91 protein-coding genes and 1 riboswitch (1 of these 92 running past the window's edge) are annotated in these 115,343 nt (G+C 70.1%); of the genes, 41 read left to right on the top strand and 50 right to left on the bottom strand.

What is annotated here, in order from left to right; genetic code table 11:
* A protein-coding gene (locus tag JR064_RS10130; protein ID WP_206229657.1) for an HAD-IA family hydrolase crosses the window boundary here: on the top strand, positions 1-528 show its 3' portion. Its footprint begins 87 nt before the window's first position; the window shows 528 of its 615 coding nt (coding positions 88-615); the start codon falls outside the window, past its left edge; its stop codon occupies positions 526-528.
* A gap of 458 nt (positions 529-986) precedes the next feature.
* On the opposite strand, the gene JR064_RS10125 is transcribed toward JR064_RS10130, so the two are convergent.
* The 3 genes from JR064_RS10125 to JR064_RS10115 form a co-directional block, all read right to left on the bottom strand.
* Positions 987-2,219 (bottom strand): acetylornithine transaminase, encoded by a 1,233-nt coding sequence (locus JR064_RS10125; protein WP_206229631.1) that lies wholly within the window; start codon positions 2,217-2,219, stop codon positions 987-989.
* Positions 2,220-2,314: 95 nt separating this feature from the next.
* Positions 2,315-4,066, bottom strand: coding sequence for a glycosyltransferase family 39 protein (locus tag JR064_RS10120; protein WP_206229630.1), 1,752 nt, complete (start codon positions 4,064-4,066; stop codon positions 2,315-2,317).
* A complete protein-coding gene (locus JR064_RS10115; protein WP_206229629.1) occupies positions 4,063-5,238 on the bottom strand; it encodes a glycosyltransferase in 1,176 nt (391 codons plus the stop codon). The genes JR064_RS10120 and JR064_RS10115 overlap by 4 nt, the downstream gene beginning before the upstream one ends.
* Positions 5,239-5,771: 533 nt before the next feature.
* Between JR064_RS10115 and JR064_RS10110 the strand changes: the two genes are divergently transcribed.
* A complete protein-coding gene (locus tag JR064_RS10110) occupies positions 5,772-6,644 on the top strand; it encodes an ion transporter (RefSeq protein WP_179567001.1) in 873 nt (290 codons plus the stop codon).
* A 4-nt stretch (positions 6,645-6,648) separates the two neighbouring features.
* Here the strand turns inward: JR064_RS10110 and JR064_RS10105 are convergent, their stop codons facing one another.
* From JR064_RS10105 to JR064_RS10090, 4 genes are all read right to left on the bottom strand, one after another.
* On the bottom strand, positions 6,649-7,071 hold the full coding sequence (locus tag JR064_RS10105) for a VOC family protein (protein ID WP_179567002.1): 423 nt from the start codon (positions 7,069-7,071) through the stop codon (positions 6,649-6,651).
* A 161-nt stretch (positions 7,072-7,232) separates the two neighbouring features.
* Positions 7,233-8,393, bottom strand: a complete 1,161-nt coding sequence (locus tag JR064_RS10100) for an ROK family transcriptional regulator (RefSeq protein WP_425510287.1) — start codon at positions 8,391-8,393, stop codon at positions 7,233-7,235.
* Between the two features lie 301 nt (positions 8,394-8,694).
* Positions 8,695-9,510 (bottom strand): SDR family oxidoreductase, encoded by an 816-nt coding sequence (locus JR064_RS10095; protein ID WP_206229628.1) that lies wholly within the window; start codon positions 9,508-9,510, stop codon positions 8,695-8,697.
* A 124-nt stretch (positions 9,511-9,634) separates the two neighbouring features.
* On the bottom strand, positions 9,635-10,309 hold the full coding sequence (locus JR064_RS10090) for a serine/threonine-protein kinase (RefSeq protein ID WP_206229627.1): 675 nt from the start codon (positions 10,307-10,309) through the stop codon (positions 9,635-9,637).
* Positions 10,310-10,357: 48 nt separating this feature from the next.
* Here JR064_RS10090 and JR064_RS10085 point away from each other — a divergent pair, with 48 nt between their 5' ends.
* Positions 10,358-12,373 carry a bifunctional DedA family/phosphatase PAP2 family protein gene (locus tag JR064_RS10085; protein WP_206229626.1) on the top strand — a complete coding sequence of 672 codons (2,016 nt, stop codon included), beginning with the start codon at positions 10,358-10,360 and terminating at the stop codon, positions 12,371-12,373.
* Between the two features lie 504 nt (positions 12,374-12,877).
* On the opposite strand, the gene JR064_RS10080 is transcribed toward JR064_RS10085, so the two are convergent.
* From JR064_RS10080 to JR064_RS10070, 3 genes are all read right to left on the bottom strand, one after another.
* The gene (locus JR064_RS10080; protein WP_206229625.1) at positions 12,878-13,459 is read right to left on the bottom strand and encodes an LON peptidase substrate-binding domain-containing protein; all 582 of its coding nucleotides are present in this window, start codon (positions 13,457-13,459) and stop codon (positions 12,878-12,880) included.
* Positions 13,460-13,487: 28 nt separating this feature from the next.
* A complete protein-coding gene (gene mpl, locus JR064_RS10075) occupies positions 13,488-14,975 on the bottom strand; it encodes a UDP-N-acetylmuramate:L-alanyl-gamma-D-glutamyl-meso-diaminopimelate ligase (RefSeq protein ID WP_206229624.1) in 1,488 nt (495 codons plus the stop codon).
* Positions 14,976-16,380: 1,405 nt separating this feature from the next.
* Entirely contained in the window at positions 16,381-16,944 is a 564-nt protein-coding gene (locus JR064_RS10070) for an adenylate kinase (protein ID WP_179567021.1), read from the bottom strand.
* Positions 16,945-17,089: 145 nt separating this feature from the next.
* On the opposite strand from JR064_RS10070, the gene JR064_RS10065 reads away from it, so the two are divergent.
* A complete protein-coding gene (locus tag JR064_RS10065) occupies positions 17,090-18,349 on the top strand; it encodes a 6-phosphofructokinase (RefSeq protein ID WP_206229623.1) in 1,260 nt (419 codons plus the stop codon).
* Between the two features lie 147 nt (positions 18,350-18,496).
* Here the strand turns inward: JR064_RS10065 and JR064_RS10060 are convergent, their stop codons facing one another.
* A complete protein-coding gene (locus JR064_RS10060; protein ID WP_179567025.1) occupies positions 18,497-19,072 on the bottom strand; it encodes a TetR/AcrR family transcriptional regulator in 576 nt (191 codons plus the stop codon).
* Positions 19,073-19,208: 136 nt separating this feature from the next.
* Here JR064_RS10060 and JR064_RS10055 point away from each other — a divergent pair, with 136 nt between their 5' ends.
* Both JR064_RS10055 and JR064_RS10050 read left to right on the top strand, forming a co-directional pair.
* The gene (locus JR064_RS10055; protein WP_206229622.1) at positions 19,209-19,748 is read left to right on the top strand and encodes a hypothetical protein; all 540 of its coding nucleotides are present in this window, start codon (positions 19,209-19,211) and stop codon (positions 19,746-19,748) included.
* A 141-nt stretch (positions 19,749-19,889) separates the two neighbouring features.
* Positions 19,890-20,117, top strand: coding sequence for a DUF6434 domain-containing protein (locus JR064_RS10050; protein WP_206229621.1), 228 nt, complete (start codon positions 19,890-19,892; stop codon positions 20,115-20,117).
* A gap of 195 nt (positions 20,118-20,312) precedes the next feature.
* Here the strand turns inward: JR064_RS10050 and JR064_RS10045 are convergent, their stop codons facing one another.
* A complete protein-coding gene (locus JR064_RS10045) occupies positions 20,313-21,641 on the bottom strand; it encodes a hypothetical protein (protein ID WP_206229620.1) in 1,329 nt (442 codons plus the stop codon).
* Between the two features lie 94 nt (positions 21,642-21,735).
* Between JR064_RS10045 and JR064_RS10040 the strand changes: the two genes are divergently transcribed.
* On the top strand, positions 21,736-21,963 hold the full coding sequence (locus tag JR064_RS10040) for a DUF6434 domain-containing protein (RefSeq protein WP_206229619.1): 228 nt from the start codon (positions 21,736-21,738) through the stop codon (positions 21,961-21,963).
* A 289-nt stretch (positions 21,964-22,252) separates the two neighbouring features.
* Here the strand turns inward: JR064_RS10040 and JR064_RS10035 are convergent, their stop codons facing one another.
* Entirely contained in the window at positions 22,253-22,792 is a 540-nt protein-coding gene (locus tag JR064_RS10035) for a hypothetical protein (RefSeq protein ID WP_241092979.1), read from the bottom strand.
* Positions 22,793-23,048: 256 nt separating this feature from the next.
* Between JR064_RS10035 and JR064_RS10030 the strand changes: the two genes are divergently transcribed.
* Complete coding sequence (locus JR064_RS10030; RefSeq protein WP_206229618.1) at positions 23,049-25,076, top strand: sodium-translocating pyrophosphatase; 2,028 nt, start codon at positions 23,049-23,051, stop codon at positions 25,074-25,076.
* 59 nt (positions 25,077-25,135) lie between these two features.
* On the opposite strand, the gene JR064_RS10025 is transcribed toward JR064_RS10030, so the two are convergent.
* Positions 25,136-25,621: a hypothetical protein gene (locus tag JR064_RS10025; protein WP_179567037.1), complete on the bottom strand. Its 486-nt coding sequence runs from the start codon at positions 25,619-25,621 to the stop codon at positions 25,136-25,138.
* A gap of 194 nt (positions 25,622-25,815) precedes the next feature.
* Between JR064_RS10025 and ppa the strand changes: the two genes are divergently transcribed.
* A complete protein-coding gene (gene ppa / locus JR064_RS10020; RefSeq protein WP_179567039.1) occupies positions 25,816-26,349 on the top strand; it encodes an inorganic diphosphatase in 534 nt (177 codons plus the stop codon).
* Positions 26,350-26,512: 163 nt separating this feature from the next.
* Complete coding sequence (locus JR064_RS10015) at positions 26,513-27,628, top strand: HDOD domain-containing protein (protein ID WP_179567041.1); 1,116 nt, start codon at positions 26,513-26,515, stop codon at positions 27,626-27,628.
* A 473-nt stretch (positions 27,629-28,101) separates the two neighbouring features.
* Here JR064_RS10015 and JR064_RS10010 read toward each other — a convergent pair whose 3' ends face one another.
* The 6 genes from JR064_RS10010 to JR064_RS09985 all read right to left on the bottom strand — a co-directional run bounded on the left by JR064_RS10010 (position 28,102) and on the right by JR064_RS09985 (position 39,522).
* Positions 28,102-30,978 (bottom strand): TonB-dependent receptor plug domain-containing protein, encoded by a 2,877-nt coding sequence (locus tag JR064_RS10010; protein ID WP_206229617.1) that lies wholly within the window; start codon positions 30,976-30,978, stop codon positions 28,102-28,104.
* 49 nt (positions 30,979-31,027) lie between these two features.
* Positions 31,028-31,924 carry a helix-turn-helix transcriptional regulator gene (locus JR064_RS10005; RefSeq protein WP_191824519.1) on the bottom strand — a complete coding sequence of 299 codons (897 nt, stop codon included), beginning with the start codon at positions 31,922-31,924 and terminating at the stop codon, positions 31,028-31,030.
* A 121-nt stretch (positions 31,925-32,045) separates the two neighbouring features.
* The gene (locus JR064_RS10000) at positions 32,046-34,376 is read right to left on the bottom strand and encodes a winged helix-turn-helix domain-containing protein (RefSeq protein WP_206229616.1); all 2,331 of its coding nucleotides are present in this window, start codon (positions 34,374-34,376) and stop codon (positions 32,046-32,048) included.
* A 253-nt stretch (positions 34,377-34,629) separates the two neighbouring features.
* Entirely contained in the window at positions 34,630-35,295 is a 666-nt protein-coding gene (locus tag JR064_RS09995; protein WP_191824521.1) for a two pore domain potassium channel family protein, read from the bottom strand.
* A gap of 70 nt (positions 35,296-35,365) precedes the next feature.
* Positions 35,366-37,243, bottom strand: a complete 1,878-nt coding sequence (thiC, locus tag JR064_RS09990) for a phosphomethylpyrimidine synthase ThiC (protein WP_179567051.1) — start codon at positions 37,241-37,243, stop codon at positions 35,366-35,368.
* Positions 37,244-37,353: 110 nt separating this feature from the next.
* Positions 37,354-37,454, bottom strand: a riboswitch (TPP riboswitch).
* Between the two features lie 217 nt (positions 37,455-37,671).
* Positions 37,672-39,522, bottom strand: coding sequence for a methyl-accepting chemotaxis protein (locus tag JR064_RS09985; protein ID WP_206229615.1), 1,851 nt, complete (start codon positions 39,520-39,522; stop codon positions 37,672-37,674).
* 462 nt (positions 39,523-39,984) lie between these two features.
* Between JR064_RS09985 and JR064_RS09980 the strand changes: the two genes are divergently transcribed.
* Positions 39,985-41,562 carry a BCCT family transporter gene (locus JR064_RS09980; RefSeq protein WP_191824523.1) on the top strand — a complete coding sequence of 526 codons (1,578 nt, stop codon included), beginning with the start codon at positions 39,985-39,987 and terminating at the stop codon, positions 41,560-41,562.
* 82 nt (positions 41,563-41,644) lie between these two features.
* On the opposite strand, the gene ggt is transcribed toward JR064_RS09980, so the two are convergent.
* From ggt to JR064_RS09965, 3 genes are all read right to left on the bottom strand, one after another.
* Positions 41,645-43,360 carry a gamma-glutamyltransferase gene (gene ggt, locus JR064_RS09975; protein WP_241092978.1) on the bottom strand — a complete coding sequence of 572 codons (1,716 nt, stop codon included), beginning with the start codon at positions 43,358-43,360 and terminating at the stop codon, positions 41,645-41,647.
* Between the two features lie 136 nt (positions 43,361-43,496).
* Positions 43,497-46,247 carry a serine/threonine-protein kinase gene (locus JR064_RS09970; RefSeq protein WP_206229614.1) on the bottom strand — a complete coding sequence of 917 codons (2,751 nt, stop codon included), beginning with the start codon at positions 46,245-46,247 and terminating at the stop codon, positions 43,497-43,499.
* Positions 46,244-46,879 carry an ECF-type sigma factor gene (locus JR064_RS09965; protein WP_191824525.1) on the bottom strand — a complete coding sequence of 212 codons (636 nt, stop codon included), beginning with the start codon at positions 46,877-46,879 and terminating at the stop codon, positions 46,244-46,246. Before JR064_RS09965 ends, JR064_RS09970 begins: the two co-directional genes overlap by 4 nt.
* A gap of 523 nt (positions 46,880-47,402) precedes the next feature.
* On the opposite strand from JR064_RS09965, the gene ilvC reads away from it, so the two are divergent.
* From ilvC to leuB, 9 genes are all read left to right on the top strand, one after another.
* Complete coding sequence (ilvC, locus tag JR064_RS09960) at positions 47,403-48,413, top strand: ketol-acid reductoisomerase (protein ID WP_185815328.1); 1,011 nt, start codon at positions 47,403-47,405, stop codon at positions 48,411-48,413.
* A gap of 43 nt (positions 48,414-48,456) precedes the next feature.
* Positions 48,457-50,178: an acetolactate synthase 2 catalytic subunit gene (gene ilvG, locus JR064_RS09955; RefSeq protein ID WP_206229613.1), complete on the top strand. Its 1,722-nt coding sequence runs from the start codon at positions 48,457-48,459 to the stop codon at positions 50,176-50,178.
* A complete protein-coding gene (locus JR064_RS09950) occupies positions 50,162-50,410 on the top strand; it encodes an ACT domain-containing protein (RefSeq protein ID WP_179567071.1) in 249 nt (82 codons plus the stop codon). The genes ilvG and JR064_RS09950 overlap by 17 nt, the downstream gene beginning before the upstream one ends.
* Before the next feature lie 195 nt (positions 50,411-50,605).
* Positions 50,606-51,712, top strand: a complete 1,107-nt coding sequence (locus tag JR064_RS09945) for a threonine dehydratase (protein ID WP_179568015.1) — start codon at positions 50,606-50,608, stop codon at positions 51,710-51,712.
* Entirely contained in the window at positions 51,709-53,268 is a 1,560-nt protein-coding gene (locus JR064_RS09940; protein WP_179567073.1) for a 2-isopropylmalate synthase, read from the top strand. Before JR064_RS09945 ends, JR064_RS09940 begins: the two co-directional genes overlap by 4 nt.
* 84 nt (positions 53,269-53,352) lie before the next feature.
* Positions 53,353-54,768, top strand: a complete 1,416-nt coding sequence (leuC, locus tag JR064_RS09935) for a 3-isopropylmalate dehydratase large subunit (protein WP_179567075.1) — start codon at positions 53,353-53,355, stop codon at positions 54,766-54,768.
* Positions 54,768-54,950 (top strand): hypothetical protein, encoded by a 183-nt coding sequence (locus JR064_RS09930; RefSeq protein ID WP_179567077.1) that lies wholly within the window; start codon positions 54,768-54,770, stop codon positions 54,948-54,950. Before leuC ends, JR064_RS09930 begins: the two co-directional genes overlap by 1 nt.
* A complete protein-coding gene (leuD, locus tag JR064_RS09925; protein WP_206229612.1) occupies positions 54,950-55,528 on the top strand; it encodes a 3-isopropylmalate dehydratase small subunit in 579 nt (192 codons plus the stop codon). The genes JR064_RS09930 and leuD overlap by 1 nt, the downstream gene beginning before the upstream one ends.
* Positions 55,518-56,609, top strand: coding sequence for a 3-isopropylmalate dehydrogenase (leuB, locus tag JR064_RS09920; protein WP_179567081.1), 1,092 nt, complete (start codon positions 55,518-55,520; stop codon positions 56,607-56,609). The genes leuD and leuB overlap by 11 nt, the downstream gene beginning before the upstream one ends.
* A 187-nt stretch (positions 56,610-56,796) precedes the next feature.
* Here leuB and JR064_RS09915 read toward each other — a convergent pair whose 3' ends face one another.
* From JR064_RS09915 to JR064_RS09880, 8 genes are all read right to left on the bottom strand, one after another.
* Positions 56,797-59,814, bottom strand: coding sequence for a ligand-binding sensor domain-containing diguanylate cyclase (locus JR064_RS09915; protein WP_206229611.1), 3,018 nt, complete (start codon positions 59,812-59,814; stop codon positions 56,797-56,799).
* Positions 59,815-59,946: 132 nt separating this feature from the next.
* Complete coding sequence (locus JR064_RS09910) at positions 59,947-61,320, bottom strand: ATP-binding protein (RefSeq protein WP_206229653.1); 1,374 nt, start codon at positions 61,318-61,320, stop codon at positions 59,947-59,949.
* 17 nt (positions 61,321-61,337) lie between these two features.
* Positions 61,338-62,021, bottom strand: coding sequence for a response regulator transcription factor (locus JR064_RS09905; RefSeq protein WP_206229610.1), 684 nt, complete (start codon positions 62,019-62,021; stop codon positions 61,338-61,340).
* A gap of 22 nt (positions 62,022-62,043) precedes the next feature.
* Positions 62,044-62,697, bottom strand: a complete 654-nt coding sequence (locus tag JR064_RS09900) for a tetratricopeptide repeat protein (RefSeq protein ID WP_206229609.1) — start codon at positions 62,695-62,697, stop codon at positions 62,044-62,046.
* Positions 62,694-63,512, bottom strand: coding sequence for an SDR family oxidoreductase (locus JR064_RS09895; RefSeq protein ID WP_206229608.1), 819 nt, complete (start codon positions 63,510-63,512; stop codon positions 62,694-62,696). Before JR064_RS09895 ends, JR064_RS09900 begins: the two co-directional genes overlap by 4 nt.
* Positions 63,512-64,189, bottom strand: a complete 678-nt coding sequence (locus JR064_RS09890; RefSeq protein WP_179567096.1) for an iron-containing redox enzyme family protein — start codon at positions 64,187-64,189, stop codon at positions 63,512-63,514. The genes JR064_RS09895 and JR064_RS09890 overlap by 1 nt, the downstream gene beginning before the upstream one ends.
* Complete coding sequence (locus JR064_RS09885; RefSeq protein ID WP_206229607.1) at positions 64,186-65,682, bottom strand: AMP-binding protein; 1,497 nt, start codon at positions 65,680-65,682, stop codon at positions 64,186-64,188. Before JR064_RS09885 ends, JR064_RS09890 begins: the two co-directional genes overlap by 4 nt.
* On the bottom strand, positions 65,679-66,350 hold the full coding sequence (locus JR064_RS09880; RefSeq protein WP_191824535.1) for a thermostable hemolysin: 672 nt from the start codon (positions 66,348-66,350) through the stop codon (positions 65,679-65,681). Before JR064_RS09880 ends, JR064_RS09885 begins: the two co-directional genes overlap by 4 nt.
* A gap of 220 nt (positions 66,351-66,570) precedes the next feature.
* On the opposite strand from JR064_RS09880, the gene JR064_RS09875 reads away from it, so the two are divergent.
* The 3 genes from JR064_RS09875 to JR064_RS09865 all read left to right on the top strand — a co-directional run bounded on the left by JR064_RS09875 (position 66,571) and on the right by JR064_RS09865 (position 69,402).
* Complete coding sequence (locus tag JR064_RS09875; protein WP_179567102.1) at positions 66,571-67,230, top strand: TetR/AcrR family transcriptional regulator; 660 nt, start codon at positions 66,571-66,573, stop codon at positions 67,228-67,230.
* A gap of 129 nt (positions 67,231-67,359) precedes the next feature.
* Complete coding sequence (locus JR064_RS09870; protein ID WP_179567104.1) at positions 67,360-68,019, top strand: protein-L-isoaspartate O-methyltransferase family protein; 660 nt, start codon at positions 67,360-67,362, stop codon at positions 68,017-68,019.
* A gap of 18 nt (positions 68,020-68,037) precedes the next feature.
* Positions 68,038-69,402 (top strand): TolC family outer membrane protein, encoded by a 1,365-nt coding sequence (locus JR064_RS09865; RefSeq protein WP_179567106.1) that lies wholly within the window; start codon positions 68,038-68,040, stop codon positions 69,400-69,402.
* Between the two features lie 229 nt (positions 69,403-69,631).
* On the opposite strand, the gene waaA is transcribed toward JR064_RS09865, so the two are convergent.
* A complete protein-coding gene (gene waaA, locus JR064_RS09860; protein WP_206229606.1) occupies positions 69,632-70,951 on the bottom strand; it encodes a lipid IV(A) 3-deoxy-D-manno-octulosonic acid transferase in 1,320 nt (439 codons plus the stop codon).
* Between the two features lie 120 nt (positions 70,952-71,071).
* On the opposite strand from waaA, the gene JR064_RS09855 reads away from it, so the two are divergent.
* Positions 71,072-72,016 (top strand): LpxL/LpxP family Kdo(2)-lipid IV(A) lauroyl/palmitoleoyl acyltransferase, encoded by a 945-nt coding sequence (locus JR064_RS09855; protein ID WP_206229605.1) that lies wholly within the window; start codon positions 71,072-71,074, stop codon positions 72,014-72,016.
* Between the two features lie 258 nt (positions 72,017-72,274).
* Here the strand turns inward: JR064_RS09855 and JR064_RS09850 are convergent, their stop codons facing one another.
* The 3 genes from JR064_RS09850 to JR064_RS09840 are packed head-to-tail and all read right to left on the bottom strand — an operon-like array spanning position 72,275 to position 74,923.
* Positions 72,275-73,621, bottom strand: a complete 1,347-nt coding sequence (locus JR064_RS09850; RefSeq protein WP_191824538.1) for an O-antigen ligase family protein — start codon at positions 73,619-73,621, stop codon at positions 72,275-72,277.
* Entirely contained in the window at positions 73,602-74,714 is a 1,113-nt protein-coding gene (locus JR064_RS09845; RefSeq protein WP_191824539.1) for a glycosyltransferase, read from the bottom strand. The genes JR064_RS09850 and JR064_RS09845 overlap by 20 nt, the downstream gene beginning before the upstream one ends.
* 11 nt (positions 74,715-74,725) lie before the next feature.
* Positions 74,726-74,923 (bottom strand): zinc-finger domain-containing protein, encoded by a 198-nt coding sequence (locus tag JR064_RS09840; RefSeq protein WP_179567116.1) that lies wholly within the window; start codon positions 74,921-74,923, stop codon positions 74,726-74,728.
* Between the two features lie 194 nt (positions 74,924-75,117).
* Between JR064_RS09840 and JR064_RS09835 the strand changes: the two genes are divergently transcribed.
* Positions 75,118-75,366 (top strand): helix-turn-helix domain-containing protein, encoded by a 249-nt coding sequence (locus JR064_RS09835; protein ID WP_318241173.1) that lies wholly within the window; start codon positions 75,118-75,120, stop codon positions 75,364-75,366.
* A gap of 452 nt (positions 75,367-75,818) precedes the next feature.
* On the opposite strand, the gene JR064_RS09830 is transcribed toward JR064_RS09835, so the two are convergent.
* Both JR064_RS09830 and JR064_RS09825 read right to left on the bottom strand, forming a co-directional pair.
* A complete protein-coding gene (locus JR064_RS09830) occupies positions 75,819-78,113 on the bottom strand; it encodes an NADP-dependent malic enzyme (protein ID WP_179567118.1) in 2,295 nt (764 codons plus the stop codon).
* Between the two features lie 147 nt (positions 78,114-78,260).
* On the bottom strand, positions 78,261-79,628 hold the full coding sequence (locus JR064_RS09825; protein WP_191824540.1) for a dicarboxylate/amino acid:cation symporter: 1,368 nt from the start codon (positions 79,626-79,628) through the stop codon (positions 78,261-78,263).
* Between the two features lie 476 nt (positions 79,629-80,104).
* Between JR064_RS09825 and JR064_RS09820 the strand changes: the two genes are divergently transcribed.
* Positions 80,105-81,277 carry an OprO/OprP family phosphate-selective porin gene (locus JR064_RS09820; RefSeq protein WP_179567122.1) on the top strand — a complete coding sequence of 391 codons (1,173 nt, stop codon included), beginning with the start codon at positions 80,105-80,107 and terminating at the stop codon, positions 81,275-81,277.
* 241 nt (positions 81,278-81,518) lie between these two features.
* Positions 81,519-84,167: a hybrid sensor histidine kinase/response regulator gene (locus tag JR064_RS09815; protein WP_206229604.1), complete on the top strand. Its 2,649-nt coding sequence runs from the start codon at positions 81,519-81,521 to the stop codon at positions 84,165-84,167.
* A 647-nt stretch (positions 84,168-84,814) separates the two neighbouring features.
* Here the strand turns inward: JR064_RS09815 and JR064_RS09810 are convergent.
* Positions 84,815-85,156 (bottom strand): DUF5713 family protein, encoded by a 342-nt coding sequence (locus JR064_RS09810; RefSeq protein ID WP_179567133.1) that lies wholly within the window; start codon positions 85,154-85,156, stop codon positions 84,815-84,817.
* Between the two features lie 117 nt (positions 85,157-85,273).
* Positions 85,274-85,912 carry a LuxR C-terminal-related transcriptional regulator gene (locus JR064_RS09805; protein ID WP_179567135.1) on the bottom strand — a complete coding sequence of 213 codons (639 nt, stop codon included), beginning with the start codon at positions 85,910-85,912 and terminating at the stop codon, positions 85,274-85,276.
* A 111-nt stretch (positions 85,913-86,023) separates the two neighbouring features.
* Here JR064_RS09805 and JR064_RS09800 point away from each other — a divergent pair, with 111 nt between their 5' ends.
* Positions 86,024-89,185 (top strand): diguanylate cyclase, encoded by a 3,162-nt coding sequence (locus tag JR064_RS09800; RefSeq protein ID WP_338123883.1) that lies wholly within the window; start codon positions 86,024-86,026, stop codon positions 89,183-89,185.
* A gap of 24 nt (positions 89,186-89,209) precedes the next feature.
* Here the strand turns inward: JR064_RS09800 and JR064_RS09795 are convergent, their stop codons facing one another.
* The 3 genes from JR064_RS09795 to JR064_RS09785 are packed head-to-tail and all read right to left on the bottom strand — an operon-like array spanning position 89,210 to position 92,374.
* Entirely contained in the window at positions 89,210-90,283 is a 1,074-nt protein-coding gene (locus tag JR064_RS09795) for an ABC transporter substrate-binding protein (protein WP_206229603.1), read from the bottom strand.
* Complete coding sequence (locus tag JR064_RS09790) at positions 90,280-91,668, bottom strand: sensor histidine kinase (RefSeq protein ID WP_191824544.1); 1,389 nt, start codon at positions 91,666-91,668, stop codon at positions 90,280-90,282. The genes JR064_RS09795 and JR064_RS09790 overlap by 4 nt, the downstream gene beginning before the upstream one ends.
* The gene (locus JR064_RS09785) at positions 91,661-92,374 is read right to left on the bottom strand and encodes a response regulator transcription factor (protein WP_179567141.1); all 714 of its coding nucleotides are present in this window, start codon (positions 92,372-92,374) and stop codon (positions 91,661-91,663) included. Before JR064_RS09785 ends, JR064_RS09790 begins: the two co-directional genes overlap by 8 nt.
* Positions 92,375-92,379: 5 nt before the next feature.
* Between JR064_RS09785 and JR064_RS09780 the strand changes: the two genes are divergently transcribed.
* A complete protein-coding gene (locus tag JR064_RS09780) occupies positions 92,380-92,544 on the top strand; it encodes a hypothetical protein (RefSeq protein WP_191824545.1) in 165 nt (54 codons plus the stop codon).
* Positions 92,545-92,552: 8 nt separating this feature from the next.
* Here JR064_RS09780 and JR064_RS09775 read toward each other — a convergent pair whose 3' ends face one another.
* Entirely contained in the window at positions 92,553-93,233 is a 681-nt protein-coding gene (locus JR064_RS09775; RefSeq protein ID WP_191824546.1) for a hypothetical protein, read from the bottom strand.
* Positions 93,234-93,548: 315 nt separating this feature from the next.
* Here JR064_RS09775 and JR064_RS09770 point away from each other — a divergent pair, with 315 nt between their 5' ends.
* The 4 genes from JR064_RS09770 to JR064_RS09755 all read left to right on the top strand — a co-directional run bounded on the left by JR064_RS09770 (position 93,549) and on the right by JR064_RS09755 (position 98,182).
* Positions 93,549-94,748 (top strand): OprO/OprP family phosphate-selective porin, encoded by a 1,200-nt coding sequence (locus JR064_RS09770; RefSeq protein ID WP_206229602.1) that lies wholly within the window; start codon positions 93,549-93,551, stop codon positions 94,746-94,748.
* Between the two features lie 139 nt (positions 94,749-94,887).
* On the top strand, positions 94,888-96,213 hold the full coding sequence (locus tag JR064_RS09765) for a CitMHS family transporter (RefSeq protein ID WP_206229601.1): 1,326 nt from the start codon (positions 94,888-94,890) through the stop codon (positions 96,211-96,213).
* Between the two features lie 109 nt (positions 96,214-96,322).
* On the top strand, positions 96,323-97,063 hold the full coding sequence (gene phbB, locus JR064_RS09760; protein WP_179567147.1) for an acetoacetyl-CoA reductase: 741 nt from the start codon (positions 96,323-96,325) through the stop codon (positions 97,061-97,063).
* 87 nt (positions 97,064-97,150) lie between these two features.
* Entirely contained in the window at positions 97,151-98,182 is a 1,032-nt protein-coding gene (locus tag JR064_RS09755; RefSeq protein WP_179567149.1) for a LacI family DNA-binding transcriptional regulator, read from the top strand.
* A 137-nt stretch (positions 98,183-98,319) separates the two neighbouring features.
* Here the strand turns inward: JR064_RS09755 and JR064_RS09750 are convergent, their stop codons facing one another.
* Positions 98,320-99,648: an MFS transporter gene (locus tag JR064_RS09750; RefSeq protein ID WP_179567151.1), complete on the bottom strand. Its 1,329-nt coding sequence runs from the start codon at positions 99,646-99,648 to the stop codon at positions 98,320-98,322.
* Between the two features lie 70 nt (positions 99,649-99,718).
* Positions 99,719-99,895: a hypothetical protein gene (locus JR064_RS09745; RefSeq protein WP_206229600.1), complete on the bottom strand. Its 177-nt coding sequence runs from the start codon at positions 99,893-99,895 to the stop codon at positions 99,719-99,721.
* Between the two features lie 60 nt (positions 99,896-99,955).
* On the opposite strand from JR064_RS09745, the gene JR064_RS09740 reads away from it, so the two are divergent.
* Together JR064_RS09740 and JR064_RS09735 are read left to right on the top strand one after the other, a co-directional pair.
* Positions 99,956-102,397: a TonB-dependent receptor domain-containing protein gene (locus tag JR064_RS09740; protein ID WP_241092977.1), complete on the top strand. Its 2,442-nt coding sequence runs from the start codon at positions 99,956-99,958 to the stop codon at positions 102,395-102,397.
* Positions 102,398-102,440: 43 nt separating this feature from the next.
* Entirely contained in the window at positions 102,441-104,342 is a 1,902-nt protein-coding gene (locus tag JR064_RS09735; RefSeq protein WP_241092976.1) for an alpha-amylase family glycosyl hydrolase, read from the top strand.
* A 459-nt stretch (positions 104,343-104,801) separates the two neighbouring features.
* On the opposite strand, the gene JR064_RS09730 is transcribed toward JR064_RS09735, so the two are convergent.
* From JR064_RS09730 to rsgA, 3 genes are all read right to left on the bottom strand, one after another.
* Positions 104,802-105,482, bottom strand: coding sequence for a type 1 glutamine amidotransferase domain-containing protein (locus JR064_RS09730; RefSeq protein ID WP_191824550.1), 681 nt, complete (start codon positions 105,480-105,482; stop codon positions 104,802-104,804).
* Between the two features lie 103 nt (positions 105,483-105,585).
* Entirely contained in the window at positions 105,586-106,839 is a 1,254-nt protein-coding gene (locus tag JR064_RS09725) for a flavohemoglobin expression-modulating QEGLA motif protein (protein WP_206229599.1), read from the bottom strand.
* Between the two features lie 28 nt (positions 106,840-106,867).
* The gene (gene rsgA, locus JR064_RS09720) at positions 106,868-107,983 is read right to left on the bottom strand and encodes a ribosome small subunit-dependent GTPase A (protein WP_179567166.1); all 1,116 of its coding nucleotides are present in this window, start codon (positions 107,981-107,983) and stop codon (positions 106,868-106,870) included.
* A 90-nt stretch (positions 107,984-108,073) separates the two neighbouring features.
* Here rsgA and JR064_RS09715 point away from each other — a divergent pair, with 90 nt between their 5' ends.
* The 4 genes from JR064_RS09715 to JR064_RS23070 all read left to right on the top strand — a co-directional run bounded on the left by JR064_RS09715 (position 108,074) and on the right by JR064_RS23070 (position 111,574).
* A complete protein-coding gene (locus JR064_RS09715) occupies positions 108,074-109,354 on the top strand; it encodes a pyridoxal phosphate-dependent aminotransferase (protein ID WP_206229598.1) in 1,281 nt (426 codons plus the stop codon).
* A gap of 90 nt (positions 109,355-109,444) precedes the next feature.
* Complete coding sequence (locus JR064_RS09710; RefSeq protein ID WP_206229597.1) at positions 109,445-110,086, top strand: SGNH/GDSL hydrolase family protein; 642 nt, start codon at positions 109,445-109,447, stop codon at positions 110,084-110,086.
* Positions 110,087-110,146: 60 nt separating this feature from the next.
* Positions 110,147-110,818: a methyltransferase domain-containing protein gene (locus JR064_RS09705; protein WP_206229596.1), complete on the top strand. Its 672-nt coding sequence runs from the start codon at positions 110,147-110,149 to the stop codon at positions 110,816-110,818.
* A gap of 66 nt (positions 110,819-110,884) precedes the next feature.
* On the top strand, positions 110,885-111,574 hold the full coding sequence (locus JR064_RS23070; protein WP_241092975.1) for a hypothetical protein: 690 nt from the start codon (positions 110,885-110,887) through the stop codon (positions 111,572-111,574).
* 106 nt (positions 111,575-111,680) lie between these two features.
* Here JR064_RS23070 and JR064_RS09695 read toward each other — a convergent pair whose 3' ends face one another.
* Entirely contained in the window at positions 111,681-112,472 is a 792-nt protein-coding gene (locus JR064_RS09695; protein WP_206229595.1) for a polysaccharide deacetylase family protein, read from the bottom strand.
* A 45-nt stretch (positions 112,473-112,517) separates the two neighbouring features.
* Here JR064_RS09695 and grxD point away from each other — a divergent pair, with 45 nt between their 5' ends.
* Both grxD and JR064_RS09685 read left to right on the top strand, forming a co-directional pair.
* Positions 112,518-113,444, top strand: coding sequence for a Grx4 family monothiol glutaredoxin (gene grxD / locus JR064_RS09690; RefSeq protein WP_191824557.1), 927 nt, complete (start codon positions 112,518-112,520; stop codon positions 113,442-113,444).
* Positions 113,445-113,545: 101 nt separating this feature from the next.
* A complete protein-coding gene (locus tag JR064_RS09685) occupies positions 113,546-114,436 on the top strand; it encodes a hypothetical protein (protein ID WP_206229594.1) in 891 nt (296 codons plus the stop codon).
* A gap of 126 nt (positions 114,437-114,562) precedes the next feature.
* Here the strand turns inward: JR064_RS09685 and JR064_RS09680 are convergent, their stop codons facing one another.
* The gene (locus JR064_RS09680; RefSeq protein ID WP_179567180.1) at positions 114,563-115,108 is read right to left on the bottom strand and encodes a DUF924 family protein; all 546 of its coding nucleotides are present in this window, start codon (positions 115,106-115,108) and stop codon (positions 114,563-114,565) included.
* Positions 115,109-115,343: the final 235 nt, after the last annotated feature.

Below are 115,343 nucleotides of genomic sequence, written 5' to 3'. Positions count from 1 at the left end.
ACCCATTGCGGCTGCGATCCGGCGCGGGTGCGGGAGGTCCTGTTCGCCTCCGGACTGGAAACCGCCTACGACGGCGGCGCCATCGCCACCGCCGCCTACCTGCAACGGCTAGGCGAAGGCCTTGGCACGCAGGTGGACGAGGCCGCCTGGATCGCCGCACGCGTGGCCGGCAGCCGTGGCGATCCCGGCGTGATCGAACGCGTGCTGGCGCTGGCCGGCAAGGTCGCGCTCGGCGTGCTGACCAACAACGGCCCGCTGATGGCGCAGGCGATCCCGCAGATCGTCCCGGCGCTGTTCCCCCTGCTGCAGGGACGCGTCCTGTGCAGCGGCGCACTCGGCGGACGCAAACCGCAGGCCGAGGTCTACCGGCGCGCGCTCGACCATTTCGGCATCGCCCCGCGGCACGCCCTGTTCATCGACGACCTGTTCGTCAACGTCCGCGGCGCCCGCGCGATCGGCATGCCCGCCGAAACCGCCAGCGGCGCCCGCGCCCTGCGCCGCGCCCTTGCGCGGCACGGCTTGGGCTAGACGACGCTCCTATCGCCGACAGAGCCCGCGTCCGCCGCAGCTGCCATAACGCCCGCGGCCATTCCTGCTGTAGCTGTAGCTGTAGCTGTGGCTGTGGCTGTGGCTGTAGCTGTAGCTGTGGCTGTTGATGCTGCTGTTGCTGTGGCTTTGCTTTACCGGGTTCCCTTACGTAGCGGCGAATAGGACGGGAAAAACCCCGAAGGGGCGGCGCACATGGATGTGCGCCGTTCACGGCAGGGGCAGGATGCCCCTTCCGTGAATCCCGGCCTATTCGCGGACCCGGAGCGCGCAGCGCGGAGGGCGCGAAGTCAGGGTGTGCTTTCTTTTGGTTACTTTTCTTTGCACAAGCAAAGAAAAGTGACTCGCGCAAAGCGCGAAAGCTTTGCTTGTACCGTTGCCGTTGCCGTTGCCGTTGCCGTTGAATCAAAAGCCAACAGACACTCAAACGTCAATCAGGCTCAACGCTTACCGACATAAGCCTGCAGCGCCGCCCGCAACCGCTTCAACCCCTCAGCCATTTCCTGATCGGTGATATTCAACGAAGGCACGAAGCGCAACACATCCGGCCCGGCCTGCAACGTCAACAACCCATGCGCAGCGGCATGATCGAGAATCGCCCCGGCCTGCCCCTCATGCGCCTGGTTCAGCACCGCGCCGAGCATCAAGCCACGCCCGCGCACCTGCGCAAACAGCTTGAAGTCGTCGTTGAGCGCGGCCAACCCCTGCCGCAGCGCCGCCGCCTGCCGCGACACGTTCGCCGCGATCGGCGCCGACGCCAGCTTGCGCAGCGCCACCCGCGCCACCGCCGCGGCCAGCGGATTGCCGCCGAAGGTGCTGCCGTGCGCGCCGAACTGCATCGTCTCGGCCACCTTCGGCCCGGCCAGCAGCGCGCCGATCGGGAAACCGCCGCCCAACGCCTTGGCCAGGGTCACGATGTCCGGCGTCACCTCGTCCTGCCAGTGCGCGAACAAGGTGCCGGTGCGGCCCATGCCGCACTGGATCTCGTCCAGCAGCAGCAGCGCGCCATGGTGGTCGCACAGCGCGCGCACCTGCGCCAGGAAACCCGGCGCGGCCGGCATCACCCCGCCCTCGCCCTGCACCGGCTCGATCATCACCGCGGCCACGTCGCCGGCGGCCATCGCCGTCTCCAACTGCACGATGTCGTTGAAATCTACATAGCGGAAGCCGCCGGGCAGCGGCTCGTAGCCTTCCTGGTACTTCGGCTGCGCGGTGGCGGTGACCGCGGCCAGGGTGCGGCCGTGGAAGCTGCCGCGGAAGGTGACGATGACCCGCCGGTCCGGCGCGCGGCCCTGGCTGGCAGCCCACTTGCGCACCAGCTTGATCGCCGCCTCGTTGGCCTCGCTGCCGGAGTTGCACAGGAACACCCGCTGCGCGAAACGCGACGCGGCGACCAGTTCCTCGGCCAGGCGCAGCGGCGGCTCGCTGTAGAACACGTTGCTGGTGTGCCACAGCTTGCCGGCCTGCTCGAGCAGCGCCGCCGTCAGGTCCGGATCGTTGTGGCCGAGCCCGCACACGGCGATGCCGGCGGACAGGTCGATGTAGTCGCGGCCTTCGCTGTCCCACACCTTGGCGCCCTGGCCGCGCTCCAGCACCAGCTGGCGCGGACGGTAGATCGGCAGGTAGTAGTGCTGGCCGAGGGCGATCAGATCCGCGGCGGAGGAAGCGGTCATCGAAGGGATTCCTGGGAGAAAGCGCACGAGTATAAGACCGCCGGCGCGGCGGCCGCGCGCGGCCGGGCGGGTGTGCGCGGCAGGCGCCTGTGCGGCTACGGCCTGGCACCTGTGCCGGGCGCTGCGGCGCAGTCGGGCGCACACACCGCGCCGTCTGCGCTGGACACCCACGGTGCGCCCAGCGCCGGCAGCCGCGCCACCGCCGCAGGCATGCCGGGATCGGTTGGCGCCCGTCCAGCGCGCAGCGGCGGTGCCGCCAGGAACACGAATCCGTCGGCAACCGGATGCCAGCCCAGTCCGCGCCGGCGCCAACGCAGCACCGGCTGCACCAGCACCCGGTTCGGGGCTACGCCCGGCAGCCGCGCCAGGTCCTGCGCCAGGCGCCGCGCCGCCGCCGCATTGAGGTCGTGCACGCCCCAGGCCAGCAGCGCGCAGCCGCCGCCTGCGGCCGCCTGCGCCCGTGCCGCCAACTGCGCAGCGAGCCCTTCCGCGGCAGTGCGCCCGGCAAGTTCGTCGGGCGTGTAGGCGCGCAGGCGATGGCCTTGCAGGTAGTGGCCGAAGAAGTCCTGCTCGGCCAACCTGCGGTACGGCGCGCTGGAGGGGCCGAACTTATACGGCAGCACCACCGGCAGCACGACATCGCGGCAACCGGGCAGCCGCTGCACGACCTGCGCTGACCCGCGCCAGGCCTCGTTGCGCTGCAACGGGCGGCCGCGCAGCAGCCACAGCTGCGCGCCCACCAGCACGATCAACACGGCCGCGGCGATGCGCCCGCCACGGCTGCGCGCGCTCGGCCCCGCCACGTCGTACAGGCGCGCCAGCAAGGCCCAGGCGAACGGCGCGGCGGTGAGCAGGTTGCGCGCGGAAAACGACGGCGCAATCGCGACGCTCACCACGATCCCGCTCACCACCATGCCGACCAGCACGCAGCCGCACAGCGCCGCGACCCAATCGGCCTGCCCGCAGGTCCGCGCAGGGTCGTGCGGAACCGCGCGCAAGCGCCGCCACACCCAACGGCCCAGCAGCGCGAGCACTGCCAGCATGGTGCCCCCGGACAGCAGGTCGCGGCTGGCGCTGAGCAACTGGACATAGAAGAACCGGGCATCGTTGCGGAACCACAGCTGGTGCACGTCCTGCTGGGTGCAGTGCAGCAACAACAGCACGAAGCCGACATTGAGCGCCAGGATCGCCACGCCGGATACCGCCAGCGCCACGCGCAGACGCGTGTCGCGCTGCGTCGCGATCAGGAACAGCAGCAGCATGCCGACGCACAACAGCAGATAGGCGTGGGTGAAGCTGGCGATCAGTCCCAATACGCTGAGCGCGGCCCAGTGCGCGAACGGGAAGACGTCGCTGGTCTGCGCACGTCGGCGCAACGCGACGGCGCTGCTCAGCAGGCCAGCCGACAGCAGCAGGCACAGCGCATAACTGCGCGCGTTCTGGCTCTGCTCGAACCAGAACACCGACACCGCGCCCGCCGCCAGGGCGAAGGCCAGCGCCGCCGGCGAGAACACGCGCCGCAGGCCGGATCCGAACACGCCCAGCGCCAGCACCGCGGCCACCGCGCTGGGCAGGCGCAGCGCCGCCTCGCCGTTGCCGGCCAGTTGGCTCCACGCATACAGCAGCACGTAGTACAGCGGCGGATGGGTGTCGGTGAGCGCGCGCCGCCACAGTTCGGCCAGGCCCTGGCCGTGGCCCATCACGTGCAGCGTGTACAGTTCGTCGATCCAGTAGTCGCTGGCATCCAGGCCGACGAAGGCGAACACGCAAGCGCAGGCCGCGATCGCGGCGAAGGCCAGTGCCGGCCAGCGCGGCGCCGCGCCGACGACGTTGCGCAGCTCGCTCACTCCTTCATCGCCAGCGGCGACGCTGCGACGGTGTCGCGACTCGGCGCGACGCCGGCCGCGGCATCCTCGGGCCGCCAGGCGCTGCGCTTGGCGGCGTGGTAGTTCCACCCGCCCGCGGCCAGCGCGCCGGCGGCGCCGGCCAGCCACCACGGCAACCGCAGCGCATGCAGGCCGCTGCCGATCAGCTCGCTGAGGATCGCGCCGCCGAGACAGGCCGCATAGAACATCACCATGCCGTGCAGCAGGCGCATGCCGCTCAGGCGCCGATCGCGGAAGGTCAGCAGGTTGTTGCACTGGAAATTCCAGCCCATCGCCGTACAGATCGCCAGCAACTGCGCCAGCCAGAAGGCCGTGCCCAGCATCAGCAACGTGCCCAGCAACAGCAGGTGCACGCCCATGCCGCTGAGTCCGACCGCGAAGAACAGGCTCATGCGCGCCGGCAGCCAGCCGCGCGTGCGCTTTTCCAGCAGCAGTGCGGCCAGGTCGGCGACCACCCGCGCGTCGAGCTTGGAGGCGCCGCCGCGGCGGCGGCGCAGCTGCGTCGGCACCTGCACCGTGTAGGGACGCCGCCGCGCCGAGGCCAGCACGTCGACCAGGATCTTGAAGCCGACGCCGGACAGCTGCGGCCGCACCTGCCGATACCAGGACCGGCGCATCAGGAAGCAACCGCTCATTGGATCGGCCACGCCCAGCCCAAGCAGCGCCTGGCTCAGGCGCACGCCGACGCGGCTGAGCGCATGCCGGTGGCGGCACAGGCCGGAACCGCCCGCCTCCAGATAACGGCTGGCGACCACCACCTCGGCCTCGCTGTCGCGCATGCGCCGCAGCATGCGCGCGATCAGCGCCGGATCGTGCTGGCCGTCGCCGTCCATGATCGCCAGGCAACGGCCGCGGGCGCTGTCCCATCCGGCGATCGCGGCCGAGGCCAGGCCGCGGCCGCCGCGGCGGCGCACCAGGCGCACCGCCGGATTGCCGGCCGCATACGCGGTCACCGCCTGCGCGGTGCGCTCGTCGTCGGAGTCGTCGACCACGATCGCTTCGTAGTCGATGTGCTGCAGATGCGCGGCGAGTTCGCGCAATACCGGACCGATGGCCTCGTGTTCGTTCAAGGTACAGATGACGACGGAGACCGTCGGCGCGGCCTGCAACGCGGCGGGCGAAGACGAGGGCATGGACAGATCCAGGGGCGCGGGGCGAGCGCCGAAGGGTCTGCAGCGGATGTGGCGGCGGATTGCCGTCGCATGCCGGTTTCGTGCATGCATGCGCATACGCCGCAACGCAACGTCACGCGCTGACGCAGAAAATGGCGAAGGCCTGCAAAGGCAAGGACGGCGAGGGTCGCCGCCCGGCTTGATCGGTGATGAACGGCCGGCGCGCGCGAATCGCGGCGGCGATGCCTGCGCGGCGTCTGCCGGTCGCGCAGGCGCGCCTTTGCGCAGCCGCCGCCGGCGCAAAGCCGACCACCCTGCTCTCGATGCGCCCGGCGTGCCCCGGAGCGGTGCCTGCGACAGACTGCGCCCACGGCTGCGACCGTCCGCCATCTCCGCGAGCGGCGCCGCCTGCCGCGCTGCCCTGCCGTCGCCCCCCCCCCCGGGGCCGCTTGCGTGTCCACGCCACCACCATGCCGGCGCCGCGCAAGGCTCCCGCCCGCGGCCGCGCGCAGACGGCGGGTCCGCCGACGCCGGCATCGGGTTAGCATGCGCGGATGCGACTGTTCACCGATCCCCAGCTCGCCCCCGCACGCGAGCACGGCTGGCGGCGACGCTGGTTCGACATCATCTATCGGCACGACACCCGGCCTTCGCGCAATTTCGACCTGCTGCTGGTCGCGGCGATCGTGGCCAGCGTCGCGGTGATCATGGCCGACAGCGTGCCGGCGCTGCACGCACGCTACGCCAGCTCCATGTACGTGCTGGAATGGGCCTTCACTGCGCTGTTCACCGCCGAATACGCGTTGCGACTGATGACGGTGAAGCGGCCGTTGCGCTATGCGCTGAGCTTCTGGGGCGTGATCGATCTGCTATCGACCCTGCCTACCTACATCTCGTTCCTGCTGCCCGGCGCGCAGACGCTGCTGGTGGTGCGGGTGCTGCGGGTGCTGCGGCTGTTCCGCATCCTCAAGCTGACCCGCTACGTCGAGGAGAGCAGCCTGCTGGTCGACGCGCTATGGCGCAGCCGGCGCAAGGTGTTCGTGTTCCTGTTCACCGTCATCACCCTGGTGGTGATCTTCGGTGCGCTGATGTACGTGGTGGAAGGGCCGGCCAACGGTTTCACCAGCATCCCCACCGCCATGTACTGGGCGGTGGTGACGATGGCCACGGTCGGTTTCGGCGACATCGCGCCGCTCACGCCGCTGGGCCGCGCCATCACCTCGGTGCTGATCCTGATCGGCTACAGCATCATCGCCGTGCCTACCGGCATCTACACCGCCGAACTGGCCAACAGCCTGCGCGACGCCGACCGCAGCCGCGTGCCGGATCAACGCACCTGCGCGCACTGCGGCCTGCAAGGCCACGACCGCAGCGCCGGCTACTGCCGGGGCTGCGGCCAGGCGTTGCCCGATCCCGCAGCGCCCTGAGTCCTCACCACACGCCGGTGTTGGGCATCGATGCCCACGGCTCGGCCGGGGCCAGCGCCTCGCCTTTCTGCAGCAGTTCGATCGAGATCAGGTCCGGGCTGCGCACGAAGGCCATGCGCCCGTCGCGCGGCGGGCGGTTGATGACGATGCCCTGCGCCTGCAGGTGCGCGCACAGCGCATAGATGTCGTCGACCTCGAACGCCAGGTGGCCGAAGTTGCGTGCGCTGCCGTAGTCCTCGTCCGACCCCCAGTTGTAGGTCAGCTCGACTTCGGCCTCCGGGTTCTGCGGCGCGCCGAAGTACACCAGGGTGAACTTGCCGGCTTCGTTGTCGATGCGCCGGGTTTCGCTCAGGCCCAGGCCCTCGGTGAAGAATTTGCTGGTCTTCTCCAGATCGTGGACGCGGATCATGGCGTGCAGGTATTTCATCGCGACAACTCCAGTGGATGGGGGAATGGGCAGGACCGCCGCGCCTTGCGGCGTTGCCGCCACGCGCAGCGCGACAGCGGAGTCCTTGCACAGGCGCATAGGGTAGCGCCCGCGGCGTGCAGGCGCAGGCAAGCCGCAGACGCCGCCGCTGCGCCCGCCGCTCAGCGGAAGTAGCAGGCCTTCAACGGCAGCGTGGCCGCGCCGACCGCGCTGGCGTCGGCCATCGCCGCGGCCGGCAGCAGCACCGGCAACGGCCGCGCCTGGCCGCGGCGCGGCTGGTTGTCGATGCGTAGCTGCGGGATCAGGCGCAGCGCCAGATCGCGCGGAATGCGTCCGCCGAACACCACCGCCTGCGGATCGAAGACCGCGGTGATCGCCGAGACGATCAGCGACAGGCCCGGCACCGCGCGCGCGATCCAGCGCTCGATCGTCGGCCAGGACGGGTCGTAGGCCGCCACCAGCGCGCTGACGTCGGCCAGCATTACCCCGTCCTCGCCCAGCATCTGCCGCAGCAGCTCCAGCGTGCCGCGCTCCAGGCCCGGCCCCGGCAGCATGCCGGCGAATTCGCCGGCATTGCCGTGCGCGCCGCGCAGGCAGGCGCCGTCGATCACCACGCCGCCGCCAAGACCGTAGCTGAAATACAGATAGGCGAAGTCGCGATACTGACGGCCGACGCCGAGCAGGCTCTCGCCGACCGCGGCGACGCTGCCGTCGTTGTCCACCCACACCGGCAGGCCCAGCGCGTCGGCGAGCCAGTCGCCGATCGGCAGTTCGCCCAGCGCGCGCAGCGGATCGGGCGGGTTCATGCGCTCGGCGCCATCGACGAAGAACCCGGTCATCGCCACGCCCGCGCCCAGCCGCGGCCCGAGTCCGCGTCCGGCCTCGGCCAGCAGCGCCGCGTCGGCCTCGCGCAACTGCGCCAGCAAGGCCGCCGGCTCGGTCGAACGCAACGGGTGCTCGGCGGTGGCGCGGACCTGGCCGCTGAAGTCCAGCAGTGCCAGCGACAGCGCATCGGTGGCGATCGAATAGCCGACGGTGTGGCCGTGCGCGGGATTGAGCGCGATCGCCGCACCCGGCTTGCCGCGGCCGCCATGCGCCAGCGAAGCGCCGATCAGCACCAGCCCGCGTTCGGCCAGGCCATCGATCAGGCGCACCGCCGATTGCACGGTCAAGCCGGTGATGCGGCTGAGATCGGCACGGGTGACGGTGCCGAACAGGCGCAGGCTGTCGAGCATGCGCCGCTCGTTGTCGCTCAGATCGGCATGCGTGGCATGGGCAGGGCGGGAAGCGCGCGGCAGCGAGACGGCGACGGGAGCGGGCATGAGCGAGGGTCGGCGGAAGGTCGGGAAAGCATAGCGGGCAATGGTGAAATATTTAATTCACCCTTAGTTATTAGAATCCGGCCATCGCCATGGAAGATCGCCTCTTTGCAACGTGGCTGCTCCAGAGACCGCGGCGCTTCTGCATCGGTCCCAGGCCGCACATCCCGCAAGGAAACCCGCCCTGCGGCGACCAATGCAATGGGAGTTTCCAGTCTGGGAACAGAGGGTCGGAGCTGAAACCCTTCCTGCGGGCACCGGCGCGACGAACGCATCGTCGCCGCGCGGCCGGCGCCTGCCCCGCTCAATCCAGGAACAGATCCGGCAACAACGGCTGCGCCGGATCCAGCGCGTAGCCGGACAGGTCGGTCACGCCGGCCGCGGCCAGCACCTCGTCGTCGATCAGGAACTGCCCATGGAACCCGGCCGCGGTGCGCGTCAGCACCGCATGCGCCGCATCGGCCATGATCTCCGGACGCCGGCCGTTGCCCGCATCGACACCGGGAATCATGTTTAGCGCCTCGGTGGCGATCAGCGTGCGCGGCCACAGCGCATTGACCGCCACGCCCTGCGGGCCGAATTCGCCGGCCAGGCCCAGGGTCACGAAGCTCATGCCCATCTTCGCCAGCGTGTAGCCGGTATGCGGCGCCCACCATTTCGGATCCAGCGACGGCGGCGGCGCCAGGGTCAGGATGTGCGGATTGGCGCTGCGCAGCAGATGCGGCAGACAGGCCTGCGCGCACAGGAAGCTGCCGCGCGCATTGACCTGCTGCATCAGGTCGAAGCGCTTCATCGGCGTGTCCAATGCGCCGCGCAGCCAGATGGCGCTGGCGTTGTTGACCAGGATATCGATGCCGCCGAACGCCTCGACCGTCGCCGCCACCGCCGCGCGCACCTGCTCCTCCTCGCGGATGTCGCACTTCAGCGCCAGCGCGCGGCCGCCGGCCGCCTCGACCGCCGCCGCGGCGCTGTGGATGGTGCCGGGCAACTTCGGATTGGGCACCGCCGACTTGGCCGCGATCGCCACATTGGCGCCGTCGCGCGCCGCACGCAGCGCGATCGCCAGACCGATCCCGCGCGAGGCGCCGGTGATGAACAGGGTTTTGCCTTGCAACGTCATGGGATTGGGGATTCGGGATTGGAGATTCGCCGCAGCTTAGCGCTTTTGTCGTCCCCGCCAGGACAGCCCAGACACAGCCATGCGCTTTACCAATCCCGAATCCCCAATCCCCAATCCCGGCACTTCAGGGCTTCGGCCCCTGCCCCTCGTTGTCCTCCCACTTCAGAATGCGCCGGGTGACGAAGCGGTAGACCGGCTTGCCGGTGGCGAACCACAGTTCGCGCACCCAGGAGTGGCGCTTGAGCAGGCGCAGTTCGATCGGGGTCAGCGCCTGCCGGCAGTACATGCGCTTGTGCTTGAGCAGGTGGCGCAGGTCCTCGCGCGCCAGCAGCCGCATCCAGCGCGAACGCGGCGCGCCGCGCACCGCCAGCTGGAAGTCGATCAATGCCGGGCTGCCGTCCTCCAGCACCAGCCAATTCGCTTCCTTGGCCAGATCGTTGTGCGCCACGCCGCGCCGGTGCACCTGTTGCAGCAGGCGCCGTGCGGCACGGAAGTAGGCCAGGTCGCCGCGCGGCGGGCGCTGGTACATGGCGTCGCCGGCCAGGTAGCTGCGGTCCAGGAAGGTGCCGTCCCAACCGCGCAGCTGCGGCGTCGCCGCCATGCCCGACAACTGCTGCAGCGCCCGCGCCTCGCGCCGCGCCAGCCACCAGGCCGGCAGGCGCAGCCACCATGGCGCGGCGGTCAGGTCGCGGCGCACGAACACGCGCTCGCCGTGGCCGTCGGCTTCGCGTACCAGCAGGATGCGTCCGAAGCTGTCGGACTTGAGGATCTGGGTGGAAGCGGCCGGCGCGCGTGTCATCGCGCCAGTTTAAGCGGAACGCCATGCTCGCCCACTTATAATCCCCCCATGAATGCATCATGGATCGACGCCACGCTGGAGTGGGTCGCAACGCATCCCATCCTGGCCGGCGCGGTCATCTTCGCGATCGCGTTCTGCGACGCGGTCATCGTGCTGGGCACCATCGTGCCGGCGTTGCCGCTGCTGTTCGCGATCGGCGTGCTGATCGGATTGGGCCAGATCTCCGGCCCGTACGCGGTGGTCAGCGCCGCCCTCGGCGCGCTGGCCGGCGATGCGCTCAGCTACTGGGTCGGCCACCGCTGGGGCCACCAGTTGCGCAACTACTGGCCGTTCCGGCGCTATCCGCAGCTGCTGGATCGCGGCGAGGTGATGTTCCGCCGCAATGCCTTCAAGAGCATCCTGGTGGCGCGCTACGTCGGCGCGATCCGTCCGTTCGTGCCGGCCGTGGCGGGGATGATGAAGATGCCGCTGCGCCGCTACTTCGTCGCCAGCGGCGTCGCCGCGGTGACCTGGGCGCTGCTGTTCCTGGGCCCGGGCTGGCTGCTCGGCCAGGCCTACGACGCGGTGGCCGCGGTCGCCGGGCGCCTGTTCCTGGTGCTGGGCCTGCTGGTGCTGGCGCTGGGCCTGGTCTGGGCGATCGTGCTGTACGGCTATCGCTGGTCGGCCGGGCACATGGACGCGCTGCTGGCGCGCGGCCTGGACTGGTCGCGCCGGCACCCGGTGCTGGGCCGCTATTCGATCGCGGTGTTCGACCCGCAACGGCGCGAGTCGGTACCGCTGGCGATGCTGGCGGTGATGCTGCTGGCGCTGGGCTGGGGCTGGTTCGCGCTGCTGATGGTGGTGGTCGGCCACGGCGAGCCGCTGCGGCTGGACCTGGCGGTGCACGACCTGATGCTGGCACTGCGCAATCCGCTGGCCGACTACCCGATGACCGCGCTGGCCTCGCTCGGCGACTGGCAGGTGCTGGTGCCGGCCACCACGCTGGGCCTGATCTACCTGATCTGGCGCCAGCGCTGGATGGCCGCGGCGCACTGGCTGGCGGCGCTGGCCTTCGGCCTGGCGCTGACCAAGCTGCTCGGCACCACCGTGCACGTGGTGCGCCCGCCGGCGGCCAGCAGCGGTTTCGGCTTCCCGTCGGTGGCGGTGACCATGGCTACGATCAGCTTCGGCTTCTTTGCCGTGCTGATCGCGCGCGAACTGCCCGGGCGCTCGCGGGTGTGGCCGTACCTGCTGTCGGGCGTGGTGGTGACCCTGATCGGCTTCGCCCGCCTGTACCTGGGCGCGCACTGGCTCAGCGACGTGGTCGGCGGCATGCTGTTCGGCATCTTCTGGCTGCTGGTCCTGGGCATCGCCTACCGCCGCCGCTTCAACCGCGCGTTCTGGATGAAGCCGCTGGCCTGGCTGTTCTATGGCGGCTTCGTCGCCGCGGCGCTGTGGTACGCGCCGCGCAACCTGGAGCAGAAGCTGGCCAAGTTCGAACCGCCGCCGCCGGTGCTGATGGATCTGGCCGCCACCACGTGGTGGCAGGACGAATGGCGGCTGCTGCCATCGCGGCGCAACGAGTTCGACGACGACCAGCGCTGGCCGCTGGACCTGCAGGTGGCCGGACCGCTGGCGCCGCTGCAGCGCCAGCTCGAAGCCGCCGGCTGGCGCGTGCAGCCGCAAGCCGGCTGGCAGCAGGCGCTGCAGTTGCTCGACTACAAGACCCAGGCCGAACGCGTCCCGGTGCTGCCGGCGACGCTGGACACCCGGGTGGAATCGCTGCTGATGCTGCGCAGCGGACCGCGCCCCGGCGAACTCTATGCATTGCGCCTGTGGCCGGCCCCGGCGCGGCTGCAACCGGGCAACGTGCCGCTGTGGCTGGGCAGCGCGCAGAGCCTGCGCTACGAACGCCACTTCAACCTGATCGGCCTGTGGCGCCCGCTGCGCGGCGCCGATCCCGCGCTCAACGCCGTCACCGACGCGCTGCACGCGCTGCCCACGCGCAAGGACATGCATCGCCCGTCGGATGTGCCGGTATTGCTGGTGCGCAGCGAGGGCGAGGCGCCAGTCGCGGCGCCCTGAGCGCTTTCGCGATCGGCCGAAGACCAAGGCCACCCGGTGTGCCGTGCCGCCCATCATGGCCAGGAGCACCCGCTCCCAGCCATGTGGGCGAACGGCGATGCATGCAGGAATGCATTCGATTGGCCTCGTGCCATCGCCCCGCGACGTTTGCGCGACCGCGCAATCCCATACGTCGTATATCGCATCCGGCTCCCGGCCCCCGGCTCCACTCCGGACCGCAGCGCAGTGCTACGTCCAACTCCACGCCGCAGCAGACACGCGAACACACAGCGAGACGCGCCCTCGTGCTCCGAGTCAGATGCCGTCGAGACGACGGCCGGCTTGCGCGCCGTTCATGGCCAGAGCGGCCTCGATCGCGACAGATAGTCCAGGTAGAGCGCGTCGCGACTAAAGTCGCTCCCACAAACAGGCATTACCGGACGAACATGCTGCTGTAAACCGCAGGCTGCGCTCAACGCATCCGCCGCCAGCACTCCTGCGAATCCCGAATCCCCAATCCCGGCTTCAAGGAATCCACCCCAGCAACTGCTCCAGCCGCTCGTGCGGATCGTCTTCCTGCAGCAGCGCCAGGCGCTGGCGCTCGTCCAGCGGCAACAGTTCGGCCAGGCGCCAGCCGACCCAGGCGGCCTGGTCGAGCAGGCGCGGGCCGACCACCAAATACACATCGGCGGCCTGGTCCAGGATGCTGTCCAGCACGGTCGACAACAGCGCGTGCTGCGGCTGCAACTCGTCGTCCTCGTCCGGCGCGCGCCAGTGCACGTCGCCGACCACCAGGCCGTTGTCGCGGACCCGGCTGCGCAACACGTGAAAGCGGCGTTCGCCGCGCAGGCTCAGCACCAGCACGCCGTCGGCACCGACATCGAAATCGACGATGCGCGCTTCGGTGCCGTACGCCGCCGGCACGGCCGGGACGCCGGTCTCGGCGCCCTCCAGAATCAGACACACGCCGAAGCCGCTGCCGCTGCGACCGCAGTCGCGCACCATGTCCAGGTAGCGGCGTTCGAACACGCGCAGCTTGATCGACGCACCCGGCAGCAGCACCGCATGCAGCGGGAACAGCGCCAGCGTGCTGCGCTCCTCGCTCATGCAGGCGCCCCACTGCACGGCACGACGCTCATTGCAGCGCCGCCAGGAAGCGCCGCGGCGCACCGTCGAAGCCGCCGTTGGACATGAACACCACATGGTCGCCGGCACGCGCCTGCGCCTGCAGCGCCGCCAGCAGCGCATCCACGTCCGCGGCGGCGCAGGCCTGGCCGCGGACCGCGGCGATCACCTTGCCGGCGTCCCAGGCCAGCTCCGGCCGCTGCAGGAACACCACCGCATCGGCCGCCTCCAGCGCCGGCGCCAGCGCTTCGGCATGCGCGCCCAGCCGCATCGAATTGCTGCGCGGCTCCATCGCCACCACGATGCGCGCCGCGCCCACGTTCGCGCGCAGCCCTTCCAGGGTGGTGCGGATCGCGGTGGGGTGATGCGCGAAATCGTCGTAGACGGTGATGCCCTGCGCCTGGCCGAGCACTTCCAGGCGCCGCTTGACGCTGCGGAACTGCGCCAGCGCCGGCATCACCTGCGCCGGCGCCACGCCGACCGCGTGCGCGGCGGCCAGCGCCGCCAGCGCGTTCATCACGTTGTGCCGGCCGAGCAGCGGCCAGCGCACTTCGCCCAGTTCCTGGCCGCGGTGCAAGACAGCGAAATGGCTGCCGTCGGCGGCGAGCGGACGCGCGCTCCATTCGAACGCCGGATCGAAGCCGAAGCGCTCCACCGGCGTCCAGCAGCCCATCGCCAGCACCTCGCGCAGATGCGCGTCCTCGCCGTTGACGATGAGCCGGCCGCGCCGCGGCACGGTGCGCACCAGATGGTGGAACTGGCGCTGGATCGCGGCGACGTCGGGGAAGATGTCGGCGTGGTCGTACTCGAGGTTGTTGAGGATCGCCACCAGCGGCCGGTAGTGCACGAACTTGCTGCGCTTGTCGAAGAACGCGGTGTCGTACTCGTCGGCCTCGACCACGAACAGCGGCCGCTCCTGCGCGGCTGCGGCTGCGGTTTCGCTGACAAGCGTGCGCGGGCCGGTGGCGACCGCTGCGTGCTGGCGCGCAACGACGGCCTCGGCGACCGGATCGCGATGCGCACCGCCGGCCGAAGACGCCGTGCCGCCCAAACGTGCGGACACGCCGAAATCCTCGGCCACGCCGCCGATCAGGAACCCCGGCTCGCGGCCAGCCGCCTGCAGCAGCCAGGTCAGGATGCTCGTCGTGGTGGTCTTGCCATGGGTGCCGGCCACCGCCAGCGTGTCGCGCCCGGGCAGCACCCGCTCGCTCAGCCACTGCGCGCCGGAGGTATAGGCACGGCCGGAATCCAGCACCGCCTCGACCGCGGCATTGCCGCGCGACAGCGCGTTGCCGACGATCACCTGCGCGCAGTCGGCCCCGATGTGCTCGGGCAGGTAACCCTGCTTCAGCGCGATGCCCAGGTGCTCCAGTTGCGTGGACATCGGCGGATAGATCGCCTGGTCGCTGCCTTCGACCTCATCGCCGAGTTCGCGCGCCAGCGCGGCGACACCGCCCATGAACGTACCGGCGATGCCGAGAATATGGATCTTGCTCATGGCGCGATTGTCGCCGATCCCCCGACGCGCGCAAACCGGCACGCTGCGGCTGCCGGCCCGCGGCGCGGCGCCGCCGAAGGGCGAACGCCCACGCCCGGCCCTCGAAACGGCGGCCACGTCAAGTTAGGAAATCCCCCACACCCCCCGAAGAAAGTTCCCGATAGGCAAGTCGGGAGCCAACATCGAAAATGAACAAGCCAGCCGCAACACCCTACGGTCCTACTCCCCAAGAGGCCATCCCCAAGGGAGCTCATGTTGTGGGGCCCTGAGCAAGCCCGTTCGCTGGCACCTAACGTTTCCGGCCTCCCGCCCGCGTCCACGCGTGGCGGGAGGCATGGTTTGTTTTGCCCTGCCCGCCCTTGGCGACGGATATAGCTGGATCCTGGCGCAGAACGCGGCTCGCCGACCAGGTGGCACGGACGCGCGGCAGCCGGAGTGGGTCGACGCCCTGGCGGGCTTGAGCCCTGCGCGCGCGCCGCACACGCCGGCCTTGCGTCCCTTTATCCCTTGCAGCAGCGGTTTCAACCCCGACAAGCGCAGTGTGAGAGGTGCGGACTTCGGACACAGCCTGTCGGGGCTGAAGCCCCTCCTACAGTGCACCCAGTCAGCTTGCCGCAAGTCCCTGTAGGAGCGGCTTCAGCCGCGACGAGCACAGCGGCGTGCTTCCCGGCCGCGCAATGCGTCGGGACTGAAGTCCCTCCCACAGTGCACCCAGTGAGCAGGCCGCAAGTCCCTTAGGGAGCGACTCCGATGGCCTCGCTATCGGTCGCGACGAACGAAGCGGCAAACCTGACACGGCGTCAGGCAGTGCGGGGGCCGAAGCACTCCCCACAACGCACCCAACCACCAAGCGCATTTTTTCCCTGTAGGGGCGGCTTCAACCGCGATCAGCGCAGCAGCGCGCCTTCCGAGGTCGGAAACCGTCGGGGCCGAAGCCCCTCCTACAGTGCACCCAGTCAGCTTGCCGCAAGTCCCTGTAGGAGCGGCTTCAGCCGCGACGAGCGAAACGGCGTGCTTTCCGGCGGCGCAATGCGTCGGGACTGAAGTCCCTCCGACAGTGCATCCGGTGAGCAGGCCACAAGTCCCTTAGGGAGCGACTCCGATGGCCTCGCTATCGGTCGCGACGAACGAAGCGGCAGACCTGACACGGCGTCGGGCAGTGCGCGGGCCGAAGCACGCCCACGACGCACCCAACCCACCAAGCGCATATTCCCTGTAGGAGCGGTTTCAACCGCGACCAGCGCAGCAGCGCGCCTTCCGAGGTCGGAAGCCGTCGGGGCTGAAGCCCCTCCTACAGTGCGCCCAGCACGATGGCGGCAGGCCTGCGAAGCAGGGGCTACGGATGCGTCGGACCAGCAGGCGCGCCGAGCGCCGCAGCGAGGCGGCCGCTCGACGCAGGGCCGGCTCAGCGGCCGATCGCCGCCAGGATGCGCGTCAGCACGTCGTCCAGCGAACCGACGCCGTCCACGCGCGCCAGGGTGCCACGCTTGTCGTAGAAACCGATCACCGGCGCGGTCGAATCGTTGTACACCTGCAGGCGCTTGCGCACCGACTCGGGGTTGTCGTCTTCGCGGCCTTCGGCCTTGGCGCGGCCTGCGATGCGCTCGACCAGCAGTTCGGTGGCCACGTCCAACTGCACCACCGCGTCCAGCGGCTGGCCGATCTTGGCCAGCAGTTCGTCCAGCGCCGAGGCCTGGGCCAGGTTGCGTGGATAGCCGTCGAGGATGAAACCGTTGGCGACGTCGTCGCGGCCGAGCCGCGATTCGAGCATGCCAAGCAGGATATCGTCGGAAACCAGGTCGCCGCGCGCCATCACTTCCTTGGCCTGCACGCCCAGCGGAGTGCCGGCGGCGACTTCGGCGCGCAGCAGGTCGCCGGTGGAAATGTGCGGGATCTGCAGCTTGTCCTTCAGGCGGCTCGCCTGCGTGCCCTTGCCCGATCCGGGCGGTCCCAACAGAACCAATCGCATCAACCTGACTCCTCGAGGAAATTACCGTGCGCGGCCGGCGGCGTTAGACTCGGGGGCCACGCCTGCGCTGTACCGCAAGGCCCCCAGCTTAACGCATCCGGGCAATGTCCCGGCAATGTCCCCACCCCAGGAGCGAGTCCCGACCATGGCCCAAGGCACCTTGCTGTATGCCCAGTCCGGCGGCGTCACCGCCGTCATCAACGCCAGTGCCGCCGCCGTGATCGGCGAGGCGCGCGCGCGCAAGGTCAAGGTCCTGGCCGCGCGCAACGGCATTCTCGGCGCGCTGCGCGAGGAGCTGATCGACACCTCCAAGGAGTCGGCCGCGGCGATCCGCGCGCTGGCGCACACCCCCGGCGGCGCGTTCGGCTCGTGCCGCTACAAGCTCAAGTCGCTGGAGGCCGACCGCGCCAAGTACGAGCGCCTGCTGCAGGTCTTGCAGGCGCACGACGTGCGCTACTTCCTCTACAACGGCGGCAACGATTCGGCCGACACGGCGTGGAAGGTGTCGCAGCTGGCCGACGCATTCGGCTATCCGCTGCACTGCATCGGCGTGCCCAAGACCATCGACAACGACCTGGCGGTCACCGACACCTGTCCCGGCTTCGGTTCGGCCGCCAAGTACACAGCGGTGTCGGTGCGCGAGGCGGCGCTGGACGTGGCGGCGATGGCCGAGACCTCGACTAAGGTATTTGTCTACGAGGCGATGGGCCGCCACGCCGGCTGGCTGGCCGCCGCGGCCGGCCTGGCCGCGCAGTCGCCCGACGACGCGCCGCAGATCATCCTGTTTCCCGAACGCGCCTACGACGAAGCCGCGTTCCTGGCGCAGGTGCGCAAGGTGGTGGACAAGGTCGGCTGGTGCGTGGTGGTGGCCAGCGAAGGCATCCAGACCGCCGACGGACGCTTCGTCGCCGATGCCGGCGGCGGCACGGACGCGTTCGGCCACAGCCAGCTCGGAGGCGTGGCTTCTTACCTGGCCGGCAAGGTCAAGGCCGAACTCGGCTACAAGGTGCACTGGACCCTGCCCGACTACCTGCAGCGCTCGGCCCGCCACATCGCCTCCAAGACCGACTGGGAACAGGCCCAGGCGGCCGGCAAGGCCGCGGTGCAGTTCGCGCTGAAGGGCATGAACGCGGTGATGCCGGTGATCGTGCGCAGCAGCGATGCGCCGTACCGCTGGAAGATCGAAGCCGCGCCGCTGAGCAAGATCGCCAACCACGAGAAGAAGATGCCGCCGGCGTTCCTGCGCAAGGACGGCTTCGGCATCACCGAGAAGGCGCGCCGCTACCTGCAGCCGCTGATCCGCGGCGAAGCCTATCCGCCCTACGACCGCAACGACGGCCTGCCGAAGTACGTGGCGCTGAAGAACGTGGCGGTGAAGAAGAAGTTGCCGGCCTGGGAGGGGTGAGGCATGGCGCGGGTGCCGGGGCGCGGGCCCCGGCGTCCAGCGCGCTTCGGTCATGGCCGCCGGGACAGTGCCGCTTTCGCTGCAGCCGGGTCCCCGACGCCACATCTCCTGCACCCGGCGCGCTGTGCCGGTTGAGCGCCGGGCGGATCACCCTGGCGGGCGCAGAAGCTTCTTCAGCCCGCTTTGGACGATCTCCGCGAACACCTTCGGTTCGCCATAGGCGCGCGCGGTGAGCATCGCGCCGTACACGATCGACATGAACGCTTCCGCCTCCAGGCGGGCGGAGCCTTGCAGCTGGAAGCGGCCCAGTTGCGCGCCCTTGGTCAGTACGATTTCCAGCCAGTTCGACAGGTCGCGGAAGTGCGCGCGCACATGCTCGGCCAGATCGTCGGGCAAGGTGGGCAATTCGCTGGCGAGCATGCCGGCGACGCAAAAAGGGGCGGACGCGTCGGCGATGCACCGCTCCCAGTAGCCGGTATAGAAGCCGAGTTGCTGCTCGGGATCGAAGACGCCGCTCTCCAGCATCCGGGTCTGCGCAACGATCAGGGCGCGGGATTCCTCCACGACCGCACGCGCCAGATCGGCCTTGGCAGGAAAGTGGTGGTGGATGCTCGCCTTGCGCACCTGTACCTGTTCGGCGACGTCGGCGTAGCTGAAGCCGTTGTAGCCCCGGGTCTGGATCAGGTAACGGGCCGAATCGATCAGTTTCTGCTGCGTGGTCATGGCTGGATTCTACCACCCGGTAGGTAGTCACTCGGTCCATCAAGCGCTGTATGGCCTGAGATCAAGGGATCTCAGGAATGCATTGACTATTTGCCTACCAACTAGTAGGTTGATATCTCTTCCGAGGATGTCCCCCATGAACGCACTTCGCAATTTCTACTTCCTGCGCGCCGCCGCCGCCTTTGCCTGGGTTGCCGCGGCCCTCCTTTCCTCGCCCGGATCCGCGGCGCTCGCCGGGACACTCCTGGTGCTTTACCCGGCCTGGGACGCGCTCGCGAACGTTCTGGATGCGCGGCGCAGCGGCGGACTCCAGGCCAACCCGGGGCAGACGTTCAACGCGCTGGTCAGTGCCGTCACCGCCGTCGCCATGGCCATCGCGTTCGCGCTGCACGGCAACCCGGGCGGCGTCCTGGTTTTCGGCGCATGGGCGCTGCTCGCCGGACTGTTCCAGCTCGCCGTGGGCATCCGCCGCCGCAAGCTCGGCGGCCAGGTCTTCATGATGCTCAGTGGCGCCCAATCGGCGCTCGCCGGTGTCTTCTTCGTCGTCCAGTCGTTCGGCGCCGCGCCGACCCTCGCCCAGCTCGCGCCCTACGCTGGATTCGGCGGACTCTACTTCCTGCTTTCCGCCCTGTGGCTGAGCTTCCGGAAGCCGCGTCCGGCGCCCTCGACTTCCTGAGGCGCCTGGCGAGAACACGCTCCCCGCCTTGGATAATGGTTGTCCAGGCGCAAGGGTGCTGCGGATTCACGGCGCAGGAGGCAGTTACGCTATCGCACGGCAACCGGCATCCGCCCTGCAAACCGGCGACAAGGAACCGGAATGGGCGTCGATTGGCACAACGGTCCGATCACGCACGCAACCCCGGTGGACGAGACCTGCCGCAATGCGCAGGCCGTGCGCCGGTTCCTGGCCGGCGCGTGCGGGGCCGGGTTCAAGTTCGATCGCGCCTTCGTGGCATGGATCAAGGACGGCGCGCCCAAGAACATGGGCGACGTTGCCGCCGAATGGCTGCGCCGGCAGCGGGCAGGACTGTCGCCAGCTCGATAGCTGCGTGGGTTCGCGTGGCCTATATGTTCGACTCCGCGTGCGTGGCCTGTGCGTTCGATTAAGAACTGGCGACAAAGAACGCAGTGGCATCAGTTCTCCAACCTGCTGCCAAGTGCGGCTGCGCAGCGCAGCCTCGCGACTGCCCAGGACCTGGCGACGCGATTGGGCCAGGCGGTGCCGATCGCGTTGCAGGCCTTAGCGCGCGTCGCGTTCCTGCACGGCATAGCGAACCGGCAGCGACGGCAGCATCAACGCGGGAGCTGCGGTTCCCGGCGCGACCAGCACTTGGTCCAGCGCGATCGCGTCGTCGCCCTCGCGCGCGACGAAGGCCTGGACCAGGCGGGTGCCGGCGGTCGGCAACAGCGCCTGCGGGATCGGACTCGGCGTGCGGCCCATGCCCGCCAGCCATTGCGGACGCCCGGCGACGAGCGTCGTGCGCGGGTGCACGACCTGCAGATCGACCGAACCCGCTAGCAGGCCCACCGTCAGCGGCTTGCCGTGCCGCATCAAGACCACGGAGCGGCCATGTGTCTTGGGTTCGGCGATGGCGTACAGGTCGGCGTCGGGCCGATTCATCGGGATCGGCGACAGGCCCGCCTGGTCGATCGTCAGCGGATCGATGCCCGTGGCGCGCTTGAGCCGCTGCGCCATCATCTCGACCTTTCCGCCCTCTGCGGCGATCGGCCGTTCGGCGGCATGGTGTTCGCCGGCATAGATCAGGATCTTGCTGGCGGGAGCGTGCTCGAGCGCGCGCCGGATGAGGTTGTCGGCCTGGTCCTGCTCCCGCTGCGCCTGGGCCTCGCCGGGATCGGCGGCGTAGTCCGTGCGCGTGGTTTCGTACGACACCAGATGGTAGCCCAGCGCGAGCGACTGGCGCAGGAAATCGGCGAAGACCGGATCGTGCAGGTAGTAGCCGCTCGTCTGCCGTGGGTAGCCGTCCTTCGAGAGCGCCGCCATCTTGTCGCGCGAGACCGCATCGTCGGCATCGCGCTTCAACGCCTCGGCCGCCAGCACGGTGTAGCCGAGCGGGCGCAAGGCGCGCGCGACCTCCAGCCCGAACGCGCGGCCGCGTGGATCGAGATGGTTCTCGTCGAGGATCACGATGCTGGTGCGGCGCGCGCGGCGCACGATCTCCGCAAGCGCGGAAACGCCGTGCGCGGCGCGCAGGTCGGCGAGCTGTTCTTCGGGCACGTGGAAGTCCGCCGCCTTCGCCGGATTGAACGTCGGCATGCCGGTCATGCACGACATCACCTGCGCCCATTGGTCGAACACGTCCGCATCCTGGATATCGCCCGCCGAGGCGACGCCGAGATGCGCCAGCAGGCCGAACGAGGCATCCAGATAGCGGCCATGCATGGCGTCCTGGACGGACTGGTCGTTGGCGGCCTGGACGCGCGCCGCCGCATCCGACGCGGGCGCATCCGGCACGGCCGGCGAGGCCATGGCGGAAGGCATCGCGGCCGTACTCGCAGCCGTCGCCGCCATCAGCCACAACAAGCCGCCGACAATCGATTGAAACCGCATGGATGCTCGGACCTTTTAGCGCGTGCAGGAGTATTGCCAGGAGCGCGACGAAAGACAAGATCGCGACCGGCGCGCACGATCGGCAAGGAACGAGATGAGCTTCGACTGGCAAAACGGCCCGATCACGCGCGCGACGCCGGTCGACAGGACCTATCGGAATACGCAGGCAGTACGCCGCTTCCTCAGCGGCGCATGCGGCGCCGAGTTCAAGTTCGATCGCGACTTCATGGCGTGGATCAAGGACGGCATGCCCAGGAGCATGGGCGAGGTTGCCGACGAATGGTTGCGGCGGCGGCGACAAGGGCCGGAAGCGGCGCGCTAGGCCTGCACCGGCTCGAATGCGCCCACGCGCCGAACTGCACACCTGAAACAACGGCAGTGCGCATCGGCGGCGGGGCGCGACAGTCCGAGACAGCCGCCAGCGGCACTGGACGCGATGAAGCTTGCGAGCATGCGCATCGCACCAGGCGAGGACGCGCCGCACCCGCCGATGTCCATGCATGGCATCGGCGGCGACGCTTAAGCAGGCACGCAGCGGGCGACGTCCCGCAAATCTCGCCGGAACCAATTGGGGATGCCGCGCGCGGCGAAATGCCGCTCCGCGCCCCGGCTCAGCGGCAGGCCTTGCCTTCCAGCGTCATCTGCGCGGCGAACTGCGGCACCTGCGCGATCGCGCCGGCCGCGGCCTGCTTCTTCGCCTCTTCCAGATAGATCCGCGACTGGCCCTGGCCGTCGAGCTCCGCCTTGGTCGCCACCGGCTTGCGCCACACCCGCACCACCGCCTGCTGCGACGGACAGGCCGCGCTGGGCACGCGGATCACGTCGTTGAACTTCCAGCCGGTGGCCTCGCTGGGCTTGGCCTGGTCGAACTCCACCAGCCTGGCGCGCGGCTGGCAGGTGGGGCTGCTGCGCACCGCGGAAAACTTGTAGGGCTGTGCCGCATCGCCGGTGTAGACGCCTTCGAAGCGCACGCAGGCCTCGGGGATCTGCCGGATCGTGTGCACCACACCCACCGCCTGCGCGGCACCGGGCTGGCGCTGCAGTTCCGGGACCGGATCGGCGGCCAGCGCCGCCAGCGGCGCGCAGGCGCACAGGCCCAGGGCCAGGGTCGAAGCGAATGCGCGCCGCCGCGCCGGGATCGTCGATTGCATGGGCTTGCTCCTTGGAAGCGATGCGCAACGCTGCCACGCGCCGACTGAACGCGGCGCCAAGACAGCGCAGGCGCCTGCCGCTGGCGATGCGTAGGACCCGGGCGCATACTCGGCCCGGTTCAAGCCAGGTCGCACATTGCGATACGCACCACCGGCGCGTTGCGGCCGCGGAGTCGTTGCATGCCTCAGGCTCCTTCGGTGTGATCCCGCTGTACGTCCACACGCTTGGGCGACATCCACATCCTTGGGAGGGGTCATGCTGGAACGATATGCGGTCACCGTGGCACTGGCGTGCGCGGTCTTGGCAGTACTCTACGGCGTCGTGTCCACGCGCTGGATCCTGGCGCAGCCCGCCGGCAACGAACGCATGCGGCAGATCGCCGATGCGATCCAGGAAGGCGCACGCGCCTACCTCAACCGCCAATACCAGACCATCGCCATCGCCGGCGTGGCGCTGTTGCTGCTGGTCGGGTTCTTCCTGAGCTGGTACACCGCCGGCGGCTTCGCGATCGGCGCGGTGCTGTCCGGCGCGGCCGGCTACATCGGCATGAACCTGTCGGTGCGCGCCAACGTGCGCACCGCCGAGGCGGCGCGGCGCGGCCTGGGGCCGGCGATGGACGTGGCGTTCCGCGGCGGCGCGATCACCGGCATGCTGGTGGTCGGGCTGGGCCTGATCGGCGTGGCCGGCTACTACGGCGTGCTGCAATGGCTGGGGCGCAGCGTCGAGGAAAGCCTGCATGCGCTGGTCGGCCTGGCCTTCGGCAGTTCGCTGATCTCGATCTTCGCGCGGCTGGGCGGCGGCATCTTCACCAAGGGCGCCGACGTCGGCGCGGACCTGGTCGGCAAGGTCGAGGCCGGCATCCCCGAGGACGATCCGCGCAACCCGGCAGTGATCGCCGACAACGTCGGCGACAACGTCGGCGACTGCGCGGGCATGGCCGCGGACCTGTTCGAGACCTACGCGGTCACCGTCATCGCCACCATGCTGCTCGGCGGGCTGATGGCGGCCGAGGCCGGGCGCAACGCGGTGCTGTATCCGCTGGTGCTCGGCGGGGTGTCGATCGTCGCCTCGATCGTCGGCACCTTCTTCGTGCGCGTGCGGCCCGGCGGCTCGATCATGGGCGCGCTGTACAAGGGCGTGATCGTGTCCGCACTGCTGGCCGCGGCGGCGTTCTGGCCGGTGACCCAGCAGCTGATGGGCGACACCGCCTCCGGCGCGACCAAGCTGTACGGCTGCGCGCTGATCGGCCTGGTGCTGACCGGCCTGATCGTGTGGATCACCGAGTACTACACCGGCACCCAGTACAAACCGGTGCAGCACGTGGCGCAGGCCTCGACCACCGGCCACGGCACCAACATCATCGCCGGGCTCGGCATCTCGATGAAGTCGACCGCGCTGCCGGTGATCGCGGTGTGCGCGGCGATCTGGGGCGCGTTCGCGCTGTCGGGCCTGTACGGCATCGCCATCGCCGCCACCGCGATGCTGTCGATGGCCGGCATGATCGTCGCGCTCGATGCCTACGGGCCGATCACCGACAACGCCGGCGGCATCGCCGAGATGGCCGAGCTGCCGCCGGAGGTGCGCGCGGTGACCGACCCGCTGGATGCGGTCGGCAACACCACCAAGGCGGTGACCAAGGGCTACGCGATCGGTTCGGCCGCACTGGCCGCGCTGGTGCTGTTCGCCGACTACACGCACAACCTGCGCGCCGCGCATCCGGGCGAAACCTTCGCCTTCGACCTGTCCGACCACACGGTGATCATCGGCCTGCTGCTCGGCGGCCTGATTCCCTATCTGTTCGGCGCGATGGCGATGGAGGCGGTGGGCCGCGCCGCCGGCGCCGTGGTCGAGGAGGTGCGGCGCCAGTTCCGCGAGATCCCCGGCATCATGGAAGGCACCGGCAAGCCGCAGTACGACCGCGCGGTGGACATGCTGACCCGCTCGGCGATCCGCGAAATGATCGTGCCGTCGCTGCTGCCGGTGGCAGTGCCGGTCGTGGTCGGGCTGCTGCTCGGCCCGCGCGCGCTCGGCGGCCTGCTGATCGGCACCATCGTCACCGGGCTGTTCGTGGCGATCTCGATGACCACCGGCGGCGGCGCCTGGGACAACGCCAAGAAGTACATCGAGGATGGCCACTTCGGCGGCAAGGGCAGCGAGGCGCACAAGGCCGCGGTCACCGGCGACACGGTCGGCGATCCGTACAAGGACACCGCCGGCCCGGCGATCAACCCGCTGATCAAGATCATCAACATCGTCGCCCTGCTGATGGTGCCGCTGCTGTAGCGGCACGCGCCCGGCACCGGCGCTGGCGATCCGCCGGCGCCGGGCCGCACGCAGCGCCACTACAGGCAATCGATCAAACCGTCGTTGACGCTGCGCTGGCTGTGCGGCAGCGCCGCGAACAACGGGTGCTCCCCTGCCAGCGCCTGGTACAGCGCGACCAGCCGGGTCTGCGGCAGCAACGGCGTGGGGCACTGCCACAGCTTCGCATCCACCTGCACCTGGCCGGTGGCCGGGTCGATGCTGGCCTCGCTGGCCCCGAAGGTCCACACGCACTGGCCGATCGCCCCATCGCGCTGGCGCACCGAGCAGCGGTAGCGCAGCGGCTGGTAGTCGCTGTACTCGCCCTCGCAGAAGGTGTCGCCGCAGCTCTGGTCGAAGTCCTCGGCCAGCCGCCGCTCCAGGTCGTCGAACGCCTCCCAGCCCGCGCCCGCGGTGGGATAGTCGACCGCATCCACGTAGACCTGCTGCGCCTGCGCCCGGGATGCGCCACAGGCCAGCAACACGACCGCCAGCAGCGGGCCCATCGAATACCGGATTCCTTTCATCGCCTTGCTCCTTGGGTGGACTGTGGACACAGGGTCGCCCCGCAGGCGGCCGGGCACTATCGGACACCTGCCCATGCGCAGCGGTACGGAGTCCGAAAGCCTTGTAGGAATAGGCTTAGCCGCCCGCGCTGCATTGCAACAGCCAACCGACTAGAATGCAGGCCTCTTTGAAGCCACTCCACTGGAGCTAGCGCATGGGTCTGGAACTGGTCACCTCCGGCAAGAATCTCCCGGAAGAAATCAACGTCGTCATCGAAATCCCCAAGGATTCGGAGCCGGTCAAGTACGAAGTGGACAAGGCCAGCGGCGCGATCTTCGTCGACCGGATCCTGTCCACGCCGATGCGCTACCCCTGCAACTACGGCTACGTGCCCAACACCCTGTGCGGCGACGGCGACCCGGCCGACGTGCTGGTGGTGCTGCCGCTGCCGCTGGTGCCCGGCTGCGTGGTGCGTTGCCGCCCGGTCGGCGTGCTCAAGATGAGCGACGAGGCCGGCAGCGACGAGAAGATCCTGGCGGTGCCGGTGGCCAAGGTGTTCGAGGGCTACGGCCACATCGAGGACATCGCCCAGGTGTCGGGCCACTGGATGGAGCGCATCGGCCACTTCTTCGAGCACTACAAGGATCTGGAGAAGGGCAAGTGGGTCAAGCTGGACGGCTGGGGCAACGCCGCCGAGGCCAAGCAGATCCTGCTGGACGCGGTCGAGCGCTACAAGGCCGGCGCCTGACCCGACCAACCGACGCCGCGGTGGGGGGGGACCAACCGCCGCGGCTGACTCGCTTCACGTTTTACGAATGCGGACGCTGCCGCATTCCGGGGTTTAGAGTACATTGCTGAACGAATGTCCGGGCCGGTCGAGCGTGAACCGGCCCCTCTTGGGGGGTAGTCTCTTGCGTATCCTGTTCGTCGGCGACGAGGCGAGCCTGCCGGCCGAAGTCACCGAATACATCCGCGAATTGGGCGAGGACTGGCAGGTCCAGACCGTGACCGACGGCAATGCCGCCATCGCCGCCGCGGCGACCGTGCACCTGGATGCGGTGATCGCCGCGCCGGCGTTGCCGGACCTGACCACGGCCACCCTGCTCGGCCAGATCCGCACGCTGAGCCCGGAAACCATCCGCATCGCGCTGATCGACGCCGAACAGAGCAACCGCGCGCCGCCGGCACGCATCATCGGCGTGGCGCATCGCTTCCTGCCGCTGCCGCTGTCGCCGGAAATGCTGCTCGAGGCGGTCACCAGCATCGAGGAACTGCAGGAGCTGCTCGGCGATCCCAGGCTGCGCGCCAGCATCGGCCGCATCGAGAAGCTGCCCTCGCCGCCGCACCTGTACCTGAGCCTGATGCATGCGTTGGAACAGGACGACGGCAGCAACGCCGCCGACCTGGCCAAGCTGGTCTCGGCCGATCCGGCGATCGCGGCCAAGGTGCTGCAGCTGTGCAATTCGGCGTACTTCTCCAACGGCCGCACGATTTCCGACCTGCGCACCGCAGTGACGCGGCTGGGCATCGCCACCTTGCGCGACCTGGTCCTGGCCAGCGAAGTGTTCTCGGTGCAGGCGCTGTCCAATGCCGAACGCAACGCGTTGCAGCAGCGCTCGCTGCTGGCGTCGAAGCTGGCGTCGAAGATGCTGCCGTCCTCCAGCGCCGAACTGGGCGCGACCGCCGCGCTGCTGGCCGACATCGGCCTGCTGCTGCCGGGCATCCGCAACGAGCGCGAGCCGGCCGTCGAAGGCGACGAGGAACGTCCCGGCCATGCCGAGGCGGGCGCCTACCTGCTCGGTCTGTGGGGCCTGCCGATGCCGATCATCGAGGCGGTGGCGTTCCACCGCGAGCCCCAGCGGTCCAGCACCCGCAGCTTCTGGGTCACCGGCGCGGTGCACGTGGCGATGGCGCTGGCCAGCGGCTCGGAGATCGACGAGGACTACCTGGCCAAGACCGGCACGCTGAACAAGCTGCCGACCTGGCGCGAACAGGCGGAAAACCTGATGGGGCTGACCTCGGCCTAGCCGCGGCTGCGCTGCCGCGGCAGCGCAGCGGCCTTTCCAGGGAAGCGGGCTTGCTTGACGGGCATGCCCATCGCGATCGCATCGAAAAGCATGGGCGGCGTCCTGCGCGGCGCTGTCCATGGCGGCGTGCTGGTGATCCGGCCATCGGCGCAAGCGCCGCAAACGACCACATGTCCCAAGCATCCCAAAAGCAGGAATAGCGGCTAGGTTCGCTGTCCCCGGCCATGCCGTGCGCGAGACCGTCGCCATGACGGTGCGCCGCGGCGATGACGGGGCGCAGGCGCTGTTGCAGGAGCGACTTCAGTCGCGACAGGTTCGCCGGCAACGCCCGTTGCGACTGAAGTCGCTCCTGCAAAGAACACCAGTTCCTCGCTCGCCCCTCGCCCTCTCGCCGCAGCGGCGTTCGCCGCGCGCCGCAAACAAAAAAAGACGGGCCTTGCGGCCCGTCTTCTTCTGGCTCAGACGCTGCTGGATCAGAAGCGCTGGGTGTACTTCATGTAGAGCATGCGGCCGATATCGAAGCTTCCGTTGTAGGAGAAGTTCGAGTTGGGCTGGCTGTACATGATCGGACCCTGGTGGTTGAACACGTTGTTGGCGCCCAGCGACACGGTGGCATCCCACGGCGCGTTGTAGCGGATCTGCACGTCGTGGAAGGTGTTGGAACCGACCGTGCGCGACGGCTGCTCCAGCGTGTACGCGGAGGTGAAGCCCGGCTCGTTGCACTCCGAACCGCCGCCCAAGTCGTACGCACATGCCTCGCGCAGACCGGAGTAGTAACGCACGCCCCAGTTGACCCCGAAGTCGCCGTAGCTCCAATCCACGTTCAGGTTGGAACGCAGGCGGAAGTTGGAACCCCAGTCGCTGCTGCCCCAGCCGTTGCGCTGCTCGATCGGCGTTTCCGATTCGTTGTCGCGCTTGTATTCCTGATAGTCCACATAGGTGGTCTTCCAGTCGAACACGAAGTTGCCGAAGCCGGTGTCGTTCAGGCGATAACGCACGCCCAGATCGTAGCCGGCGGTTTCCTGGTAGCCGCCGTTGATCAGGGTCCGGGTCACGTCGATGACCTGGCCGCTGGTGGCGTCACGCACGAAACGGTCGCAGGCCGCGCCGATGTTCTGCACGTAGCACTGGTTGAGGATGGAGGTGACCGATTCGGCGGCGATGACGTCGTCGATGCGGATCTTCCACCAGTCCAGGCTGATGTCCAGGCCGTTCACGTAGCTCGGGCTGTAGACCAGGCCCAGCGTGTAGGTCTTGGAGGTTTCCGGCAGCAGCTCGGGGTTGGAGCCGGACAGGTACGCGTAGTTCGACTGCGACCCGGGGCCGCTGGCGTCCACGCCGCCGGAGGCTTCCTGGCGGAAGTTCGCCGGCACCGCGGCGCCGCAGCGCCCGGCCACGCCCGCGTTGCGGGTGGCGGCACCGAACAGGGTGTCGCACGGATCGGTGTAGGAGTCGAAGGTCTGCGAGGTGCCGCCGTACAGGTCGGACACGGTCGGCGCACGGAAGCCGGTGGCGTAGGTGCCGCGCACCAGCAGGTCGTCGATCGGCTTCCACTTCAGGCCGAACTTGCTGTTGGTGGTGTCGCCGAAGGTGTCGTAGTCGGAATAGCGACCAGCCACGTCGAACGACAGTTCCTTGGCGAACGGCATGTCGGCCAGCACCGGGATGTTGAACTCCAGGTACACCTCGTCCAGCGAGTAGCCACCACGGGTCGGCGCGCCGGCCAGGTCGGTGCTCAGGCCGGACTGCAGCAAGGCGTCGGGATCGTAGCGCGCGTCTTCGCTGCGGTGCTCGACGCCTGCGGCCATCGCCAGATCGCCGGCCGGCAGCGCCATGATGGTGCCGCTGAGGTTGGCGCTGTAGACCTTGGTGGTGCTCATCGAGGTGTCGTGCGACGGCAGGAACAGATAGGCCTGCAGCGCCGGATCGGCCAGCGAGCCGGCGCCGGCGGCGCCGTACGGCAGCAGCGGGTTCCACGGGGTGCAACCGGCGATCACGTTGCCGGCCGAGCCGCACTTGACCACGCCGTCGCTGTCCAGGAACGACGGGCCGACCGCGTTCTTCACATTCGGAATGAACAGGTTGCCGGTGCCGGTCTTGGTGCCCTTGTTGCGGTTGTAGACATAGCCGACGTCCCAATCCCAGTAGTTGTCGCCCAGCTGGAACGAACCTTCGAGCCCGCCGCTGAAGCGGAAGGTGTTGAGTTCGGAACGGGTCTGGCGCGGCACTTCCCAGGTACGGCGCATGAAATCGACGTCCTGGCCCGGCAGCGGGTTGAAGTAGCTCTGGCCCGACAGCGGGGTGTCGTAGGCCACCGAACGGTACGGATAGCCGGCGATCTGCTGCAGCGTCTCGCGCTCGGTGTACAGCACGCTGGCGGTACCGCGGACGTTGTCGGTGAAGTCGAAGTTGCCGTTGGCGAACACCGAGCGGCGCTCGATCCCGGTCTGCAGGAACATCTGCTGGCTCGGGTTGGACAGGTCGGCGTTGCTGAAGTCGTGGTAGTCGGCGAAGTTGCGCGGGTTGCCGCCCGGATTCAGCGAATACATGTTGCCGGCGCCGTCGATCAGCACGCCCTTCTCGCTGATCGCGCTCCAACCGTTGGAGGCGTCGGCGGTCGGGACCGGATGGAAGGAACCATTCGGCGAGGCGCTGTAGTCGCGGTCCTTGGCGTAGACCGGATCTTCCTTGCTGTACTCGGCGCCGAGGGTCAGCGAACCGCGATCGTTGCTGGCGCCGTAGACGAAGTTGTAGGTCTCCTTGTGGCCGTCGCCCTGGCCGTACTGGCCGACGTAGGCGCTGGCTTCCAGGCCATCGAAGTTCTTGCGGGTGATCACATTGATCACGCCGGCGATGGCGTCGGAGCCGTACAGCGCCGAGGCGCCGTCGGTCAGCACTTCCACGCGCTCGACCATCGAGGTCGGGATCGATGCCAGATCGGTGTAGCCACCGGAGCTGACGCCCATGCGCTTGCCATCCAGCAGCACCAGGGTACGCTGCGGGCCGAGGTTGCGCAGATCGACGTACTGGCCGCCGACTTCTTCGCCCGAGGACAGCGCGTCGGCACGGCTGATCGCCGGCGAACCGGTGGCCGACAGGTTCTGCACGATATCGGCGACGCTGGTGTAGCCCTGCTTCTCGATGTCGGCGCGCTGCAGCGCGATCACCGGCTGGGCGGTCTCCGAGCTGGCCTGACGGATGCGCGAACCGGTGACCTCGATACGGTCGAGGTTGGTCGGATTGCTATCGGTAGCGGCGGCTTCTTGCGCGCCGGCCATGGCCGGCGTCAACGCGATCGCGATGCTGGCGGGCAACAGGCCCAGCCGCACTGCGGAAGTGCGAAGGTTCATTCATCTCTCCAGGGGTAACGTTAGGGGCGTGTTAAGCGCCCTGGGCACGTTACGTTCCGGTGAGCACCGGCGCTTTGCTGCGGCCGTTCGCAGACTTTGCCGACTCTGGCGGCACGGTCGCCGCCTGCCGATATTGCGAAGCGGACACGCCGAAGCGCGCACGGAAGGCGCGGGCGAAGCTGCAGCAATTGTCGAAGCCGCTGGCCGCGGCGACCTCGCCGATCATCATCGTCGTGTCGCGCAGCAGATCCGCGGCGCGCTCCAGGCGCAGCCGCGCCGACAGGGCCTGCGGGCTTTCCTCGTACAGGCACTGGAAGGTCTTGGACAGATACCAACTGGAGAAGTTGGTCAGCTCGGCCAGTTCGCTGATCCGCACCACGCGGTCGCGGTGTCCTTCCAGATACAGATGCGCGCGTTGCATGCGCCCGAACACCTGGCGCTTGCGCACCCGCGAACGCCCGGGGCAACGCTGCACGCGGTGCGACAGCTCGCCCTGCATCGAGGCCAGGTGCAGCAACACCGGACGCATCGCCAGCACATCGCCCGGCCGCGCCGCCGCCTGCCGCCACAGCCGCAGCGCGATCCGCGCCTCGCGCGGCGGCAGCACGCCACGGCCGGCATACAGGGTCGCATCGGCCATGCGCCCCAGCGCCTTCAATGCGTCGGCATCCAGGCTCAGGCCGATGCACAGCCCGTCGCGATCGGCCTGCACCAGCGGCCGCGAATCGCGCTCGAAAGCAAGCCACTGGCCGCGCTGCAGTTCGAAACGGCCCTCCTTGGCTTCGATCCAGGCGCTGCCGCGCAGTTGGATCCAGACCGTGAACGCGGCGGCCGAGGCCTGCAGGCTACCCAGGCGCGCCGCGCCCAGGCAGGCCGAGCCGGCGGGCGCGTCCTCGTTGTCCAGCATCCGTTGCTGCCCACGATCGGCCAGGAAGACTTGTCGCATCCGATGCACCCGCTTTGCGTTAACCGGCGCGCAGTGTTGCCGGATGTGGCGGCAGGGTCAGGACGATGTGGCGATATTTGTCCGAAATCGGCACGAAGCCGTCACGAATGACTTACGAAGCTCACTTTCCCTTGTGCAACAACCACTTGGAGGCGATCACCGAGAACCAGCCGGTGCTCTCGGGCATGCGCATGAAGCCGATGTCGCTGCCGTCCTCCACCGCCAGCGACGCGTACACGTCGCCGCTGCGCCGATCGATGCTGAAGCCGTTGACCGCGCTGAGCCGGTCGCGGTCCAGGCATACGCTGTCGCCCAGGCCGCCGCCGATCCGCGCCAGCCGGCTGGCGCACTCGCCGGTCGGGAACAGGTAGCGCACCTCGCCGTCCGTCCCGAGCGCCCAGGTGCGGTAGCGCCACAGCGATGGCACCGCCGCGTCGACCGCCGCCACGCTGGCCGGGTCCAGGGTCGCGTCGGCGCGCCACAGGCCGCTGCGCGCCAGGCGCGTGAACAGCACCCGCCCGCTGCCCGGGTCCACGCGCAGTTGCGAGACATCGTCCAGCGACGCCAGCCGGCGCCACGGCAGGCTGCGCCGGTCGTACAGCTGCAGACGGGTGCGGCCGTTCTCGCCGAGCAGCACCAGCAGCTGCGCCGGATCGCCGGTGTACTCCGCCTGCAGCGGTTCGCCGGACGGCACCGGCAAGGGCACGACGCTGCCCGACTGCGGCCGCACTTCGTAGATCACCGAGCGCCCCTGCGCATCGCGGCCGCTGACCAGCAGCGACTGGCTGTCGGCCGACCAGGCCGGCGCCTGCCCGGTTTCCGGGCGCACGCCCTCGATCAGGCGCAGCGACTGCGGCCGGGTCACGTCGCCCCACCACAGCGCAAAGCTGCCGGAGCGGTCGGAGGTGAAGACCAGCTGGCGGCCGTCGGGCGCGATCACCGGCTGGCTGTCGCGCCCGGTCGAGGCGAACAGGCGCTGGCTGTCGCGCTTGCCGGAACGGTCCGCGGCGGAGATGCGATACAGCGCGAACTGCGGGCGCCGGTGCACGAACGCGAGCCGCTCGCCGTCGCGCGACAGGGTCGGCGACTGCGCGTCGCCCAGGTCCAGGTCGCGCAGGCGCTGCGAGGCGGCATCCAGCCGGTACAGGCGCGTCTCGCTGTCGACCCGGCGCCCGAACACCAGGCCGCGGCCGTCCTGGGTCCAGTCCCAGCCACGGATCTCGGCGAACTCGCGGGTCAGCGGCTCGGCCCGGCCGCCGCCGGCCGGCATCCGCCACAGGCCGCCCATCTGCGGGTTGCGCACGAACGCGATCCACTGGCCATCGGGCGAATAACGCGGCGCGTAGTCGAAATCGCCCGCCGCGAGCGTGTAGGGCAGCGCGCGCCAGTGGCCGCTGGCCAGGTCCAGCACACGGATCCCGCGGCTGGGCTGGCGCCCGGTCATGCTGCCGAACAGCAGGCCGCGCCCGTCCGGCGTCCAGTCGAAACTGAGCAGTTCGGTGCCGTCGCAGCGCGTCGCTTCGCGCGCCACGCCAGGCCTGTCGGCGGCCACCAGCAGCACCTGGCACTGACCTTCCGGCCCCAGCCGGGCGAAGGCGATGCGGCGGCCATCCGGCGACCAGGCCGGCAAGCGGTCGGAATAGCCCTTGCCCGGCACGCCGAGCGAGCGCGGCGGCGCGCTGCCGGCCGCACGGCCGGTCGCCTGCACCAGCAGTTGCGTCCCCGCACGGCCCTCGATCCCGGCGGCATACGCCACCTGCGCGCCATCCGGCGACAAGGCCGGCTCCAGCTCGAAGCCCGGCATCGTGGTGATCAATCGGTACGGCCGCTCCGGGCTGCCGACCACCCGCTCCTGCTCGCTGCCGGCCGGGTCCTGGCCGCCCCGGGGCAGCCACCAGACCAGCATCGCCAGCAGCATCAGGCCGGCGCCCGCGGCGGCGGCCAGCACCGCCTGCAAACGGCGCGACGGCGGCGCAGGCACGACCGCGGCCGGCGACGGCGCTGCGTCGGCGACCGCCGGCACGGCGACGTCGGCATCGGTATCGGCGCGCAGGTCCTCGCTCGCCAGAGCAGCGGTATCGGCCTCCACCTCGGCCAGCGCCTGTACCGGCGCCACCAGGCGATAACCGGTCTTGGCCAGGGTCTCGATGTAGGCCGGCGCATCGCCCTTCGCGCCGGCGGCGAACGCCTTGCGCAATTGGGTGATGGCCTGGGTCACCACATCGTTGGTCGGCTGCGTGTCCGGCCAGACCTGGGCCAGCAAGGTCTCGCGCTCCACCACCTGCCCCGGCTGCGCCAGCAGCACGCGCAACACGCCCATCGCCTTGGGCGTGAGCCGCTGCGGCCGCCGCGCGCGCGGCGCATGCACTTCGCGCAGCGACAGCAGCACCAGGCAATCGCCGACCTGCAACCGTTCCGGAAGCAGTGGAGTGGCGGAGGATGGAGAGGACATGCGACTAAGGCAACGACGATCCGCGATGGAGTGGGAACCACGTCGCGGCAAAATGGCGCCGCGTGGCGTCAACGGGCAGATTCGGCAAACCAATGCGACGAATGCAGCCAGGCGTGGCGACGCCGACAAATTCTACCCTAGTCGTTGCCGCCGCCAACCGCGGCGAAGCACTACAGGCTCTCTCTCCGCCGACGAAACTCACATAAACGTTGCAAGATTACGCGCCACTTGGCGCGTTTTTTTTAGCCACAGTTCAGGCTCTTGATTTGCGTGTGACGCTGAGCCCAATCAGTCGCGACACCACCAGGGCGATATACATCACCCCGGCGAACTGTTCGAGCATCACCAGCGAACGCGCCAGCGGCAACACCGGCAGCACGTCGCTGAGGCCGACCCCGGACAGCACGCTGAAACTCAGGTACAGCAGTTCCATCCAGGTCCGCGGCGACTGCGTCGTCTGCGCGCCGATGAAACTGCCCGGCAGCCATTGCTGGCACACCGAGAACGCGAAGGCGAACGCCCATGCCAGCAAGGTGAAGGTCGCGCCTGCCGCATACAGTTCGTCGCGGGTGACCTCGTGGTCCTGCAGCATGTACGCGATCAGGCTGGCCGCGGTATAGAAGTACAGCAGGCTTTCCAGCAACTGCGCGAACGCGCCGAGTTCGGGACTGTGGCGCAGCGCCGCGGCGATCGACAGCACCACCGACGGCACCGCCAGGCACCAGGCGATCCACAGCACCGACGGGCTGCGGTTGACCACCCACAGCGCCAGGCCCAGCACCACAATGCCGAACGCGCCGAACAGCGCGCGCCCGGCGGCGGTGTCTTCCATCAGCGGATACAGCAGCAGGCCCAGCAATTGCACGCCCAGCAGCAACGCGGACGGATGGCGGCGCAAGGCGAGCGCGTAGCGGAGCATGCGGAATTCCGGAGGTGGCGTGCGCGCATCATAGACAAGCGCACGCCACGGCGGCGGCATGCCCCCGGACTTACCCCTGCCGATAGACCTCGGCGCCGGCGTCCAGGAACTGCGCCGATTTCTCGGCCATGCCGGCCTGCAGCGCGTCGCTCTCGCCGACGCCGTGCTCGGCGGCGTAGTCGCGCACGTCCTGGGTGATCTTCATGGAACAGAAGTGCGGGCCGCACATCGAACAAAAATGCGCCAGCTTGTGCGCGTCCTTGGGCAGCGTCTCGTCGTGGAATTCCTTGGCCTTTTCCGGATCCAGGCCGAGATGGAACTGGTCGTCCCAGCGGAATTCGAAGCGCGCCTTGGACAGCGCGTTGTCGCGCACCTGCGCGCCCGGATGGCCCTTGGCCAGGTCGGCCGCGTGCGCGGCGATCTTGTAGGCCATGATGCCGTCGCGCACGTCCTGCCGGTTGGGCAGGCCCAGGTGTTCCTTGGGCGTGACGTAGCACAGCATCGCGGTGCCGAACCAGCCGATCATCGCCGCGCCGATCGCCGAGGTGATGTGGTCGTAGCCGGGCGCGATGTCGGTGGTCAGCGGCCCCAGCGTGTAGAACGGCGCCTCGCCGCATTCGCGCAGCTGCTTGTCCATGTTCTCCTTGATCAACTGCATCGGCACGTGGCCGGGGCCTTCGATCATGGTCTGCACGTCGTGTTTCCACGCGATCCTGGTCAGCTCGCCCAGCGTTTCCAGCTCGCCGAACTGCGCCGCGTCGTTGGCATCGGCGATGCAGCCCGGGCGCAGCCCGTCGCCCAGCGAGAAGGCCACGTCGTAGGCCTTCATGATTTCGCAGATGTCCTCGAAGTGGGTGTAGAGGAAGTTTTCCCTGTGATGCGCCAGGCACCACTTGGCCAGGATCGAGCCGCCGCGCGAGACGATGCCGGTGACCCGCTTGGCGGTCAGCGGCACGTAGCGCAGCAGCACCCCGGCGTGGATGGTGAAGTAGTCCACGCCCTGCTCGGCCTGCTCGATCAGCGTGTCGCGGAAGATCTCCCAGGTCAGTTCCTCGGCGCGGCCATCGACCTTTTCCAGCGCCTGGTAGATCGGCACCGTGCCGATCGGCACCGGCGAGTTGCGGATGATCCACTCGCGGGTCTCGTGGATGTGCTTGCCGGTGGACAGGTCCATCACCGTGTCGCCGCCCCAGCGGATCGACCACACCAGCTTTTCCACTTCCTCGGCGATGCCCGAGCTGAGCGCGCTGTTGCCGATGTTGGCGTTGATCTTGGTCAGGAAGTTGCGGCCGATGATCATCGGCTCGCTTTCCGGATGGTTGATGTTGTTGGGCAGGATGGCGCGGCCGCGGGCGATCTCGTCGCGCACGAACTCGGGGGTGATGACGTGCTGGATGCTGGCGCCGAACGCCTCGCCGGGATGCTGCTGGCGCAGCAGCGCATCGCGCACCGCCTCCAGCCGCTGGTTTTCGCGGATCGCGACGAACTCCATCTCCGGGGTGACGATGCCGCGGCGCGCGTAGTGCATCTGGGTGACGTTGGCGCCGGCCAGCGCGCGCCGCGGTAGGTGCCGGGCCGGGAAGCGCACCGCGTCCAGCCGCGCGTTGTGCTCGCGGCCGCGGCCGAAATCGGAGCTGAGCTGGGCCAGCGCCGCGGTGTCGCCGCGTTCGGCGATCCAGCGCGCGCGCAGCGGCGCCAGGCCGGCGCGCAGGTCGATGGTCGCGTCCGGATCGGTATACGGCCCGGAGGTGTCGTACACGGTGACCGGCGGATTGTCTTCGCCGCCGAACAGGGTCGGGGTGCGGGTCAGCTGGATCTCGCGCATCGGCACGCGCAGGTCGGGACGCGAGCCTGGCACGAAGATCTTGCGCGAACCGGGGATCGGCCGGGTCACCGACTCGGACAGGGTATCGGCCTGCTGCAGCAACGGGCTGGGTACGGCATTCATCGGCATTCGTCCTATTTCTGAGAGCCTGCAGGGAGTGCAGGCGGTTGCGAGCGAACTCGCATCACGGACGAAGCGGCGGCGCGGGCACGGCCCGGCGCGAACGGCGCACGGACCAGGCTTGCGAAGCTTCCCTACGCCGGTATCAACCGGATCAGGTTCGAAGGGACTGTCTCAACCGCGGCCTGCGCCGACGGTACCCCCGCTTCTGCGGCTATTAGACCCGTTTCTGCGGCAGCAGCCAACCGCGCGCAGCTGAATCGGTGCACAACCGGATCCGCTTCTTGTCAGCGCCGGCACGCGCGCACGCCATTGCGGCAAACCCCGGCGAAATACCGGGCCTAGCCTGGGTCCCACAAGAACGACGTCTCTCTCTCCCTGCCGCCGGCTCACCCCGGTGGCGTTTTTTTGTGCGGCGTTCGCCGCGACGCTCATTCCAGCACGTAGGCCACGCGCAGCCCGCCCCAATGGCGGCCGCGCACGTGCACCGGCACCGACAGGTCGAACAGGATCTGCCCGGTGTCGCGCCGATACACCTGCAACAGATAGGGCTGGGTATGGCGGCCGACGCTGCGCCCGACCCGATCGGTGAACATGCGCTTGGTGCGGTTGCCGACCAGATCGCGGGCGCGGTCGCCGCTCAGCGGCTGGCTGAAGCGCAGGTTGTGGGTCGGCACGTAGCCGTCCGGATTGGCGCAGATCGCGAACACGATCCACGGATGCGCGGCCAGCAACGGTTCCTGCAGCGGCGGCAGCAGTTCGTCGCACAACGCATCGAAGGCGGTGCGGTACTTGGGCGGATCGATGCCCGCGATCGGCGTGTAGTCGGTGGAAAACAGCGCGTCCTCGCCGATGCGGCCGCGTGCGACCGCATCGGCCAGCGCCTGCCCGATCCTGCCGGCGGTCGCCGTGGTCAGTTCGCGGATGCGCGCGTGCCGCGGCTGCTGCATCGGATCGGACGGCAAGCGGAACAGGCCCACGCAGTCGTGCAGCGTGGTGCTGCCTGCGGCCAGCGCCGCGCTGCGCTCGACCACGCGCGCGACATGCTCCAGGTTGCTGCGGCTGAGCCCGACCACGTGCTCGACCGCGCGATCGATGCCGCCGATCTCTTCGCCTTGCGCGGCGACGCGGGTGGCCACGGTTTCCATCGCCGCACTGGCGCGGCCGAGCAGTTGGCCGATGCCGCCGAGCACCTGCTCGGTGCGCTGCGCCGAGGCGGCGCTGTCGTGCAAGGCGCTGCCGGTCTCGCCGATGATGACGCGCACGTCGCGCGCAGCGGCGGCGGCGCGTTCGGCCAGGCGCCGGATCTCGCTGGCGACCACGGCGAAGCCGCGCCCGGCGGCGCCGGCGTGCACCGCCTCGATGCTGGCGTTGATCGACAGGATGTTGGTCTGGAACGCGACCGCGTCGATCACCTCGATGACCTCGGTGGCGCGCGCCGAACGCCGCTCCACTTCGCGCATCGCCTGGCCCAGCGCGCGCGCCGCTTCCACGCCCTGGCGCGCGCTGTCGTCGGCGCTGGCCGCCACCGCGATCACCGCGCGCAGCTCCTGGTCCATCTCGTGCAGGCCTTGCAGCAGCCTCCGGGTGGTCGCCACCACCGTCTGCAGCGCCTCCATCTGGGTCTGCGATTGCTGCGCCAGTTCCTCGTTCTCGGCGACCACGTGCGGCACGTCGGCGGCGATCTGCAACGACAGCGCCACCGCCTGGCGGATCGCCTCGGCCAGATTGCCGAAGCCGGCCGACAGGCGCCGCCCGGCCATCGCCTCGGTTTCCTGCGCGGACAGCGGCGTGCTCAGTCCCAGGTCCAGATCGCACCCGGTCAGGCGCTCGCCGACCCGGTCCAGCAAGGCCTGCGCCTGCGCACCGGCCTGCAGCCGCTGCGCCAGCGCCTGCAGCGCCGGACTGATGGCGTCTTGCGCCTGCCCGGCGCCGAGCAGGGCGACGTCGCGCAGCAGCGCGGCGGTTTCCGCATGCGGCAGCGACAGCAGCCAACCGTCGCCGTCGCGATCGCGCTGATAGCGCACGCGCCGCGCCGGATCGGCGTCCGACGCCAGCCAGCTGCCTTCCGCACCGACCAGCGACGCCAGCGGCAGGCCCCACACCGCTTCGCTGGGTTCGCCGAGCACGGCCTCCGCGTGCACCCCGAGCAGGTCCAGCGCGGCACGATTGGCGGCGCAGACCCGACCTTGCGGGTCCAACCGCAGCAACGCCACCGGCGCGTCCGGCAGGGCTGCGGCATGTCCGGCATCGGCGTTCGGACCGCGTGTGAACAACGACATCGTCTTCCCCTCCAGGAATTCTTCCGCCATGGTATCGGCCGCCGCCGTGCAACCTGAGCGGAGACACGCGCAACCGGGATCGGCGTCATGTCCGGGCTTTGGCGGAATCAGGTGCCGATGGCCGCGCCGCGATGGCGAGAATCACAGCCGATGGGCGCGGACAGCGTCGTGAAGGGAGCCGGCGCCGAGTGCGTGGGACGCGGCGGACCCGGCTGCGTGCGGTGTGGCCTGGTTTGCCTGAAGGAAAGAACCTTGCATCCGCACCGCTCCGGCACCGGCCGCAGCGCACCATAACGGTACCGTGACGATGCGCCCGGTATCGTTGCCGGCTTCGTTAGTGACCGCCGCTTCGCTGCCGCTGCAGCGATTCCGGACCGGCAACCGCCGCGTGCCACCCGCCCTTGCGCATCGCTGCAAGGCCGGCGCGCTCCCTCTCGACCCCTTGCCCGGAGACGCTGCTCCATGGTGTTCCGTATTTCCATCGCGCTGGTGGCCTTGCTGGTGCTGATCGCGGGCATCGCGCCCGGCCCGTTCAACGACGTGGTGCAAGCGACGCTGCTCCAGGTCATCCGCGGCGCCGGCTGGATGTACCTGCTGGTGGTGTTCCTGACCCTGGCCTTCATGCTGTATCTGGCCTTCGGCCGCTTCGGCCATCTGCGCATCGGCGGCGAGGATGCCGAGCCGGACTTCTCCCGCGCCAGCTGGCTGTCGATGCTGTTCGCCGCCGGCATGGGCATCGGGCTGGTGTTCTGGGGTGCGGCCGAGCCGATCTCGCACTTCCTCAAGCCGCCGGAAGGCTTGCCGCCGCAAAGCATGGAGGCGGCGCGCGCGTCGATGCGCTACGCGTTCTTCCACTGGGGCCTGCATCCCTGGGCGATCTATGCGCTGATCGGCCTGGCGATGGCCTGGTTCCAGTACAACCGCAACGGCCGCGGACTGGTCAGCGACATGCTGCAGCCGGTCATCGGCCGCCATCATCGCGGCTGGATCGGGCAGGCGGTGAACATCGCCGCGGTGGTGGCCACCGCGATCGGCGTCGCCACCACGTTGGGCTTCGGCACGATCCAGATCGCCGCCGGCCTGCACCGCGTGTTCGGCGTGCAGGCGAGCATCCCCGTGCAGATGGCCATCATCGCCGTGGCCTTCGTGCTGTACATGGCCTCCACCGCCAGCGGCGTGGAGCGCGGCATCAAGTGGCTGTCCAACTTCAACCTGGCGCTGGCCGCGCTGCTGCTGGCCGCGGTGCTGGTGCTCGGCCCGACCGGCTTCATCTTCGACACCTTCACCACCACGCTGGGTTCCTATCTCAACCAGCTGGTGACGATGAGCCTGCGCATGTCGCCGTTCTCCGGCAGCAAGTGGGTGGCCGAATGGACCATTTTCTACTGGGCCTGGTGGATCGCCTGGGCGCCGTTCGTCGGCGCGTTCATCGCCCGCGTGTCGCGCGGACGCAGCATCCGCGAGTTCGTGGTGGGCGTGGTGCTGGCCCCCACTCTGCTCGGCTTCGTATGGTTCTCGGTGTTCGGCGGCACCGCGCTGTGGTCGCAACTGTTCGGCCACGTCGACATGCTGCAGGCGCTGGGCAACGGCTACGAAACGGTGCTGTTCACCCTGTTCGACAGCCTGCCGGGGTCGCTGCTGCTGTCCGGCCTGGCCCTGCTGTTGCTGATGATCTTCTTCGTCAGCTCGGCCGACTCGGCAGTACTGGTGCTGGCCAGCATGTCCACCGACGAGGCCGGCGACCCGCCGCTGGCGCGCAAGCTGGTGTGGGGCGTGGCGGTGGCGCTGATCGCGGCGGTCCTGTTGCTGGCCGGCGGCCTGGACGCGCTGCAGGGCATGATCACCATCGCCGCGCTGCCGTTCGCGCTGCTGATGGTGCTGGTGATCGTTTCGCTCTACCGCGTGCTGGACGCCGAGCACACCCGGGAACGCCGCCGCGCTCGACGCGCCAGGCACATGATCGAGGCATGGATCGCGCGCGAACAGGCGGCGCAGGAGCAGACGCGCACCGAGGTGGGCGGCGCGCAAGCGCAGGAGTGAGCGCGCCGGCGCCGGCGCGCGCACCGCCGCAGCGCGCCGGCTACCGCATGCGAGCCGGCCGCGGCACTGCCGCGGCGCAGGCTCAGTAGCCTGCGGCCTGCCCGTCCTTGCGGCTTTCCGAGGCGCCGTAGTACACGCCGCTGACCGGGTCGCGCGCGATCGCCTGGTAGCCGCCGTACGGGCCGTCGGCGAAGATCACGCGGTGGCCCTTGCGCATCAGCGCGCGGATCGCGTCGTAGGAAAACCCGGTTTCCAGATTCAGTTCGCCGCCGTCGCTCATCGCCGTGGCCTGCCCGGTCGGTTCGGTCGACCCTTCGTGCTGGATCCGCGGCGCATCGCCGGCTTCCTGCAAGTTCATGTGGAAATCGATCAGGTTCATCACGATCTGCACATGCCCTTGCGGCTGCATCGCCCCGCCCATCACGCCGAAGCTGAGCCACGGCTTGCCGTCCTTGGTCACGAACGCCGGGATGATGGTCTGGAACGGGCGCTTGCCCGGCGCGTAGCCGTTGGGATGGTCCTTCTTGAGCACGAACATCTCGCCGCGGTCCTGCAGGATGAAGCCCAGCCCCGGCGGCGCCATGCCGCTGCCCATGCCGCGGTAGTTGGACTGGATCAGCGACACCATCATGCCGTCGGCATCGGCCACGGTCAGGTAGATGGTGTCGCCTTCCTCCAACTGTTTGGGCGTGCCCGGCTGCACTTCCTTCAGGGCCTTGTCCATCGAGATCAGCGCACGGCGCTGCGCGGCGTAGTCCTTGGAAATCAGCTTGGCCAGCGGCGCCGGCTGGAACGCCGGATCGGCGTAGAAGCGCGCGCGGTCGGCGAAGGCCAGTTTCTTGGCCTCGGTGAACAGGTGGATGTGCTCGGCCGAGCCGAACGGGATCTTGGAGAAGTCGTAGCCCTCCAGGATGTTGAGCATCTGCAGCGCGGCGATGCCCTGGCTGTTGGGCGGCAGTTCCCACACGTCGTAGCCGCGATAGTTGCTGCTGACCGGCTCGACCCATTCGCCGTGGTGGCTGGCCAGGTCGTCGTAGCTCAGGAAGCCGCCGTTGGCCTTGAAATAGGCATCGATGGTGCGCGCGATCGGCCCCTTGTAGAACGCGTCGCGGCCGCCGTCGGCGATCTGCTGCAGCGTATTGGCCAGGTTCGGGTTCTTCCACAGCTCGCCCTTGCGCGGCGCATGGCCGTCGATGGTGAACTGTTCCTTGAAGCCGGGATACTGCGACAGCCGCGGCACCGAGCGGTCCCAGTAATAGGCGATCGTCTCGGCCACCGGGTGGCCCTCGCGGGCGTAGCGGATCGCCGGCGCCAGGTTCTGCGCCATCGGCCGGCGTCCGAAGCGTTCGTGCAGCGCGAACCAGCCGTCCACCGCGCCCGGCACCGACACCGGCAGCGGCCCGGTCGGCGGAATGTCCTTCAAGCCGCGGCGCTGGAACTCGGCCAGGGTCAGCGATTTGGGCGAACGGCCCGAACCGTTGTAGCCGTAGAGCTTGTGGGTCTTCGGATCCCACACGATCGCGAACAGGTCGCCGCCGACGCCGTTGCCGGTCGGTTCCATCAGTCCGAGCGCGGCGTTGGCGGCGATCGCCGCATCCACCGCCGAACCGCCGGCCTTCATCGTGTCCAGCGCGATCTGCGTGGCCAGCGGCTGCGAGGTGGCGGCCATCGCGTGCGGCGCGATCACTTCCGAGCGCGTGGCGAACGCCTGGCCGGTGACGCGGTCGGCCGCAGCGGCCAGCGACGGCAGGCCCAGCGCGAGCGCCAGGCATGCCACGGAAAACTTCGAAACGGACATGCGCATTCCCCACAGCGGATACCGCGCCACCCTACCCGAGCGGAGCCGCGCGCGCAGCTGCGGCGGCGTATCCGCCCTCTCGACGGGAGCGCCTGCGACCGCGCACGTATCGGCGCTGCGTGCGCCGCGCGCCCGCTCAGCGCAGCGCCAGCGTCTGTTGCCCGGCGTCCAGCCGCCGCAGCAACTCGGCCTGCGGCGCCAGCTGCGCGACCAGCACCGGACGCGCCTGTTGCAGCTGCGCACGCGCTTCGTCGCGCCGCTCCACGGCGAGCAGGGCTTCGGCCAGCGACACCCGCGCCATCGCGGTGGGCACCGCCGCGCTGCCCAGTTCGGCCTGGTTCGCCTGCACCACCCGTTCCCAGCCGCGCAGCGCCGCGGCGCGGTCGCCGGCGCGCTGCGCCAGTTCCGCGGCCAACATGTCGCGGCGCCGCTGCAGCTGCGTCGATGGCCAGCCGGCCGCCGGCCGCAGCGCGTCCAGTTCGCGTTGCGCGCGCGCCAGCTCGCCGCGGCGCATGCGCAGCTCCACCTGGCTCAGGCGCTGCACCAGTTGCCGCGGATGATCGGCGGGATACAGCCGCGCCATGCCCGCGTAGGCATGCCGCAGCAGCGGCTCGGCCTCGCCCAGCCGGTCCTGGCGCAGCAGCATGCGGCCGAGGTTGCCTTCGGCGTTGAGCGTCATCGGATCGTCCGCGTCCAGACGCTGGCGGCGGATCTGCCAGGACTGCCGATACAGGTCTTCGGCCGCCGCCAGGTCGCCGCGCGATTCCTCGAGCGTGGCCAGGTTGTTGAGATAGCGCGCATGGTCGACGCTTTGCGCCAGGCCCAGCGCCGGCAGCATCGCCAGCGCCTGCAGATAGTGCGTGCGTGCGGCGGCGAAATCGCCGGCATCCTGGTACACCGACGCCAGTTCGTTTTCCGCATCGGCCAGCAGCGGACTGTGCGCGCCGTACAGCGCGCGCGCCAGCTCCAGGTTGCGCTGCATCAGCGCGCTCGCCTCGGGCAAGGCGCCACGCGCGGCCAGCGCCTTCGCCAGGCCTTCGGCGCTGTGCAGGTAGTCGACGCTGCGCACGCCGAATTCGCGTTCCTTCAGCGCCAGCGCGCGCCGGTACCACTGCTCGGCCTGCACTTGGTCGCCCTTGGCCTTGAACACCTGGCCCAGGTTGTGCATTGCCGTCGACGGGCCGCCGTCGGTCTTCACTCCCGGCTGCATGCGCAGCGCCAGCGAACGCTGCAGCATCGCCACCGCCTCGTCGGCGCGGCCGACACGGCTCAAGGCCAGGCCCAACGCATTGGTCGCCTTGGCCAGGGGGTCGCGCGCTTCGCTGCGTTCGGCCAGGCGCAGCGCCTCGGTCGCCGCCGCCAGCGCCGCATCGCCATGATCTTGGTTGTACAGCAGCACCGCCAGGTCGCTGAGCGCCTGCGATGCCGACGCCGGTTCGTCCACCTGGGCGCTGCCCAGTTCGCGCGCGGCCTGGCGCAGCAACGCCTCGGCACGCGCTTCCTGGCCCAGGTTCAGGTAGGCGCGGCCGAGCGTGGCGCGCAGCCGCGCGCGCACGGCCGGCGATTGCGCCAGGCCCCGGTCGAGCTGCGCGGCGGAGCGGTCCAACACCTGCTGCGCGCTGATCGTCGCGGTGCCCTGCGCGCCGCGGCTGCGCGGGTCGGCGGCATCGAACGCGTCGGTCATGAACTGGCTGACCTGCTGCGCGATCGCCGCCTCGCGCTGCGCCTGCGCGCGGGTCTCCAGCAGGCGCCACATGAAGCCGGCGCTGAGCAGCAGCACCGCCGCAGCCACCGCGCTTTCGCGCCAGCGCCGGCGCAGCAGGCGGGCCAGCGCATAGCGGCGGCCGCCGCGGCGCGCCTGCACCGGGCGGTGGCCGAGATGGCGCTGCAGATCGGTGGCCAGTTCGGCGACGTTGGCATAGCGCTGCGCCGGATCCTGCGCGCAGGCCTTGGCCGCGATCGCGTCGAGATCGCCGCGCAGGCGCCGGCGCAAGGCAGGAAGCCGCGCCAGCGCGCTGGGCCGCGGACACGCCGCGCCGGCCCCGGTCTGCGCCGGCAGGCGCTGCCCGGACAGCACTTCGATCAGCATCACGCCCAGGCTGTAGACGTCGCCGGCCACGCCCACCGGCTGCCCGGCCAGCAGTTCCGGGCTGGCGTAGGGCGGCGTGCAGAAGCGGCCGCGCTCGGCACCGTCGGCCGCGTCCTGCAGCCGGGCGATGCCGAAGTCCAGCAGCACCGGCTCGCCGTCGGCGCGCACCAGCACGTTGCCCGGCTTCAGGTCGCAATGCAGCACCAGGCGCTGGTGCGCCGCCTGCACCGCGCGACAGATGCGCAGGAACAGCTGCAGCCGCGCCGGCAGGTCCGGCGCCTGCTCTTGCAGATAGCGGTCCAGGGCAATGCCGTCGACGTACTCCATCACCAGGTACGGCTGCCCGCCCGGGGTGGCGCCGCCGTCGTACAGGCGCGCGATATTGGGATGCTGCAGGCTGGCCAGGATCTGCCGTTCGGCGGCCAGCCGCTGCGCGGTCAGCGCGTCGGGCAGGCCACGCAGCAGTTTCACCGCCACCTGCCGCTGATACTGCTCGTCCGCGCGCTCGGCGACGAACACGCTGCCCATGCCGCCGCTGGCCAGGAAGCGGGTCAGCCGCCACGGGCCGAGCCGGTCGCCCACGCCCAGTTCCGGCGCGGCCATGCGTCCGGCCAGCGCCCGCAACGGCGCGGCCAACTGCTGCAACTGCACGGTCTGCGCGGCGAGCAGGGCCAGCGCCTCCTGCACCAGCGCCGGATCCTGGCTGAGCCGCTCCAGGGTCGGCTGCCACTGCGCCGGCGGCAGGTCGCAGACCGATTCGAACAGCTGGCGCACCTGTTGCCAGCGTTCCTCGCTCATGGGCGGCCCGGATCGGCGCTGAGTTCGCGCTTGAGCCAGGCGCGGGCGATGCGCAGGTCGCGCTCGACGGTCGGCACCGACACCTCCAGCAGGCAGGCGATCTCGTCGTGGGTCATGCCGCCGAAATAGGCCAGCTCCACCGCATGCGCCGCGCGCGGGTCGAAACCGGCGAAGCGCTGCAGCGACTGGTGCAGGGCCAGCACCTGGTATTCCTCGCTGGGCGCGGCGCCGTCGCGGTCGGCATGCGACAGGGTCATCATCATCGCCCCGCCGCCGCGCTTGGCGGCCAGGTTGGCGCGCGCGTAGTCGACCAGCACCGCGCGCATCTTCAGCGAGGCCAGGGCGAAGAAATGCACCCGGTCGCGGTACTCCACATCGGCGTCGAGCATGCGCAGCAAGGCTTCGTGGACCAGCGCGGTCGGCTGCAGCAAGGCGTCGCCCTGGCGCGCCGCCATGCGCGCGGCGGCCATCTCGCGCAGCGCGGCATAGACCAGTTCCAGCAATTGCGTTTCGGCCTGCGCGTCGCCGCTGCGCCAGCGCTGCAGCAGGCTGGTGACCTGCTCGCTCTCGGCCACGGCCGACGCGGAGGCCTTGCGCGGAGCGACCGCCACGGGAAGAGATTCGGAATGCATGCGCCGGATCGTCGAACGGGAGTGATTGAAGGTGGCCGGCAACGGCCGGGCCGTGGCAGCCGCGCCAGATTACCGCAGGAGGGCGGCCGCCTGTTGACACCGCGTGGCAGGCCCGGGACGCGCCGATTTTCCGCGCAATCGGCCGCGCGCGCACTGCGCCGGCGCACCGTTTCAGGCGTAACGATGCTGTGTTGGTGCGGCTTTCGGCACATTCGCGGTTGCGCGCCGGCGGCAGGGTTGACAGCCCCGCAAAGGCCATGTTTATCTCGCTGCATGTTGCATCGCCACACCAGCCCGAAGCCGACCCGCCTGCCCGCCGCGCTGCGCGCGGACGCCGCCGCGTCGCTCCTCGTACTCGTGCTTATTACCTCGCCCACAAGTGCGGGACGAACCGGCGTGTAAGCGACAAGCAGCCTGGATTCGATCAGACCCCGCACCGGCAACGGCGCGGGGTTTTTCATTTTAGTAACCGCGAAACGCAAGCTTCCCTTCCTACCCACACCGTCCCGAGGAAATCCGCACCATGACCAGTTCCGCCCAGCCCACCACCAAGATCGCCATCGTCGGTTACGGCAGCCAGGGCCGCGCCCACGCGCTGAACCTGCGCGAGTCCGGCTTCGACGTCACCGTCGGCCTGCGCGCGGGCGGTCCGACCGAAGCCAAGGCGCAGGCCGACGGCTTCGTGGTGAAGAGCCCCGCCGAGGCGGTCAAGGACGCCGACCTGGTCGCGGTGCTGACCCCGGACATGGTGCAGAAGAAGCTGTACGACGAGGTGCTGGCGCCGAACATGAAGCAGGGCGCCTGCCTGCTGTTCGCGCACGGGCTGAACGTGCATTTCGACATGATCAAGCCGCGCGCCGACCTGGACGTGGTGCTGGTCGCGCCGAAGGGCCCGGGCGCGCTGGTGCGCCGCGAGTACGAGATCGGCCGCGGCGTGCCGTGCATCTGGGCGGTGTATCAGGACAAGAGCGGCAAGGCCGAGCAGTTCGCGCTCGAGTACGCCGCCGGCCTGGGCGGCGCGCGCGCCAACCTGATCAAGACCACCTTCAAGGAAGAGACCGAGACCGACCTGTTCGGCGAGCAGGCGGTGCTGTGCGGCGGCGCCTCGTCGCTGGTCCAGGCCGGCTTCGAAGTGCTGGTGGAAGCCGGCTACCAGCCGGAAATCGCCTACTACGAAGTGCTGCACGAACTGAAGCTGATCGTGGACCTGTTCTACGAAGGCGGCATCACCCGCATGCTCGAGTTCGTCTCCGAGACCGCGCAGTACGGCGACTACGTCAGCGGCCCGCGGGTCATCGACGCGGCCACCAAGGAGCGCATGCGCGACGTGCTGACCGACATCCAGAACGGCACCTTCACCAAGAACTGGGTCGCCGAATACGAAGCCGGCCTGCCGAACTACAACAAGTTCAAGCAGGCCGACCTGGAGCACCCGATCGAAGTGGTCGGCAAGCAGCTGCGCGCCAAGATGGTCTGGCTGAACGGCGACGCCGCTGCCGCCAAGCCGGCCGCGACCGGCCAGCAAGCCGCGTAACCCGCGGCTCCCCCACCCGCTTTCACCGAAAGGTCGCCACCGTATGAACTCCTCCGCTCACGGCACGCCCCGCAACGGCGCGCGCTGGCTGACGCAGGCCCTGGAAGCCGAAGGCGTGGACACGCTGTTCGGCTATCCGGGCGGCACCATCATGCCGTTCTACGACGCGCTGGTAGACAGCCAGCTCAAGCACATCCTGGTCCGCCACGAGCAGGGCGCGGCGCTGGCCGCCAACGGCTACGCCCGCGCCAGCGGACGAGTTGGGGTCTGCGTCGCCACGTCCGGTCCGGGCGCCTCCAACCTGGTCACCGGCATCGCCGACGCGATGCTGGACTCGGTGCCGATGATCTGCCTGACCGGGCAGGTCGCCACGCCGCTGCTGGGCACCGACGCGTTCCAGGAACTGGACGTGTTCGGGCTGACCCTGCCGATCGTCAAGCACAGCTTCCTGGTGCGCCGCGTGGACGACCTGCCGCAGGTGGTGCGCGACGCGTTCCGCATCGCCCGCGAAGGGCGTCCGGGGCCGGTGCTGATCGATCTGCCCAAGGACGTGCAACTGGGCGACGCCTCGCACCTGCCCGACCATGTGCCGGCCGCGGTGCCGACCCCGCCGGCGCCGCACGCCGCGGCCCTGGCCGAGGCGCTGGCGGCGATCGCCGGCGCCGACAAGCCGGTGATCTACGGCGGCGGCGGCATCGCCCTGGCCGATGCGGTGGACGCGTTCCGCCAGTTCGTCGACATCACCCGCATCCCCACCGTGCTGACCCTGCGCGGGCTGGGCGCACTGCCGCACGGGCATCCGCACTACCTGGGCATGCTCGGCATGCACGGCACCCGCGCCGCCAACATGGCGGTGCAGGAGTCGGACCTGCTGATCGTGGTCGGCGCGCGCTTCGACGACCGCGCCACCGGCAAGCTGGCCGAGTTCGCCCCGTTCGCGCGGGTCATCCACCTGGATGCCGACGCCTGCGAGATCTCCAAGCTGCGCCATGCCGACATCGCCGTGCCCGGCGACGTGGCCGAAGCGCTGCGCGCGCTGAGCGCGGCGACCAGCACCTGCGAGGCGTGGCACGCGCGCTGCGTCGGCCATCGCGAGAAGTTCGGCGCCCGCTACGACGCGCCGGGCGACGACATCTACGCGCCCGGCCTGCTGAAGCGGCTGAGCGAGCTGGCCCCGGCCGACACCGTGATCGCCTGCGACGTCGGCCAGCACCAGATGTGGGTGGCCCAGCATTGCCGCTTCAACCATCCGCGCAACCACCTGACCAGCGGCGCGCTGGGCACGATGGGCTTCGGCCTGCCGGCGGCGATGGGCGCGCAGTTCGCCTGCCCCGACCGCACCGTGGTGCTGGTCAGCGGCGACGGCAGTTTCATGATGAACGTGCAGGAGCTGGTGACCATCGCGCGCTGCAAGCTGCCGGTGAAGATCGTGCTGCTGGACAACAGTTCGCTGGGCATGGTGCGGCAGTGGCAGGAGCTGTTCTTCGCCGAGCGCTACAGCGAGATCGACCTGTCCGACAACCCGGACTTCGCCGCGCTGGCGCAGGTGTTCGGCATCCCGGCCAAGCGCATCACCGCGCGCGGCCAGGTCGAGGACGGGCTGGCCGAGCTGCTGGCGCAGCCGGGCCCGGCGCTGCTGCACGTGGCCATCGACGCGCGCGCCAACGTGTGGCCGCTGGTGCCGCCGAACACCGCCAACAGCACCATGCTGGAGAGCAACCCCGCGACCCAGCGCCAGGAGATCCCCCATGCGATACCAGCTTGACCTGGTGCTGAAGCCGGCCGAAGGCGCGCTGCTGCGCGCGATCGGCATGGCCGAACGGCGCGGCTTCGCGCCGCTGTCGATCAGCGGCGCGCCGGTGGCCGACGATGCCGGCCGCTGGCACCTGCAGATGGTGGTGGACGGCACCCGCCCCGGCGAGAGCCTGCGCCTGCAGATGGAGAAGGTGTACGACTGCGAGTCGGTGCGGGTGACTGCGTTGGACGTGGTGCCATGATCGGGCTGGGAGTGGGGAATCGGGAATCGGGAATCGGCAAGCGCGCCGACGACGGCGCGGTCGCCGCTGCCACGCAGGCGATCCGCCAGCGCCATGCCCTCACGCGGAGGAGTCTTCTTCCAGGGAGGTCGCTTCTTCGGGCACAGGATTCGCATGTCGAATCCCTACTCCCCAATCCCCAATCCCGGCCCCTTCATGCCTGACACCGGCCGCCCCGCCCCGCAGGAACCCGACGTAGGCGACGTAGCGGTCAGCGTCGCCGACGTGCTGGCCGCGCAGGCGCGGCTGCGCCGCTACCTGCCGCCGACGCCGGTGCACTACGCCGAGCGTTTCGGCGTGTGGCTGAAGCTGGAGAACCTGCAGCGCACCGGCTCCTACAAGGTGCGCGGCGCGCTGAATGCGCTGCTGGCCGGGCTGGAGCGCGGCGACGAGCGCACCATCATCTGCGCCTCGGCCGGCAACCATGCGCAGGGCGTGGCCTGGGCCGCGCACCGGCTGGGCGTGCAGGCGATCACGGTGATGCCGCACGGCGCGCCGCAGACCAAGATCGCCGGCGTCGCCCACTGGGGCGCCACCGTGCGCCAGCATGGCGACAGCTACGACGAGGCCTACGCCTTCGCCCGCGAACTGGCCGAGCAGAACGGCTACCGCTTCCTGTCCGCGTTCGACGACCCGGACGTGATCGCCGGCCAGGGCACGGTCGGCATCGAGTTGGCCGCGCACGCCCCGGACGTGGTCATCGTGCCGATCGGCGGCGGCGGCCTGGCCTCCGGCGTGGCCCTGGCGCTGCGCTCGCAGGGCGTGCGCATCGTCGGCGCGCAGGTCGAGGGCGTGGATTCCATGGCGCGGGCGATCCGCGGCGATATCCGCGCGATCGACCCGGTGCCCACCCTGGCCGACGGCGTCAAGGTTAAAATCCCCGGGTTCATCACCCGCCGGCTGTGCGCCAGCCTGCTCGACGACGTGGTGATCGTGCGCGAGGCGGAACTGCGCGAAACGCTGGTCCGCCTGGCGCTGGAGGAGCACGTCATCGCCGAGGGCGCCGGCGCGCTGGCCCTGGCGGCCGGCCGCCGCGTCTCCGGCAAGCGCAAATGCGCGGTGGTGTCCGGTGGCAACATCGACGCCGGCGTGCTGGCGACGCTGCTGTCGGAGGTGCGCCCGCGCGCGCCACGCAAGCCGCGCCGCCGCAATGCCGAGCGACTTCGCAACCAACGTGCCGCCGCCCCGCCCGCTCCCGCTCGCCCCGCGTCTTCGCTCTCCCATCCGCCAGCCACCGCCGCCGTAGAGGAAACCATCTGGTGAACACTTCTCCTTCTTCCCAGACCCCCCGCATCCGCATTTTCGACACCACCCTGCGCGACGGCGAGCAATCCCCCGGCTGCAGCATGACCCCGCCGCAGAAGCTGGTCATGGCGCGCGCCCTGGCCGAGCTGGGCGTGGACGTCATCGAGACCGGCTTCCCGGCCAGCTCGCAGTCCGACCGCGAGGCGATGGCGCTGATCGGCCGCGAACTGCGCGAGCCGACACTGGCGGTGCTGTCGCGCTGCCTGGCCACCGACATCGAGACCTCCGCGCGCGCGCTGGAGGCGGCGGCCAAGCCGCGCCTGCACGTGTTCCTGTCGACCAGCCCGCTGCACCGCGAGCACAAGCTGCGGATGAGCCGCGAGCAGGTGCTGGAATCGGTGCGCAAGCACGTGTCGCTGGCGCGCCAGTACGTGGACGACGTGGAGTTCTCGGCCGAGGACGCCACCCGCACCGAGGAAGACTTCCTGGCCGAAGTGACCGCAGTGGCGATCGCCGCCGGCGCCACCACCATCAACCTGCCCGACACGGTCGGCTTCACCACCCCGGAAGAGATCCGCGGCATGTTCGCGCGGCTGATCGCCAGCGTGCCCGGCGCCGAGCGGGTGATCTTCAGCACCCACTGCCACAACGACCTGGGCCTGGCCGTGGCCAACTCGCTGGCCGCGGTGGAAGGCGGCGCGCGGCAGGTGGAATGCACCATCAACGGCATCGGCGAGCGCGCCGGCAACTGCGCGCTGGAAGAGATCGCGATGGCGCTGAAGGTGCGCAACGCGTTCTACGAGATCGACACCGCGATCAACACCCAGCGCATCGTCGCCAGCTCGCAGCTGCTGCAGCGGCTGGTCGGCATGCCGGTACAGCGCAACAAGGCGATCGTCGGCGGCAACGCCTTCGCCCACGAGTCGGGCATCCACCAGCACGGCATGCTGCGCCACCGCGGCACCTACGAGATCATGCGTCCGGAAGACGTGGGCTGGGAGTCCTCGCAGATGGTGCTGGGCCGCCACAGCGGCCGCGCCGCGGTCGAGCAGCGCCTGCGCGCGCTGGGCTACGTGCTGGAAGAGGCCGAACTGAACCTGGCGTTCGAGGCGTTCAAGGCGCTGTGCGAGCAGCAGCGCGTGGTCAACGACGCCGACCTGCAGGCGATGATGCAGGACGCGCCGGAAAGCCAGGGCTACCGGCTGTCGTCGATGACCGTCAGCGACCGCGGCCAGCGCGCCAGCGCGCAGGTCGAGCTGTCCGATCCGGATGGCCAGCGGGTCAGCGAGCGCGCCGAAGGCGACGGCCCGGTGGATGCGCTGTTCGCCGCGCTGGCCGCGGCCACCGGCGTGCAGCTGACCCTGGACAGCTACCAGGTGCACAGCGTCGGCATCGGCGCCGACGCGCGCGGCGAGGCCAACCTCAGCGTGCGCCACGGCGAGACCGAATACGACGGCAGCGGCACCAGCCGCGACATCATCGAGGCCAGCGCGCTGGCCTGGCTGGACGTGGCCAACCGCGTGCTGCGCCAGCGCCAGGGCACGCATGCCGGCGCCGCGACGGCGGCCGCCTGAGCGGCCACGCCAGCGTCATCGTCGCGATGCACCCTTCTCACCGCTCCCCATCCTTGCCCAGCGTCCCTGCCAGGTAGTCCCGTAATGTCTTCGACCCCCCGCACCCTGTACGACAAACTGTGGGACGCGCACGTCGTCGTCCCCGAAAGCGGCACCGCCCCGGCGGTGCTGTACATCGACCTGCACCTGATCCACGAGGTGACCTCGCCGCAGGCGTTCACCGAACTGAAGGCGCGCGGCCTGAAGCCGCGCCGTCCCGACCGCACCAAGGCGACGATGGACCATTCCACGCCGACCCTGCCGCGCGGCGCCGACGGCAAGCTGCCGTACTACACCAAGGCCTCCGAAGCGCAGGTGGACATGCTCGCGCGCAACTGCGCCGACTACGGCATCGAGCTGTTCGACATGGCCTCGGACAATCGCGGCATCGTGCACGTGATCGCGCCCGAGCAGGGCTTCACCCAGCCCGGCATGACCATCGTCTGCGGCGACAGCCACACCTCCACGCATGGCGCTTTCGGGGCATTGGCGTTCGGCATCGGCACCAGCGAGGTCGGCTACGTGCTGGCCACGCAATGCCTGCTGCAGCGCAAGGCCAAGACCATGTCGATCACCGTCGACGGGCCACTGGCGCCGGGCGTCGGCGCCAAGGACGTGATCCTGCACATCATCGGCGTGATCGGGGTCAACGGCGGCACCGGCCACGTGCTCGAGTACCGCGGCTCCACCATCGAGGCGATGGACATGGAGCAGCGCATGACCCTGTGCAACATGTCGATCGAGGCCGGCGCGCGCGCCGGCATGGTCGCGCCGGACCAGGTCACCTTCGACTGGATGGCGAACACCCCGCGCGGTCCGAAGGGCGCGGAGTTCGACGCCGCGGTGCAGCGCTGGTCGCAGCTGCGCAGCGATCCGGGCGCGCGCTTCGACGTGGACGTGCGCATCGACGCGCGCGACATCCGCCCGACCCTGACCTGGGGCACCCACCCGGGCACCGCGATCGCGGTGGACGTGCCGATTCCGGCGGCGCAGGACGCGGCCGCGCAGAAGGGCCTGGACTACATGCATTTCGAATCCGGCCACGCGCTGATCGGCACCCCGGTGGACGTGGTGTTCGTCGGCTCGTGCACCAACGGCCGGCTCAGCGACATGCGCGAAGTGGCGCAGGTGCTGCGCGGCCGCCGCGTCGCGCCGAACGTGCGCATGCTGGTGGTGCCGGGCTCGGAGATCGTCAAGCGCCAGGCCGAGGCCGAGGGCATCCACGAGGTGGTGCGCGCCGCCGGCGCCGAGTGGCGCGAATCCGGCTGCTCCATGTGCATCGCCATGAACGGCGACCTGGTCGCGCCGGGGCAACTGGCGGTGAGCACCAGCAACCGCAATTTCGAAGGCCGCCAGGGTCCCGGCTCGCGCACCTTGCTGGCGTCGCCGATGACTGCGGCCTGGGCCGCGGTGAACGGCAAGGTCAGCGACCCGCGCACGCTGTTCGCGGAGGTCGCGTGATGGTGCCGCATATCGCCGCGTTCGCGGCCACGCTGACCTTCGTCGCCGCCACCACCCGCGCCTTCGCGCATCGCGGCAAGCCGCTGTTGCCGCCGCACGTCCCCACTCCGGCGCTGCCGCCGGCATCGCTGCCCGACGCGGCCGTCGCCGCTCCCGCCACCGTGTCCCAGGAGACCTGCTGATGGCCGGATTCGCTGCCCTCACCTCGGCCAGCGTGGTGCTGCGCCAGACCAACATCGACACCGACCAGATCATCCCGGCGCGGTTCCTGTCCACCACCGAGCGCGCCGGCCTCGGCCGCAACGCGTTCAACGACTGGCGCTGGCAGGCCGACGGCACGCCGAACCCGGAGTTCGCGTTCAACCAGCCGCACAACGCCGGCCGCCAGATCCTGCTGGCCGGGCGCAACTTCGGCTGCGGCTCCTCGCGCGAACATGCGCCGTGGGCGCTGACCGACCTGGGCCTGCGCGCCATCGTCAGCAGCGAGATCGCCGACATCTTACGCAACAACAGCCTCAAGAACGGGCTGCTGCCGATCGTGCTGGACGAGGCCGACGTGCAGACCCTGATGCAGCGCCCGGACGATGCGCTGACCGTGGACGTGGCCGCGCGCGAACTGCGCACGCCCGACGGCCGCGTCTATCCGTTCCCGCTCGACGAGTTCTCGCAGACCTGCCTGCTCGAAGGCGTCGACGAACTCGGCTACCTGCTGCTGCGCCAACCCGCCATCGAACAGTACGAGGCCACCCATGCACGCTGACATCGTCGTCCTGCCCGGCGACGGCATCGGCCCCGAAGTCGCCGCTGCCGCGGTCTCGGTGCTGCGCACCATCGCCCGCCGCTACCAGCACACGTTCGAGTTTCACGAACACGACATCGGCGGCATCGCCATCGACCGCCACGGCGAACCGCTGCCGGCGGCGACGCTGGCCGCCTGCCAGCAGGCCGACGCGGTGCTGCTGGGCGCGGTCGGCGGGCCGAAGTGGTCCGATCCCAACGCCAAGATCCGCCCCGAACAGGGCCTGCTGGCGATCCGCCGCGGCCTGGGCCTGTTCGCCAACCTGCGCCCGGTCAAGCCGCATCCGGCGGCGCTGGACGCCTCGCCGATCAAGCCGCACCTGCTCACCGGCGTGGACATCGTGGTGGTGCGCGAGCTGACCGGCGGCATCTATTTCGGCGACAAGACCCGCACCGCCACCGACGCCAGCGACCTGTGCCGCTACAGCGTCGAGGAGATCGAGCGGGTCCTGCGCAGCGCGTTCCGCCTGGCCCAGCAGCGCCGCAACCACGTCACCTCGGTGGACAAGGCCAACGTGCTGGAGACCTCGCGGCTGTGGCGCGACGTGGCCACGCGCATCGGCCGCGACGAATTCCCGGACGTGCGCCTGGAGCACCAGCTGGTCGACTCGATGGCCATGCACCTGCTGGCCAAGCCGCGCGAGTACGACGTGATCGTCACCGAGAACATGTTCGGCGACATCCTCACCGACGAGGCGTCGATGCTCGCCGGTTCGCTGGGCCTGCTGCCGTCGGCGTCGCTGGGCGAAGGCAAAATCGGCCTGTACGAGCCGATCCACGGCTCGGCCCCGGACATCGCCGGCAAGGGCATTGCCAATCCCTACGCCACCATCCTCAGCGCCGCGCTGCTGCTGCGCCATTCGCTGGGCCTGAACGCCGAAGCCGAGGCGATCGAGCAGGCGGTGGACGCCGCGCTCAACGCGCACGCCTTCACCGCCGACCTCGCCGCCCCGGGCCACGGCATTTCCACCAATGCGGCCGCGCGCGCGGTGGTGGAGCAGTTGCAGGCGCATGGGTCGGTGGAAGCCGAGATTCGGGAGTAGGGATTGGGGATTGGTAACTGCGTTCGGCCACTGCGCGGATAGGCAGCGGCCGAACGCTCACATCGGGCGGCGCGGATCTCTCCTGTCGGAGGGGCTTCAGCCCCGACAGGATTCCGCGCCGCAGGCTCGCCGTGCTGTGTGTCGCGGCTGAAGCGGCTCCTACAAGGGTGCACCTGCGCTTTACGCCCTAGCCGACCACCCGGTCGCGGCCTTCGTGCTTGGCCTGGTACAGGCGCTGGTCGGCCAGCACCAGCAATTCGCGCCGGCTCTGCAGCGCCGGGCTGACACAGGCGAAACCGACGCTGGCCGTGCACTGCACCGTGCGCCCATCGACATCGTGGACCACGATCGCGGCGACGCGGTGGCGCAGGTCGTCCAGCCGCGCCCGCGCCTGTTCGCGGTCCAGGCCCGGCAACACCAGCAGGAACTCCTCGCCGCCGTGGCGCGCGGCGAAGGCGTGTTCGCCGAGCGTGGCGCGCAGCACCTCGCCGACCCGGCGCAGCACTTCGTCGCCGATCTCGTGGCCGTAGCTGTCGTTGATCCGCTTGAAGTTGTCGATGTCCAGCAGCGCCACGCACAGCGGCGTTTGCGTGGCCCGCGCGTGCTCCAGCGCCGCGGTCAGGTGCGGATCGGCGGTGCGCCGGTTCGGCAGGCCGGTCAGCGCGTCGTGGCCGGCCTGGTAGGCGAGCTTGCGCACCAGCTCCTCGCGTTCGAAATCGGCCAGCTTCAGCGCCAGGTTCTTCGCGCGCAGCTCGTGGGTGCGCTCGGCGATGATGCGATTGAGCCGGCGCTGACGGCGCAGGTAGCGATGGCTGCGGCCGCGGTACCACCACAGCAACAGGCCGCTGAACGCGATCGCCGCGATCACCACGAACGGACCGCGCTGCCAGAACGGCGGCACCACGTCCAGCTGCAGCGAGGCGCGCCCCACCAGATCGCTGCGCGACCAGTCCATCGCATTGGTGGTCGCCTGCACTTCCAGCCGGTAGTCGCCAGGCGGCAGGTTGGTATAGACCGCCTCCTCGCTGCTGCCGGCATCGATCCATTGCCGGTCGAAGCCATGCAGGCGATAGCGGTAGCGCACCTTGTCCGGCGAGCGGAAGCTCAAGCCGGCGTAGTCGACGCTGAGCCGGCCGACGCTGCCGGGCAAGCGGTAGTCGGCGCGCAGCGGCTGCTCGCGGCCATCGACCTGCAGCCGCTCGATCACCACCGCCGGCGCGCGCAGCGAATGCCGGCTGGGCAGCGCCGGGTCGATCAGCGCCAGGCCGGCTGAAGTCGGGATCAGCAAGATGCCGTCGCGGCTCAGCCAGCCGGCGGGCGCGCTGCTGCCGTTGCCCTGGCTGCCGGGCATGCCGTCGCTGCGATCGACCACGTCCACCGCCAGTTGCGTGCGGCGCCCGGCATCGAGCTGCGCGATGCTGTCGCGGGCGATGCGGAACACGCCCTGGTTGCTGGTCACCCACAGATGGCCCTGGCCATCGTCGATGACCCGGAACAGCTTGTCGCGCGGCAACCCGACGCGATGGTCGTAGGTGCGGAAGCGGCCGTCGCGCAACCGCAGCAGGCCGCGGTCGCTGGCGATCCACAGCGCGCCGCCGGCATCCTCCAGGAAATCGAACGCGTTGTGCGCGGGGAACGCGGCGCCGGCGGGCCAGCGGCGCAGCGTGCCGTCGGCCGACAGCGCCGCGATGCCGTCGCTGGTGCCGATCCACAGCACGCCGGCGCGATCGCGGTACAGCGCCTGCACCTGCCGCGCCGGCAGCCCATCGGCCAGGGTGTACAGGCGGGTGCGGCCACGGTTGCGATAGGCCAGGCCGGCGTTGCCGCCGACCCACAGCCCGCCGTCCGCATCCTGCAACAGCGCCCGCACCATGGCCTGCGGGATGCCGGCCTCGGTGCCGAGCCGTTGCCGGACCGCACCGTCGGGCGCCAGCAACAGCACTCCCTGGTTGTAGGTACCGACCCACATGCCGCCATCGTTGGCCGCGGCCAGCGCCAGCACCGACGGATCGCGACCGGCGGCGGCGATGCGCAACGTGGCGATGCGGCCGTGCTGCCAGCGATCGAGGCCGGCGGCATGGCCGACCCAGACCGCGCCATCGGCGCTCTGCTGCACTACGCGCACGTAGTCGCCGCCGAGGCCGTCGTGCCGGGTCAGGCCGCCGGCATCGCCCACGGCGATGCGGAACAGGCCGTCGGTGCTGCCGGCCCAGATCAGGCCTTCGCGGTCCTCGATCAGCGCCGGGCTGACCACGCCGGAGATCGACAGCATCTCCTCGCTGACCCCGCTCGACGAGCGCCGCAGCAACTGGCCGCTGGACAGGCTGGTCCACACCTGGCCCTGGCGACCCTGCAACGCGGCATCCACGCGCTGGCCCTGGCGCAACCACTGCAGCGCGCCATCGGCGTGCAGCCAGAACACGCCGGCGTCGCCGGCGACCAGCAGCCCGCCGTCGCGGTCGCGGCTCAGCCGCCGTACCGGCGCCGTGCGCATCGCCTCCGTCCGCCCCCAACGCCGCGCACGGCCGGTGGCCGGGTCGAGGCGGAACAGCCCCTGCGCGGTGCCGACCAGCACGCTGCCATCGGCCTGCTGCAGCAGCGCGGCGATCCGGGTCTTCGGCAGCCCGGCGGCGGCACCGGCCGCGGTCAGGCGGCCATCGGCCTCGATCCGGAACAGGCCGTCCTCGCTGCCGACCCACAGCACACCGTCGCGGTCGCGCAGCATCGACGCCACCTGCAGCCGCTGCGCACGCGCATCGCCCAGGTGCTCCCAGGCGCCGCCGGCATAGCGGAATACGCCGTCGTAGGCGGTACCGACCAGCACCCCGCCGTCGCGTTCGGGCACGATCGCGAACACGCCGGACATCTCCATGCCCGGCGTGTTCTGCCGGTCGAACACGGTGAAGGCGCGGCCATCGAAGCGCGCCACGCCTTCCCAGGTGCCGATCCACAGCAGGCCGTCGCGGTCCTGCGCCAGCGCATGCACCAGGTTGTGCGGCAGGCCTTCGTCCATCGTCCAGCGCACCACCGTCGGCCGGTCGGTGATGCTGCCCGCGGTCACCGGCCGCGTTGCCTGGGCCACGGCGGCACCTGCCGCGGAGCAGGCGCACAGCAGCATCAGGAACAAACCGATGCGCCCGCGCAGGCGTCGGCGCAGCGCAGGTGCGCTGCCGATGGTAGTGTGACGCCGGTCCCCCTGCTCCATTGCTTCCCGAATCATGCCCTCGGCAGCACGCGGTTTCCAAACCGCACGAGAAGCCAATTTATCACTACATGTTCGCCGCCGATGTCAGGACGTTCCTCACATTGCCGAACGGCAGCCGTCCCGCCACACCACTCAGCGCAACGGCAGGCGCACGCTGACCCGCAGCCCGCCCAGGGTCGGCGAGGTATCTAGCGCGATGTCGCCGCCGTGCGCGTTCACCACCTCGCGCGCGATCGCCAAACCCAGTCCGCTGCCCTCCACGCCGCTGCCGAGTTCGCGGTGGAAGCGCTCGAACACGCGCTCGCGCGCCGCCTCGGCGACACCGGGGCCGGAATCCTCGACCGTGAACCAGGCATAGGCATGGTCGCCACGCAGGGCGACTTCCACCTGCCCGCCCGGCGGCGCGTAGCGCAGGGCGTTGTCGATCAGATTGCGCACCAGCGCGGACAGGCCCGCCTCGTTGCCGAGCAGCATGACCGGGTCGTTGCACAGCATCCGCAGCCGCTGCTGGCGCCGCGCCGCCAGCGGCTGCGCATCGTCCACCTGCAGCGCGACCAGGCCGTCCAGCGCCAGCCGCCCTTGCGTGGGCTCGGCGGCGCCCGGTTCGACCCGGCTGAGCGTCAGCAACTGCGCGACCAGCCGCTCCACCCGGCGCACGCTGGCATCCAGGTGCCGCTGCGATTCGTCGCGTTCGGCGGCGTCGCGGGCCTGGCCCAGATTGTCGGCGTGTACCTTCAGCGCGGCGATCGGGGTACGCAGTTCGTGCGCGGCATCGGCGATGAAGCGGCGCTCGCGCGCCAGCGCGGCCTCCAGGCGCCGCATCAGGTCGTTGACCGCCACCACCAGCCCATGGATCTCGCGCGGCACGCCGTGCAACGGCAACGGTTCCAGCCGCTGCGGGTCGCGCTCGCCGATCGCCTGCGAGACCCGGCTCAAGGCGCGGCTGGCCCAGTTCACCACCGCCCACACCAGCAGCGCCAGCACCGGCAGCGCCAACAGCAGCGGCAAGGCCGTGCCCAACGCGATGTCTTCGGCCAGCTCGCGGCGGATGTCGGCCTGCTCGCCGGTCTGGAACCAGCGCCCGCCCGCCGAGTGCAGGCTGAAGGTGCGCCAGCGGCGGCCATCCAGGGTCACGTCGGCGTAGCCGGCGACCAGCGGGGCCAACTGCCGGGTCGGGCCGCTGTCCGAGCGCAGCAGCAGGTGGCCGCGGTCGTCGCGGACCTGGAACGCCAGCTTGCTTTCGTAGGCATGGCCGGTGCGGAACGCCAGCGCCTCGCCCACGCCCTGCGCCTGCCCGTGCCAACCGCGGATCACGATCGGCTCGCCGGCCGGGCCGAGCCGGGTCAGCTCGCCCAGCGGTTCGTCGACCAGGCTCATCAGCACCCGCGAGGACTGCACCAACTTGGCATCGAACATCTCGCCCGCCTCCTGCAGGCCGGCGCGGTAGCTGAGCAATGCGGCCACCGCGAACACCAGGGTTACCACCCCGAGCAGACCGCCCAGCAGCATCCGCCGCATCGAACTCATGGCGCCGCCAGCGCGGCCGCGGCCTGTTCGTCCAGCGCATAGCCGACCCCGCGCACGGTGCGGATCAGCGCCGGGTCGAGCTTGCGCCGCAGCTGGTGCACGTGCACATCGACCGCATTGCTGGCCACATCCTCGTCCCAGCCGTACAGGCGCTGCTGGATCGCCTCGCGCGCGATGGCGCGGCCGTGGCGTTCGGCCAGCAGCCACAGCAGCGCGAACTCGCGCCGGGTCAGGTCCAGCGCGCGGCCGCGCCAGCGCACCGCCAGCCGCTCCGGATCCAGGTACAGCGCGCCGATCTCCAATTGCGGCGTGGCGCGCCCGGCACTGCGCCGCAGCAGCGCGCGGGTGCGCGCCAGCAGTTCGGTGGTGTCGAACGGCTTGCCGAGGTAGTCGTCGGCGCCCAGGTCCAGGCCCAGCGCGCGGTCGGCCGGGCGCTCGCGCGCGCTCAGTACCAGGATCGGCACGTCGGCGCCGGCCTGGCGCGATTGCCGGATCACCTCCAGCCCGTCCATGCGCGGCAAGCCCAGGTCCAGCAGCACCAGGTCGATACCGCCGTCGCCGATCGCGATCAGCGCCGCCGCGCCGTCCTGCACCCAGTCCACCGAATAGGCGGCGCGGCGCAACGCGGTGCGGATGCCCTCGCCCAGCGACAGATCGTCCTCGACCAGCAAGATGCGCATGTGGGTCAGTGTGGGCGGCCGCTCAATGGCTGGCAAGGTGCGGCTCGACCTCCTGCAGGGCCGCCTGGATCTGCTGGTGGCGGCCACGGTCGGCCAGTTCGCGGCCCGGCCGCGGCGGCGCCGCCAACGCCTTCTTCAGCGCCGCCGCCGCGCCATTCCAGTCCTTCTGGTCGCGCAGGAAGTCGCCGTAGAAGTAGTTCGCGTCGATCCCGTCGGGGTCGTAGTGCAGGCCCTGCAGCAACAGCGTGCGCGCCTTGGCGTCGTCGCCGAAACCGACCGGCCAACCCGGTACCTGGTAGTACAGCGCGCCCAGGCTGGTGCAGGCCGAGCCGTTCAACGCGGCCGGATCGAGCTTCAGCGCCTGCTCGAAATCGGCGCGGGCGCGCTTGACCAGGCTCAGCGCGCCGAGGCCGCCGCGCTCGCCGGCTTCGCTCGACAACACGATGCCTTCCCAGATCAGCGCGGCCGGATCCTGCGGCGCGGCCTGCCTGGCCGCCGCCGCATGCGTGGCCAATGCCGCATAGGCCTGCACGCGCTGCGGCTTGGGCGTCTGGTAGGCGACCTGCGCCCATTGCTCGCGCACCGCGGCGACCGCGGGCGACAGCGGCGTGGCCGCCGCCGCGGCCAGCGGCAGCAGCGACAGGAGCAAGAGCAGGCAACGGCGGCAAGTCTTCATCGGAGGTCTCCAAGATCGGAAGGAACCCGGGCGGCATGGCGCCGCACCACGGGCAGTTGCGCCTTCAGGCTGCGGTCGACCAGACCGGGCAAGGCGCCGTTGAGGCGTGCGAAGAGTTTTTCCGGCCAACCGATCTGCAGCCGCCTGTCGCCGCGCTCGATCGCCTCGCGCAAGGCGCGCGCCACCTGCTCGGGCGTGTCGGCGCCGACCTTCAGTTCCTGGTTCAGCGCATCGACCTGGGCCGTGTTGAACGCGGTGCGGGTGGCGCGCGGCGCCAGGTACTGGAAGCGCACGTGGCTGTCGGCGTATTCGCGGGCCAGCGCCTCGAACAGGCCGCGCAGACCGAACTTGCTGGCGCTGTAACCGGCGAAGCCCGGAAATCCCAGACTGCCGAAGGTCGAACCGACCGCGACCACGGCCGCCTGCGGCTGCGCCTGCAGCAACGGCAGCAGCGCGCGCACCAGCAGCATCGGCGCCAGCAGATTGGTTTCGAGCATGCGCCGCAGTTCCTGCTCGGACTGTTCGGCGAACAGACCGAAGCCGCTCTGCGCATGCGCGATCAGCAGCAGCGACGGCGGCGCCTGCAGCGCGCGCGCCGCCGCCAGCAATTGCGCGCGGCCGCTGTCGTTGCACAGGTCCGCCGGCAACGCCAGCACCTGGCCCTGCGGATGGCGGCTGGCCACCTGCGCCAACCGCAGCGGGTCGCGCCCCACCGCCAGCACCCGGGTGCCGGCGGCGACCAGTTCGTCGCACAACGCCGCGCCGATGCCGCCGCTGGCACCGGTCAACACCACGCTCCGGCCGCGCAGGTCCATCACGCCGCCTCCGCCATGCGCGGCGCCGGCAGCGCGCGCAGGCTGCGGAAGATGTCGCCGTACAGGCCGTAAAAGCGCTTGGCCGCGTGCAGCACCGCGCGCTGGTCGTCGGGGTCGTCGAGGCGGTCCATCAACCCGACGAAGAAACCGACATGCTCGATGTCCAGGTCGCCGTGCGAACGCAGGTAGCTGAAGGCATTGCGCGGCAGGCCCAGCGTGGTCTCGATGCTCTCGGCCGCGCGCGTGGCCAGCGCCACGCTGGTGCCTTCCAGCACCATCACCATGCCGAAGAAACCGACCGGGTTGCCGCGGGCGATGGTGTCGTAGGCGTAGGCCACCATCAGCTCGGTCGCGGCGGCCGGTTCGGACGCCGCGGCGGCGGCGCGGTCGGCGCCGCACGCGGCCAGGTCGTCGAGGATCCATTCCTGATGACCCAGTTCCTCCTCGATGTAGTCGGCGACGGCGGTGCGCAGCCACTCCAGCCGCGCCGGCAGGCGCGCGCCGCAGGCCATCAGCAGCGGCACCGTGTGGCGCACGTGGTGGTAGGCCTGGCCGAGGAAGGCCAGGTAGTCCTCGCGCGCGATCTGTCCGGCCAGCGCCGACTGGATGATCGGGATCGAGATCATGGCGGCGCGTTCGGCCTGGGTCTCGGCGAGCAAGCGCTCATGGAAGGTCATCGGGAAGCTCCGTGGGAGGAAAGGGGTTCGAGTTCGGCGTAGCGCTGCGCGATGGCATCGGCATGGCGCTGCAGGATCGCGTCGCGGCGCGGGCGGCCGTTGCCGGTGAGCAGGCCGTCGGCGGCGGTAAATGGCGCGCTGGCGCGGACGAAGCCGGATACGCGCGCGTAGTCCGGCAGGCCGGCGTTGACCTCGGCCAGCGCGCGCGCGATCGCCGCATCGTCCAGCGCGGGGTTGCGCGGCCACAGCACCGCCAGGTTGTGCGCGCGCGCTTCGCCGCAGACCACCGCCTGGGCAATGTGCGGGTGCTGCAACAGTTCGCTTTCCACCCACTCCGGCGACACGTTGCGGCCGTAGGCGGTGATGAACACATGCTTGCGGCGGCCGGTGACGTGGACGAAGCCTTCGTCGTCGACATGGCCCAGGTCGCCGGTGGCGATGGCGCCGGCAGGCGGCCCCTCCGCGCCGAGGTAGCCCAGGCAGCGCACGCCGTCGACCCACAGTTCGCCGTCGATCGCACTGACCCGCGCATGCGGCAGCGCGCGGCCGACGCTGCCGGCGCGCTGCGCCTCGGGCCGGTTCAGCGCCACCACCGAGGCGCACTCGGTCAGTCCGTAGCCTTCGAACACCGGCAACCGCAGCGCCGCGGCGCGACGCAGCAGACCCGGACCGACCCGGCCGCCGCCGACCGCCAGGTAGCGCAGCGAGGCCGGCAGCGCCACGCCCTGTTCGGCCGCCATCACCAGCGCCAGCAGCAGCTGCGGCACCAGGATCACGCTGTGCGGCTGGTAGCGATGCAGGCAGGCGATCAAGGTCGGAATGTCGAGTCCGGCCGCGCCGCTGTAGCCGATCTCGGCCAGCGACGGCACTGCGATCTGCGCGCCGGACAACAGCGTGGCGTAGACCCCGGCCACGTTCTCCAGCAACGTGGACAGCGGCATCAGGCACAGGTGGCGGCGCGGCGCCAGCGCCGAGGCCGCATCGGCCAGGGACGCGGCCACCTGCAGCAGCGCGCCCGCCTCCAGGCATACCCCCTTGGGCTGGCCGGTGGTGCCGGAGGTGTAGGTGATGCAGCCGGTGCCGGCAGGCAGCGCCACCGGCATCGGCGCCAGGCGCCAGCACGTCAGGCCCGGGGCCGACAGCGGCAGATGCAGCGGCACGCCCTGCGCCGGTGCGGGCATGCCCGCACCGGCGATCAGGCACTGCGCACCGCTGCTGTGCAGCGCGTAGCGCGCCTGCGCCTCGCTGAAGAACGTCGGCAGCGGCACGTGCACGCCGCCACGCAGGCGGATCGCCAGGTCCAGCGCCAGCCAGTCGCTGCCGTTGTCCAGGCGGCTGGCGACGCAGTGCAGATCGTGCCGTTGCAACGCGTCGGCCAGCGCACGGATCCGGTCGGCCAGTTCGCCCTCGCGGATCGCGCCGTGGCAGGTGAGCAGACGCTCCTGGTCGCCGCGCAACTGGCCGAGCACCTCGGCGAAACCCGGCGCGCTCACGGCGCACCCGCCAGGCAGGGCTGGAACGGACCAGCGTGGAACAGGGACATCGCGTCCGCGCGCGGCGCGGCGGCGCGCTGCAGGAACGCATGCCCGGCGGCGATGTCGCCGAACGTCAGCCGCGGCTGCGCGGCGTAATAGTCGCCCCAGTCGCTGGGATCCCCGCGCAGGCGCTCGCCGCGCGCCTCGCCCAGGTCCACCGTCGCCAGATGCAGCCGGTCGAAGGTATTGCGCAGCTGCCGGGTGGCCACGAACAGGACCCAGCGCAGCCCGGCCGCGTGCAGGGTGCCGGTCAGCGCCTGGATCATCGCGCGCGCATCGCCGGCCTGCTCGGCGGCGAAGTTGCCCACCTCCACCAGCTCGCTGCGCGCCACCCGCCGCGGCATCCGCTCGGCGATGGCCAGTTCGGCCGGTCGCTCGAGATAGTGCTCGACGAACAGCTCGCCTTCGCTGGCGCAGCGCAGCCCCAGTGCGGCCCGCAACCCGCCGTCGGCGTCGTAGTAGGCCAGCAGATGCGGCAGGAAGCCGCGCAGCACCGCGCCGTAGCGCTGGCGGTAGACGCGGGCGATGAACGCTTCCACGGCATCGCGCTCGGGATGCCCCAGACCGATCAGCACGGCACTGGCGAAGCGGGAATGGGATGCGGGAGAGTCGGGGACGATGGCCATGGCGGCATCGTCGGCGGCGCCGATTAGCCGACCATGAGCCGAACGTTAGGCGAATGTAAGGCGCGCATAAGCAAATCATTGCGCAGGCGCCAAACCCCGAGCCAAGCCTGGCGCGCGCTGAACCGCTCGATCGGAGTCCCGGCGCGCGAAGCTGACATACTAAATAGTATACTTAACGGTATAGTATAAATATCGAACCGACTGGTCTAGTATTGCCGCCATGGTCAGCAAACCCGTTCCCTCCCCCAAAGCCTCTTCCCGCGCCGCCGGACCGGGCCGTCCGAAGGACATGGGCAAGCGTGCGGCGATCCTGGAAGCGGCCAAGCACATGTTCACCGAGCTGGGCTTCGGCGGGGTCAGCATGGACGGCATCGCCGCCCGCGCCGGGGTGTCCAAGCTCACCGTCTACAGCCATTACGGCGACAAGGAGACCCTGTTCGCCGAAGCGGTGCGCGCGCAGTGCCAGGCGCTGCTGCCCGACGACCTGTTCGGGCATGCGCTGAAAGGCCCGCTGCGCGCCCAGTTGGTGGAGATCGGCCTGGCCTTCTTCGCCATGATCAGCAGCGAGGCGGCCATGGCCACGCACCGCATGATGCTGGCCCCCGGCACCGGCGACGAGCACGTGCGCGAGATGTTCTGGAATGCCGGTCCCAAACGCACCCAGCAGGACCTGGCGCAGCTGCTGCAGGCGCACGTGGCGGCCGGCGAACTGGAGATCGCCGACCTGGGCCTGGCCGCCTCCCAGTTCTTCTGCCTGATCAAGGGCGAACTGCACTCGCTGATGATGTGCGGCCTGTGCCGCGATCCCAGCCAGGTGCGGATCCAGGCCCATGTCGAGGCCAGCGTGGATTTCTTCCTGCGCGCCTATGCGGCGCGCTGAGCCCGCGCCGGCCGGGCGGCCCGATGACTTCCGGCACTGCGCGCGGCGGCACCGCTGCGGCGATGCTGCAGCATACGCACGGCCTCCGCGCCGGCTAAAATGCGCGACCCACCGCGTTGGATGCCCCAGATGACGATCGACTACTCCCAAGCCCGCGAAACGATGGTTGAACAGCAGGTGCGTCCCTGGGACGTGCTCGACCTGCGCGTGCTCGACGTGCTGGCGCGGCTGCCGCGCGAGACCTTCGTGCCGGAAAGCCACCGCGCGGTGGCCTATGCCGATCTGGAAATCCCGCTGGGGCACGGCCAGTACATGATGAAGCCGGTGATCGAAGGCCGCATGCTGCAGGCGCTGGACCTGCAGCCGGGCGAGGACGTGCTGGAGATCGGCACCGGCAGCGGCTTCATCAGCGCCTGCCTGGGCGAGCTCGGCCGCGAGGTGGTGAGCCTGGAGATCGAGCCGGCCCTGGCCGCCGCCGCGCGCGCCAACCTGGATGCCGCCGGGCTCGGCAGCAACGTGCGCATCGAGACCGCCGACGCGTTCGGCTGGCACAGCGAGCGCCGCTTCGACGTGGTCTGCATCACCGCCGCGGTCACCGAGATCCCGGCGCAGTTCCTGGCCTGGCTGCGGCCCGGCGGCCGCCTGTTCGCGGTCCGCGGCCGCGCCCCGGCCATGGACGCGGTGCTGGTCCACGCCGACGCCGGCGCGCCGCGCGTGGAATCGCTGTTCGAAACCGACCTGGCGTACTACCTGCGTGGCGCCGCGCCAGTCCCCCAGTTCACATTCTGATCCATCAAGGAAGCCGCAATGATCCGCCGATCCCTCGTTCTGGCGCTGGCCGCCGCACTGTTTCCGCTGGCCGCCAACGCCACGGACCTGCTGCAAGTCTACGAAATGGCCCGCAATAGCGACCCGCAGCTGGCCAGCGCGGAATCGAACCGGCTGTACGAAAAGGAAGGCGCGGTGCAGGCGCGCGCGGCGCTGCTGCCGCAGATCAACGGCTCCGCCTCGCTGCAGCGCAGCCACAGCGAGATCGAGCGCGCCAGCGGCGAACTGGCCGGCACCGGCAAGAGCCGCAGCTACGCGATCCAGGGCCAGCAGACGCTGGTCAACTTCGCCCAGTTCTCGACCCTGCGCGCGCAGAAGGCGCGCAGCCTGGCCGCCGACTACACGCTGGCATCGGCCAACGACGACCTGATCGTGCGCACCTCGGCGGCCTACTTCAACGTGCTGGTGGCGATCGAGTCGCTGGTCGCCGCGGAAACCAACGAAGCCGCCGCCAAGAAGCAGTTCGACTACGCCGACAAGCGCCTGGAAGTGGGCCTGGCACCGATCACCGACGTGCACGAAGCGCGCGCCGAATACGACCAGGCGCGCGCCGACACGATCACCGCGCGCAACTCGCTGCAGGACCTGTACCAGGCGCTGACCGAGATCACCGGGCAGCCGGTGCACGACCTGCGCAGCCTGCCGGAGGACTTCCGCCCGCAACTGCCGGCCGACAGCGGCAATATCGACAGCCTGATCGCCTCGGCGCTGGACAAGAACCCGTCGCTGCGCGCCTACCAGTACCAGGTGCAGCAAGCCGAAGACAACGTCGCCACCGCGCGCGCCGGCCATCTGCCGACGCTGAACCTGTCGGCCAGCGTCGGCCGCGATGCGAGTTGGGGCGACGGCGTGTCCGGCAGCAACTCGCCGCGCAGCGACAGCAACGTCATCGGCCTGACCCTGAACATCCCGATCTTCGCCGGCGGCGCGACCCAGTCGGCGGTGCGCCAGGCGCTGTCGCAGCGCGACATCGCCCAGGACACGTTCGAGCAGCAGAAGCGCGCGCTCGACCGCAATACCCGCAACGCCTACCAGACCGTCGTCGCCGGCATCAGCGAAATCGAGGCGCGGCGCCTGGCGGTGGTCTCGGCGCAGGCCGCGTACGACGCCTCGCAGGTCGGCCTGGAAGTGGGTACGCGCACCGTGCTGGACGTGGTGCAGAACCAGCGCACCCTGTACCAGGCGCAGCTGAACTATGCGCAGTCGCGCTACAACTTCCTGCAGAACCGCCTGCTGCTGAGCCAGGCGCTGGGCTCGCTGGACGTGGCCGAAGTGCAGTCGATCAACGCGCTGCTGACGCAGAGCGCCGAATCCAAGCTCAACTCCGGCAGCAGCACCCAGTAACGCTGCGCCGGCAACTGCACGACCGCGAACGGCGGGCCTTCGGGTCCGCCGTTTTTGCATGGGGCGGCGCAATGGCGGAAAGAACGCCTGATTGCGCCAGCGACGTCCGCTCAAGATCAGGATGACACTTGCAGGATGACACTTGTAGGAGCGGCTTCAGCCGCGACAGCGTTACCGATAGATTCTGTCGCGGCTGAAGCCGCTCCTACAATGCCTGCGTCGAACCGCGCTACTCGTTCGCGGGCACGTCGTGCGCCACCGGCGGCAGATGCTCGGCGATCAGGTGCAGCGCCCGCTGCAGCGCGCCGCGACCATTGGCGACCAGCGCGCAGCCGGCTTCGGCCATGCGCGCGCGCGCGGCCGCGTCGCCGAGCAATTCGTGCAGCGCCGCGCACACCGCCGCGGCGTCTTCGCAGATCGCCACCGCACCGGCCTCGCGCATGCGCCGCGAGATCTCGGCGAAGTTGTGCAGGTGCGGCCCGCTCACCGACGGCGTGCCGACCGCGGCCGGCTCCAGCAGGTTGTGCCCGCCGATCGGCTGCAGGCTGCCGCCGACGAAGGCGACCTGGGCGCAGGCGTAGAACATCATCAGTTCGCCCAGCGTATCGATCACGAACACGTTGTCCTCGGCGCCGGGCCACTGCTGCTGGCGGCGCGTGGCCACGCGCCAGCCCTGGTCGCGCGCCAGCGCCTCGACCTTGGCGAAGCGTTCGGGATGGCGCGGCGCCCACAGCAGCAACAGGTCTGGCCAGTGCCGACGCAACTGCCGGTGCATCTCGATCACCGCCGCCTCCTCGCCTTCGTGGGTGCTGGCGGCGATCCACACCGGCCGCGTCTTCGCCACACGTTCGCCGAACGCGGCGACGAACGCCGGCAGCTGCGCGGGCACGGCGATGTCGAACTTCAGGTTGCCCAGCGCACGCACCTGCTGCGGATGCGCGCCGAGCTCGATGAAGCGTTCGGCGTCGGCCTGCGACTGCGCCGCCACGCAGGTGACGGTGCGCAGCGCGCGTCCGATCAGCGGCCGCAGCAGGCGGTAGCCGCGCAGCGAGCGCGCTGACAGCCGCGCGTTGAGCACGTAGACCGGGATGTTGCGGTCGCGGCAGCCGAACAGCATGTTCGGCCACAGCTCGGTTTCCAGGATCAGCGCCAGGCTCGGGCGGAAATGCTGCAGGAAACGGCCGACGCTGCCGGGCACGTCGTACGGCAGGTAGACGTGGTCCAGCGCATCGCCCCACAGCGCGCGCACCCGCTCCGACCCGGTCGGGGTGATGGTGGTGATCACCCAGCGGATGTCCGGGCGCTGCGCGCGCAGCGCGTTGACCACCGGCGCGGCGACGTTGACCTCGCCTACCGACACCGCGTGCAGCCACACCCGCGGCCGCCCGCGCGCCTGCGGATACGAGGCGTAGCGCTCGTCCCAGCGCTGGAAGTACTGGCGCACGCGGAACCCGCGCCAGACCAGGTGATAGACGGTGACCGGCAGCAGCATGTACAGCACGGTCGAGTACAGGCCGCGCAGCAGCCGTTCGATGAAATCGTTGCGCATCGCGAAAGCATAGCGGGTTGCGTCGCGCCGGCGGCAGACGATCGCGACCGTGGTCACCAAGCGAAGACGCCGCCGCGCCGCGCCAATGCCGCGCTGCCCGCTCCCGGCTAAACTTGGCGCATGTCCGACCCCTCCCCCGCTCTTCCGTCCGCCGCCACCACGGCCACGCCGCCGCCGCGCTCGCCACGGCACTGGCCGACCTGGCTGCTGCTCGGCATCGCCGTGGCCGTCGCGCGGCTGCCCTGGCTGCTGCAACGCGCGCTCGGCCGCGGCGTCGGCTGGATCGCATTGCGCCTGGCCGGCACCCGCCGCCATGCCGCCGAGGTGAACCTGAAGCTGTGCTTCCCCGAGCAGAGCGAGGCCTGGCGCACGCGCCTGCTGCACGACAGCTTCGACGCGCTGGGCGTGGGCGTGTTCGAGTTCGCGCGCGCCTGGTGGGGCAGCCTCGGCCCGATTCGCCGCCGCACCCGCATCGAAGGCCTGGAGCACCTGCGTGCGCTGCAGGCGCAGGGCCGCGGCGTGCTGCTGGTGTCGGGCCACTTCATGACCCTGGAGATGTGCGGCCGGCTGCTGTGCCAGTACGTGCCGCTGGCCGGCATGTACCGCCGCCACCGCAACCCGGTGTTCGAATGGGCGGTCAAGCGCGGCCGCCTGCGCTACGCCATCGCCATGTTCGCCAACGAGGACCTGCGCGGCAGCGTGCGCCACCTCAAGCGCGGCGGCTTCCTGTGGTACGCGCCGGACCAGGACATGCGCGGCAAGGACACGGTGTTCGTGCCGTTCTTCGGCATGCCCGCCTCCACCATCACTGCCACCCACCAATTGGCGCGGCTGACCGGCTGCGCGGTGGTGCCGTATTTCCACCGCCGCGAGGGCGCCGACTACGTGCTGCGCATCGCCCCGCCGCTGGAGGACTTCCCGTCGCAGGACGTGGTCGCCGACACCGCGCGGGTCAATGCCGCGATCGAGGCGATGGTGCGCGAAGCGCCGGCGCAATACCTGTGGATCCACCGCCGCTTCAAGCGCCAGCCCGGCGGCCGCAGTACGTTCTACGAGCGCGACTGAGCGAGAGGTAGGGACGGGCGCGGCCTCGCGCACCCAACGCTGCGAGTCGCTTTCGCGCCGGACCCTCACCCCAACCCCTCTCCCGAGGGGAGAGGGGCTAGCGCTGTTCCCTTCTCCCCTCGGGACCATGGCCCCCTTTTCGGGGGAAGGTGCCCCGAAGGGGCGGATGAGGGTACGGGCGAAGCCTGGTGCATCCAACTCCGCGAGTCGCTTTCGCGCCGCACCCTCACCCCAACCCCTCTCCCGGTGGGAGAGGGGCTACACAGTTTCTGCGGTGCCCTCGGCGTCGCGCTCCTCGGCCAGCAGCGCGCCGACATACAGCCCGACCAGCATCAGCGCCAGCGAGCCCCAGAACGACGAATAGAACGCCAGGTGCGTGTTGAACGGGAACACCGTCACCAGCAGCGCCAGCATCGCCGGCCGTGCCCGTTCGCGCGCCTGTGGCGAGGCGTAGCGCCATGCGCGCCACGCCTGCGCGGCGCCGGCCAGCCACAGCAGCAAGCCGATCACGCCGGTCTCGCTGAGCACTTCGAGCACGATCTGGTGCGCATGGAAGGCCGGCTCGCGGCCCCAGGCGCCGCCATGCGCCGGATCCGGGTCGCAGGCCACGTAGGCTTCGCGGAAGCCGCGCACGCCGACGCCGTTGAGCGGATGCTGGCGGATCATGCACCACGAGGCGTCCCAGATCTGGGTGCGCCCGGCCAACGCCGCGTTCACGTCGGCCGGGCGCCCGCTCAGCGCCAGCGTGGTGCGGGCGAAGCGCTCGCGCACCTGCGGCGAGAGCGCGCCGAGCACGCCGGCGACCAGCACCGCAGCCACGCCCAGCGCCAGCATCCGGCGCATGCCCAGCAGGCGCCAGCCCGACAGCAGCAGCACCAGGGCGTAGGTGATCCACGACGCGCGCGATCCGGCCAGCACCAGCACCACCCCCACTGCCGCCGCGGCAAGCAGCCAGCCCCAGGCGCCGCCGCGGCGCCCGGCCGCGAACAGCAGGAACGGCGACAGGCTGGCCAGCACCTGGCCGAACTTGAGGTTGCACGGGCCGAACACGCCGCTGAGGCGGTCGGCCAGCGCGATTTCCTGCGGCGTGCACAGGCCGTGGTGGTTGATCGCCCACTTCAGCTGGTCCATCGACCAGAACAGCGGGCTGGTGCCGCACAGCGCCTGCGCCAACGCATCCACGGTCCAGATCGCGGCGATGACCGCCAGCCCATTGAAGGTGGTACGGCGGCCGCGCGGCGTCGCCACCGCCATCGCCACCAGCCACAGGAACGGCAGGAAGCGCAGGTCCACCGCCGACTCGCGCAATGCCAGCGGCACGTCCACCGCATCCAGCGCCGACAGCGGCTGCGGCAACCAGTAGGTCAGGAACAGCAGCGTGGTCAGCGCCCACGCCGGCCCGCTGAGCAGGCTGGCGCCGCCGCGGAAGCGGCTGTGCAGCAGGCGCGCCAGGGTCGCCAGCGCGCCCAGCGCCAGCACGCCCGCGGCCAGGCCAGGTGCAGGCCACAGTGCCACGAACGCCAGCACCCAGACCGGGGCCCAGCGTTCGCTGCGCGCCGGCGTCAGCGGCGCGAGCAGGGAGGAATCAGCGCCGGAGTTCGTCATACACCGCCAGGGTCGCGTGCTGCATCGCCTGCAGCGTGTAGGGGATCTGCGCCGGCGGTGCCGGCGGTTGCGCCAGCAGGCGCGCCGCCGCCGCGTGCAGGGCCGCAGGATCGAACGCAGGCACCGCACCGGACGGCTGCAGCTGCGCCAGCAGTTCGCCGGCGCCGCCGTGCGCCCAGCCCAGCACCGGCCGCCCCACCGCCAATGCCTCGACCACGGTGCGGCCGAACGCTTCCGGCTTGCGCGACAGCTGCAGCACCAGATCGCTGGCGGCGTAGGCCTCGGCAATGCGCGCGGTCGGCGCGGTGAACGCGATCGCGTCGGCGATGCCCAGCGCGGCGGCCTCGGCCTCCAGCTCCTGCAGGTAGGCCTCGCGCCCGGCCTCGCGCGCACCCGGCAGCCACAGCCGTGCGTCGCTGCCGTCGGCGCGCAGCGCGGCGAGCAGGCGCACTGCATCGGCATGGCCCTTCAGGCGGGTGCCGCGACCGGGCAACAGCAGCAGCGGACCGCTGCCGGCAGTGGCCGGCGCCTCGCTCGCGGCCCAGGCCCGCGCGGCCGGATCGGGCTGCGCGCGGCGCGGGAACTGCGCCGGGTCGATGCCGCGCGGGATCACCCGCAGCCGCGTCGGATCGGTCTGCGGGTAATGGCGCAGCACGTAGTCGCGGACCGTGGCCGACACGCAGATTGCGCGCTCGCCGCGGGCCATGATCGCGCTGTAGCGGCTGGGCGAATTGAGCCCGTGCACGGTGGTGACGAAGCGCGGCCGCTGCGCCGCCGGCAACCCGCGCAGCGCATGCCAGCCCAGCCAGGCCGGCAGCCGCGAGCGCGCATGCACGATGTCCACCCGCTCGCGCACGAACAGGCGCCGCAGCGTCGGCACGTGGCGCAGGCTCAGCAACGACTTGCGGCCGATGTCCAGGGCGATGTGCTCGGCGCCGGTCGCGGCCAGCGCCGGCAGCAGGCGGCCACCGGCCGACACCACCAGCGCGCGATGCCCGGCCGCGACCAGCGCCGCGGCGATTTCCAGGGTGGAGCGTTCGACGCCGCCGGACTCCAGCGCCGGCAGCAGCTGCACCACGGTCAGGCGGTGCATCGACCCGGCGGTCAGTCGACCAGCACGAAGACCGCGCCGCAGTAAGGGCACTTTGCCTCGTGGCTGGGTTCTTCGTCCACCGGCAGATAGACCCGCGGATGCGAGTTCCACAGCGCCATTTCCGGGGTCGGGCAGCTCAGCGGCAGGTCGGCGCGGTGCACGTTGTAGCGCTTCTCTGCATTGGCGGGCGCGGTGGCGGTATGGCTCATGGCGGTGGGACACGGCGGGAGGAGACGGGGAATTCTAGCAGCCTGCCCCACGCGCGCGCCGGGCCGGGGAACGCCGCGCCGGTCTTGTCCCAAAATTGTCCTTTCCTGTCGGCTTGATGCCAAGCGATGACATCCACTATGCTCGGGGGACGCGGCGCAACCATGCCGCTCTGAGGTGTCCCGTGGATATAGGTGTGCGATTGATGCAGGCGCGGCGCAATGCCGGTTTCACGCTGCGCGAACTGGCGGCCTTGCTGGGCGTGGCGCATAGCACCCTGGGTCACTGGGAGAACAATCGTTCCGTTCCCAATGCCCGGCATTTGCTGAAGATTGCCGAACTTACCGGCGTCGATGCCTATGTGCTGCTGACTGGCAAGCCGTCCAAGCTGAACCAGGGCGACCACGAAAGCCTGCCGCTGCCGGTAGGCAAGCGTCTGGCCTGAGCACAGTGCGGCGCCGCTGCGGCGCCGCGTTCGATCCTGCGCAACGCGTTGGCAGGCGCTGCATGGCGTCGTGTCTTCGCGCATCCTGCGGCGGGCGTTTGCGCAGCAAATCCTAAATCGTTCACGCGCTCGATCGCGTGTGCGGCTGGCGCGTCCGCGGCGTTCCGCGGCCAGGCGCCAAACCAGCGTGCCTTGACGTCGACCCGCCCCAGGCTTGATCGACCAGACCCCGCTACTTCACTCGGCCATCCGCGAAGCGCATTCGCGCCGAGTGACCCATCGCTGCATCGGCAACGTCTTGGCGGGAACTCGGGCAAGTCCGATGCGATGGCATACAGGGATGCGCTGCAGGCAGCCTGCCGCACGCACCAATCGGCCTGGAAGGCTGCAGCGAAACGCGCAGCCACCAGCGGCTGCGCGCATTCGCACCGAACCTGCCGGAAGCGCTCCGCTTACGGCGCGCTCTTCTCCGCTTCCAGCTGCTTGCGGATCTGCGCATCGACCGCGGCGATCGCGGTCATGTTCATCACCCGGCGCGAAGTGGCGCTGGTGGTGAGGATATGCACCGGCTTGGAGATGCCCATCAGGATCGGGCCGATCGCCACGCCATCGGTGAACACACGCACCAGGTTGTAGGCGATGTTGGCCGCTTCCAGGTTCGGCAGCACGAACAGGTTGGCGCGGCCCTTCAGGGTGCTGTTGGGCATGATCTGCTTGCGCAGCGCTTCGTCCCACGCGGTGTCGCCCTGCATCTCGCCGTCGATGTTGAGTTCGGGCTTGCGCTTGAGCAGCGCCTCGCGCACCTGGCGCATCTTCAGCGCGTCGCGCGAGTCGTGGCTGCCGAAATTGGAATGCGACAGCAGCGCGATGTTCGGCTCGATGCCGAACAGCTTCAGCCGGTACGCGGCCTGCAGCGTGGCCTCGACGATCTGCTCCACGCTCGGATCTTCCTGCACGTGCGTGTCCAGGAAGAAGAACGCGCCCTGCGGGTTGATCACCCCGGTCATCGCCGAGGTCGAGCTGACCCGCGGTTCCAGCGGGATCACGCTGCGCGCGTAGCCGAGCTTCTTGTGGAAGCGGCCGACCACGCCGGTGAGCAGCGCGTCGGCTTCGCCGCGCGCGACCATCACCGCGGCGATCAGCGTCGGCCGCGAGCGCATCAGTTCCTTGGCCGCGGTGACGGTGACGCCGCGGCGCTCGGTCAACGCGTGGTAGTACTGCCAGTAGTCGTTGAAGCGCGGATCGTCGTGGATGTTGGTGACCTCGAAGTCCACGCCGGCGGTGATGCGCAGGCCCAGGCGCTGGATACGCGCCTCGATCACGTCCGGGCGGCCGATCAGGATCGGGAACGCCAGGCCTTCGTCGATCACGCTCTGCACCGCGCGCAGCACCACTTCCTCTTCGCCCTCGGCATAGACCACGCGCTGCTTGTCGGCGCGGGCGCGGTCGTAGACCGGCTTCATCATCAGGCTGGTGCGGTAGACGAACTGGCCGAGCTTGTCGCGGTAGGCCTCCATGTCGGCGATCGGGCGCGTGGCCACGCCCGAGTCCATCGCCGCCTGCGCCACCGCCGAGGACAGCTCGACCAGCAGGCGCGGATCCAGCGGCCGCGGGATCAGGTAATCGGGACCGAAGCTCGGGGTCTCGCCGCCGTAGGCCGCGCCCAGGTCGGAGGCCTCGCGCCGCGCCATCGCCGCGATCGCCTTGACGCAGGCGATCTTCATCGCTTCGTTGATGCCGGTGGCGCCGACGTCGAGCGCGCCGCGGAACAGGTACGGGAAGCACAGCACGTTGTTGATCTGGTTCGGGTAGTCCGAACGGCCGGTGCCGATGATCGCGTCCGGGCGCACCGCCTTGGCCGCCTCCGGGGTGATCTCCGGATTCGGATTGGCCAGCGCGAAGATCACCGGCTGCGCCGCCATCGTCGCCACCATTTCCGGCTTGAGGATGCCGGCGGCCGACAGGCCGAGGAAGATGTCCGCGCCCTCGACGATTTCCGCCAGGGTGCGCTTGTCGGTGTCGCGCGCGTAGCGCTGCTTGTCCGGGTCCAGGTCGGTGCGGCCGGTGTGGATCACGCCGTCGCGGTCCAGCGCCAGGATGTTCTCCGGCTTCAGGCCCAGCGAGACCAGCATGTTGACGCAGGAGATGCCCGCCGCGCCCATGCCGGTGGTGGCGAGCTTGACGTCCTCGATCTTCTTGCCGGTCACGACCAGCGCGTTGAGCACCGCCGCGCCGACGATGATCGCGGTGCCGTGCTGGTCGTCGTGGAACACCGGGATGTTCATCCGCTCGCGCAGCTTGCGCTCGACGATGAAGCACTCCGGCGCCTTGATGTCTTCCAGGTTGATGCCGCCGAAGGTCGGCTCCAGGCTGGCGATGATGTCGACCAGCTTGTCCGGATCGTTCTCGTTGATCTCGATGTCGAACACATCGATGCCGGCGAACTTCTGGAACAGCACGCCCTTGCCTTCCATCACCGGCTTGGACGCCAGCGGACCGATGTTGCCCAGGCCCAGCACCGCGGTGCCGTTGCTGATCACCGCGACCAGGTTGCCGCGCGCGGTCAGCTCGCTGGCCTGTTGCGGATCGGCAACGATCGCTTCGCAGGCGAACGCCACGCCTGGCGAATAGGCCAGCGACAGGTCGCGCTGGGTCAGCATGGGCTTGGTCGCGGCTACCTTGATCTTGCCCGGCGGCTGCTGGCGGTGATAGTCGAGGGCGGCCTGTTTGAAATCGTCGTTTGACATCGAGGCTTCTGTAGTCGGGAGGCGCGAGGACCCAGGATTCTACTCCCTGGGCCATGACCAAGCCTGTCTTGCGGCTGTCGCCGCGCAGGCCCGGGGCCGGAAACGCGACGCGCCGGCCAGGCCGGCGCGCGCGCAGCATGCGGAAACTCAGCGGAGCGCGGCGGGCTCGACCGCGACCGCCGGCAAGGCGTCTTCGCCGCCGTCCAGGGCGATGCGCAGGCGATCGCGATCCAGCGCGTTCTCCCAGCGCGACACCACCACGGTGGCCACCGCGTTGCCGATGAAGTTGGTCAGCGAGCGGCATTCGCTCATGAAGCGGTCCACGCCCAGGATCAGCGCCATGCCCGCCACCGGCACTTCCGGCACCACCGCCAGCGTCGCCGCCAGGGTGATGAAGCCGGCACCGGTCACGCCCGCCGCGCCCTTGGAGCTGAGCATCGCCACCAGCAGCAGCGCGATCTGGTGGCCCAGGGTCAGCTCGGTATTGGTCGCCTGGGCGATGAACAGCGCGGCCAGGGTCATGTAGATGTTGGTGCCGTCCAGGTTGAACGAATAGCCGGTGGGCACCACCAGCCCGACCACCGACTTCTCGCAACCGGCCTTTTCCATCTTCTCCATCAGCGACGGCAGCGCCGATTCGGACGAGGACGTGCCCAGCACCAGCAGCAGTTCCGCCTTCAGATAGCGGATCAGCTTGAAGATCGAGAAGCCGCACAGGCGCGCCACCGCGCCCAGGATCACCAGCACGAACAGCAGCGAGGTCACGTAAAACGAACCCACCAGCCAGGCCAGGTTGATCAGCGATTCCACCCCGTACTTGCCGATGGTGAAGGCGATCGCGCCGAACGCACCGATCGGTGCGGCCTTCATCAGGATGTGCACCAGCTTGAACACCGGCGCGATCAGCGCCTCCAGCAGGTTCAGTACCGGCTTGCCGCGCTCGCCGACCAGCGCCAGCGACACGCCGAACAGCACCGCCACGAACAGCACCTGCAGGATGTTGGGACCGAGCAGCTTGCCGTTGGCGACCTGGTCGCCGGTGAAGGCGCCGATCAGCGAGTTCGGGATGATGTCCATCAGGAAGCCGACCAAGGTCAGGTCGTGCGACTTCTCGACATAACTCTTGACCGCAGTCTGGTCTAGATCGGCAGGATTGATGTTCATGCCGGCGCCGGGCTGCACCACGTGCGCGACGATCATGCCGACCACCAGCGCCAGCGTGGAGAAGAACAGGAAATAGATCATCGCCTTGCCAAACACCCGGCCCACCGTCTTCAGGTGGGTCATGCCGGCGATGCCGGTGACGATGGTCAGGAAGATCACCGGCGCGATGATCATCTTCACCAGCTTGATGAACGCATCGCCCAGCGGCTTGAGTTTCTCGGCGAAGGCCGGTTCGAAGTGGCCGAGCAGCGCACCGAGCACGATGGCGACCACCACCTGGAAATACAGCTGCCGATAGAACGGCACGTGCCGATGCACGACGCCGCCGGCCGGGGAAGTTGGGATATGCATGAGTGCGCTCCGGAAGACAGGTATGGACCGGCAACCCGACGCAGGTCGCGGAATGCTGCCTTTGTACGCGGCGCCGGCTTCTAAGCAGATAACCTATTGGTACTAGTCCCCTGTTCGCGGCGCCGCCGACGCAGTTACAGTGTTCCGGCACGCTCACGGGAGGGAGGTGCGACGCGCAATGCCGGCCATGGGAATGCCCGCCGATGCTGCGTCGCGTACCGATCTGCCGCCGGCGCGCCGGCGTCGCATGCGTATTCAGGGGCGATGCGCCGTCGCAGGATCGCAACACCGCTGTAAAGAACCGCCGGATTCGTCCGCTATTGCATGCGGGCGGCTCGTTGTTCCGGCGATGCGCCCCGCACCGCGGCCGAGGGAAGGTCGTGGTCGGCATCACGCTGCACCGCCCGCGCAAGCCTTGCCGTCCCGTCAGTCGAGTGCCGGCGCGCTTTTTTCCTCATCAAGAAGACGACCACACCATGCGCCATACCCTTCTCTTCGCTGCGCTGTGCCTGACCGCCGCCGCTCCTGCCGCTGCCGCCAGCGGGTTCGACGATTGGCCGACCAAGGTCGCCTTCAGCGACGGCACCGAACTGGCCGTGACCGGCAACTACGGCTACGACTGGAACAACTTCTCCGACGACGACGCGCGCCTGGAAGACGACAACGCGTTCCGCCGCAAGGAATTCGGCGCCACGCTGAAGAAGAAGGGCGTGTACGACGCGATGGTGTACTTCGACTTCCAGTCCAAGCTGTGGCTGGACGTGTTCTTCCGCTTCGAGACCAAGGCGCTGTTCGGCAGCGACTACGGCAAGGTGCGGCTGGGCTACATCAAGGTGCCGGTCGGCCTGGAAGGCGTGACCAGTTCGCGTGCCGACAGCTTCCTGGAAACCGCGCTGCCGATCCAGGCGATCTACCAGGGCCGCCGCACCGGCGTGGAGTGGACCTTCGAGCGCCCGCAGTACCTGCTGCAGGCCGGCGCGTACGGCGGCAAGGACCTGCAGGGCGACAACCCCGGCACCACCCAGGCGGTGCGCGGCGTGTGGACCCCGTTCAAGGCCGAGGGCGACGTGCTGCATCTGGGCCTGGCGTATTCGCAGGAAAACCCGCGCGGCTACCACAACGGCCTGGACGTGAGCTTCAGCCCGCGCGTGCGCCTGCGTGCGCGCCCGGAAGCCGGCCTGACCGACGTGCGCCTGGTCGATTCGGGCACCCTGGTCGATGCCGACCAGGTGCGCCGGACCGGGCTGGAAGCGATCTGGATCAAGGGTCCGTTCTCGATGCAGGGCGAAGCGCTGCGCGCCGAGGTCACCCGCGACAACGGTCGCCCGGACTACACCGCCGACGGCCAGTACGTGTTCGCCAGCTACGTGCTGACCGGCGAGTCGCGTCCGTACAGCGCCGGCAACGTGGCCAACATCAAGCCGGCCAACGCCTACGGCGCGGTCGAACTGCTGCTGCGCTACAGCCGCCTGGATCTGGACGACGGCACGGTGCTTGGCGGCCGCCAGCACGACTGGACCGTGGGCGCCAACTGGTACCTGACCAGCCACTTCAAGTTCCAGGCCAACTACGTGCGCGCCGATGCCGAACGCGCCGGCGTGCACACCAAGCCGGACTCGATCGACCTGCGCGCGCAGGTGCAGTTCTGATCGGCAGCTCCTGATCGGCACCCGATCGGCATTGTCCGATCGGATGCGTTCACAACGAAGACCCACGGCGGCAGCGCCGGCCCGCACTCGGGCCGGCGCTGCCGTCGTGCATTCGGCCCCCGTCCGCGGCGGCCGTTTGCGCGATCGCGGCGACGCTGCGACCGTCCGCGAAACGAATCGCCAGCACGCGTGCCGCTGCCGCTAAGCTGGCAGGATACCGTCCCGACCGCGCCCACTCCGCATGTATCCCGCCCTGCGCTATCGCCGCTTCGCCCTGCTCCTGCTCGCCGCCCTCGGCGGCATGGCGTTGGCGATGCTGTCGGCCGGGCATTTCGCCGAACAGCGCGCGCTGCGCGCCGAGAGCCGGCAACTGCGCCAGCAGTTGGAGCTGTACGCGCAGACCCTGCAGCAGCGCATCGACCGCTACCGCACGCTGCCGCAGGTGCTGGCGCTGGATCCGGAACTGCGCGATGCGCTGACCCAGCCGTTGGACCCGGCCGACCACCAGCGGCTGAACCTGAAGCTGGAGCGCGCCAACGACGTCACCCGTTCCTCGACGCTGACCCTGATCGACGCCGACGGCGTCGCCGTGGCCGCCAGCAACTGGCGCCTGGCCAGCAGCAACGTCGGCGCCGACTACAGTTTCCGTCCCTACGTGAAGCAGGCGCTGGCGCAGGGCAGCGGCCGTTTCTACGGCATCGGCATGACCACCGGCGTGCCCGGCTATTTCCTGTCGCAGGCGATCCGCGACGATACCGGGCGCACCCTGGGCGTGATCGTGATCAAGATCGAACTGGCCGCGCTGGAACGCGAATGGCTGCGCGTGCCCGACGTGGTGCTGGTCAGCGATCGCCATGGCGTGGTGTTCCTGTCCAGCCGCGACGCCTGGCGCTACCGCCAGCTGCAGCCGCTCAGCGCGCACGAACGCGACGAACTGCTCGCCACCCGCCAATACGCCCGGCAGACCTTGCTGCCGGCGCGGCGGCGCAGCCTGGCCGCGCTGGACGACGGCGGCCAGGTGATGCGCATCGACGCGCCCGCGCAATCGGCGCCGCTGCTGTGGCAGAGCATGGCGCTGCCGGAAAGCGGCTGGCGCCTGCATCTGCTGCACGACATCGGCGGCAGCCGCGCCGCCGGCCGCGCGGCCGCGCTGGCCGCGGCCGGCATCTGGCTGGCGCTGGTGTTCCTGGGCCTGCTGTTCCAGCAACGCCAGCGCCTGGCGCGGCTGCGCCAGCGCAGTCGGCGCGAGCTGGAATCGCTGCTGCAACAGCATGCGCAGGAGCTGCGCACCGCGCAGGACGGCGTGGTGCAGGCCGCGCAACAGGCCGACACCGGCCTCAGCCGCAGCCTGGAGCATCTGCCGCAGGGCGTGGTGATCATCGATGCGCAGTTGCGCCTGGTGGCGTGGAATTCGCGCTATCTGGAGATCTTCCGTTTCCCGCCGGAGCTGATCCGCATCGGCCGCCCGATCGAGGACGTGTTCCGCTACAACGCGCGCCGCGGCCTGCTCGGTCCCGGCCCGGTGGAAGCGGCGATCCAGCGCCGCCTGGACCACCTGCGCAGCGGCCGCCCGCACATGCGCGAGAGCGAGAAGGACGACGGCACGGTGCTGGAAATCCGCGGCAACCCGCTGCCCGACGGCGGCTTCGTCACCAGCTACGCCGACATCACCAGCTACAAGAACGCCGCGCGCGAACTGCGTTCGTTGGCCGACGCGCTGGAGCACCGCGTCGCCGAGCGCACCCGCGACCTGGCCGACGCCAAGCGCGAGGCCGAGAACGCCAATCGCTACAAGACCCGCTTCGTCGCCTCGGCGGTGCACGACCTGCTGCAGCCGCTCAACGCCGCGCGCATGTTCGTGTCCGCCTTGCGCGGCAAGCTGCACGACGACGACGCGCGGCAGATCGCCGACCATGTCGACAACGCGCTGGTCGCGCAGGACGCGATCCTCAACAGCCTGCTGGACATCTCGCGGCTGGAAGCGGGCACGCTGAAGACGCAGGTGCGCGACTTCGCGCTGGGGCCGCTGCTGCAGACCCTGGCGCACGAGTTCGGCATCGTCGCCGAGGACCGCGGCCTGCGCCTGGACTACGTGCCCACCCGCGCCGCGGTGCGCAGCGACGAGACGCTGCTGCGGCGCATCCTGCAGAACTTCCTGTCCAACGCGATCCGTTACACCCCGCGCGGACGCGTGCTGCTGGGCTGCCGCCGCGACGGCGACAGCCTGCGCATCGAGGTCCACGACCAGGGCCCGGGCATCCCCGAGGCGCTGCAGCAGGAGATCTTCGAGGAGTTCCGCCGCCTCGGCGACGGCGTCGCCCACGACCGCGGTGCTGGCCTCGGCCTGGCGATCGTGGAGCGCATCGGCCGCCTGCTCGGCCACCGCATCGGCCTGCGTTCGCAGCTCGGCCGCGGCAGCGTGTTCGCGGTCACCGTGGCGCTGGGCGACGCCGCCGCCGCGGCGCAGGCGCAGGCGCCGACCGCGGTGGCCAGCGACAACGGCGACGACCCGATCCTGCACGGCTGCCGGGTGTGGTGCATCGACGACGACCCGCGCGTCTGCGAGGCCAGCCGCGCGCTGCTGGAACGCTGGGCGTGCCGGGTGGAACTGGCCGCCGGGCCCGAAGAGGCGCTGGCCGCGGCGCAACCGGCGCAGGCGCCGGAGCTGGTGCTGCTGGACGTGCGCATGGGCGAGCGCGACGGCCCGGCCTTGTTCGCGCAGCTGTGCGGGCGCTGGAACGCCGAACCGCGGGTGATCCTGGTCACCGCCGAACCGGATCCGGCGCTGCGCACGCTGGCCCAGGCGCAGGGATGGGGCTTCCTGTCCAAGCCGGTGCGCGCGCCGGCGCTGCGCGCGCTGATGACGCAGATGCTGTTGCGGCGGGGCTGAACCTCGCTCCCACCGGAGCATCAGCCCCTCTCCCATCGGGAGAGGGGTTGGGGTGAGGGTGCGGTGCGAAAGCGACTCGCGGAGTTGGGTGCACGAGGCTGCGCCCGTCCCCTCATCCGCCCCTGCGGGGCACCTTCTCCCGAAAAGGGGGCCATGGTCCCGGGGGGAGAAGGGAACAGCGCTAGCCCCTCTCCCCTCGGGAGAGGGGTTGGGGTGAGGGTCCGGCGCGGAAGCGACTCGCGGAGTTTGGGTGCGCGAGGCTGCGCACGTCCCCTCATCCGCCCCTGCGGGGCACCTTCTCCCGGGGGAGAAGGGAACAAGCATCAGCCCCTCTCCCGTCGGGAGAGGGGTTGGGGTGAGGGTGCGGCGCGAAAGCGACTCGCGGAGTTGGGTACACGAGGCTGCGCCCGTCCCCTCATCCGCCCCTGCGGGGCACCTTCTCCCGGTGGGAGAAGGGAACAGCGCTAGCCCCTCTCCCATCGGGAGAGGGGTTGGGGTGAGGGTCCGGCGCGAAAGCGACTCGCTCAGTTGGGTGCACGAGGCTGCGCACGTACCCTCATCCGCCCCTGCGGGGCACCTTCTCCCGAGGGGAGAAGGGAACAGCCGGCGCGCATAGCCCCACCGACGCCCGATGCACCCCGCCCCGCTCACCACTCGCGTGGCGCGATCAACTCCTCGGCATCGGCAGCATCGAAGCCGTAGGTCCTGGCGATGTACAGGAAGTCCACGCCGATGTTGTCGCGCGCGGCGGTCTCGATCTCGCTGTCGTGCGCCTCGAACTCCAGCGCCAGCGCGTTGAATTCCTCGGTGGCGGCGTGGGTGAGCCGGTACAGCGCCGGCAGGTCCGGCGGGGCCTGCGCCTCGATCGCCTCGCACAGCCGCAACAGGATCTTCTGGCCCTTGCCGACCAGGAAGGAAGGGAAATAGTCGTCGTCCAGCATTTCCTGCAGGAACGGGTAGTAGGCGATCTGCTCGTTGCGGATAGGCATGGTCCGGGGGTCCTTTCCGCCCGCAGGAAGCGCGGGCGCCAGTGCATAGCATCGCGTATCCGGGCGCGGCGGAAAACGCTCCCGGCCCATCGCAGGGCAGATCGCTGCGCGCGGGGTTCAGGCCTCGCCTTCCGGCTCCAGCGCCTTGACCAGCACCGCGGCCTGGGTGCGGCTGTGGCACTCGAGCTTTTTCAGGATTGCCGTCACATGCACCTTGACCGTGTTCTCGGCCAGGCCCAGTTCGTAGGCGATCTGTTTGTTGAGCAGGCCGTCGGCCAGGCACAGCAGCACCCGGAACTGCTGCGGGGTCAGCTGCGCCAGGCGTGCGGCCAGTTGCGCGTCGGCTTCCGAACGCGCGGCGGTCAGCGGCGGGAACCAGGTGCCGCCATCGAGCACCGCCGCCACCGCGATGCCGATGGTCTCGGCCGGCGAGGACTTGGGAATGAAGCCGGCCGCGCCGAACTGCTGCGCACGGCGGATCACCCGCGGGTGGTCGTTGGAGGAGATCACCACCACCGGCACCTCCGGACGTTCGCCGCGCACGTGCAGCAGGGCCGAGAAGCCGCGCGCGCCGGGCATCGCCAGGTCCAGCAGGACCAGGTCGGCGTGCGCCTGCGCGGCCAGCGCGGCATCCAGCGTGGCGGCGCTGGATGCCTCGGTGACCCGCGCGCGCGGCAAGGCCTGGCGCAGCGCGTGCAGCACCGCGGCGCGGAACAGGGGATGGTCGTCGGCGACCAGAATCGTGGGCGCATCCATGCCTACAGTCTGGCATGCGCGGCCGCCGCCGTGCCGGCCCCGCGCCAGGAATCGCACCGCCCCCGGCATTGGCCGCGTTCAAGCCGCAACGCCGGCGGCCGATAGCGAGGCGTGATCCGGACTCTTTCGACCCTGCTGCGCGGCCTGCGCCCGACCGGGTGCCGCTGCGCGCTGCTGGCGGCGCTGCTGGCGCCAGGCGCGAGCGTGGCCGCGACGCTCGCCGCGACAGCCGCCAGCGATGGCGACGACACCGAGTTGCCGAGCAGCCTGGAGCATTTCGGCCTGGGCGACGGGCTGTCGCAACTCACCATCACCGCGCTGCAGAGCGACGACCAGGGCTTCCTGTGGATCGCCACGCAGGAGGGCCTCAACCGCTTCGACGGCCATCTGTTCCGGGTCTACCGGCACGAGCTCAACGCCAGCGACCGGCAAAGCCTGCTCAGCAGCAGCATCGACAGCCTCGCCTTCGAGGCCCGCGGCACCCGCCTGTGGCTGGGCAGCAACGACGCCGGCCTGGAAGTGATCGATCTGGCCACCTGGAAGCGGCATCGGCTGGGCGTGGCCGACGGCCTGTCGCACAACCGGATCATGAACATCCTGATCGATCCGCAGGGCGGCGCCTGGCTCGGCACCGAACACGGCATCGACCGCGTCGACGCGACGCTGAGCCGGGTGCTGCCGCTGGGCGGCGATGCGCCGGTGGTCGGCCTGACCTGGATGCCCGACGGCAAGCGCGCAGTGGCGCTGGACCGGCGCTGCCGGCTGTGGCTGCTCGGCGCGAGCGCACGCCAGGCGCTGCCGGCGCCGCCCGGCATCGACGAATGCGTGGGCCTGCAATCCGGGCCGGAAGGGCTGTGGCTGGCCTCGGCCAGCGCCGGGCTGTTCAAGCTCGACGCGCAAGGCGCCACGCTCGCCCACTGGAGCACGCAGCAACTGCTCGCCGGGCACAGCGATCTCAGCGCGCTGATCCGCCTGGCCGACGGGCGGGTGCTGGTCGGCTCCACCAATGCCACGGTGACGCAGTTGGACAAGGATGCGGCGACGCCGCGGCGGCTGAGCTTCGACGTGCCGCCGCAAAGCGCCATCACCCGGTTCTATCAGGACGGCAACGGCACCTGGTGGATCGGCACCTACACCGCCGGCCTGTACCGGGTGCGGCCGATGTCGGCGGTGATCCGCAACGACGAGGAAGACCTCAGCGACACCCATGCCTGGCCCAGTCCCAGCGTGCGCAGCATCTGGCGCGACGGCGCGCGCATGCTGATCGGCACCGACCAGGGGCTGTTGCTGCGCGAGCGCGGCCGCGCGCCGTGGCAGGTCCCGGCCGCGCTGGCCACGCGCATGGTGCGCGCCATCGAGGGCGACGGCCGCCACTGGTGGCTGGGAACCCGCCACGGCCTGTGGCGCCTGGACGGCAGCGGTGCGCTGGCGCGCGTGGACGGCCTGGCCGATGCGCACGTCAACGCCCTGCTGCGCGAAGGCTACACGCTGTGGGTGGCCACGCGCCGCGGCCTGACCCGGGTGGTCGACGGCCGCGTGCAGGACGATCCGCGCTGGGCGCCGCTGGCCGGGCGCACGCTGACCCGGGTGTACCGCGACACCCAGGGCACGCTGTGGATCGGCTGCAACGACTGCGGGCTGTGGCGGATGCGCGGCGACCGGCCGGCCGAGCCCTATCGCCCCGGCGGCACCGGCCTGTATCCGTCGGTGTGGTCGCTCTACGAAAAGGACGGCGTGCTGTGGGTCGGCACGTTCTCAGGCGGACTGTATGCGGTGGACCTGAAGCGCGACGTCGCGGTGCGCTACACCGACCGCGAAGGCCTCAGCAGCAACGTCATCTACACCATCCTGCCGGATCCGCAGGGAAGGTTGTGGCTGAGCACCAACAACGGCCTGAGCGTGCTCGATCCGGCCACCCGCATCGTGCAGAACCTGGGCAGCCGCGACGGCCTGCAGAACCAGGAATACAACAGCGGCCAGGGCTATCGTGACAGCCGCGGCCTGCTGTATTTCGGCGGCACGCAGGGCGTGGACGTGATCGACCCGCGCAAGCTGCCGCTGCGCAGCAACCCGGCACGCGCGGTGCTGACCGACCTGCGCGTGCTCGACGCCAGCGAAGGCAGCCACGACGGCAAGCGGCAGACCGAGACCGACGTGGTGTATGCGCACGACATCGCGCTGGACTATCGCGACAACGTGTTCACCCTGGGCATGACCGCGATCGACTTCACCGCGCCGGGCACGGCGCGGCTGCGCTACCGGGTCGACGGCCTGCACCAGGGCTGGGTCTATCCGCAGACCGCGCACAGCGAATTCTCGGTCAGCCATCTGCCGCCGGACCGCTACACGCTGGAGCTGCAGGCAGCCGGACGCGACGGCCAGTTCGGCGCCGCGCGCACGCTGCGGATCGAGGTGCGGCCGCCGCCGTGGCGGCATCCGCTGGCGTACGCCGGCTACGCGCTGCTGGGCCTGTTGCTGCTCGGCCTGGCCGCGCAACGCGTGCGCCGCACGGTCAACCGCGAGCGCGACATGGTGGAACTGCTGAACCTCACCGTCGCCGAGCGCACGCGGCAGCTGGAGCGCGCCAACCAGCAGCTGCTGCAGAGCAATGCGCAACTGGAAGCGGCCACCCGCCTGGACCCGCTGACCCGTGTCTCCAACCGCCGCGAACTGCAGGATTGGCTGGCCCGCGAATGCCCGGCGCTGCGCGCCCAGCTCGACACCGGCAGCAGCGCCGATGCGCTGTATTTCTTCATGATCGACCTCGACAACTTCAAGCGCATCAACGACGACTACGGCCACCAGGCCGGCGACACCGCACTGGTGCACTGCGCCGACAGCCTGCGCGCGCTGTGCGGCGACCGCGACCTGCTGGTGCGCTGGGGCGGCGAGGAATTCGTGCTGGTCACCCGCCTGTCGCGCGACGGCGCCGCCGAGGCGCTGGCCGAGCGCCTGCGCGCGGCGGTGGCCGCGCAGCGCTTCGCGCTGGAGCAGCGCGAACTGACGCTGACCTGCTCGATCGGTTTCGCGCCATGGCCGTTGGTGGCGGCGTGGCCGGCGCTGGGCGATTGGGAGCAGAGCGTGGGCCTGGCCGATCGCTGCCTGTACGCGGCCAAGGGCGCCGGCAAGAACGCCTGGGTGGGGCTGGGCGCCGGCGCGGCACCGGACCGGCCGCGCGTGCAGGCCTTGCTTGCCGGCGGCGCGCCCGAACAGCTCGGCGACAGCGTGCGCATCCTGCACTCCACCGCGCAGCCGCCGCACTTCGCGCGTTGAACGCCGGCGCCCGCCGCGGCGCGTTCAGCGCGGCGGATGGCGGCGCATACTGCTGCGCCAGGCATCCAGGAACTGGCGGCGCTTGAGTGCGTCCAGGTACACCAGCAAGCCCGGCCCCAGCGCGATCGGGCGGAATGCGGGAGTCGCCGCCGGCGTCGTGCCACCGGCGCCCGGCAGGATCGGCTTGAGCCACGCCTCGCGCGACAGCACCTGCTGCCCGCGCGGCGACAGCAGATAGTCGAGGAACCGGCGCGACTCGGCCGCGTGCGGCGTATCGCGCGGAATCACCGCGGTGCGCAGCGCGACCAGGGTGTAGTCCTCCGGCTGCACGATCGCCAGCGGCGCGCCGGCGTCGATCCGTGCCTGCGCGTAGGAACCGAGCACATTGTAGGCCAGCAGCAGTTCGCCGCGGCTGACCCGGTCAAGCAGCACGCCGGTGCGTTCTTCCAGCACCACCTGGTTGTCGCCCATCGCCGCCAGCAAGGCGCCGGCCATGCTGCCGATCTGCCCGTCCTGGGTCGCGAACAGATAGCCCACGCCGCTGCGCTCCACGTCGTAGGTGCCGATCCTGCCGCGCAGCGGCATGCCCGGCGCGCGCAGCAGCTCCAGCAACTGGCGGCGCGTGCGCGGCACCTGCGCCGCCGGCAGCCGCGCCTTGTTGTAGACGATCGCCACCGGCTCGTAGCTGATCCCGAACGCTTCATGCCGCCATTGCGCCCACGCCGGCAACGCCTCGGTCTGCGGCGAGCGGTGCGCGAGCGCGTGGCCGTCGTTCACCAGCTTGGTCTGCAGGTCCATGCTGGCGCTGATCAGCAGGTCGGCGCAGCGTGCGCCGGGCCGCGGATGCAGGTAGCGCTGGTACATGTCCCAGGCGATCACGTCCTGGTACACCACCTCGGTGCGCGGATGCAGCCGCTGGTAGTCGCCGATCACCGCGGCGAACACCTCGATGTCGGTGGAACCCTGGATGCACAGCTGCGCCTGGGCGCTGCCCTGCGCCGGGAAGCGGCGGATGTCGCCGGGCGCGGCCAGCGCGGCGTGGGCGAACAGGACGACCAGCACTGCGGCAGCCGTGCGCAGCAGAAAATGCGAGCTCATGGGTGCAACCTGGGCAGGCGCAGGCTGGCGATCAGGCCGCCACCGACGCGGTTGGACAGATCGATGCGCCCGCCGTGGCTGTCGACCACGCGCTTGACGATCGCCAGGCCGAGCCCGGCGCCGCCGGCGGCCGCGCCCTCGCCGCGCGCGAAGCGCTCGAATACGCGCTCGGCGTCGGCGGCGGCAATGCCCGGGCCGTGATCAGCCACGGTCACCACGCAATCGCGCGCTTCGCAGGTCAGCGCCACCTGCAGCGCGCCGTCGCCGCCGTACTTGCAGGCGTTGTCGATCAGGTTCTTGATCGCCTCGCGCAGCAGCAGCGCGTCGCCGCGCACCATCGCCGGCTCGCTGGCGATGGCCAGTTGCACGCGCGGACGCGGTTGCGACTGCGGCAGCGCTTCGTGCAGCGCCTGATGCACGACCTCGGCCAGATCCACGCTGGCGTAGCGCTGCAGGTTGGCGCGGTGGATCACGCTGGCGTCGCTGAGCAATTGGTTGAGCAGGCGGCTCATGTGCGTGGCGTTGCGCTCGATCGCCTCCAGGCTGCGGCGCATGTCGCGCGGATCGTCGTCGTCCAGCGCCAGCTGCGCCTGCGCGCGCAACGCGGCCAGCGGCGTGCGCATCTGGTGCGCGGCCTCGGCCATGAACGCGCGCAAGGTCTCGTTGCTGCTCGCCAGGCGCGCCATGAAGCGGTTCAACGCCGCCACCATCTGGTGCATTTCCTGCGGCGCGGCCAGCGCCAGCGGCTTCAGCTCCGAGGGTTCGCGCCGCGACAGGTCGCGCTCGATCCGCTGCAGCGGACGCAACGCGCGATACACCCCCAGCCAGACCAGCGCCAGCGACAGCAGCGACAGCACCGCGATCGCGACCAGCGCGTGCAGCACCACATCCTGCGCCAGCGCTTCGCGCGCGCGCCGGGTCTGCCCGACCTGCACCCACACCTCATCCTGCGCCGCGGCCGACGACACCCGCCGCGCCACCACCGCGAAGCGCACCTGCTCGCCGCTGTAGAACGCGTCGAACAAGCGCGGCGCCGCGCTGGCACGCGGCAGCGACGGCGCCTTCGGCAGATCGTCGTAGCCGGTGATGGTGCGCCCGCGCACATCGAACACCCGGTAGAACACCCGGTCCTCCGGCGCCATCGCCAACAGGTCCAGCGCCGCGTACGGCAGGTCCACCTGCCATTGCCCGTCGGCCAGCGCCACCGAATCGACAATCGACAGCGCCGAGGACACCAGCAGGTGATCGTAGGAACGGTTGGCCGCACGCTGGCCGTAGTCGCGCGCGGCGAAGAACAGCGCCACCGCGCCGAGCAGCGACAGCGCCCCCAGGTACAGCAGCAGCGTGCGCCGGATCGACGGTGCCGGCAGCGCGGCCTCAGCCATCGCCGCCTGGGTCCTGCGGCGTCGCTGGCGGCGAATCGATCCCGGCCGCTTCCAGCTTGTAGCCGACCCCGCGCACGGTGACGATGCGCAGCGGCGCACCGACCAGCTTCTTGCGCAGGCGCCCGACGTACAGCTCGATCGCATTCGGCCCGGCCTCGTCGTCGAAGCCGAACAGCCCGTTGCCGATCTCGTCCTTGCCCACCACCTGGCCGAGCCGGCCGATCAGGATCTCCAGCAGGCGGTATTCGCGATTGGGCAACTCGATCGGCGCACCGTCCAGGCTGACCGTATGCGCGGCATTGTCGAAGGCGAAGCCGCCCAGCTGCACCACCTCGCTGGCGTTGCCGCGATTGCGCCGCAGCAGCACCCGGCAGCGCGCCTCGAACTCGCGGAAGTCGAACGGCTTGCCAAGGTAATCGTCGGCGCCCACGTCCAGCGCCTGCACCCGGTCCTCGATGCCGTCGCGCGCGGTCAGCATCAGCACCGGCGTGGTATCGCCGCGCTCGCGCAGCCCGGCCAGCACGCGCAAGCCATCCAGCCCAGGCAGGCCGATATCCAGCACCACCAGGTCGAAGCTCTGGTAGCGCAGCACGCTGGCCGCGCCCAGCCCATCGCTCTGCCAGTCCACCGCATGCCCGCTGCGGCGCATGCGCCGCACGATCGCATCGGCCAGATCGGCGTTGTCCTCGACTAACAAGAGACGCATTGGGGATGACCAGCCGTACGGCTGTGGAAAGCCGGGATTGGGGATTGGCAAATGCCATTATGCCGGCGGCTGCCAACCCGCTTGCGCCGCGCTGGCAGCCGGCGATCGAGGTCGGGACGATGCGCAGCATCGAAATCGCAGATCACGGCCACCGCCGCTGCGCCCACTGAGGGCGCGTTCACAGCGACCGCACGCTGATCGACGCCATGCTCGGATCCGTGGTGAAGATGAGGCGGTGCAGGTAAGCGCCTGGCACGGCCGGATCCGGCAACGTCTGCATGACGATGGAATACATCGGCGTATCGACAGCGCCGGCCATGGCCTGGACTGCGGCGGAGAATTGCGCATCGCTGAGATGCGTATTCGAAGCCGATGCCATGCAGACATGGGTTCCGCATGCGACATCCTTGAGCGCGAAACCGGGATCGGCCTCGCTCAAGTAGTCCCTGAAATTCCTCTTGTAGGCCCTGGATTTGGCCACACCGTCGGACTCGGCCTGGCTTGCCACCTTTTGCAGGATCAGGTCGAAGTCCTTGCCGCCGATGACACGCATCGCCGTCTCGCCGTCGATCGACTTCCCCGTGAGAAACGCCATCTCCGCCGCCGCTGCCGGCGGGCGATCCTGCGGTGCAGGGAACGTTTCGGTGATGTCGGGTGAGGTCTCCTCGGCTCGAAGCAGGTCCGTCCCTGAGCGCGCTTTGGCGCCGGCGGCGCGCGCATCGCGCGCCTCGCCCTCAGCGGCGGCAGCAGAGGCGACGGTGCCTGGCTGCGAGCGTGCGGCGACAGGCGACCGCTGCCAAAGCATGAACGCTCCGACCGCGAGAACCAGGACCGACAGGCCGGCGAGCACTCTACGCATGGCGACTCCGATGACGCGCGATTGGGGCCAGGGAGATGCTGCGACACGAGGGAACGCGGTCTCCCGCTGGCCGAAAGTCCAGCGCCGATAACCTACCTAGACTGCGCCGGTTGCACAACGACGAGCACTGCGCCGGCCGCCAGCGCCCCTGGACCGACGGTCCGACCGCAGGCGACCGGGCGCGCCTGAAACGGTTGGCTCCCCCACCGACAGGTCGATGACAGCTACGCCGCACTAGGCTGCAGCCACGCTGGCCTGCGCCTTCCGCTGCGGGCTACCGACTCATCGACGCGCTGCGCGCACCTGGGAGGGTACGTGAACCTGAAGAAATCGAGCCTGTGCGGCGCTTGCGCCTGCGCCTTGCTGTCCCTGCCCGCGCTGGCGCAGGCCGTCGATGGCGACGACGACGGCCCGGTCACCGCCGAGATCGGCGGCCGCCTGCACTGGGACTTCGCCCAGTTCGACAACGACCAGCGCGGCACGCCCAATCCCGACGACACCGAGATCCGCCGCCTGTGGATCGACGTGTCCGGCAAGTTCTTCGGCTTCGGCTACAAGGTCGAAGGCGATTTCGCCGGGCTGCAGGACGACTTCAACGGCAAGGGCATCGAGGCCAAGGACGTCTACCTGACCCGAAAGTTCGACGCCGGCACGCTGAGCGTCGGCCAGTTCAAGCAGTACTTCTCGCTGGACGACCGCACCGGCTCCAACTTTGGCCAGTTCCTGGAGCGCAGCGGCGCGGCCAGCACGCTGGCGCCGCTGTACCGCAAGGCGGTGTCGTGGCAGGCCGCCGGCAAGGACTACACCTGGGCCGCCAGCGTCTACAGCCTGGAAAGCATCGACGTGTCCAACATCAAGGGCGATGCGTTCGGCGGCCGCGGCACCTGGGCGCCGGGCGCGCGCGATGGCGACGTGCTGCACCTGGGCCTGTCGCTGGCGCACGAGCGCTACGACCACCCCGGCGCCAACGGCGCGCCTGCCTTGAGCATCCGCCCGCGTCCGGCCGGCCATCTGTCCGACGACAGCCGCATCACCCTGGCGCGCTTCGCCGACGGCCGCGATACCGACGTGGACAAATGGTCGCTGGAGTACGCGCAGGTGCGCGGCCCGCTGTCGTGGCAGGGCGAATTCAGCGGCGGCCTGTTCGACGATGGCGCGCAGCGTGCGCAAGTGCTGTCCGCCTATGGTTTCGTCAGCTGGTTCGCGACCGGCGAATCGCGCCGCTACGACAGCAAGACCGGACGCTTCACCCGCATCAAGCAGGTCAACAACCCGCGCGGCGCGTTCGAACTGGCGCTGCGCTACGACCGCATGTGGGGCACGCAGCACCTGGACGGCCAGGCGGACTTCCTCGACGCCTCCACCGCGTCGTGGACACTGGCCGGCAACTGGTACCTCAAGCCGAACCTGCGCCTGATGCTGAACCTGATCGACAGCCGCAACCGCGACCACCTGGCCGGCACCACGCTCGACCACACCCGCGCGATCACCGGCCGCTTCCAGTACGACTTCTGAGAGCCGGGATTGGGGAATCGGGATTCGGGAATCGCAAAGGCGGGATTACGCGACTTGATGCGTTGTCGGCTTGCGGTCTACGGCTGCCCTGTCCTGCTGTCGGGTTCGATTTTTCCATGCACCACCCTGAGGAACTCACATGCTGACCGCGCTCGGTTTCGGAATGGTCATCACCTTCATGTACCTGATCATGAGCAAGCGGCTGTCGCCGCTGGTCGCCTTGATCATCGTGCCGATCGCCTTCGCGCTGGCCGGCGGCTTCGGCACCGGCATCAACGAGATGATGCTGGAAGGGATCAAGAAGATCGCGCCGACCGGCGTGATGCTGATGTTCGCGATCCTGTACTTCGGGGTGATGATCGACGCCGGCCTGTTCGATCCGCTGGTGCGGCGCATCCTGCGCCTGGTCAAGGGCGACCCGATGAAGATCGTGGTCGGCACCGCGGTGCTGGCGCTGCTGATCTCGCTCGACGGCGACGGCTCCACCACCTACATGATCACCGTGTCGGCGATGCTGCCGCTGTACCGGCGCATCGGCATGAACGCGCTGAACCTGACCTGCGTGACCATCCTCGCCGGCGGGGTGATGAACCTGACCCCGTGGGGCGGGCCGACCGCACGCGCGGCCACCGCGCTGCACGTGGATCCGGCCGACGTGTTCGTACCGCTGGTGCCGGCGATGGCGCTGGCGATCGCCGGCATCCTGGTGCTGGCCTGGTACCTGGGCATGCAGGAGCGGCGCCGCCTCGGCGTGGCCGCGCTGCCGGGCGACACCTGGATGGACAGCAGCGTGGCCGACGACGGCGATGCGCTGCCGACCGTGGAAGACGCCGAGGACATCAAGCGGCCGAAGCTGCTGTGGGTGAACCTGGTGCTGACCCTGGCGCTGATGGCGGCGCTGGTGATCGGCGTGCTGCCGATGCCGGTGCTGTTCATGATCGGCTTCGCGCTGGCGCTGCTGATCAACTATCCGAACCTGGCCGAGCAGCGCCGGCGCCTGGTCAACCATGCCGGCAACGTGCTGTCGGTGGTGTCGCTGATCTTCGCCGCCGGCGTGTTCACCGGCATCCTCTCCAATACCGGCATGGTCGAAGCGATGTCGCGCAGCTTCCTGGCGGTGATTCCCGATGCCTGGGGCCCGTACCTGGCGGTGATCACCGCGCTCGCCAGCATGCCGTTCACCTTCTTCATGTCCAACGACGCGTTCTACTTCGGCGTGCTGCCGATCCTGTCCGAAGCGGCCAGCCACTACGGCATCACCCCGGTGGAAATGGCGCGCGCCTCGCTGGCCGGACAGCCGGTGCACCTGCTCAGCCCGCTGGTGCCATCCACCTATCTGCTGGTCGGCCTGGCCAAGGTCGATTTCGCCGACCACCAGCGTTTCACCATGAAGTGGGCGGTGCTGGTGTCGTTGCTGTTGATGGGCGGCAGCCTTCTGTTCGCGCTGTATCCGTTGGCCGCTTGATGGCTGCCGGGAATCGGGAATGGGGAAACGGGAATCGCAAACGCGGCGCTCGCTTCCAACCATTCCCCATTCCCTACTCCCCATTCCCCAACTCCGAAGGAGTTCTTCCATGACTCTACGAATCGCCTACGTCACCAGCGGCATGGGCAGCATCGGTACCGCGATCTGCCAGAAGCTGGCGCGCAACGGACATACCGTGGTCGCCGGCTGCGGCCCCAATTCGCCGCGCAAGTCGGCGTGGCTGCGCGAGCAGCGCGAGCTGGGCTTCGACTTCGTCGCCTCCGAAGGCAACGCCACCGACTGGGACTCCACCGTCGCCGCGTTCGCCAAGGTCAAGGCCGAGGTCGGCGAGATCGACGTGCTGGTCAACAACGCCGGCGGCAGCCGCGACACCTTGTTCCGGCAGATGAGCCGCGAGGATTGGCAGGCGGTGATCGCCAGCAATCTGAACTCGCTGTTCAACATCACCAAGCAGGTGGTGGACGGCATGACCACGCGCGGCTGGGGCCGCATCGTCAACATCGGCGCGGTCAGCGCGCAGAAGGGCCAGATCGGGCAGATCAACTACGCCACCGCCAAGGCGGCGATGCAGGGTTTCAGCCGCGCGCTGGCGCAGGAAGTGGCCTCGCGCGGGGTCACCGTCAACACGGTGTCGCCCGGCTACATCGCCAGCGCCTCGATCAGCAGCTTTCCGCCGGACGTGCTCGACCGCCTGGCGACCTCGGTGCCGCTGCGCCGGCTCGGCAAGCCCGAGGAAGTGGCCGCGCTGTGCGGTTGGCTGACCTCCGACGAAGCCGCCTACGTCACCGGCGCCGACTACGCGGTCAACGGCGGCTTGCACATGGGCTAGGCCGGCGCTGCCTCACGGGTTGGCGCTCGCATCGCAGCGGCTGGCATACACTGCCGATTCCGCTCCCTGCGCCAGCGCCGACATCGCATGCCCGACAAACCCGACCGCGCCGCACCGGGCGCGCGCCTGCAGATGGCCGACATCGCGCGCATGGCCGGCGTGTCCGAATCCACCGTCTCGCGCGCGCTGGCCGACAACCCGGTGGTCGCCCGGCGCACGCGCGCCTATATCAAGCAACTGGCCAGCGAGGCCGGCTATCGCGTCGATCTGGCCGCGCGCAGCCTGCGCTCGCGGCGCTCCAACATCGTCTGCGTCGCGGTGCCGCTGATGCACGCGCATGAGCAGCCGCTGTCGGACCCGTTCATGATGACCATGCTGGCGCTGCTCGCCGATGCGCTGACCGCGCGCGGGTACAGCATGCTGTTGTCCAAGCTGGACCGGCACCAGGACCATTGGGTCGAAGACCTGGCGCGCGGCAGCCGCGCCGACGGCGTGATCATGCTCGGGCAAAGTTCCGAGCATGCCGCGCTCGACGCCGCCGCGCGCGGCGGCCTGCCGATGGTGGTGTGGGGCAGCCGCATCGACGGCCAGGCCTACGTCAGCATCGGCAGCGACAACCTGCGCGGCGGCGAGCTGGCCACCGCGCACCTGATCGAGACCGGCCGCCGTCGCATCGCCTTCCTCGGCGACGAGCAGTTGCCGGAGGTGGCGCCGCGCTTCGCCGGCTACCGGCGCATGCTCGAGCACCACGGCCTGGAGTTCGATCCGCGGCTACATGCGCGCAGCCACTTTCTCAGCGAAGACGCCTACCGGTTGACGCGGGCGATGTTGAAGAAGACCGATCCGCCCGACGCGGTGTTCGCCGCCTCCGACGTGATCGCGCTGGGCGCGATCCGCGCGCTGACCGAGGCCGGCCACCGCGTGCCGCAGGACATCTCGCTGGTCGGCTTCGACGACATTCCGCTGGCGTCCTACAGCCAGCCGCCACTGACCACGGTGCGCCAGGACCTGGCGCAGGCGGCGACGCTGCTGGTGGATGGCGTGCTCGGCCTGATCGAAGGGCAACCGCTGCAATCGGTGGAACTGGCGGTGAGCCTGGTGGTGCGCGATTCGGCGTGAAGGGCCGGGATTGGGGAGTCGGGATTGGGGAGTCGGGATTGGGGATTCGCAAGAGCGGGACGTGCGCACTGACGCTGTACCAGCCAACCCGGTTTCTCAATCCTAGCCGCGGAATTTCAACGCGCACCGCTGCGCTTTTACGAATCCCCAATCCCGACTCCCGAATCCCGGCCCTGCCTCACCAACAGCATCGCCACCGCCGCCATCAGCATCAGCGCGCCGGCCAGGCGGATCACGTTGCGCGGATCGCCGTGCAGCAACGAGTCGTAGTACAGCGGCAAGGTCACGATCTGGATCAGCATCGGCAGCACGATGAACAGGTTGAACAGGCCCATATACACGCCAGTGCGCTCGGGCGGGATGCTGTCGGCCAGCATCAGGTACGGATTGCCCATCATGCTCGCCCAGGCCAGGCCGATGCCGATCATCGGCAACAGCAACAGCCAGCGGTCGTGGATCACCGGCAGCAGGCACATGCCGATGCCGGCGGCGAGCAGGCACGCCGCGTGCGTGGCCTTGGGGCCGACACGGCGCGCCACCGGCACCATCGCGAACGCGGCGACGAAGGCGACGAAGTTGTAGAAGCCGCCGATCTGGCCGTTGACCAGACCGGCCTCGCGGAAGCCGTGCGAATCCGGCGCGGTGGTGCCGAACAGGGTGGTCGACAGCGACAGCACGATGTACTGCCAGTAGCAGAACATCGCATACCACTGGAACAGCATCACCGGCGCCATCTGCTTCATCGTCGGCGGCATCTGCCGCACCGCATCGGCGATCTCACGCAGCGTGGCCAACGGCCCGACCGGCGCGCCGCGCAGGCGCTCCAGTTCCAGCGGCGGCAGCACCGGCTCGCGCACGCTGCGCGCGGTGAGCAGGATCGAGGCCGCGGAGAATCCCGCGCCGATCGCGAACGCGGCGATGGTGACGTAGGGAATGTGGTGCGCATTGGCCGCGTCCTGGTTCATGCCGAACCACACCAGCAACGGAGGCGTCACATAGGCCAGGGTCTGGCCCAGGCCGGTGAACGCGCTCTGGGTGAGATAGCCGAGCGGGCGCTGGCGCGGCGCCAATACGTCGCTGACCAGGGCGCGATACGGCTCCATCGCCACGTTGTTGGCCGCGTCCAGCATCCACAGCAGGCTCACCGCCATCCATAGCGCCACGCTGAAGGGCATCAGCAGCAAGCACAGGCTGCACACCAGCGCGCCGACCACCATGTAGGGCATGCGCCGGCCCCAGCGGGTGACGGTGCGGTCGCTCAACGCGCCGACCACCGGCTGCAGCACCAGCCCGGTGATCGGCCCGGCCAGCCACAGGTACGGCAGGCTGGCGTGATCGGCGCCCAGATAGTTGTAGATCGGGCTCATGTTGCTCTGCTGCAGGCCGAAGCTGTACTGCACGCCGAAGAAGCCGGCATTGAGCGCCAGCACGCGCGACAGCGGAAGCAAGGGGCGATCGGAGCGCATGCGCATCAGCCTGACAGGAAGCCAAGGGCGCCGCGGGCGACGCGCCACGGCGGCGGAGCGGATGTTGGGATTAATGCAATCGTTTGTAACGCTGCGCTGCATCATTATTTGATTGATAAATCAGGCTTTCATCACTAAAGGCGGCGATTTCCGCATTTTTTTGCGGTGCAAATTGCAATCGATTGCAAAACGCCGTATCACTGCGCCACCCCACCGCCTGTCCGGCATGGGCGTCGCGCCGGTCCACGCCGCCGCACGCCGCATGCAGGCCCTACCCGCGTCACCCCTCGCTTCGGGAGAGATAGCGATGCACCACCCTTCGATCCGCCTGCATACCCTGGCCTGGGCCGTCGCCGCAGCCCTGGCCGCCCCGGCCGCCTTCGCCCAGGACGCGGCCGCGCCTGCCGCCCAGCCCGCTTCCGCGCAGGCCGACGTGGTCAGCCTGGACTCGGTGTTCGTGACCGGCACCGCCACCGCCAAGAGCAAGCTCAAGTCCAGCGTGTCGGTCAGCACCGTCGGCGCAGAAGCCATCGAGCAATCCGCGCCGCGCTCGACCGCCGAGATCTTCCGCAACATCCCCGGCATCCGCTCCGAATCCAGCGGCGGCGAAGGCAACGCCAACATCGCGGTGCGCGGCCTGCCGGTGGCCTCCGGCGGCGCCAAGTTCCTGCAGCTGCAGGAAGACGGGCTGCCGGTGCTGGAATTCGGCGACATCGCCTTCGGCAATGCCGACATCTTCCTGCGCGCCGACTACAGCCTGGAGCGCATCGAGGCGATCCGCGGCGGCTCGGCCTCGACCTTCGCCAGCAACTCGCCCGGCGGCATCATCAACTTCATCAGCAAGACCGGCGACACCGCCGGCGGCAGCGTCGGCCTCAGCCGCGGCCTCGGCCGCTTCGACAACACGCGCCTGGACTTCGACTACGGCGCGCCGTTCGCCGAGCACTGGCAGTTCAACGTCGGCGGCTTCTACCGCCGCGGCGACGGCGTGCGCGACGCCGGCTATGCCACCGACAAGGGCGGCCAGCTCAAGGCCAACCTGACCCGGCTGTTCGACAACGGCTACGTCCGCGTCTACGCCAAGTACCTCAACGACCGCGCCGCCGCCTATACCCCTGTGCCGACCCTGGTCAGCGGCAGCGACGGTTCGCCGCACTTCCACGATGTGGGCAGCTTCGACCCGGGCCGCGATACCCTGTACAGCCCGTATTTCCGCAGCAGCAACAGCCTGGACGGCAGCAACCGGCTCACCCGCGTCGCCCTCGGCGACGGCATGCATCCGGTGTCGCGCGCGATCGGCGCCGAGGCGCAGTTCGACATCGGCGGCGGCTGGACGCTGACCGACAAGTTCCGCATCGCCGACACCTCCGGCCGCTTCGTCTCGCCGTTCCCGGCCGAAGTGGCCGACGCCGCCAGCCTGGCGGCGCAGATCGGTGGCGCCGGCGCGACGCTGCGCGATGCCGACGGCCAGACCTACAGCGGCCAGGCGGTGCGCACCCACCTGTTCAACACCCGTATCAACGACCTCGGCAACGCGGTCAACGATCTGAGCCTGGCGCGCGACTTCGGCAACGGCGATGGCGGCAACGTCAACCTCAAGGCCGGCCTGTACAGCTCGCGCCAGGTCATCGACATGGACTGGACCTGGAATTCCTACGTGCAGTCGGTGTCCAGCCGTTCGCGCCTGCTCGACGTGGTCGCCGCCGACGGCAGCCTGCTCTCGCAGGACGGGCTGTACGCCTACGGCGTGCCGTACTGGGGCACCGACAACACCCGCCATTACGACGTGCGCTACACCATCAACGCGCCGTACGTGGCGCTGGGCTGGGACCAGGGCCCGCTGAGCGTGGACGCCAGCGTGCGCTACGACATGGGCCGGGCACGCGGCAACACCGCCGGCGGGCTGCTGGTCGACAATCTCGACGTCGATGGCGACGGGATCATCCAGGCGCCGGAACGCAGCGTGGCGACGATCGACTACGCCAACCGCAAGCCGGTGGACTACGACTGGAACTACCTGTCGTACTCGCTCGGCGGCAACTACATGCTCAACGACGATCTGGCCGCCTTCGCCCGCTACAGCCGCGGCGCGCGCGCCAACGCCGACCGCCTGCTGTTCGGCGTGGTGCGCGACGACGGCTCGGTGTCTTCCGACGAAGCGGTGAACTTCGTCAAGCAACTCGAGGGCGGCCTGAAGTGGCGCGCCGGCGGCCTGAGCGTGTTCGCCACCGTCTTCGCCGCGCGCACCCAGGAACAGAACTACGAGGCCACCAGCCAGCGCTTCTTCGACCGCACCTACAAGGCGCACGGGCTGGAGCTGGAAGCGTCCTACCGCGCCGGCGGCTTCGGCCTCAACGGCGGCGCGACCTGGACCGATGCGACCATCGACAAGGACCAGATCACCCCGGCCAACGCCGGCAACACGCCGCGCCGCCAGGCCAGGGTCGTCTGGCAGCTGACCCCCAGTTACCGCGGCGAGCGCTACGAGCTGGGGGTCAATGCGATCGGCACCAGCTCGGCCTACACCCAGGACAGCAACCAGTTGAAGATGCCCGGCTACACGCAGGTGAACCTGTTCGGCAATTACCGCGTCACCGATGCGCTGACCCTGTCGCTGAACGTCAACAACCTGTTCGACGCCTTCGGCCTGACCGAGGCCGAGGACGCGAGCATTCCGGACAATGCCATCATCCGCGCGCGCTCCATCCCCGGCCGTACCGCCAGCGTCGGCGTGCGCTACGACTTCTGACCCCCAAGGAGCCCGCCGCGCCCGCCCCCGGGCGCGGCCCATCATGAACGCTGTTGCCTCCCCCCTCCCCGATCACGCCGGCGTGCAGGCGGCCCTGGCCGCCCAGCCCGGCGCGCACGCGCGCTACGGCGCCCATGGCCCGCGCCTGTTCGCCGCACTGCAGGCCCTGTACGGCGACCATCCGGACTACGCGCAATGGCTGCCGCGCTGGCTCGATGCGGTCGCCGCCACCATCCGCGCACGCCCGCCGGCACTGGCCGAGCTGGATGCGGCGCGCGCGCCGGACTGGTTCGGCGACCCGTCGATGCTCGGCTACAGCGCCTACGCCGACCGCTTCGCCGGCACCCTGGCCGGGGTCGGCGAACGCGTGCCCTACCTGCAGGAACTGGGTGTGCGCTACCTGCATCTGTTGCCGTTCCTGCGCATGCGCGAAGGCGACAACGACGGTGGCTTCGCGGTCAGCGACTACGGCCAGGTCGAACCGCGACTCGGCGACAACGCCGACCTGATCGCCCTGACCACGCGCCTGCGCGAGGCCGGCATCAGCCTGTGCGCCGACTTCGTGCTCAACCACACCGCCGACGACCATCCCTGGGCGCTGGCCGCCAAACGGGGCGACGCGCGTTACCTGGATTACTACCACCACTTCGCCGACCGCCACCTGCCCGACCGCTACGAGCGCACCTTGGGCGAGGTGTTCCCGCACACCGCGCCAGGCAACTTCACCTGGGTCGAGGACGCCCACGCGTGGCTGTGGACCACGTTCTATCCGTATCAGTGGGATCTGGACTGGAGCAACCCGGCGGTGTTCGGCGAAATGGCCCTGGCGCTGCTGCAGCTGGCCAACCTGGGCGTGGAAGTGTTCCGGCTGGATTCCACCGCCTACCTGTGGAAGCGCGAAGGCAGCGACTGCATGAACCAGCCCGAGGCGCACACCATCCTGCAGGCGCTGCGCGCGCTCACCGACATCGCCGCACCCGCGGTGCTGCTGAAGGCCGAGGCGATCGTGCCGATGGCGCAGCTGCCACCCTACTTCGGCGAAGGCGACGCACGCGGCCACGAATGCCAGTTGGCCTACCACAGCACGCTGATGGCGGCCGCCTGGGTGGCGCTGGCCGAACAGCGCGGCGACATCGTGCAGGGCGCGATCGCGCAGACGCCGGCGTTGCCGCCGGCCTGCGCGTGGCTGAGCTACGTGCGCTGCCACGACGACATCGGCTGGAACGTGCTGCGCCACGAAGCGGACGGCGGCGACGGCGGCGCGCCGTTCGATCTTGCGCAGGCCGCACGCTTCTTCGCCGGCGGCGTACCGGGCAGCTACGCGCGCGGCGAAGCGTTCCAGAGCAGCGGCGACGGCGTGCACGGCAGCAACGGCATGAGCGCCGCGCTGGTCGGCATCGAAGCGGCGCTGGCCGATGGCGATGCCGGCGCCCTGGAGCTGGGGATCCGGCGCCTGCTGCTGCTGTATGCGGTGGCGTTGGCGATGCCGGGCATCCCGCTGCTGTACATGGGCGACGAACTGGCGCTGGGCAACGACGCGAGCTATCGCAACGACCTGCTGCGCCGCCACGAAGGCCGTTGGTTGCACCGTCCGGTCATGGACTGGGAGCGCGCGGCGCGGCGCGACGACCAAGATGGCCTTCCCGGCCAGGTCTACACCCGCCTGCGGCGGCTGATCGCCGCGCGCGCGGCGACCGCCGCGTTGGCTGCCGGGCAACCGCTGCGCGCGTTGCCGCTGGGCAATTCGGCCTTGCTCGGGATCGCCCGCGGCGCAGACTTCGTCGCGGCCTACAATTTCAGTGCGCAACCGGTGGCGATGGACCGCAACGCGTTGGGCCCTGGCGAATGGCAGGCCATCGCCGACGGCGGACGCGACGCGACCACGCTGCGGGAATGGGACGGCATCTTGCCGGCCTACGGCCTGCGCTGGTGGCGGCGCGGCTGAGCGCGGAGCAGGTCCTGGCGACGCCGCGGAGTCGCGAAAGCGCTGCGCGGGAGCAGCGCTTTCGAGGACCAGACCGCGGACGCACGGGGCCGCAGCCGCGATCCGGCTCCGCTGCAGCCGGGACTGAAGTCCCTCCCACAAAACGCAGCGATGCATGCGCGGCAACGCGCCTCTGTAGGAGCGGCTTCAGCCGCGACAAACGAAGCCGCGGCCTGGCCGATCCCGGAAGCGCTCGGGACTGAAGTCCCTCCTACAGAAAAACGGGCATGGCATGCATCGCCCATTGTCCTTGTGGGAGCGACTTCAGTCGCGACGAACGAAGCAACAACCTGGCCGATTCCGAAAGCAGTCGGGACTGAAGTCCCCTCCTACAGAAGGCAAGCCGGCGCCTTGCCTCGCCCTCGAGGCAGCATTGCGACACGCACCCGGCATCCGCCGAAAGCCGCGCGCCGCCAGCACTTACTTGCCCACCAAGCCCAGCAACGCCTTGGCCGCATCCTCGGACGACGCCGGGTTCTGGCCAGTGACCAGGCGCCCATCCACCACCACGTGCACGCCCCAGTCGGCGCCCTTCTCGTACAGGCCGCCCAGCCGCTGGAACTCGTCCTCGATCAGGAACGGCACCACGTCGGTCAATCCGACCGCCGCTTCCTCGCCGTTGGTGAAGCCGGTGACGCGGCGACCCTTGACCAGCGGCGCGCCATCGGCGGCGGTGACCCGGCGCAGCGCACCCGGCGCATGGCAGACGAAACCGATCGGCTTGCCGGCGCGCTCGAACGCCTCGATCAGCGCGATCGACGTGCGGTCCTCGGCCAGGTCCCACAGCGGGCCATGGCCACCGGGGTAGAACACGCTGTCGTAGTCGGCCATCCGCACGTCGGCCAGCGGCCGCGTGCTCGCCAGTTGTTGCTGCGCATCGACATCGGCCTTGAAGCGCTGCGTGGCCGCGGTCTGCGCATCGGCCGCGTCGCTCTTCGGGTCCAGCGGCGGTTGCCCGCCCTTGGGCGAGGCCAGCGTGATCTCGGCGCCGGCATCCTTGAACACGTAGTACGGCGCGGCGAATTCCTCCAGCCAGAAGCCGGTCTTGTGGCCGGTGTCGCCGAGGCGGTCGTGCGAGGTCAGCACCATCAGGATCTTCATGCGGATGTCCTTTTTGAGGGGAAATGGCGGCCATGCGCTGCAGGCCAGGCGCGCAGTATCGGCACGCGCGCATTCGCGGCAGGTGAGCGCGACGCGGCCGCGTTCAGGCGCCTTCGGCGCTGTCCAGCTGATCCATGCGGATGCGGTTGGCGAACAGCGAGAACGCCAGCATGCCGGCCAGGCCGCTGGCGCGCGCGACCCAGTTCGGCAACCAGCGCGGCGGTGCCAGCACCCCGGCCTCGAACAACGGCGCGAATGCGGCCACGTCCTCCAGCGCCATCTTGCCGGCGAACAGCCAGCGGCACAGCGGCAGGCGATCGCGCTGCAAGGCCTGGCGGAAGAAGGTGTGCACCGACACCAGTCCGCGCAGATACACGGTGTCCTTGGTGAAGGCGGCGCCGCCGTCGGTCGGCACGCCGCGGAACACCCGCTGCGCCGAGGAGAAGCTCTCCGCCGGCGACTGCCCGGCCGCATCGAAATAGCGGAACACCTCGACGAAATCGGCACCGCCGCGCGCCAGCGCGATCGCCTCGATGCGCAGGCTGATGCGCTTCATGCGTTCGATGTCGATGCTGCCGGTGATCTGCTCGGCGAAGGTCGCCAGCCCCTCCTGTGTGGCGGTGACCCGCGGCGACGACAAGGCCAGGCTCGGCAGATGCGCCTGCTCGCGGCCGTTGAGCGCGGTCAGCGAATGCACCAGCGCCTCGTGGTGGAACAGCTGCGCGCGGTCGTAGTCGCTGAACGAGGCGCCGGAGCGCAGGCGGATGCGGTGCGCGCCGGCCGCGGCCTTGGCCAGCAACTCCGGATCCAGTTCCACCGCGATCACACGCGCGCCGAAGAATTCGTCCAGGTCCTGCTGCAGTTGCAGGCGCAGCGCCGTCGCCGACACCGGCACCTGCTCTTCCGCCGACAGCAGTTCGCGATCCAGCTCCTGCGCGATCCGGATGAAGTGGCCGGCGGCATCGCGGGTGGTCGGGCCATGTCCGGGCATCGGATCCTCGGGCACGCCGAACAGCTGCGCCGAGTACATGCCGACCGCGGGCGTGCCCAGCGACTCCAGCAAGGCTGCGGCGAGGTCCCAGCTATGCGCGGAGGCTTGCAGATACGCGCCCAGCGGATGCGTCGGATCGGCTCCCTGCGCGATCGCCGCCAGCTCGCGGCGCGTGTCGGCGAAATCCAGCCGCGGGTACTGCACCTGCGGCAGCTGCGGCTGGCCGCGCGCCACGCTGTCCAGGAACGGCGCCTGCACCGCCGCCGGCCAGCTCGCCAGCGCCAGCAGGCGGATGCCGCGCACCGCCTTGACCAGGCGCGCATCCAGCGCGGCGTGGTGCAGGATCTCGGCAGGCAGCGCGGTCATCGCAAGCGTGGCGGGCGGACGCGGCCGGTCAGCGGCGCTGGTTGCGCGGCGTCGGCCGCTTGCCGCCCGGCTTGCCCGCGCCGGGCCGGCCCGACCTGGCGGCGTCCGCGTTCTGCGCCTGGCGCTGCGCCAGCTTGCTGGCGGCGCCGGCGACTTCGTCGCGCAGCTTCATGTAGTTGGCCAGCCGCGCCTCCTCGATGTCGCCGCGCTCGATCGCCGCCTGCACCGCACAGCCCGGTTCGGCCTGGTGCGCGCAATCGTTGAAGCGGCACTGCGCGGCCAGCGCCTCGATGTCGGCGAACCCGCCCTCGGCCAGGTCTTCCTCGCCGGTGGGCTTGAGCTCGCGCATGCCCGGGGTGTCGATCAGGCAGGCGCCGGACGGCAGCGGCAGCAGCGCCCGGTGGGTGGTGGTGTGGCGGCCGCGCGAATCGTTCTCGCGCACCGCCGCGGTGCGCATCTTCTGCACCCCGAGCAAGGTGTTGGTGAGCGTAGACTTGCCGGCGCCGGACGAGCCGACCAGCACCGCGGTACGCCCGGCGCCCAGCCACGGCCGCAGCGCCGCCACGCTGTCGGGGTCCTTGGCGTTGACGGTCAGCAGCGGGATCGACTGCGCGGCCAACTCCTCCAGCACCGCCAGCGCATCGTCGGCGTACTCGGTGAGATCGGCCTTGGTCAGGATCACCACCGGCTCGGCGCCGCCCCCGCCGACCAGCAGCAGATAGCGCTCGATGCGCCGCGGATTGAAGTCCGCATCCAGGCCGCAGACGATGAACACCGTATCGATGTTGGCCGCGATCACCTGCTGGTGATAGTGCTCGCCGGCCGCGCCGCGCTTGATCGCGGTACGCCGCGGCAGCAGCGCCACGATGCGCTTGTCGTCCTCCAGCAGCACCCAGTCGCCGACCGCGGCGCGCTCGTGGCTGGGAAAGCGCGGCCGCTGCCACTCCGGCAGCGACTCGACCTTGAACCCGGCATCCACCGCATCGGCCACCACGTAGCCGGTGCGGTGCTGCTCGCTGACCCGCGCCGGCCGCGCCAGCGGGTGCGCGGCCATCGCCGCCAGCCAGGCCGGTTCTTCCGGCATGCCGGGCCAGGGCCAGCCGATGGGGCGCAGCGCGTCGAAGTCGATCTGGGGGGAAGTCATGGGCGGATTCTAGACGGTGCGGGCCCCGGGCCGGCCGCCGTGTCACATTTCCGTTACCATGCCGGTTCCACGCCCCCACCGGCCTATGCGATGCCCACCCTGCCGATCAAGCCGCTCGCGATCCGCGAACGCCTGTCCGAAGTCCGCTACGAGATCCGGGGCGAGCTGGCGCGGCGAGCCCGGGAGCTGGAGGCGCAGGGGCGCAAGCTGATCAAGCTCAACATCGGCAATCCCGGCGCGTTCGGGTTCCGCGCGCCGGAGCACCTGCAGCGCGCGATCGCCGACGACATGGGCCGCACCGATCCCTATACCCACCAGCAGGGCCTGCCGGAGGCGCGCGAGGCGATCGCCGCGGCCTATGCGCGGCGCCAGCACCCGGACGCGCATCCGGACCGCATCTTCGTCGGCAACGGGGTCAGCGAGCTGATCGACCTGTCGCTGCGCGCCCTGCTCAATCCCGGCGACGAAGTGCTGGTGCCTTCGCCCGACTATCCGCTGTGGTCGGCCGCCACCATCCTCAACGACGGCCGCCCGGTGTACTACCGCTGCGCGCCGGAGAACGGCTTCCAGCCCGATCCGGTGGAGATCGAGACGCTGGTGTCCTCGCGCACGCGCGCCATCGTGCTGATCAATCCGAACAATCCCAGCGGCGCGAGCTATTCGCGCGAGCTGCTGGAGAAGATCGTGGCGATCGCGGCCAAGCACAACCTGCTGCTGATGGTCGACGAGATCTACGACCAGGTGCTGTACGACGGCGCCGACTTCGTGCCGGTCGCGCCGCTGGCCGGCGAGCACCCGTGCATCAGTTTCGGCGGCCTGAGCAAGGTGCACCGCGCCTGCGGCTGGCGGGTGGGCTGGGCGCTGCTGTCCGGTGCCGCCGAGCGGGTCACCGAATTCCGCAACGCGATGGATCTGCTCGGCGCGCTGCGCCTGTGCGCGAACGTGCCGGGCCAGTACGCGATCGACGCCGCGGTCAACGGCCCGGACACGATCTCGCCGTTGTGCGCGCCGGGCGGGCGCCTGTACGAAACCCGCCGCGCGGTGATCGAGGCCTGCGCGGCCAGCGAGCACCTGGCGCTGGTGCAGCCGGCCGGGGCGCTGTACGCGTTCCCGGCGGTGGTCGGCGCGGCCGCGCGCAATTTCGACGACCACGACTTCGCGCTGGAGCTGATGAACGACGAGGGCGTGCTGGTGGTGCCCGGTTCCAGCTTCAACGTGCCCTACCGCCACCATTTCCGCGTGACCCTGTTGCCGGAAGCGGCGGTGATGCGCGAAGTGTTCGCGCGCATCGACCGGGTGCTGGCGCGCCGCGCCGATGCGGCGACCAAGGTGGTGCCGCTGAAGCCGCGCAGTGTGGCTGGGGGGCGGTGAATCGGGAATGGGGAATCGGGAATGGGCAAAGCATGAAGCGTTGCGGCTATTTCCGGCGCCTGTGACCCGGCCGTTTTCGGTGCCGTCGCGATGAGCCAGGTCAGCTTCGCCACGCTCCACCATGCCCCGCTGCGCTATCTGGCGTTAGGCGATTCCTACACGATCGGCGAAGGCGTGGCCGACAGCGGGCGCTGGCCGCTGCAACTGGCCGCGGCGCTGCGCCACGACGGTTTCGCCATCGCCGATCCGCAGATCGTCGCCACCACCGGCTGGACCACCGACGAACTCGATGCCGGCATCGATGCGGCCGCGCCGCAGGGTCCGTTCGCGCTGGTGACGCTGCTGATCGGGGTCAACAACCAGTACCGCGGACGCGCGCTCGAGGAGTACCGCGAACAGTTCGCCGCGTTGCTGCAACGCGCGATCGGCTTTGCCGACGGCCAGCCGCGGCGAGTGCTGGCGGTGTCGATCCCGGACTGGGGCGTGACCGCGTTCGCGCAGCCGCCCGCACACGATCCGGCCCTGATCGGCACGCAGATCGATGCATTCAATGCCGCCGCACAGGCGTGCTGCCAGGCGCGTGCGGTGCGCTTCGTCGATATCACCGCGGCCAGCCGCGATGGCGGCGGCAGCGCCGCGATGCTCGCCGCCGACGGCCTGCATCCGTCGGCGGCGATGTATGCGCGCTGGACCGGCCTGCTGTTGCCTGCGGCGCGCGATGCGTTAGCCTAGCGGAGTACGACGCCCCGCTGCCAAGGACCGACATTGCGCGACGCCAGCACCATCCAGCCCATGACCCGACCGCAGGCCCTGGCCATCGCCCGCGCCTTCCTGCCGACGCATCCGCTCGGCAATCGCTACGACTACTACTACACCCGCACCAAGCTGCGCACCGATCCGCTCTATCCTGGCGTGCTCGCCGCGCTGCGCGGCACCGACGCCCCGATTCTGGACCTGGGCTGCGGCCTGGGCCTGCTCGCGCATGCGCTGCGCGCCGACGGCCAGCGGCAGCGCTACCACGGCGTGGACATCGACGCGGCAAAGATCCGCCGCGCGATCAATATCGCCGCGCGCAGCGCACTGCACGGCGCCCGCTTCGACGTGGTCGATCTCGGCCAGGCCTGGCCCGAACACAGCGGCAGCGTCGCGATCCTGGACGTGCTGCAGTACCTCGATGCGGCCATGCAGGCCAACCTGATCCGCAGCGTGGCGAAGATGCTCACGCCCGGCGCCAAGCTGGTGATCCGCAGCGGCCTGGGCGATGCCAGCGGCCGCGGCCGCACCAGCCGCGTCACCGACGTGCTCGCGCACCTCGCCGGCTGGATGCAGGAAGTGCCCAAGTGCTATCCCACCCGCGACAGCCTGGAACGCCAGCTCGGCGACGCCGGGTTGCGCGCCACGTTCGCGCCGCTGTACGGCAACACCCCGTTCAACAACTGGCTGATCGTGGCCGAACCGCACTGACGCGGCCGGCCTCGCGCCTCCCTGGCTCGGAATCCACCGCACAGCGCCGTTTCGACATGGCATGCAATGCCGTCGGAAACGCTGTGCATCGGTTGCGTGCACGCATTGCGGTTCGAGTCCGCACCGCATTTCCACGGCCACCGGCAGCGGGCAAGGCGCGCGACGTCTATACTGCCGCGCCGTCGCTGGCGCATCGCCAGCACCGCTCGGATTGCACCGATCGATGCAACGCTCGGCAAGCTGCGGCGTCGCGCCCAATCCAGTGCGAACGCGCCGACCGGCCTAGCCGGATCCGCATCCGCGAGCGCTGCGCTGGCAGCGCATGCCGACGCGGCAAGCGCCGCGCACGCGAACCGCATCACGCTGTCCTGCGCGCATCGGCGCCGGGACCACCTGTTCACCCTCGGAGTCCCCATGACATCCCCAACGCTTCCTCCCTATTCCGGCCTCGGCATCGCCTCGTTCGCGGTCAGCCTGATCGCCGCGGCGCTCACGCTCGTGCTGATCGGCGTCTGCGCGGCACTGGTCTATTCCCAGCCCGACAGCCTGGACGAAGACTCGCCGTTGGCGATGCTGGTCGGCATGGCGATGATGGTCGGCGTGTTCGCCGAGTTGGCCGCCGCCGCGCTCGGCATCGGCAGCCTGTTCCAGCGCGACCGCAGGAAGCTGTATGGCGTGCTCGGCCTGATCTTTGCGATCGCGACCCTGGTCGGCGTCGCCGCGCTGATCGTGTTCGGACTCATCCAGGGCAGCTGAGTCCGGCGCGAACGCGAACTGCTCGCTCGCATCGCGATTCCACAGGGACTGCGGTGCAGGCAGACCAGCACGGTTGCCACCTGACCATCCCAATCGTGCAGGCGCGCTAGCCCGGCAGGGTGCTGACCAGGCCTTTGTCGCGCATCGCCTGCAACACGCCTTCCACGATCGCCAGGTTGTGCCCATGCGCCGCGCCTTCGTGCAGCAGCGCGATCGCGCCGGGCGCCAGATCGCGCGCGATGCGCGCCACGGTCGCGGCGGGATCGCAGCTCACGCCGTCGAAGCCGCGTGCGCTCCAGGCGACCCGGGTCAGGCCATGTGCGCGCAGCGGCGCGGCGACGAAGGGGTTGGTCATGCCCACCACCGAGCGGTACCAGCGCGGCGCGGTGCCGGCGATGGCGCCCAGCGCCTGCTGCGCCTGGCCGATCTCGCGCGCCATGCGCCGCGGCCCCAGCGCCCAGAACCAGGCCTGCGGGTGGGTCTGGCTGTGGTTGCCGATGCCGTGGCCGCGGCGCAGGATCTCGCGCACCAGCTCCGGGCGCGCGGCGGCGCGTTCCCCGACCAGGAAGAAGGTGGCCTTGGCCTGGTGGCGGTCGAGCAGGTCCAGCAGCGGCGCGGTGTCGTCGGAGGGGCCGTCGTCGATGGTCAGCCACACCCGCGGCGCGGTGCCCGGCAGGCGGCTGAGCACCGGGGCGTACAGCCAGGCCCGCGGCAGGAACACCGGCAGCACCAGGGCCGCATGCGAGGCCAGCAGCGCCGGCAGCCCGACCCGCCAGCCCCACGCCCACCAGATCGCCGCCACCAGCACCTGCGAGGCCAGCGCCAAAGGCAGCCAGCGGTACGGGTGACGGGGGATGCGATGCAGCGTTTCCGGAACTGTCATGCCCCATGATGCCATGCGGCGTACAATGACCGGTCCGACTCAGCGACCGAAATCACTGCCATGTCCCTCGATCCCGCCCTGCGTTCCCGCATCGAAACGCTGCTCAGTTCCAACCGCGTCGTGCTGTTCATGAAAGGCCAGCCGAGCATGCCGCAGTGCGGCTTCTCCGCCAAGGCGGTGGGTGCGCTGAACGAACTGGGCGTCGACTTCGCCCACGTCAACGTGCTGGCCGACCAGGACATCCGCGAAGGCATCAAGGCCTATGGCGACTGGCCGACGATCCCGCAGCTGTACGTGGACGGCGAACTCGTCGGCGGCAGCGACATCATCCTGCAGATGGCCGGCAGCGGCGAGCTGAGCGAACTGCTCGGCGTGCAGGCTCCGGACCGCACCCCGCCCTCGATCACCATTACCGACGCCGCCGCGGAGATGCTGCGCGGCGCGCTGGCCGATGCCCCGGGCGCGACCCTGGCGCTGGCGATCGACGCGCAGTTCCAGCCGAACTTCCAGCTGGCGCCGACCGACCCGAACGCCATCGCCGCCGAGTCCAACGGCCTGCGCGTGCAGTTCGACCTGGCCAGCGCGCGCCGTGCCGAAGGCATCACCATCGACTGGGTCGACGACCTGCGCGGCCGCGGCCTGGCGATCGACAACCCGAACGCGCCCAAGCCGGTGCAGGAGCTGAGCGTGCGCGACGCCGACGACCAGGTGCGCGCCGGCGGCCTGATCCTGGTGGACGTGCGCCCGCCGGAAGAGCGCGCGATCGCGTCGGTGAACGTGCCGTTCCGCACCCTGGACGGCGACCAGCGCGCGCAGCTGGAAGCGCTGCCGAAGGACACCGCGCTGGCCTTCCTGTGCCACCACGGCGGGCGCAGCGCGCAGGCGGCCGAGCAGTTCCGCGCGCTCGGCTTCAGCCGCGTGCACAACGTGGTCGGCGGCATCGATGCCTGGGCCGACGAGGTGGACAGCAGCGTGGCGAAATACTGAGCCGGCGGCGCACGACGCAGCGGCATCACGGCGGGCGATCCAGAGGGTCGCCCGCTTTTTTTGCGATACGGTTTTTTGCGCTTCCGGGGAGGAAGCAAGCCATGGCACGCGCACTGAAACGCTGGACCGCAGCACTGATCTGCCTCGCCGCCCTGCCTGCCGCCGCCGCGCCGGCCGCCGCACCACCGCCGACAGTGATCTACGTCACCCCGGTCTCGGACGAGGCGAAGGTGATGAGCTACATCCCGGTGCGCAACGCGCCGTCGGAAGAAGCCGAACTGGGCGCCTGGCGCGGGCTGAAAAAGCCGCTGCGGGTGTTCGACAACGGCGCCGAGAACGGCGTGGCGACGCCGCTGGCGTTCTCGGTCGACGACAACACCATGTGCGGCGGCGACCTGCGCGTGCGCCTGAAGACCGCGCACGGCGCCACCTTCGCTCACGATGCCCTGCTGGCCTCGTTCGACCTCAATCCCGGCCAGCGCTTCGCCCGCCGCGAGCTCGATGCCACGCAGCGGCGCGCGCTGCTGCAGGTCGTCGGCGCCGATCCGTCGGTGCGCAAGCGCCTGCCTGCCGCGGCGCTGAAGCGGCTGCTGGCGCAGCTCGCCGCACCGCCGGCCGACGAGGCACCGGCACTGACCGTGATCGGCGATGCCAAGCAGCCGGGCCACGAGGTCGCCCTGGTGACCGCCAGCGTCTACGACCCGGCGCCGGCTGCGAACGCGGACGGAGCCTCGCCCAAGCTGACCACCCTGCTGGCGGTGCTGGAACGCAGCGACGCCGGCTGGCGGCTGCGCAAGACCCTCGCCGACTATGGTTGCGACGACTGCGAGGGGCGCAAGAACAACTATGCGCTGCTGCAGTTCGCCGATATCGATGCCGACGGCACGGTCGATTTCCTGATCCAGCACAGCGGCTACGAGACCTACGGATTCTGGCTGCTGCACCTGGTCGATGGCCAATGGCGCAGCGACGACCTGGTCGGCGGCTGCTGAGCGCCGGCGCCCGCACAAACACTCGACACTGCCCTGTAGGAGCGGCTTCAGCCGCGACAGGTTCGATCCGTAGAGTCCGCCGCAGCTGAAGCCGCCCCTGCAACAGCGCCGCCGCCAGCGCGCCACTCAACCGGCGAAACCGCCCTCGTCCAGAAACCGCTGCTCGTCCTGCGTCGTCTCCCGCCCCAGCGCCGCATTGCGATGCGGGAAGCGGCCGAAGCGCTGGATGATGTCCTCGTGCTGCGTGGCCCACTGCAGGCTGTCGGCATCGCCAAGCGCGCTGAACAGCTCCACCGCCTCGCGCTGCAGGCCCGGATCCTCGGCGTGCTCGTAGGGCAGGTAGAAGAACATGCGCAACTCCGGCTCGACCTGCTGGTCGTAGCCGGCCGCCAGCGCCCATTGCGCGTAGCGCCGCGCCAGGCCATCGGTGGCGTAGGCGTGCGCGCTGCCGCGGAAGGCGTTGCGCGGCACCTGGTCGAGCAACAGCAGCAGCGCCAGCGCGCCCTCGGCGCTGTCCATCCACGCCGCGTACTCGTCGCGCGCCGCGGCGTGATGCGCATCCAGCAAGTTCTGGCGCACGTTCGCATCGAACGATTCGTTGGCGGCGAACCAGCGCTCGCGGCCGGCGCTGCGCCAGAACTCCACGACATCGCGGGGCAGGATCTCGGTCATCGCATTTCCATCGGTCGGCAATCGGCCTCTATACCCGATCCGGCGTCGGCATGCGGTGTGCGGCGAGCGATCCGTGGGCTGTCGCCGCCGCGCGATCGGCCACGCTGGCCGCGCCCGGACCATCGCCCTGCCAATCCATCCATGCCCAGCGCGGCGCGTGCGGCGCGCGATCGCGTCGGCCGGATCGGTGCTGTCCTCCATCAACAACCGACGCATGGGGGATTGGGGATTGGGG

This window comes from Xanthomonas bonasiae, from assembly GCF_017163705.1.
GTDB classification, from domain to species: Bacteria; Pseudomonadota; Gammaproteobacteria; order Xanthomonadales; family Xanthomonadaceae; genus Xanthomonas_A; species Xanthomonas_A bonasiae.
Note: the sequence above shows the minus strand (reverse complement) of the source record. Positions and strands in the feature narration are given on the sequence as shown.

Excerpts from the sequence above, each read along its gene's own strand:
- JR064_RS09715 (WP_206229598.1), top strand. The coding sequence starts at position 108,074 with ATGCCCACCCTGCCGATCAAGCCGCTCGCGATCCGCGAACGCCTGTCC.
- JR064_RS09765 (WP_206229601.1), top strand. The coding sequence starts at position 94,888 with ATGCTGACCGCGCTCGGTTTCGGAATGGTCATCACCTTCATGTACCTG.
- JR064_RS09855 (WP_206229605.1), top strand. The coding sequence starts at position 71,072 with ATGTCCGACCCCTCCCCCGCTCTTCCGTCCGCCGCCACCACGGCCACG.
- JR064_RS09995 (WP_191824521.1), bottom strand. The coding sequence starts at position 35,295 with ATGCTCCGCTACGCGCTCGCCTTGCGCCGCCATCCGTCCGCGTTGCTG.
- JR064_RS10010 (WP_206229617.1), bottom strand. The coding sequence starts at position 30,978 with ATGAACCTTCGCACTTCCGCAGTGCGGCTGGGCCTGTTGCCCGCCAGC.
- JR064_RS09805 (WP_179567135.1), bottom strand. The coding sequence starts at position 85,912 with ATGGATGCGCCCACGATTCTGGTCGCCGACGACCATCCCCTGTTCCGC.
- JR064_RS09680 (WP_179567180.1), bottom strand. The coding sequence starts at position 115,108 with ATGACCGAGATCCTGCCCCGCGATGTCGTGGAGTTCTGGCGCAGCGCC.
- JR064_RS09845 (WP_191824539.1), bottom strand. The coding sequence starts at position 74,714 with ATGCACCGCCTGACCGTGGTGCAGCTGCTGCCGGCGCTGGAGTCCGGC.
- JR064_RS10105 (WP_179567002.1), bottom strand. The coding sequence starts at position 7,071 with ATGAAATACCTGCACGCCATGATCCGCGTCCACGATCTGGAGAAGACC.
- JR064_RS10070 (WP_179567021.1), bottom strand. The coding sequence starts at position 16,944 with ATGCGATTGGTTCTGTTGGGACCGCCCGGATCGGGCAAGGGCACGCAG.
- JR064_RS09705 (WP_206229596.1), top strand. The coding sequence starts at position 110,147 with ATGACCCGACCGCAGGCCCTGGCCATCGCCCGCGCCTTCCTGCCGACG.
- JR064_RS09790 (WP_191824544.1), bottom strand. The coding sequence starts at position 91,668 with ATGGCTGAGGCCGCGCTGCCGGCACCGTCGATCCGGCGCACGCTGCTG.
- JR064_RS09730 (WP_191824550.1), bottom strand. The coding sequence starts at position 105,482 with ATGAAGATCCTGATGGTGCTGACCTCGCACGACCGCCTCGGCGACACC.
- JR064_RS10030 (WP_206229618.1), top strand. The coding sequence starts at position 23,049 with ATGCTGGAACGATATGCGGTCACCGTGGCACTGGCGTGCGCGGTCTTG.
- leuD (WP_206229612.1), top strand. The coding sequence starts at position 54,950 with ATGGCCGGATTCGCTGCCCTCACCTCGGCCAGCGTGGTGCTGCGCCAG.
- JR064_RS09735 (WP_241092976.1), top strand. The coding sequence starts at position 102,441 with ATGAACGCTGTTGCCTCCCCCCTCCCCGATCACGCCGGCGTGCAGGCG.
- JR064_RS10065 (WP_206229623.1), top strand. The coding sequence starts at position 17,090 with ATGGCCCAAGGCACCTTGCTGTATGCCCAGTCCGGCGGCGTCACCGCC.
- JR064_RS10125 (WP_206229631.1), bottom strand. The coding sequence starts at position 2,219 with ATGACCGCTTCCTCCGCCGCGGATCTGATCGCCCTCGGCCAGCACTAC.
- JR064_RS09740 (WP_241092977.1), top strand. The coding sequence starts at position 99,956 with ATGCACCACCCTTCGATCCGCCTGCATACCCTGGCCTGGGCCGTCGCC.
- JR064_RS09950 (WP_179567071.1), top strand. The coding sequence starts at position 50,162 with ATGCGATACCAGCTTGACCTGGTGCTGAAGCCGGCCGAAGGCGCGCTG.
- JR064_RS10060 (WP_179567025.1), bottom strand. The coding sequence starts at position 19,072 with ATGACCACGCAGCAGAAACTGATCGATTCGGCCCGTTACCTGATCCAG.
- JR064_RS10090 (WP_206229627.1), bottom strand. The coding sequence starts at position 10,309 with ATGACACGCGCGCCGGCCGCTTCCACCCAGATCCTCAAGTCCGACAGC.
- JR064_RS09695 (WP_206229595.1), bottom strand. The coding sequence starts at position 112,472 with ATGGCATCATGGGGCATGACAGTTCCGGAAACGCTGCATCGCATCCCC.
- leuC (WP_179567075.1), top strand. The coding sequence starts at position 53,353 with ATGTCTTCGACCCCCCGCACCCTGTACGACAAACTGTGGGACGCGCAC.
- ppa (WP_179567039.1), top strand. The coding sequence starts at position 25,816 with ATGGGTCTGGAACTGGTCACCTCCGGCAAGAATCTCCCGGAAGAAATC.
- JR064_RS09825 (WP_191824540.1), bottom strand. The coding sequence starts at position 79,628 with ATGCATATCCCAACTTCCCCGGCCGGCGGCGTCGTGCATCGGCACGTG.
- JR064_RS10005 (WP_191824519.1), bottom strand. The coding sequence starts at position 31,924 with ATGCGACAAGTCTTCCTGGCCGATCGTGGGCAGCAACGGATGCTGGAC.
- JR064_RS10055 (WP_206229622.1), top strand. The coding sequence starts at position 19,209 with ATGAACGCACTTCGCAATTTCTACTTCCTGCGCGCCGCCGCCGCCTTT.
- JR064_RS09840 (WP_179567116.1), bottom strand. The coding sequence starts at position 74,923 with ATGAGCCATACCGCCACCGCGCCCGCCAATGCAGAGAAGCGCTACAAC.
- JR064_RS10025 (WP_179567037.1), bottom strand. The coding sequence starts at position 25,621 with ATGAAAGGAATCCGGTATTCGATGGGCCCGCTGCTGGCGGTCGTGTTG.
- JR064_RS09895 (WP_206229608.1), bottom strand. The coding sequence starts at position 63,512 with ATGGACCTGCGCGGCCGGAGCGTGGTGTTGACCGGTGCCAGCGGCGGC.
- JR064_RS09810 (WP_179567133.1), bottom strand. The coding sequence starts at position 85,156 with ATGCCTATCCGCAACGAGCAGATCGCCTACTACCCGTTCCTGCAGGAA.
- phbB (WP_179567147.1), top strand. The coding sequence starts at position 96,323 with ATGACTCTACGAATCGCCTACGTCACCAGCGGCATGGGCAGCATCGGT.
- JR064_RS09890 (WP_179567096.1), bottom strand. The coding sequence starts at position 64,189 with ATGACCTTCCATGAGCGCTTGCTCGCCGAGACCCAGGCCGAACGCGCC.
- ilvG (WP_206229613.1), top strand. The coding sequence starts at position 48,457 with ATGAACTCCTCCGCTCACGGCACGCCCCGCAACGGCGCGCGCTGGCTG.
- JR064_RS09970 (WP_206229614.1), bottom strand. The coding sequence starts at position 46,247 with ATGAGCGAGGAACGCTGGCAACAGGTGCGCCAGCTGTTCGAATCGGTC.
- JR064_RS09865 (WP_179567106.1), top strand. The coding sequence starts at position 68,038 with ATGATCCGCCGATCCCTCGTTCTGGCGCTGGCCGCCGCACTGTTTCCG.
- JR064_RS09750 (WP_179567151.1), bottom strand. The coding sequence starts at position 99,648 with ATGCGCTCCGATCGCCCCTTGCTTCCGCTGTCGCGCGTGCTGGCGCTC.
- JR064_RS10085 (WP_206229626.1), top strand. The coding sequence starts at position 10,358 with ATGAATGCATCATGGATCGACGCCACGCTGGAGTGGGTCGCAACGCAT.
- JR064_RS09915 (WP_206229611.1), bottom strand. The coding sequence starts at position 59,814 with ATGGAGCAGGGGGACCGGCGTCACACTACCATCGGCAGCGCACCTGCG.
- JR064_RS10095 (WP_206229628.1), bottom strand. The coding sequence starts at position 9,510 with ATGACGTTGCAAGGCAAAACCCTGTTCATCACCGGCGCCTCGCGCGGG.
- JR064_RS10035 (WP_241092979.1), bottom strand. The coding sequence starts at position 22,792 with ATGCAATCGACGATCCCGGCGCGGCGGCGCGCATTCGCTTCGACCCTG.
- thiC (WP_179567051.1), bottom strand. The coding sequence starts at position 37,243 with ATGAATGCCGTACCCAGCCCGTTGCTGCAGCAGGCCGATACCCTGTCC.
- JR064_RS09985 (WP_206229615.1), bottom strand. The coding sequence starts at position 39,522 with ATGTCGTTGTTCACACGCGGTCCGAACGCCGATGCCGGACATGCCGCA.
- JR064_RS09755 (WP_179567149.1), top strand. The coding sequence starts at position 97,151 with ATGCCCGACAAACCCGACCGCGCCGCACCGGGCGCGCGCCTGCAGATG.
- JR064_RS09850 (WP_191824538.1), bottom strand. The coding sequence starts at position 73,621 with ATGACGAACTCCGGCGCTGATTCCTCCCTGCTCGCGCCGCTGACGCCG.
- JR064_RS09880 (WP_191824535.1), bottom strand. The coding sequence starts at position 66,350 with ATGGCCATCGTCCCCGACTCTCCCGCATCCCATTCCCGCTTCGCCAGT.
- JR064_RS09900 (WP_206229609.1), bottom strand. The coding sequence starts at position 62,697 with ATGAAGACTTGCCGCCGTTGCCTGCTCTTGCTCCTGTCGCTGCTGCCG.
- JR064_RS09870 (WP_179567104.1), top strand. The coding sequence starts at position 67,360 with ATGACGATCGACTACTCCCAAGCCCGCGAAACGATGGTTGAACAGCAG.
- leuB (WP_179567081.1), top strand. The coding sequence starts at position 55,518 with ATGCACGCTGACATCGTCGTCCTGCCCGGCGACGGCATCGGCCCCGAA.
- ggt (WP_241092978.1), bottom strand. The coding sequence starts at position 43,360 with ATGTCCGTTTCGAAGTTTTCCGTGGCATGCCTGGCGCTCGCGCTGGGC.
- grxD (WP_191824557.1), top strand. The coding sequence starts at position 112,518 with ATGTCCCTCGATCCCGCCCTGCGTTCCCGCATCGAAACGCTGCTCAGT.
- rsgA (WP_179567166.1), bottom strand. The coding sequence starts at position 107,983 with ATGACTTCCCCCCAGATCGACTTCGACGCGCTGCGCCCCATCGGCTGG.
- JR064_RS09820 (WP_179567122.1), top strand. The coding sequence starts at position 80,105 with ATGCGCCATACCCTTCTCTTCGCTGCGCTGTGCCTGACCGCCGCCGCT.
- JR064_RS10100 (WP_425510287.1), bottom strand. The coding sequence starts at position 8,393 with ATGCCCGCTCCCGTCGCCGTCTCGCTGCCGCGCGCTTCCCGCCCTGCC.
- waaA (WP_206229606.1), bottom strand. The coding sequence starts at position 70,951 with ATGCGCAACGATTTCATCGAACGGCTGCTGCGCGGCCTGTACTCGACC.
- JR064_RS10080 (WP_206229625.1), bottom strand. The coding sequence starts at position 13,459 with ATGAGCGAGGAGCGCAGCACGCTGGCGCTGTTCCCGCTGCATGCGGTG.
- JR064_RS09980 (WP_191824523.1), top strand. The coding sequence starts at position 39,985 with ATGGTGTTCCGTATTTCCATCGCGCTGGTGGCCTTGCTGGTGCTGATC.
- JR064_RS10050 (WP_206229621.1), top strand. The coding sequence starts at position 19,890 with ATGGGCGTCGATTGGCACAACGGTCCGATCACGCACGCAACCCCGGTG.
- JR064_RS09725 (WP_206229599.1), bottom strand. The coding sequence starts at position 106,839 with ATGACCGCGCTGCCTGCCGAGATCCTGCACCACGCCGCGCTGGATGCG.
- JR064_RS10040 (WP_206229619.1), top strand. The coding sequence starts at position 21,736 with ATGAGCTTCGACTGGCAAAACGGCCCGATCACGCGCGCGACGCCGGTC.
- JR064_RS09930 (WP_179567077.1), top strand. The coding sequence starts at position 54,768 with ATGGTGCCGCATATCGCCGCGTTCGCGGCCACGCTGACCTTCGTCGCC.
- JR064_RS09945 (WP_179568015.1), top strand. The coding sequence starts at position 50,606 with ATGCCTGACACCGGCCGCCCCGCCCCGCAGGAACCCGACGTAGGCGAC.
- ilvC (WP_185815328.1), top strand. The coding sequence starts at position 47,403 with ATGACCAGTTCCGCCCAGCCCACCACCAAGATCGCCATCGTCGGTTAC.
- JR064_RS09710 (WP_206229597.1), top strand. The coding sequence starts at position 109,445 with ATGAGCCAGGTCAGCTTCGCCACGCTCCACCATGCCCCGCTGCGCTAT.
- JR064_RS09815 (WP_206229604.1), top strand. The coding sequence starts at position 81,519 with ATGTATCCCGCCCTGCGCTATCGCCGCTTCGCCCTGCTCCTGCTCGCC.
- JR064_RS09875 (WP_179567102.1), top strand. The coding sequence starts at position 66,571 with ATGGTCAGCAAACCCGTTCCCTCCCCCAAAGCCTCTTCCCGCGCCGCC.
- JR064_RS09785 (WP_179567141.1), bottom strand. The coding sequence starts at position 92,374 with ATGCGTCTCTTGTTAGTCGAGGACAACGCCGATCTGGCCGATGCGATC.
- JR064_RS09775 (WP_191824546.1), bottom strand. The coding sequence starts at position 93,233 with ATGCGTAGAGTGCTCGCCGGCCTGTCGGTCCTGGTTCTCGCGGTCGGA.
- JR064_RS09685 (WP_206229594.1), top strand. The coding sequence starts at position 113,546 with ATGGCACGCGCACTGAAACGCTGGACCGCAGCACTGATCTGCCTCGCC.
- JR064_RS09905 (WP_206229610.1), bottom strand. The coding sequence starts at position 62,021 with ATGCGCATCTTGCTGGTCGAGGACGATCTGTCGCTGGGCGAGGGCATC.
- JR064_RS09795 (WP_206229603.1), bottom strand. The coding sequence starts at position 90,283 with ATGAGCTCGCATTTTCTGCTGCGCACGGCTGCCGCAGTGCTGGTCGTC.
- JR064_RS23070 (WP_241092975.1), top strand. The coding sequence starts at position 110,885 with ATGCCGTCGGAAACGCTGTGCATCGGTTGCGTGCACGCATTGCGGTTC.
- mpl (WP_206229624.1), bottom strand. The coding sequence starts at position 14,975 with ATGAGCAAGATCCATATTCTCGGCATCGCCGGTACGTTCATGGGCGGT.
- JR064_RS10045 (WP_206229620.1), bottom strand. The coding sequence starts at position 21,641 with ATGCGGTTTCAATCGATTGTCGGCGGCTTGTTGTGGCTGATGGCGGCG.
- JR064_RS09965 (WP_191824525.1), bottom strand. The coding sequence starts at position 46,879 with ATGCATTCCGAATCTCTTCCCGTGGCGGTCGCTCCGCGCAAGGCCTCC.
- JR064_RS10115 (WP_206229629.1), bottom strand. The coding sequence starts at position 5,238 with ATGCCCTCGTCTTCGCCCGCCGCGTTGCAGGCCGCGCCGACGGTCTCC.
- JR064_RS09830 (WP_179567118.1), bottom strand. The coding sequence starts at position 78,113 with ATGTCAAACGACGATTTCAAACAGGCCGCCCTCGACTATCACCGCCAG.
- JR064_RS09780 (WP_191824545.1), top strand. The coding sequence starts at position 92,380 with ATGACCAGCCGTACGGCTGTGGAAAGCCGGGATTGGGGATTGGCAAAT.
- JR064_RS10000 (WP_206229616.1), bottom strand. The coding sequence starts at position 34,376 with ATGTCCTCTCCATCCTCCGCCACTCCACTGCTTCCGGAACGGTTGCAG.
- JR064_RS10110 (WP_179567001.1), top strand. The coding sequence starts at position 5,772 with ATGCGACTGTTCACCGATCCCCAGCTCGCCCCCGCACGCGAGCACGGC.